Below are 115343 nucleotides of genomic sequence, written 5' to 3' on the forward strand. Positions count from 1 at the left end.
CGCGCAGTGGCAGGCGGCCCTGGACCCCGACGGGGTCCTCCCAACCGAGGACCTGTTCGAGGCAAAGTCCAACATCGGCTTCGGCCAGTTGAAGAACGGCTTGTATCCGGTGAAGGGTGGGGTGACGCCGGAACTGTTCGGGATCATGAACACGATGTTCGACGCCTTCCTGAGCTTCCATGCCCGGCCCGCGTTCCCCACCGCCGAGGAACAGGCCCTGGTGGATTCCGGTCAGATGATCCCCGGCGCCGAGACCGCGGGTACCGACGCCGACACGGGCCCGGATCTGGACGTGATCGAGGCGGAGCTGCGGGAGCGCCGCGCGGATACCCGCACGGGCGGTGAGAAACGCGCGGACATCCTCCGGGCGTTGTTCGAACACGCGGCCCGCGACGAGGACACGCCCAGCATGGGCGGATCCGCCCCGACCGTGATGGTGCACGTGAACGCGGCCGACCTCGCCTCCGGGGTCGGGGTGGGGTGGATCGACGGGGTCGAGGCCCCGGTATCGCTCAAGACAGTGCACCAGCGCATCTGCGACGGCGGCTTCCAAGGGGTCCTCTTCGGGGCGAACAACGAAGTCATCAAACTTGGTCCGGAGCGGCGCTATTTCAACCGGTCGCAGCGCCGGGCGATTACCGCCCGCGACGGCGGCTGCATCATCCCCGGCTGCAAAGCCCCGGCGCACTGGGCCGAAGTACACCACGTGAAGCCCTGGGCGAAAGACGGGCCCACCACCGTCGACAACGGTGTCCTACTGTGCTGGTTCCATCACCACAGCATCGACACCTCCGGGTGGGAGATCCGGATGGTGAAAGGCTCACCACAAGTCCGGGCCCCCGGACTCATCGACCCGCAACGACTCTGGCGGCCACCGAACCGACACCGCGCCCACCAAGTCCTCACCGGACCACCCAACCGCGACTGACCGGCCCGGCTGAATCAGGTGACAGTGATGTCCGGCACCGAAGGGATGTTCCTGACCGCCGTGGATGCGAGGGCCACGATGGCCTCGCCGCGGAGCGTCTGGGACTGTCCCGGCGCGACCAGCATGGCGTCGCGGAGGCCCAGGGCAAGGGAGTCCGTGCCTGGCGCGCCGTCGATCTCGACCTCGCCCTCGAGGACGACGACCAGGACGCTCTCGTCGGGTCCCGGCATCACCGATAACGGGTCGGTGAGACGCTCGACCCGGAGGGAACCCGTCGCGGCGGCGCAGCATCAGGTTCAGGTCGTCGGAGCTCTCCGCCGAACCTGTCGATGAGACGAGGCTCTCCCCGGGAAAAGCGCAGACCTCGTACTGGCTGATGTGTTGCAAGGTGCCGTCGATGGTCAGGTCGAGCCCGGCCGCGGACAGCGGGACGAGGTATCGGTCGATGCCGGCGAACTCGGAGAATGCCGAGTCGCCGGCGATCGTCGCGATGCTGACCCGCCAGTCGAAATCGTCCATTGTCGCCGCAGGGGGCGCTCCGGCCACAGTGCTCGTCCAGCCTCCGCCATTGCGCCAGGCGACCGGCACCCGGGCGCTCGCGCGGGAGACGGCGTCAGAACGCTGCTCGGGCGGCACGGGTCACCACCGTGGGCACGCGCTGTCCGAGCAGCCAGGTGGCGGCGGTCAGCGGTACCCCCGGCCGATAGGCGATGTGCGAGATGGAGGGCGCGTCAAGTACCTGCAGATCGGCGCGACCGCCGACCCGGAGCGAGCCGACGGCATCCGCCCCAGAGTCACGCCCGAGGGCGCGGGCACCGCCTCGAGTGGCCGCGCGCACGGCTTCCTCAACGGTCAGGCGCATCTGCAGCACGGCCGTTGCGATGCAGAACTGCATCGAGGTCGTGTACGAGGTGCCGGGATTGCAGTTGGTCGCGATCGCCACGGTGATGCCCGCGTCGAGGAGCGCGCGGGCCGGCGCGAGTGGTTCCCGGGTGGACAGGTCGCAGGCCGGCAGTACGGTCGCCACCGTGTCCGACGCGGCGAGGGCGTCGAAGTCGGCGGGAGTCAGGTAGTTGCAGTGGTCGACGCTCGCCGCCCCGAGCTCGACGGCCAGGGCGACACCCCCGCCGTGCCCGAGCTGGTTGCCGTGCACACGCAGGCCGAGCCCCGCCGCCCGGCCGGCGAGCAGGACCTCCCGGGACTGTTCGACGTCGAAGGCCCCGCGCTCGCAGAACACGTCCGTGAAACTGACCCACGGCCTGACGGCGGCCAGCATCGGGCCGGTCACGAGGTCGAGGTAGTCCCGGGCGCTGATGCCCTCCGGAACCAGATGCGCGCCCAGGAAGGTCACCACGTCCGCCCCGCGAGAGGCGATCTCCGCGGACCGGCGCTCGGTTTCGACGTCGAGGCCGTAGCCGGTCTTGGTCTCGAGGAAGGTGGTGCCCTGAGCCCGCGCCTCGTCGCGCAAGGCTCGGAGATTGGACTCGAGTTGGGCATCCGTTGCGGCCCTGGTCGCGTTCACAGTGGTGCTGATGCCGCCGGCGGCATATTTCGTCCCGGCCATGCGCGCCTCGAATTCAGCGGAGCGGTCGCCGGCGAAGACGAGGTGGGAATGCGAGTCGACCCACCCCGGCAGCACGGCCCGCCCGCCGACACTCGTGCGCACGTCGGCGACGGGCGGATGCTCGGCGTCGCCGATCCAGGCGATCCTGCCGTTGTCGATGACGAGCGCGGCGTTCGCGCGACGGTCCTCGTGGCCGGCGAACGTGCTCAGCTCGCCGATATCGGTGATCAGTTCGGAGGTCATGCGCGTTCCTTCGGGATCAGGCGGACCGGGTTCATACGGTCGATGGTGTCGTCGAGCCGGTGCAGGGCGGCACCGAGCAGGACTGCGGGGTCGGCAGCGGGCGACACGAGAAGCCCGTCGCTCGCGATGATACGTCCGCCGACGATGACGCGGCGCACATCGCTCGCGGTAGCGACAAGCGGGAGCTGGTCGGGACCCGCGCCGACGGTGCGGACCGAGGCGGTGTCGAGTTCGACGAGGTCCAGCCACGCACCGACCTGCAGCCCGCCGGTTCCGAGCCCGAGCGACGCGTAGCCGCCGCGGGTGAGTGTCTCGGTCAGTTCCGGTGGTGAGAATCGGCCGCGCCGACCGGAGGCGAGACGTTCGCCGGCCTCGAGGCCGCGGGTCTCGAGAAAGGGGTCGACAACCGCGTTCTGGTCGGATCCGAGGGCAAGCCGGGCGCCGGCATCCGCCAGGCGTCGAGCGGGCCCGATCCCGTCGCCCAGGTCGGCCTCTGTGGTCGGGCAGAACACGGCCGTCACGCCGGCGGTGCCGAGGAGTTCGACGTCGTCGTCGGTCAGGTGGGTCGCGTGGACTACGCTCAGCCGGGGAGTCAGAGCGCCGAGTTCGTGCAGCAGGCCCGTCGGGGTGAGGCCGTATTCGGCGAGGCACTCCGCGTTCTCCTGGGGCTGTTCGGAGAGGTGGATGTGCAGTGGAACCGTTGCCGGCAACCCGGCGAGGATCGTCGCCATCGCCGACCGGGGCACAGCCCGCACCGAGTGCACGGCGGCACCGAGCGTGACGGCAGGGCCTGGACCGGCCAGAGTACGAGCGACGGTATCGAGGGTGTCCCGCAGGCTCGACCAGCGTTGCAGCCAGGCCTCCGCCGAGCCGTCGCCGAACCGCCGCTGCAGGTCGGAGAGCGGACGATCCGCGCCCCCGCGCAGGTAGCAGGTGTCGAGCAGGGTCAGGCGGATCCCGGTGTCTCGTGCGGCGGCCGCGACCGCGAGCTCCATGGCGTGGGCATCCGGGTACGGCCGGCCGTCCTGCCGGTGGTGCACATAGTGGAATTCGCCGACGGCCGTCCAGCCGCTGACGAGCATCTCGGCGAACACCGCCGAGGCGAGTTCGTAGTACAGGTCGGGGTCCAGAGCGGATGCCGCGGCGTACATCCTCTCCCGCCAGCGCCAGAAATCGCCGCCGTCGGCCTGCGTGCGTCCGCGCAGGGCACGGTGGAAGGCGTGCGAATGCGCGTCGCCCATCCCGGGGACCACGGTACCGAGGACCGTGTCGCCGGCGCGCGCCGGAACGCCCCGCTCCAGCCGGGCGATCGTCCCGTCCGGGGCCGCGTGCACCCGGACCGCGTCAACGGGCGCGCCGTCGATCAGGGCGCGTGCGCACCAGAACGTCACGGTGATTCCCGGTTTCACAGCAGCTCCCGGAGAACCTGCTCGAGCGCCGCGACGCCGGCGAGGCAGTCGTCGAGCGTGGCGAATTCCTCCGGCGAATGGGAGACTCCGGTCGGGTTTCGCACGAAGATCATCGCCGTGGGCAGGCGACTCGACAGCACTCCGGCATCGTGGCCGGCGCCCGTCGGGAGAGTAGGGACGCCGTGCAGGGAGTGAACGAGCCGGTCGCGCAGCGCCTCATCGAAAGCGACGGCGCCGCTCCAGGATTCCTCGGCAACGACCGCGGTGCATCCCTCTGCTGCGGCGGCCGCCGAGACCCGCGCGGTGATCTCCGTGACGAGGTCCTGTGCTGCGGCATCCTCGGCGGCACGGGCGTCGAGCCAGACAGTGACCTGCGAGGAGATCACGTTGGTGCCACCGGGCACGGCCTCGATCCGGCCGATCGTGGCCCGGGAGCCGGTGCTCGCGACGGCGGCATCCCGAACCGCGAGCATCGAGCGGGCGGCTGCGAGCATCGGGTCCCGACGGTCGGTCATGCGCGTGGCACCGGCGTGGTTGCCCTCTCCGGTGAAGGTGATGCGCCAGCGCCCGTGGGCGAGGATCGAGGAGGCGACCGCGACCGGGCTGCCCAGGTCGATCAACCCGCGGCCCTGCTCCACGTGCAGTTCGAGGAACAAACCGATGCGTGCGAGGGCGGCCCGGTCCTCGCCGAGGCCGGCCGGGTCGATGCCGGCAGCGGATGCCGCTGCTTCGAGCGAGATTCCGTCCGCGTCGACGAGAGCGCGGGCCCGACCTGCATCGAGTGCGCCGGTCATCAGCCTGGAGCCGAGGCAGGCGATACCAAACCGGGAGCCCTCCTCCTCGGCGAAGACCAGCACGGCGCAGGGGCGTGCGGGCCGGAACCCGCTCGCCTGCAGTCGTGCGATCGCGTCGAGGGCGCTGACCACGCCGAGGGGTCCGTCGTAGGCGCCGCCGCCCGGGACGGAATCGAGGTGGCTTCCCACCACGATCGCATCGTCGCCGCGCGGCCCCCACCACGCCCAGGTGTTTCCGTTCCGGTCGATCTCCACGTCGAGCCCGAGCCGGACGGCGCGTCCGGTGAACCAGTCGCGCAGTTCCAGGTCGGCCGGCTGCCACAGGTGCCTGGAGTAACCGCCGCGCCGGGCATCCCTGCCGATGTCCGCGATCTCGTCGAGGCCGGAGAGCAGGCCGTGCGCCGTTGCCGGCGCCGTCATTCGGCCTCCCACATCGGCACACGCAGCCCGCGCTCACGGGCAACGGCGGCCGCCCGCTCGTAACCGGCGTCGACGTGACGCATCACGCCGGTGCCGGGGTCGTTGATCAGTACCCGTTCAATCTTCTGGGCGGCGAGATCCGTTCCGTCAGCGACGGTGACCTGGCCGGCGTGGATCGACCGGCCCATGCCGACACCGCCGCCCTGGTGGATCGACACCCAGGTCGCGCCGGACGCCGTGTTGAGCAGGGCATTGAGCAGCGGCCAGTCGGCGATCGCGTCCGAGCCGTCCTTCATCGCCTCGGTCTCGCGGTACGGAGAAGCGACGGAGCCGGCGTCGAGGTGGTCGCGTCCGATCACGATCGGGGCACTGATCTCGCCGGAGGCGACCATCTCGTTGAACCGCAGCCCGGCGAGGTGCCGTTCCTTGTAGCCGAGCCAGCAGATCCTGGCGGGGAGGCCTTCGAACTGCACCTTCTCCTGGGCGCCGTGGATCCAGCGCGCGAGTTTCGCATCGTTCGGGAACAGTTCGAGGATCGCCCGGTCGGTCGCGGCGATGTCGGCCGGGTCCCCGGAGAGGGCGGCCCAGCGGAACGGTCCCTTGCCCTCGGCGAACAGCGGCCGGATGTAGGCGGGAACAAAACCCGGAATCTCGAATGCGCGCTCGCATCCGCCCAGGACCGCCTCGGCACGGATCGAGTTGCCATAGTCGAACACCTCGGCCCCGGCGTCGCGAAACCCGACCATCGCGGTGACGTGCCTGGCCATCGATGCCCGCGCCCGGATCGTGAAGTCCTCGGGGTCCGCGGCGGCGCGGGTGTGCCAGTCGGCGACGCTGATGCCCTCCGGCAGGTAGCTGAGCGGGTCGTGCGCACTGGTCTGGTCCGTGACGATGTCGATCGCGACGCCGCGTTCGAGCAGTTCGGTAAAGACGGATGCCGCGTTGCCGACGAGCCCGACGGAAAGCGCCCGGCGGTCCGCCTTCGCGGCGAGGACCCGGGCGACGGCGTCGTCGAGGTCGTCCGTCATCTCGTCGAGATAGCCGTGGTCGACCCGGCGCTGCAGACGGGCGGGGTCGACGTCGACGATCAGCACCGCGCCACCGTTCATCGTCACCGCGAGGGGCTGGGCGCCGCCCATGCCGCCGGCGCCGCCGGTGAGGGTGAGGGTTCCGGCGAGCGTGCCATCGAATCGCTTGTCCGCGATCGCGGCAAAGGTCTCGAACGTGCCCTGCAGGATCCCCTGGGTGCCGATGTAGATCCACGAACCGGCGGTCATCTGGCCGTACATGGTCAGCCCGGCCTGCTCGAGCTTGCGGAACTCGGGCCACGTCGCCCAGTCCCCGACGAGGTTGGAATTGGCGATCAGCACCCGAGGCGCCCAGGTGTGGGTGCGGAAGACCCCGACCGGCTTGCCGGACTGCACGAGCAGGGTCTCGTCGTCCTCGAGCTCACGGAGGGTGCGCACGATCGCGTCGAACGCCTCCCAGCTGCGGACGGCCTTCCCGGTGCCGCCGTAGACGACGAGATCGTCGGGACGCTCGGCGACTTCGGGGTCGAGGTTGTTCATCAGCATGCGCAACGGCGCCTCGGTCTGCCAGCTCTTCGCGGTCAGGGTGGTGCCCCTGGCAGCGCGAACCGGACGGGGGAGATGCTTCTGGGCCACGATTTTCTTCCTTCTGGTTGATGCCGGCCGGCGCCGGTTGGTTAGTCGGTTGGTTTTGTCTGATTCTGCGGCAGCGGGTCGGAACCCAGCCGTTCGGAGATCTCGCCGGCGACCCGGATGAGAAGGGCGCCGATGCGATCCAGTCCGGGATCGGTGACGCGGTAGTTCGGGATGACGACCGACACGGTTGCGACGATCTTGCCGACCGAGTGAACGGGCACGGCGATCGCAGTCGAGTCATGGTCTGCTCCGCTTCGGACGACGGTGAAACCCCGGGGACCGACAGCGCCGGCGAATGCCCTTCCGGCAGCCGTCGTCGAGCGGGGAATGACCCGGCCGACCCAGTTGGCGAGCTGGACCGGATGGGTCCCGTGCACGCCGGCCGCGTACAGCATGGTGTCCGAGGTCGACGGCAGGCCGAGGTAGGCGTTCTCGCTCGTGAGCTCGACGATCTCGTGCAGCTTCGGCTCCGCGACGGAGACGATGGTCTCCCGGGAGAGCGCCTGGGCGCCGAGCCGGATGGTGATGCTCCCTGGCCGGTAGTCGCCGCTGTCGTCCCGCGAGACGAACCCCGTGGTTTCAAGGGTCCGCAGGAGTCGGAGGGCGGTCGAGATCGACAGGTCGCTGCCGCGCGCGGCTTCGGTCAGGGACACGGCGCCGTGTTCGCACACGTAGGCGAGGAGGCCGAGTGCGCGTTCAACGGTCCGGGTGCCCGTGGATTCCGGAGCGTCCAGGCTCATGCCGCCGCCTTTCGAGAGAATCCGATCAACTGCGACCGGAGCATTTCCATCTAGTGACAACATGATTTCATTTTTTTACGCTCCGGACAAGGCCCGGCAGTTCCGCACGGGCAACTGTTGCCGTGCTCAGCCGGGCTGGGGTGCCTCGAGGGGGATGGCTTTCGGCTTGCGCAGGGCCCGGGTTGCGGGCAGGACCAGGACCAGGATCACGAGGGGGATCAGGAAGGCGATGCCGAAACCGGTCTGGTCGGCGACCACCCCGACGATGACGGTGCCGAGGATGGCGCCGGCGTAATTGAAGAGGTTCACCCTCGCGATGATCTCGTCGCTGCGGGACGGGAGGACGTCGCCGGCGGCCCCGAAGGACAGCGGGACGAGGGCCCCCGCGATCACGCCGGTGAGGGCGAAGCCGATGATCGCGCCTGCTTCGGTCGGAACCAGGGCGATCACCACGAATCCGATGCCGCCGAAGACGATGGCCGACGTTGCGATCACCGTGCGGGCGGTACGGCGGACGAGGTAGTCCACGCCGAGCCGTGAGATGAGCACGACGATCTGGTATGCGGCGTAACCGAGCGGCGCAGCCCAGGCCGCCGTATGGAGCGTGCCGCTGAGGTAGATGCTGCTCCAGGTGCTCACGGCGGAATCGGCGACGAACGCGGCGAGGATGAGCGCCCCGATCACGAAGACGGGCCAGCGCGGAATGCGGGTGGCGTCGCGGGCGTGCCCGGGCTTGCGGGCCGCATGACCCGTGTCGAGGAGCCGCCAGCCGGCGACGATGACGAGCACGTCGACCACTCCGACGATCGCGAGGACCGCCCCGGCGCCGGCCGGGGTCTCCACGAGCGCGACCATCAGGAATGCCCCCACGATCGCGGCGAGCGTGTAGGCGGCGAAGAACCGCCCCAGGAGGGGGCGGGGCCTGCCCCTCTGCACGAGGACGCCCTGCATCGCGCTCGAAGCATCCACCGCGCCCAGCCCGACGCCGTAGAGCAGTACGGCACCGATGTAGATCGGGGCCGGCTGTGCGGTCGCCATCATGAAGAACCCGACGGCCTGGGCGGCGAGCCCGCTGAGCAGCGCGGCCTTGCTGTTGCGGCGGATGGCGATCGCGTCGGCGAGGACCGATCCGCCCGCCGCGGCGAGCGAGACCCCGAGGAGAAGGAGGGCCACCATGGTCGCGTCGAGGGACTGGCGTGCCTGGATGGTGGGCAGGGAGGTCGCGATCACTGCGTACCCGAGTCCCTGCACGGCATAGGTCGACCCGACCGAGACCAGCTCCGCCCGTGGGACGGGGAGGTGCGGGCTCAGCTCCACAGCGGATGCCGCTTCCGGACGATGGAGAAGGCCTGCCTGGCTATATCGATCGTCATGTCCACGTCCGTTTCGGTGAGGGCGGCGTTGATGAAGTGGTTGTGGTGCGAGGTGATGAATACCCCGCGCTGCACGCATTCGGCGACCCATTCCTGGTGAAGCATGAGTGAGTCGTCGTCGGCGAGACGCAGGTAGAACAGGGCTGGTTCCCCCGAGGATACAAGGGTGAAGTCCTCGCCGTGTGCCGCCGCGACGAGGCCCGTGGTCAACCGGGTGCCGAGCCGGGCGAACTGGGTGGGCGCGTCGATGCGGTGCAGCTTGGTGATCGTGGCGATCGCGGCGGCGAACGGCACGGCGCTCATCCAATAGCTGCCCGTGTATGTGATGCTGCTGACGGCGTCCTTAAGGAAGTCGCGGCCGCAGAGCGCGGACACGTTGTAACCGTTGGCGAGGGCCTTGCAGAAGCAGATCAGGTCGGCACTGAAGCCGTAGTAATGGTCGGAACCGGCCAGGTCGAGCCGGAAGCCGGCCCGGACGTCGTCGACGATGAGGACGACGCCATGCTCGTCGCAGAGCCGGCGAACGGCCTGCCAGTACCCCTCGGCCGGGAGCGCGTTGTCCACGAAGTTCCCGTGCATGTACGGCTGGGCGATCAGCCCGGCGATCTGGCCGGCATGCTGTTCGAGAGTCTGGCGCAAGGCCTCGATGTCGTTGAACGGAATGGTCAGGTTGTTGGCGACATCCTCTTCGAGGACCCCGGGGTAGTCGAGCTTCTGCGACCAGGGTGCCACCCCGTGGTAGTAGCCCTTCACGAAGATGATCTTCTTGCGGCGGGTCGCTGCGCGTGCCGTCATGATCGCGAGGGTCGTTGCGTCGCCGCCGTTCTTGGCGAAGAAAGCCCAGTCTGCGCTCGCGACCGTCTCGACGAGGAGTTCGGCGAGGTCGACCATGATCGTCGACGGGATCGAGACGACGTCCTCGAGTTCGGCCTGCCTGCGGGCGGCCGCGTGGACCTCGGCGTCGCCGTACCCGAGCACGTTGGGGCCGTAGCCGCACATGTAGTCGATGTATTCGTTGCCGTCGACGTCCCAGAACCGGCTTCCCTCCGCGCGGGAGGAGAAGAGCGGGAAGGAGGCCTGTGGGATGTAGCAGCCCTCCGAGGGGCCCTGGTGGCCGTAGATCCCCGACGGGATCACCTTCGTGGCCCGCGCGAAGGCGGCACGGCTGAGCGGGTATTCGAACGGCTTGATGGGATTCATGGGCGTGACGGGGGAGAGGGTGTCGGTCATGGCGGGCTACTTTCCGAGGTAGGAGCTGACGCGGTCGAGGATCCTGCTGGTGTTGTCGACGAGCGGGATCATCCCGCGCATCGCCATCCGACCGTCGCAGATGCAGGCGAGGGCGCTGTATCGCCCGCTGAGCACCCCGCCGGCGACATCGAGGTCCGCGAAGGTGAGCGCCGCACGGGGAGAACCGGTGGGTTCGGCATCGAGGCGGATGCTGCTGCCACGGACTGCCAGCCGGTAGCGGAGTCCCTCCCCGACTTCGATGTCCACGTCACCGTCGGGCATCTGCGCGACGCTGAACTGTCCGCTGCGGTCTTCGTTGCCGATGATCGTGATCGCCGTCGCGGCGACGTGCAGGGTGAGCAGGGCGTTGATCTCGGTGAAGCCCGCGTCGGCGAGGCGGTCGGGGGTCGGCTGCAGGTAGGAGCCGAGGAGGTTGCTGAGCGGCGTGAACACGGTGAGCAGGAAGCGCAGTCCGGCCGGTCCGGCGGCGGGAATCGGGCCGGCCGTTCCGTCGACGACGGCGTTGAGGTGCGCGGCCGAGCGGAAGACCAGCAGGGCGCGGGCGGCGCCCGGTGTGCGTCCCGGCGTGATCCCGTCCTGCGCGAAGCTGAGGTCGAGGCTGAGCCCGGCCGGTCCGCGGAAGCTCACCGCCACCGGGCGTTTCAGCTTGGCGAGGAGCGCCTGGGCATCGGGAGCGAGTTCGGCGAGCCGTGGTAGCGCGCCGAGTACCGCGTGCAGGTTGACCTGGGCGCGCACGTGGGGGTCGGTGTCAGTGAGCACGGGGGTCCTGTTCGGTGTTGTGGCCGGTGTTGTTGCGGGAGTTGTTGTCGTCACAGTCGAGATCGAGATCGAGATCGATGTCGAGGTGGATGCGAATCCGGATGTCGTCGCTCTCGTCATCACTCGGTTCGGTGGCTGCCTTGTCGGGCGCGGATGCGTGTCCCGCGAGCGACGCAGCGGCGAAGCCCGCGAGGGACCTGGCGGCCTCGGTGTCGCGGTCCGCGAGCCAGGTCGACGTCATCCCGTCGACGATCGCGACGAGGTAACGCGCGAGTTGCTCGACAGGTACAGTCCAGGACTGCCCGGTGAGCTCGGTGACGCGGCGCAACGATTCCTTCGCCGACCGGTAGTAGACGTCGTACTGGGTGCGTGCCGCTTCGGCGGTCCCGGTGCGGGAGGCGTACAGGGCAAGTTCCGCGAGGGCGAGTTCACGGTGCGGGTTGGCCACGAGCCAGTCGATGTAGGCGTCGAGGCCGGCCCGGAGCACGGCCTTGACGCTGCGGTCCTGGTCGGTTCCCACGCTCGTGAACACGAGGAACTTCTGTTCCTCTGTGTTGGTGTCGATCACGGCCGTGAGCAGATCGTCACGGGAGTCGAAGATGTAGTGGAAGGCGCCGAGCGGCATGCCAGCTTCGGCGACGATGGCACGGGTCGTTGCGGCCGTCAGCCCATCGCGGGCGATGACGCGCGTGGCCGCCGCGATGAGTTCGTCCCGACGCTGTGCGGGCGGGATGCGCCTCATCCGCGGGCTCCCGACGTGAGGCGTGCTGCGACGGCGAGGGAGATTCGCTGTGGCGCGAGGCTGGCCAGGCTCCCGGTGACCCGATTCCGGAACCCGACCGTGAGCGTCGGGCCGGAGTCAGGCCGGTCGAGGGAAGCGAATGCCGAGCGCACGACGGTGTCGATCGTCGCGACCGAGCCCACGGCGAATGCGTCGGAGCCTGCGGCCTCGAAGAACCCGGTCGCCGTCGGACCGGGGCACAGCGCCAGGACGGTGAGCCCGGTCCCGCGCTGTTCCTGCCACAGCGACTCGGTGAGGGAGGTCAGATACGACTTGGTCGCCGCATAGACGGCGATGCCCGGCAGTGGCTGGTGCGAGGCGGTGCTCGAGACATTGAGGAGGACGCCGCCCGGCGCCGACAGGAGTGCTGGCAGCAGCAACCGGCTCAGTATCGTCGGGGCCAGCGTGTTGACGATGATCTCGTCGGCGATCCGGCGGGAATCTTCGTGCACGAACGGCCCCGCTGTGCCGAAGCCCGCGCAGTTCACCAGAACCCGGATGGGGATTCCCAGAGCCTCGGCGGCCGCGACAATCCGATACGGGGCCTCGGGGTCCGACAGATCGTCTGGCACCACGAAGGCGTGCACGCCGGAGGATTCCTCCAACTCGGCGGCGAGGGCCTCCAGACGGTCCTTTCGCCGCGCGACCAGGGCGACGTCATACCCGCGCTCCGCCCATCGTCGGGCGAATTCGGCACCGAGACCGGAGCTGGCGCCCGTTACAACGGCGAGGTGCCCGAGCTTCTTCGGCGGTGCATCCTTCTGCGGCGACTTCTTCGTCGGCGACTTCTTCGGTAGTGACAGAGGCACGGGTACTCCCGGTTGCAAAGTTGGACGATTGACCAACTAGGCAAGATTTGCACGCTGACCAAGGAGGCGCAATGCCCGGGTAAGACGTTTTACACGCCGGTAACGTGGCGAAACATGCGCGCCACGTGATGCCCCCGGTCGCTTCCGTGCCGTCCTTGATGTCCGGGCCAGGTCGGTACGGTACGCTCGTGCCCCGCAGGAATCCACCCGTCGTTGGACCCGGCATCGGCTCAGTGCTTCCGCATATATTCGGCAGGTAGCGTCACCTCGGGTGCGGTCGGACCATCCAACCGATGCCACAGTCCAACCACGCTCGCGAAGGGAACCGTCGTGTCGCACTCCCGAGCCCGACGATCCACAACCGGGACTCGGACTCGGACTCGGACTCGGACCCGGGGTCGCGGACTCGTCATCGCGGGCGTCGCGGTCGCAGTCTGTGTCGGACTGGGCTTCGCCGGCTGGAACCTCGCCGGGTTCGGTGCGGGCGCCGCGGGGATCACCGTCACGTGTCCGACGGCCGACCCCGTCGACGTCGGCGCGATCACCGTGCCCGCCGGGCCCGTCGCCGGCTATTGCCAGGACCGCCTGGTCAACGCGGCCCACATCATGAATGCGGGGAGGGACCTCGGGATCGGGACGCACACCCAGACCGTCGGCGTGATGACCGCACTGGGCGAGTCGGGCCTGCGGGTCCTCGACTACGGCGACGCGGCAGGCGCCGACAGCCGCGGACTGTTCCAGCAGCGCGACAACGGCGCCTGGGGAACACTGGCCGACCGGATGGATCCCTACGTCTCTGCGCAGAATTTCTTCACCAAGCTGACGAAGGTCGCCGGATGGAAGGAGATGGAGCCGACACTGCTTGCCCACGCGGTCCAGGTCAACGCCGACCCCGAGCACTACGCGGCATACTGGGCGCGGGCGGAGGACATCGTGGCAGCCCTCGCGCTCCCCACGGCCCCGTGACGCACGGGGCCGCGAGGCCTGGGGCCGCACAGCACGGCCTCAGCTGCGGCGAGTGACCAGGTAGTCCAGCGCCGCGGTGTGGAGCTCGGCGTCGAAGCCGCGGGCGACCCCGTCGATCTCGACGATCGGCACGATCTGCCGCACGCTCGAGGCGAGCCAGACCGAGTCTGCGGCCTGCAGCTCGTCGGGAGTGACGGTGCGGTACTCGGTGGTCAGCCCGTTCGCCTCCGCGTACTCGAAGAAGGCGGCCTGTGCCGTGCCGGCGAGGATGCCCTGGTCGGTCGACGGCGTGACGAGGTGCCTGCCGAACTGCAGCACGGCTGTCGATGTCGGCCCTTCCAGGACGAACCCGTCGCTGCTGATGAAGATCACGTCGTCGGCTCCCCGGCGCTCCGCCTCGCGGTAGACCGACTTGTTCACCGCGTAGGAGAGGGTCTTCGCTCCCTGCAGCAACCACGGGGACGTCTGGGCGACATCGTGGCGGTAACCGCGGTCGAGGGTGACCACCTTCAGGCCGTGGGTGCGCGCCTCGGTGAAGTCGGGTTCCGGGTCGACGAAGACCCACCCCGTGCACCGGCCGGCGCCCTCGATGCCGCGGGTGAGCACGAGCTTGACCGACAGGCGCGGGTGGGTCGACGCTGCGATTCCCTGGCGGATGCCCTCGCGGTAGAGGTCGAGGCACGGAGCCGGCAGGTCGAGCAACCTGGCCGAATTGGACAGGCGGGCCAGGTGCGGCTCGAGGGCCTGGCCGAAACCGTCAATGGCGTCGAGCGTTTCGAAGATACCGTCGCCGCGGGTCACCGCGAGGTCGAGCACCGAGATCTGCGGGTCTGCCGGGTCGGCCCGACGGACCGAGGCCGCGAGCGCGGAGGCATCCGTTCCGGTCTGGGTCGGGTCGTCCAGCATGAACAGCACGCGGGGGTCCGCCCCGTCTGTGGGCGAGGCGTCCGCGTTCATCGCAACGGGATTCGTGTCTGCTGTGCTCATCGTTCTACTCCATAGTGCTCGTGGCTGATCGTGTTCTCGGAAATCCAGTCGGGCAGCACCGCGTAGCCGAGACCCGGCCCGGTGGGAACGGTCACCATGCCGTCGAGTGCGGTGACCGGGGGGTCGATGATGTCCTTCGCGTAATACTTCTCCGACGCCGACACATCGGACGGGTAGCTGAAGTTGGGCAGCGATGACAGGGCGACGTTGGCCGCGCGCCCGATGCCGAACTCGTGCATCCCGCCGCACCACACCGGGATGCCCGCATCCCTCGCGAGATCGTGTGCGGCGCGGGCAACGGTGAGACCGCCCATCCGTGACACCTTGATGTTCAGGATCCGGCCGGCGCCGAGGGCGATCATCGTGCCGATGTCGTCGAGGTCCACGACCCCCTCGTCGAGGCAGATCGGGGTCTCCAGGGTGGCCTGGAGCCTGGCATGGGCGACGAAATTGCGGGGTGCGTACGGCTGTTCGATCATGCTGAGGCCGAATTCGTCGAGACCGCGCATCAGGGCCGTGGTTTCGTCGGTATCCGCGTAGATCCCGTTCGCGTCGACATGGACGTCCTGCTTCGGGAAAGCGGCGCGTACAGCACGAACGGGACCGATGTCCCAGCCCGGCTTGATCTTGAGTTTCACCCGGCGGTATCCGGCGTCGACATGGCGGCTGACCTCGGTGAGCAGGGCGTCGATGGAGGATTCGATGCCGAGGGAGACGCCCGCTGCGACCTCGGCGCGGGTGCCGCCCAGTGCCACGGACAGCGGTTCGTCGCGCGCGCCGGAGTACAGGCTCCACGCGGCCATGTCGAAGCCGGCCTTGGCGAACTCGTGGCCGCGGATGCGTGCCCACGTCGTCGCCAGCTCGGCCGGCGTCTCCCACTCGTGCCCGATGATCGCGGGGACGATGTATTTCTTCGCGACGAGGAGCGCCGTGTCCACGGTCTCCGAGGAATAGAAGGGGTCGCTCGCCGAGGCGATCTCGCCCCAGCCGACCGCGCCGGATTCGTCGGTGAGGCGCACCACGATGTGGTCGAGGTGGCTCTTGCGGTGAGAACTCGTCTCGAAACCGTGCACAAGCGGCAACCGGGTGACAAACAGGGAAACGCCCACTACCTTCATCGTGCTCCTTCGATGCTGCGTTGGGTGCTGCGTTCGTCCATGGTTCACTCCACGTAACTGTTCAGGATCTGGTTCAGCTGCTCCCGCTCGGCGAACCTGCGCCGGGCTCCTTTGGCACTGGCAATACTCAAGGTACTCACCAGATGGATGACGGCGGCGACCGCCGTGGGGGAGTCGGCGTACGAGGCGCTGCTGGTCGGCACGGTCACGGTTTCGGTGGCGAAGGCTGCGACCGGAGCATCGGGGGAGTCCGTGACGGCGATCACGGTTCCGCCGGCCGCGGCGAACCGTTCGGCGACGAGCACGCTCTGCCGCTGGTACCGGCGGAACGAGAACACGACGAGCACATCGGTCGGGCGGACGTCGCTGAGGACGTCGATCGAGCGGACGGCGGCTTCGTCGATGAGGAGCACCTGAGAGAGTCCTGCCGAGAGGTCCCAGGCGAACAGGGTCGCGTATGCGAATGACTTGCCCGCGCCGAGCACATACCGCCTGCGGGCGGCCACGATCCGGGCCGGCGCGCGAACGAGGGCATCGTCTTCCCCGAGGTGTGCGAAGGTCTCGGCAAGGTTCTTCTTTTCGCTCTCCACGATGCGCGCGCGCAAGACCGACGACGACGACCGCTTCTGAAGTCGTGCTGCGTACCGGTCCTCCGGACTTGTGAGGGCCTCGTTCGCCTCTGTCGTCAACGGGCTGCCTGGCGGATGCGCGGCGCGGGCTCCTGGGTGCTGGCCGCGACGAAGACGTATGCGGCGCTCGTGCCGTCGACCCGGACGCAGGATTCGGCGACGTAGCCGCGCTCGAACAACTCGGTGAAGGTTTCGGCCACGGCGGCTCTCAATGCCTGGACGATGACGGGGGTGAGCGTCTTCGCGGGACTGTCGGACGGGATCGGCACGTGGATGACGTCGCCGTCGCCCACCGGCCGACCCCAGTGCCGGGGCAGCGTCGTTCCCAGTGCTGTGGGGTCCACGACGGGGAAGCTCGGGGGGATCGACGCCGCGGCGCGGGGCGGCGTGGCCGACTCGGTACCGGTGGCGCCCGAGAGCGCCCAGTCGACGATCAGTCGGTCGGAGAACGGCTCGTCGTAGTAGTTCGCGGCGAAGCGCACTCCGCGGGCGCCGAGCACGTCGAGGTTGAAGTGGGCATTGCGGGCAAGGGTCGGGTCGAACGCCCAGCGCATCGAGGTGAGTCCCTCTGATCTCGCGATGATTGCCTGTCCCTGCTTGAGCAGGCGGCCCACTCCCTTGCCCTGCCAGGCGGGGTCGATGAACGCGGCCTGCGAGTACAGATAGGGCGCCCCGGATTCGAAACCCACGAAGCCGTAGGCGAAACCGACGAGCTCGCCGGCGCCGTCCCGCGCGGCAACGGCCGCACCGCCGTTGCCCACGATTGCCGAGAGCAGCTTCGGGTTCAGGCTGTGATCGGCCGCGGTATAACCGAACACCCGGGTATACAGCTCGCTGGCGTGGCTGAACACGGCGCGTGACCGGGTGGATTCCACCGTGAGTTTCAGGTCACCCATGTTGTGTCGTTTCCCTGTCCTGGTCTTTTCGGAACACGATGTTCCAGAACCAATCTGACAATCATAAACAACTTATGTGTCGTATTCGTTTCGTAACTCTCAAGCAAATTCGCGAACTGGTCGAAGGATAGGTAACATATCTTCTACCTGTTCCGAGCCTGCCACCGCCTGAGGAGATGCCGTCATCACATCCACTGGACCCGTCATACCGGACGCCTCCGCGCGGGCTCGTGCGCTGGCGACCCTCGAGGACTACGTGCTCCGCGAGACGCCGACCGGGGCGGGCACGGCCATCACGGCGCTCGCGGATGCGCTCGCCGGCCGCTATTCCGGACTCGGCGGCACGGTGGTGCTGCACCGGACACCGGAAGGCCCCCACGTCGTCGCTGACTTCCCCGGGCGGGGCAGTGGCGTCGGCGCCGCTCCCGTTCTCCTGATCGGGCACTCCGACACGGTGTGGCCGGTCGGCACCCTTGCCGGCGACGTGCCGTGGACGAGCGATGGAATCCGCATCACCGGCCCAGGGGTCTACGACATGAAATCCGGCCTGGTGGTCATGGAAGAGGCCCTCGAGCTGCTCCGCGCCCTGGGCGATGCCGGCGCCGTGGACCACGTGCCGGTGCGGATCATCGTCACGGCAGACGAGGAAATCGGCTCCCCGACCTCTGGCGCGCTGCTCCTGGCCACGGCCGACGGCTGTTCTGCGGCGATCGGCTTCGAGTCGCCGCACCCCGACGGCGACCTCAAGGTCGGGCGTCTCGGCAGCACCCGCCTCGCTCTCGCCGTCTCCGGTGTTCCCGCCCACGCCGCCCTCGACCCCGAGAAGGGAGTCTCCGCGACGGAGGAGATCATCGACCAGTTGCTGCGGGTGCGCGACATCGCGGCCAGGGCCACGATCCGCGCCGAAGAACGCCCGACTGCCAAGGTGCTCTACAACCTCGGTTCCATCACGGCCCCCGGCCTGGCCAACGTCGTCGCGGACGACGCCGTGGCCGTGCTCGGCTTCCGCTTCTCCGATCCGGACATCGAAGGCGAAGTCCTCGACGAGATCGAGGCGCTGACTCCCGTCCGCCCGCGTGCGCAGGTGGCCGTCACCCGGCTGTCCTACCGCCCGGCCTGGCAGCCACGCGCCGCCGACCAGGCCCTGGCCGCCGTTATCTCGGGCTGCGACGCCGGGTTCGGCGACGGTGGTTCCGACAGGGCTCCGCTCGGCGCTCGTCCAGCGGCCGGCGCCGCGGACACCAACCTGCTCGGTGCATCCGCTCTCGGTATCGTCGACGGTTTCGGACCCCGCGGCGGCGGTGCGCACGCCCGCAGCGAGCACATCATCGTCGAGTCGCTCTGGGAGCGCATCCGCCTCCTCGCCGAGGTCCTCACCGTCATCCACCTGCCGCGCTGAGTAGTCTCGCCCGTCGCGGGTCGACGCGGCGGCCGATCGATCCTCTTTCGCGTGGTTCGGAGCGATGTCATACTCGCCTCGAACGGGGGTGCCGGAAACCGGCCGGATGAGGGGGCCAGCGGCGTTCGCGTCGGATTGCGGGTGACTCGATGAGTAAGTGGACGGCAATCGCGGTCCTCGGCAGTGCGCAGTTCGTCATGGTGCTCGACAGCACCGTCATGAACGTGTCGATCTCGACGGTTGTCACAGACCTGGACACCACGGTCGCAGCGATGCAGAGCGCGATCACGTTCTACACCCTCACGATGGCGGCGGTCATGCTGCTCGGCGCAAAGCTCGGCGACATCTGGGGCCGGCGGCGCGCGTTCGTGATCGGTGCGGTCGTCTACTCGTGCGGTTCCCTGTTGACGGCACTGAGCCCGAATTTCGCGGTGCTCTTCCTCGGCTGGTCGGTCATCGAAGGACTCGGCGCCGTGCTGGTGATCCCGGCCATCGCAGCTCTCGTCGCGGAGAACTACCGGGACAGGGACCGCGTGACCGCGTACGCGATCATCGGTGCCGTGTCCGGGGCCGCGGTCGCGGCCGGCCCCCTGATCGGAGGCTACGTCACGACCTACCTGAACTGGCGCTACGTCTTCGTGTCCGAGGTCGTGATCATGATCGGCGTCGTCCTCACGGCGCGCCTCATCTCCGACAGCAGCAGGCCGAGCAGCACCCGAATCGACGTCCCGAGCGTCCTGCTCTCGGCGGCGGGCCTCGTCCTCGTCGTCTACGGGATGCTGCAGAGCAAGACCTGGGGGTGGATCCTCCCGAAACAGGCTCCCGAGATCAACGGGAGCCCGATCGAGCCCCTGGGCCTGTCCCTCGTGCCCTACCTGATCCTGCTGGGCGTCTTCCTCCTCTGGCTGTTCACCGGTCGCCAACGGCGACTGGCCGAGACGGGCCGCGCCCCGCTCCTCGACGTCGGGATGTTCTCGATCACGCAGCTCCGGTCCGGGCTCTCCGTGCTCGGTGCGCAGTACGCGTTCACGGCCGGGGTGTTCTTCATGATCCCGATCTACCTGCAGATGACCCTGGGGCTCAACGCGCTGGAAACCGGGCTGAAGATCTTCCCGCTGTCGATCGCGCTCATCCTCTTTTCCGTGGTGGGCACCCGGTTGTCGACATTGTGGTCACCGCGCCGGATCGTGCGCGTCGGTCAGGTCGTCCTGGTGGGAAGCGCCGTATGCCTGCTCGGTTCCGTCTCCCTGGACCTGAAGAGCGTCGTGTTCGGCGTCGGGATGTTCACCGCGGGAGCTGCACTCGGGCTTCTCGCCTCGCAACTCGGAAACGTGAACATGTCCAGTGTCGGCGAGGAGAGGACGAGCGAGGTCGGCGGGCTTCAGGGCGTCTTCCAGAACCTCGGCTCGTCGCTCGGTACCGCTTTGATCGGATCGGTGCTGATCGCGTCGCTCTCGTCCTCGTTCCTGAGCTCCGTAGAGAGCAGCAGCCTTCCCGACTCCGTGAAATCCGCGGTCAGCACGCAGACAGAGGCCGGTGTCGCCATCGTTCCCGTCTCGAGTGTGGCCGGCATCGCGACGGACGCGGGACTGTCGAGCTCCGACAGTGCCGAGTTGACCAGGATCTACAGCGAATCACAGGTGTCCTCCCTGCGGGTGTCCTTCTTCGCGCTGGTCCTCTTCGCCCTCGGATCCCTGTTGTTCTCCAGGAACATTCCGAACCAGGCCGTCGAGAGGCGTCAGGGGAAGACCCGGGAGGCGCGGCAATCGCCGTGACCGGGCCCATTCCCGGCGGTGCCATTCCAGGCAGTGCCCATTCCAGAAACGGCCGAACGACAGTATTTTGTCAGCGACGAGGGCATCACACGGGTGTCCCGGTATCCGAGGGAAGACGGCTCATGGATAGTTTCTGGAACTTTGTCGGGTTCTTCTTCTGGTCCTTCGTCTTCCTCGCTTACCTGATGGTGCTCGTGACCGTCATCGGGGACCTGTTCAGCGACCATCAGGTCAGCGGCGGGGTCAAGGCCATCTGGATGGTTTTCCTAGTCTTCCTGCCCTTCCTCACCGCCCTCGTCTACCTGATCGCGCGGGGTTCCGGGATGTCCGAGCGCCAGGAGCAGCGCAGGAACCAGTACCGGGGCCAGACGGATCAGTACATCAAGACCGTTGCGGGTTCGTCGCCGTCCACGGAAATCGCGGACGCGAAGAAGCTGCTCGACTCCGGCGTCATCACCCAGGCCGAATACGAGCGGCTCAAGGCCCGCGCGCTGGGCTAGTCCTGCCCGGGGAGAAAACGACAGAAGAAAACGACAGAGAGGTCGTCAAGCATGGATGTCGTCCACCATGTATGAGGACAGGGCCGCGCTCGACAATGTCGTCGAGCACGCGACCGTGGGGGAGCGCAAGGCCAGGGGCAAGCGGGCCAGGGAGCAGACTCCCCGCGCCAGTCACTCGGGTTGGTCGCCGGCCGCGGACAGACCGGACCCGGTGGCGCTGCTCGAGGAACAGAACCTCACCAGGGAGCAGGACCTCGTGCCGGTCCGGCACGGCCGCATGCTGGTATCGCCGTTCACGTTCTACCGCGGCGCGGCCAGGATCATGGCCGCCGACCTCAAGGACACCCCGAGGTCCGGGCTGATCGTCCAGCTCTGCGGTGACGCCCACCTGTCCAATTTCGGCCTGTTCGCCTCGCCGGAGCGTGCCCTGCTCTTCGACCTGAACGACTTCGACGAAACCCTGCCCGGCCCGTTCGAATACGACGTCCAGCGGATGTGCGCGAGTTTCACGATCGCGGCGCGCAACAACAGGTTCACGAACTCCCAGGTCCACGACGTGACGCTCGCCTCGGTGCGGGCGTATCGCGAGGCGATGGCGGAATTCGCGAAGATGGGCACGATGGACGTCTGGTACGCCCGCATGACCGAGGAGACCGTCATGGCGACCCTCCAGGTGGCCGCGGGCAAAAAGAAAGGAGACCGGACGGAGCGCAAGGCTGCGGTGAACGCCGAGAAGAGGACCAGGGCGCTCGCCGACAAGGCCCGCACCCGTGACAGCCTGCAGGCGCTGTCGAAGCTCGCAGAGTTCGTTGACGGGGACTACCGGATCATCAGCCAGCCGCCGATCGTCATCCCTGTCCGGGAGCTGACGACGACGACGGGACTGTCGCCCGACGAGATCGAGGAATCGGTCCGGACGGCGTTCCGCTCCTACCGCGCCAATCTCCAGGATGACCGCCGCCGGCTGCTCGAACGTTTCGAACTCGTCGACGTTGCCCGTAAAGTCGTGGGCGTCGGGAGCGTCGGCACGCGCGCCTACATAGCGCTGCTCCAGGGGCGTGACCAACAGGATCCACTCTTCCTCCAGGTCAAGGAGGCCAGGGCCTCGGTGCTCGAGGACCACCTCGACAGGAGCCGCTACGAACAACCCGGTGAGCGCGTCGTGCAGGGACAGCGGATGATGCAGGCCGCGAGCGACATCTACCTCGGTTGGACGAAAGGGGTGCAGGAGAACCGGTTCCTCTACTGGCGCCAGCTACGCGACATGAAGGGGTCCGTCGTCGTGGAGAACATGGTGCCGTTCGGCATGACCCTCTATGCCGGGCTCTGCGGCTGGACGCTCGCTCGCGCGCACGCACGCTCGGGTGACCCCGTCGCCATCGCCGCCTACCTCGGGAAGAGAGCTGAATTCGACACGGCGATCACTGATTTCTCGCTGCGCTATGCGGACCAGAACGACCGCGACTATGAGGCCTTCGCCGAGGCCGTCCGTTCCGGACGGCTGCCGTCTATCGCCGGCCTGTAGGAGGTCCTTTCCGAACCAGCCGCGCAGCGCTGCAGCCTAAGATTCAGGAGGGTCATCCTCAGCGGCGTCCCGCTCGCCTGCCGAACTCCGGCAGCTGGCTGACGACTGGCCTCGAAGGACGACCCACCGATGTTGCACAAAACCAGCCTGCTCGCCGGGCTCACCGCCCTGGTCCTGCTTCCGCTCGCCCTCACCGGATGCTCGACGAACGGGAGCACCGCGACCGGATCGGACGCGGCATCCGCCGGGAAGACGACCATCGCGGTGGTCACCCACGGAAACCCGGGCGACGCGTTCTGGGACGTGGTCAAGAGTGGCGCAGAGCAGGCAGGCACCGACCTCGGCGCGACCGTGACATACCAGGGCGACGGTGACCCCGTGCGTCAGAGCCAGCTGATCGATTCGGCCGTCGCGACGCATCCGGACGGACTGATCGTCTCGATGGCGAACCCCGACGGGGTCAAGGCGTCCGTCGAGAAGGCCGTGGCGGCCGGCATCCCGGTGATCACGATCAACTCGGGACTCGAGGAGTCCCTCGCCTTCGGCGCCCAGACCCACGTCGGCCAGAGCGAGTACGCCGCCGGACAGTCCGCGGGGGAGCGCCTCGCCAAGGCGGGAGCCACGAAGGTGATCTGCGTCATCCACGAGGCAGGCAACACGGGCCTCGAGGACCGCTGCCGGGGAGCCGCCGCCGGGCTCGGCAGCCCGGTCACGAACGTACAGGTCGACATCGCCAACCTCGCGGACGCCCAGAACACGATCAAGAGCACGCTCCTGGCCGACCCGACGATCGACGGTGTGCTCAGCCTGAACCCGGGCATCGCCGTCGCCGCGAGCCAGGCCATCACCGACGCGGGCAGCCACGCGCAGCTCGCGACCTTCGACGTGTCCAAAGACGTGACGACGCTCATCGAGGCCGGCTCGATCCTGTTCGCGGTCGACCAGCAGCCTTATTCCCAGGGCTACCTTCCGGTGGTCTTCCTCACCCTGCAGAAGCGCAACGGCGATGTCGTCGGCGGCGGCCAGCCGGTGTTCTCCGGCCCCGGGTTCGTCACGAAGGAGAACGCGGCGCAGGTCGCCACCTACGCGGCACACGGAACCCGATGACCGGGCTGCTCCGCCGCCCCGAGGTCGGGGCCTTCGTCGCCGCGTTCGGGATCTTCCTGTATTTCTCGATCTCGACATCCGCTTTTCTGACCCCGGCCGGCGTCGCAACCTGGCTGTATTCGTCGTCGCTGTTCGGGATCATGGCCGTCGCCGTGGCGCTCCTGATGATCGGCGGAGAGTTCGACCTCTCCGCGGGCGCGATGACGGGAACGACCGGCCTGATCGTCGGTATTGCGACGACGCAGTGGGGCCTGAACGTGTGGCTCGCCCTCGTGCTCGCGCTCGCCGCGGCCCTCCTCGTCGGGGCATTCAACGCGTGGCTCGTCACCTCGACCGGCCTGCCGAGTTTCATCGTGACCCTCGCAACCTTCTTCATCCTGCAGGGCCTGAACCTCGCCGTCACCAAACTGCTCACCGGGACCGTCGCGATCCAGGGCCTCGGGGCCGTCACGGGCTTCGACCAGGCCCGGGTGCTCTTCGGCTCCTCGTTCCCGCTGTTCGGCATGGACGTCAAGATCTCGATCGTCTGGTGGATCCTGCTGACCGCGCTCGCGACCTGGGTGCTGCTGCGCACCCGCTTCGGCAACTGGGTCTTCGCGGTCGGCGGCCAGGCCGCAAGCGCCCGCCAGGTCGGCGTGCCCGTGCGCCGGGTGAAGTTCGGGCTCTTCCTCACGACCGCGGGCGCCGCCTGGCTCGTCGGAATGCTCCAGCTCTTCGACGTGTCGACCGTGCAGGCGACGACGGGCATCGGCCAGGAATTCGTCTACATCATCTGCGCCGTCGTCGGCGGCTGCCTGCTCACCGGCGGGTTCGGCTCCGCGATCGGCGCGTCCCTCGGCGCCCTCATCTACGGCATGGCGCTCCAGGGCATCGTCTTCGCCCAGTGGGACAGCAACTGGCTCAAGGCCTTCCTCGGCGGCATGCTGCTGCTCGCGGTACTCGTCAACCTCTGGGTGCGCCGCCAGGCCGGTGAGCGCTCATGACCGCGGCGGAGCCCCTGGGCGCGGCGGAGCCTCTGGGCGCGGCGGCGGATGCCCGGACGCCTCTTCTCGAGGTCCGCGGTCTCGGCAAGAGCTACGGTTCGGTGCGTGCGCTGAGCGGGGTGACGGCCTCGATCGGAGCCGGCGAGGTGCTCTGCGTGCTCGGCGACAACGGCGCGGGCAAGTCCACACTGATCAAGGTCCTCGCCGGGGCACACGGGCACACCGAAGGCACCCTCCTCGCCCACGGCGTCGAACAACACTTCGGGAGCCCCCGTGACGCGCTCTCCCTCGGCATCGCGACGGTCTACCAGGACCTGGCCCTCGTGCCGCTGCTCCCGGTCTGGCGCAACTTCTTCCTCGGAACGGAGGAGACGGTCGGCCGCGGGCCGTTCCGCCGCCTCGCCGTCGCCAGGATGCGGGCGACCACCCGGGACAGCCTTGCGACCCTGGGCATCACCCTCCGCGACGTCGACCAGCCGATCGGCACCCTCTCCGGCGGGGAACGCCAGGCCGTCGCGATCGCCCGCGCCGTGCACTTCGGCGCGAAACTCGTCATCCTCGACGAACCGACGTCCGCGCTCGGCGTCACCCAGGCCGGCCTCGTGCTGCGGTACATCGCGCGGGCCAGGGACAGCGGCCTCGGCATCGTGTTCATCACGCACAACCCGCACCATGCCTGGGCCGTCGGGGATCGGTTCCTCGTGCTCAACCGCGGCACGAGCCTCGGCGAGTTCGCGCGCGACGGGATCACGGTCGACGAGCTCACGAGGCTGATGGCCGGCGGCGAGGAGCTCGACGCGCTCGGTCCTGTGCTCGGCCGACCGGCATCCGCTGGGGACGCCCGCTGACCGAGGTGCGGGCCGACACCCCGGCGTCACACGCCTGTTCTACACTGGGGAATCGTCGTGCGGTGTGCAGCACCGCGTCCCGATCCGAGGAGCGAGCGTGACCGAGACCCCCGTTCCGCAGGGCGCAACCCAGGCCGCAGCGCAGTCCGCCGCCCAGGCCGTGCTCGAGGCCGGATCGCGCACGGCGGAGGCGCGCACCCTCATCGACATCCTCTTCGCCACCGAAGCCAGGCACCCCAACGCCCTCGCGCTCGAAGACCAGTCCGGCACCGTCAGCTACCGCCAGCTCCGGCACCTCGTCGACGAGCAGGCCCTCGCCCTCAGCCAGGCCGGCGTGCGCCGCGGGGACACCGTCGGCATCCGCATCCCCTCCGGAACCCGCGAACTCTACGTGTCCATTCTCGCGACCCTGCGGGTCGGCGCCGCCTATGTCCCGGTCGACGCCGACGACCCAGAGGAACGCGCTCACCTGGTCTTCAGCGAGGCCCGCGTCGTCGGCGTAATCGGCCGCGGCGGCGTCTTCGAGTTCCGGCCGGCGGTGGACGACGTCATGCTCAGGCAGCGGATGCTGCCGCCCGAGGAAGACCTGACCCTCGCGCACACCCACCGCACCCTGCCCCGCGGCAGCGACGACGCCTGGGTCATCTTCACCTCCGGGTCGACGGGGGTGCCGAAGGGTGTCGCCGTCTCGCACCGCTCGGCGGCGGCGTTCGTCGACGCCGAGGCCGGCCTGTTCCTGCGCAATGACCCGATCGGCCCCGCCGACCGGGTGCTCGCGGGCCTGTCGGTCGCTTTCGACGCCTCCTGCGAGGAGATGTGGCTGGCCTGGCGGAACGGCGCCTGCCTCGTCTCCGCTCCCCGTTCGCTGGTGCGCAGCGGCGTCGACCTCGGCCCGTGGCTGATCGCGCACGGGATCACCATCGTGTCGACGGTGCCGACCCTCGCCGCCCTCTGGCCGGAGGAAGCCCTCGAACGGGTGCGCCTGCTCATCTTCGGCGGCGAAGCCTGCCCGCCCGAACTCGCCGACCGGTTGCAGGCCAGGGGCCGTGAGGTCTGGAACACCTACGGGCCGACCGAGGCGACCGTCGTCGCGTGCGCCGCGCTGCTCGACGGCAGCGCGCCGATCCGGATCGGCCTGCCCCTCGACGGCTGGGACCTCGCCGTCGTCGATTCCGCGGGCGCCCGCGTCGCCGAGGGCGAGACCGGGGAACTCATCATCGGGGGAGTGGGCCTCGCCCGCTACCTCGACCCGGCCAAGGACGCCGAGAAGTACGCCCCGCACGCTGGCCTCGGCTGGCCGCGCGCCTACCGGAGCGGCGACCTCGTGCGCTTCGAGGCGGCCGGCCTCGTCTTCGCCGGCCGCGCCGACGACCAGGTCAAGCTCGGCGGACGTCGCATCGAGCTCGGCGAGATCGAGGCAGCGCTGCGCACCCTGCCGGGCGTCGCCGGTGCCGCCGCTGTCGTGCAGCGCACCCCGGCCGGGAACCAGGTGCTCGTGGGCTACCTCGCACTCGTCGACGCGGCATCCGCCTTCGACCGCGGCCAGGCGACCGTGCGCCTGCGGGAGGAATTACCCGCCGCTCTCGTGCCGTTGCTCGCCGTCGTCGACGAGCTGCCCACGCGGGTCTCCGGCAAGGTCGACAAGGCCGCCCTGCCCTGGCCGCTCCCGGCGACGGGCGACGACACGGATGCCGGCCTGCTGTCTCCGACGGCGGCCTGGCTCGCCGAGAAGTGGGCTGCCATCCTCGGGTCCACCGTCGAGGGTCCGGACGCCGACTTCTTCGCACACGGCGGTGGCTCGCTCACGGCCGCCCAGTTCGTCTCCGCGCTCCGCGAACGCTACCCGGACACCCGGGTCAACGACATCTACGACCACCCCCGCATCGGCGCTCTCGCCGACGAACTCGACTCCCGCACCCCCGCCGTGGTGGCCGCGGCGCGCACCGTGCTTCCGGTCCCGTTCCGCAGCCAGCTCCTGCAGACCCTGCTCGGCATCCCGCTGCACGCGCTCGTCGGCGCCCGCTGGCTCGTCTACCTCGCGGCGGCGAACAACCTGCTCGCCGCGGGCGGCGCCACGTTCGCGCCGACCCTGTCCTGGTGGTGGATCCTCGCCGGATTCCTCGTCTTCGTCACCCCGCCCGGCAAGATGGCGCTCTCCGTTCTCGCGTCCCGGCTCCTCCTCCGCGGGGTGAAGCCGGGCGCCTACCCGCGGGCGGGGTCCGTGCACCTGCGGCTCTGGCTCGCCGAGCAGGTGTCCCTGCTCGTCGACGCCGTGAGCCTCGCCGGAGCGCCCTGGATCAGCTACTACGCCAGGGCCCTCGGCGCCCGCATCGAACCGGGCGTCGACCTGCACGCGCTCCCGCCCGTCACGGGGATGCTGTCCATCGGCGAGCGCGCCGCGATCGAACCAGAGAGCGACCTGTCCGGCTACTGGATCGACGGCGACGTGCTGCGCATCGGACGGGTGAAGATCGGCGCCGGCGCCACGATCGGCGCGCGCAGCACCCTCCTCGGCGGAGCGGTGATCGGCGAGGGCGCCGTGATCGAACCCGGCGCCGCCGTGTCCGGCCACGTGCCGGAGGGCGAACGCTGGGCCGGCTCGCCTGCCACCCGGGTCGGGGCCGCCCGCGGCGCCTGGCCGGCCGAACACCCGCCACGCGGCCGGCGCTGGCTTGCGGCATACGCCCTCGGCGCGCTCGGCATGACCGCGATGCCCGCGGTCGCGGTGATTCTCGCCGCCCTCCTCGTCGGCGCCGCGATTGGCGACGCCGGCACCCTGGGCCTCGCGCTCGGCCGGGCCGCGCTGATGATGCCGCTCGCCGTGGTGGTCGCCGGGCTCGTGTACGCGCTGCTCGTCGTGCTCGCCGTACGGGTGCTCGGCGTCGGGCTCCGCGAGGGCTACTACCCTGTGCGCAGTCGGTTCGGCTGGCAGGTCTGGATGACCGAGCGCATCCTCGACGGCGCGCGCACTCTGCTCTTCCCCGTCTACGCGAGCCTGCTCACCCCGGTGTGGTTGCGCCTGCTCGGCGCGAAGGTCGGCGCGGGCGTCGAGGCGTCGACCGTGCTGCTCATCCCCGCGCTCACCACGATCGCGCCCGCAGCGTTCCTCGCCGACGACACGATGGTCGCCTGTTACGAACTCGGCGGCGGCTGGATGCACATCGGGCCCGCCAAGGTGGGCCGCCGCGCCTTCCTCGGCAACAGCGGCATGGCCGGCGCCGGCCGCACGGTGCCGCGCAACGGACTCGTCGCCGTGCTCTCGTCCACGCCGCGCAAGGCCAAGCGCGGGTCCTCGTGGCTCGGCAACCCGCCAGAGCGGCTGCGGCGGCTCGTGACGGATGTCGACGAGGCGCGCACGTTCCAGCCGTCCGCCCGTCTCCGCACGGCCCGTGCCTTCTGGGAGGTGCTGCGGATCGTGCCGGTTGTCGTGACCGGGCTGATCGCCCTCGGCGTGCTCGCCGCGCTCGACGCCCTCTGGCTCGGCCTCGGTCTCGGCTGGGCGATCCTGCTCGGCGGGATCGTGCTCCTCGCGGCCGGTGCCGTCGCCGCGGTCGTGACGAGCCTCGCCAAGTGGGCGCTCGTCGGGCGGATCTCCGTGAGCGAGCATCCGCTCTGGTCATCGTTCATCTGGCGCAACGAGGTCTCGGACACCTTCGTCGAGATGGTCGCCCGGCCGTGGTTCGCGGCGAAGGCCGCCGGGACCCCCGCCCTGTCGATGTTCCTGCGCACGATCGGGGCCCGGGTGGGCCGCGGCGTCTGGTGCGAGACATACTGGCTGCCGGAAGCGGACCTCGTGGCCCTCGGCGACGGGGTCACCGTGAACCGGGGCTGCGTCGTGCAGACTCACCTGTTCCACGACCGGATCATGCAGCTGGACCGGGTCGCGCTCGCCGAGGGGGCCACCCTCGGACCGCACAGCGTGATCCTGCCCGCCGCATCGGTGGATGCCGGAGCGACGGTCGGCCCCGCGTCCCTCGTGATGCGCGGCGAGCGGGTGCCTGCCGGGTCGGTCTGGTCAGGAAACCCGATCTCGCCGTGGCACAGACTGCCGTGGACACCGTGAGCCCGCAGACCGGCGGGAAGAACGGCGCAGGCAAGGGCTCTGCCGGTTCGTCCGGCAAGGTCGCCCTCAACCTCCCGACGACGATCGGCGCCGGCACGGCCGGCGATCCCTACCTGATCGGCGCGGGCAACGGCGGCTACCGGGCGCTGCACTACGACCTCGACCTGGACTACCGGGTCGCGACCAACCAGTTGCGCGCGACCGCGACGATCACCCTCGTGGCGACGATGCGCCTGGACCGGTTCAGCCTCGACTTCGACGGGCTGAGCGTCGACCGGGTCACGGTCAACGGCGCCCGGCCGCGCAAGTTCGTGCACACCGGACGCAAGCTCGTGGTGACCCTGCTGACGACGATGGAAGCCGGGGAACGGTTCGAGATCGCCGTGCGGTATCGCGGGGCGCCGCATCCGCTGCGGAGTATCTGGGGAGAGGTCGGCTGGGAGGAACTGCTCGACGGAGTCCTCGTCGCGGGCCAGCCGTGCGGGGCCGCTTCGTGGTTCCCCTGCAACGACCACCCGAGCAACAAGGCGACGTACCGGATCGCGGTGAGCTGCGAGGCGCCGTACACCGTGGTCTCGAACGGCACGCTCACCGCGAAGTCGACCCGTTCCGGCCACACCAGGTGGACCTTCGAGGTCGTCGAACCGATGGCGACCTACCTCGCCTCCGTGATGATCGGCCGGTACCGTTCGAGCGTGCTGCCGCCGGTTGCGGCGGGCGGCCCGGCCCCGGTGCCGATCATGCTGCACTTCCCGTCGAACCTCGCGCACAACGTCGGCGTCGACTTCGGCAGGCTCGGCGAGATGGTCTCGGTGTTCAGCACGACCTTCGGCCCCTACCCGTTCCCGGGGTACTCGGTCGTCGTGACGGATGACGTGCTCGAGATCCCGCTCGAGGCGCACGGCCTCGCCGTGTTCGGCCGCAATCACGTCGACGGCAACCATGGCAGCGACCGCCTGATCGCCCACGAGCTCGCGCACCAGTGGTTCGGCAACAGCCTCACCGCCGCCGCGTGGCGCGACATCTGGCTGCAGGAGGGTTTCGCCTGCTACGCGGAATGGATCTGGGGCGAACACGCCGGCGGACGCACCGCGGAGCAGAGCGCGGTGTTCCACCGCGGCAGGCTCGAGGCGCAACCGCAGGACCTCCTCGTCGGCGATCCCGGCCCGCACAACATGTTCGACGACCGGGTCTACAAGCGCGGTGCGCTCGCCCTGCACGCCGTGCGGCGCTCCCTCGGCGACGCGGTGTTCTTCGACACCCTGCGCGCCTGGACCCGCGCGAACCGGCACGGCCTCGTCTCGACGGATGCCTTTGTCGAGTTCGTCTCCATCCACACCGGGAGCGAGGAAATCCGCCGCATCATCGACCGCTGGATCTACCGGACCGCCCTCCCCAAGCTCTGACGTCGGGGGAGGCGAGCAGTCGGAGGGCCGGCTGAGACGCGGGGCCGGTTCCGGGACGGGCGAGCACGGCGACCCGGCCGACGAGCCCGAGGCCCGCGCCGGGGTCGAAGCTCGCGAGGAGGATGTCGGCCAGGGCGACGCCGGCGCCGGGCCAGGAGGCGAGCGCCGGGCCGAACCCGGCCGTTGGGGCGGGGGCGAGGGTGAGGTCGCGCGGATCGACGCGGAGGCCGTCGCCGGTCGACTTCAGGATCGCCTCCTTCGCACACCAGATCCCGGCGAGGTCTGCGGCGTTCGCCGCCCGCTCGCGAGGAGACAGGGCGACGTCGGCGAGGGGGGAGCGGGCGACGGCGTCCACGCTTTCGATGTCGACGCCGACGGGCCCGGCGAAGCTCACCGCGACGGCGACGTGGCCGGACGCCCGGCTGAGGCTGAGGTGAACGGTCGGGTGCGGCGCAGACCCGGATGTCACGGCCGCGAGGGAGGGCACCCCGTGCTCGGCGCTCCCGCAGTGCGGGCAGCGGCGACAGACCCGCACGCTCGCGGGATCGAGGCCGAGCGCCCACGCGGCGGCCGCCGCCAGCAGGGCTCGGTCGGCGGCATCCGTTGGTGAACGCGGCGCGACCATGACGATCACCTCGCCGATGGATTCCATGCACCAAGTGTGGCCGAACCCACGGCCGGTGGCACACTGGTAGCTGCACTCGAGGAGCACGACATGACACTGATTGACAACGCGGTCTACGTGGACGGTCGACGCCTCGCGACGCCCGCCTCCCTCGATGAGACCTATGCGACTCTGACCGAATGCGGCGGCTTCGCCTGGATCGGGATGTACCGGCCAGAAGAGGCTGAGCTGCGCTCCATCGCCGCGGAGTTCAACCTGCACCACCTGTCGGTCGAGGACGCGCTCAAGGGACACCAGCGTTCCAAGCTCGAACGGTTCGACGACATCCTCTTCGTGGTGCTCCGCCCGGCCCGGTACATCGACGCCGAGGAGCGGGTCGAATTCGGCGAACTGCACGTCTTCGTCGGGCCCGATTTCGTCGTGACCATCCGCCACGCCGAATCCCCGGACCTCGCGAAAGTGCGCGCACGGATGGAGTCGACGCCGAGGCTCCTGGCCCTCGGCCCTGAGGCGGTGCTCTACGCGATCTTCGACCAGCTCGTCGACGAATAAGCGCCCGTGATCGCCGGCCTCGAGAACGACATCGACGAGATCGAGGACGAGATCTTCGACGGCGACCCCGAGGTCGCCCGGCGCATCTACGACCTGTCCCGCGAGGTGATCGAGTTCCAGCGGGCGACCCAGCCGCTTATCGGCATGCTCGAGGCCCTCAAGCGCGGCTTCGCGAAGTACAACGTCGAGGTCGAGCTGCACCACCACCTCGACGACGTGCTCGACCACGTGCTGCGGATCAACGAGCGCGGCTCGGCCTTCCGGCAGATCCTCGACAACGCGCTGATCGTGCACTCGACCCTCGTCACCCAGCGCCAGAACGACGAGACCCGGCGCCTCTCGGAGACGGGCCTGGCCCAGAGCGAAGAGGTCAAGAAGATCTCGAGCTGGGCGGCGATCCTGTTCGCTCCGACCCTCGTCGGAACCGTGTACGGGATGAACTTCGAGAACATGCCGGAGCTGCACTGGGAGTACGGCTACCCCTATGCCCTCGGGCTGATGGTCGCGGGCGGCTTCGTGCTCTGGCGCGTCTTCAAGAAGAACAACTGGCTGTAGCCGCTTCGGGCGCCCGCCGCGCAGATCAGAACCGATCGCCTGAGGCCTGAAGCGCAGGGTCAGGCCGGGACGCTCGCCGTCAGCAACCCGCCGAGGAACCGGGCGATCGCCCGGGCAGCCGGCAGCGGGGCGCTGGCCTCGACGGCGGGGTTGTAGTTCGTGTTCGTGTTGACGTCGTAGGTGACCCGGCGGCCGTCGGCGGTCTCGATGAACTCGATGCCGGCGATCTCGATGCCGTGGTCGGCGAGGAAGGCCTCGTACCGGGCGATCAGTGGGTCGCTGTCGAAGCCCTTGCGCAGGGCGAACGGCTCGACCGGTGCCGCGTCGTTTCCCGGGTCGATGACACACGCGTCTGCCGGACACAGTTCGAAACTACCCGCCGAGATGTCGACCCGGACCGCGTAGACGTAACGCCCGCCGACGAACTCGACCCGGGTGATGAAGGGCCGTTCCGCGGGCAGGTATTCCTGGAGCAGGGTGATGCCGTCGGCCGGCTCCTCGAAGAGCGGCGAGGCCAGGTAGGCGTCGAACTCCTCGAACGAGTCGAAGCGCCGCACGCCGAGTCCTTTGCCGCCCTGGTTGTGCTTCGTGATGAACGGCGTCGCGAATTCGCGGGAGCGCTCACGCAGGTCGTCACGACCGAACACGGCAACGGTCTTCGGAACGTCAAAGCCCGCCGCGCGCAGGGCGCGGTGTTGCTGCACCTTGCTCACCTCGAAGTTGATCGTGTCCCCGCCGTTGACGACGCGGCGTCCGGAGTCTTCGAGCCAGCGGAGATAGGCCCGGGTGTAGTCCTTCGAGTGCACGTTTCCGCGGCTGTGCGCCGAGGCGCTCATCCGCGACCAGTACACGCCCGGTGCGGGTTCGGCGTCGAGATCGATGGAGCCGCGGGTCAGCAGGACCTCCTCCGCAGCGACGCCTTCTGCGGCGAAGGCCGCGGTGAACGGCGGCAGCCAGTCGGGGTTCTCGTGGAGGATGTACACGCGCGGCAGCTCAGTCATCACTCCAGCGTACGAACACGGCAGAGGCCGCGCGACCAGGGTCGTCTCCGCGGCAGGTCGTGACGGTGCGTGACGGTGCGTGACGGTGCGTGACCGGCGAGCACCGCGCTCGGGGACCCGGACAACCACCGTGCCGAGCACGAGCCAGCCGACTCGGACATCCAGTTGTTCGTCTCGCTGCTGTCGGGATCGCACGGTCCTGCAGGCGGTGAAAACCGGCACGGAGGCGCTGGGCACGCTCGTTGAGGGATCCGGTGTCGAGCACGACGGCGGAGACGCCCCAGGCGCGGGCCTCGTCGATCGCGGCACGGACGAGGGCCTCACCGGTCCCGGCGCCCTGCACCTCAGGGGCCCTAGCCCTCGTTCGCGGTGCCGGTCACGCCTGGGCAGCGCGCCAGGCGTCGACGTCCGCGCCGAGCGCGGCCTTCTCCGCCGGATCGAGGAACGAAGCTTCGATCCCGTTCCGGGCGAGGAGGGCGAGCCGGTCAGGCCCGAGTCCGAACTCGGCGTCGAGCGCCGCGAGGTTGTCGTCGATGTACCCGCCGAAGTACGCGGGGTCGTCCGAGTTGACCGTCGCGAGCAGGCCGAGGTCGAGCATCCGCACGATGGGGTGGTCGGCGAGCGTGTCGATCGCACGCAGCCGCACGTTCGAGAACGGGCAGACCGTGAGCGGCACCCGATCGCGCACGAGCCGTTCGACGAGCGCGGGATCCTCGAGGCTGCGGATGCCGTGGTCGATCCGCTCCACCCCGAGCCGGTCGAGCGCGCTCCAGACGTACTCGGGCGGGCCCTCCTCGCCGGCGTGCGCGACCCGGCGCAGCCCGTTCGCCGCGGCGAGCGCGAAGACCTCCTCGAACAGTTCCGGAGGGTAGCCGACCTCCGCGGAGTCGAGTCCGACACCGTCGATCGTGTACCCGCTCGCGAGAATCTCGCGGAGGATCTGCAGGGCCTCGTTCGCGGGCCGGTCGCGCAGGAACGTCACGATCAGTTTCGTCGAGATGCCGAAGTCCGGGACCGAGGTGCCGAGGGCATCCGCCACCCCGCCGAGCGCGGTCAGCAACGGGATGCCGCGGCTCGTGTGCGCCTGCGGGTCGAAGAAGATCTCGGCGTGCCGCACCCCCGCGTCAGCGGCCCGGCTGAGGTAGGCCCGGGTCAGGTCCGTGAAGTCGGCGGCTTGGCGCAGGACGTCGAGGTTGTGGTAGTACAGATTGAGGAAGGATTGCAGATCGGTGAACTCGTATTGCGCCCGCAACTCCGCCAGGGTCGCGAAAGGCAGGACGACGGCATTGCGTTCGGCCAGCTCGAAGATGAGCTCCGGTTCGAGAGTGCCCTCGATGTGCAGGTGGAGTTCGACCAGGGGGAGTTTCATTTCCCCATTCTCGCAAGCCCGGTCGGCTCCGAATCACCAGTGGTGTCCTCCTTCAGCGCACCGGCCGCAGCGCCCGCCAGCGCACGGTCCAGCACGACGGTCGGCAAACACGACAAATCCGCGGGTTTTCCCGCGAATCCCCACGAAACCCGGGGAGCCTGCGGCCGAACGGTGTTTTCCGGACTTAGGGTGTCGGTGTGTGGCGCCTCGATAGAAAACAAGATGACGACGACATCCTGTCGACCAACCCGGATGCTCCGTCGGGTGAGCCGCGGAATGCGGTCTCCCCGCAGACCGTGAGCCTCGGGGATCCCTCGGTCGTCGCGGGAAACATCGCCGAGCCGGTCTGGAACCGCTGGCGCACCGAACTCGCCGAGATCGGCGGGCGCTCGCCTCTGTTGCACTTCGCCGACGAGCCGCGCACCCGCATCGAACTGAGCCAGGCCCACCCCGGCGGACTCCCGCAGTTCATCACCGGCAAGTCCACCCTGCTCTCCAACCTCATCCGCGACGAACTCGCGCTGCGCAACGCCCGCCTCGCGGCCGGCGAGATCACCCAGAAGGGCATCGAACTGCGCTCCATGCGCGGCATCGAATCGGTGCACCTGGGCATCGGCCTCGCCGAATGGCGCTTCGGTGACGTCGACTTCCTCGGCCCGGTGCTGCTCCGCCCGCTCGCGATCCGCCGCTACGGCCGCGACTTCGAGCTCAAGCTCAAGGGCCAGCCGTTCCTGAATCCCGAACTCGGCCGCGCGCTGCACGAGCAGTTCCAGATCACCCTCGACGCCGACGCCTTCGTCGCGCTCGCCGTGACCAACGGCGCCTTCAAACCGCAGCCCGTCATCGACCGCCTCCGCGGCCTCACCTCGCACCTGCCCTGGTTCAACGTCACCCCGCGCCTCGTCGCATCCTCCTTCGCCGACGTCGGCCGGGCCATGAAGGCGGATGCCGCGCACCTCGAGCATCCGCTGCTCGACGCGATCGCGGGGAACCCGAGCGCCCGACAGGCCATCGAGGGCGCATACAACCCCGTCGTGCCGATCGGCCAGGACTCCCGGCCGCCCGCGACCGACGTGCTGCTGCTCGACGCAGACCCCGAACAGGAGAACGTCGTCGCGCAGATCGCGGCAGGGAACTCCCTCGTCGTCAAGACCCTGCCCGGCACCGGAGGCACCCAGACGATCGTCAACGCGATCGGCTCCCTGATCTCCCAGCACAAGCGTGTCCTCGTCGTGAGCGCCCGCCGCTCGAGCCTCGACGGCATCAACCAGCGCCTCACCCAGGTCGGCCTCCCCGGCGTCGCCGTCACCCCACGGCTGCTGCGCCGCGACCTGATCGCCTCGATCACCCGCAACGAGAAGGCCGTCCAGCCGATGGTCGGCGACGTCGACGACGCCCTCGTGCGGCTCCGCAAGGTGCTGCTCGACTACCGCGGCGCCCTCACCCGGCGCGACCCTGCCCTCGGCGTCTCCGTACTCGACGCCCTCGGCGAACTCGCAAGGCTCGCCCAGCTGTCCTCCCCGCCGTCGACGACCGCCCGGCTCGAGCGGCACGCGCTCGAGCGCCTCGCCCAGAACCGGGCGACCGCGGCGCAGACGCTGATCAAGGCGGCCGCGCTCGGCCAGTTCCGTTACGGGCCAGGCGACTCGCCCTGGTACGGGGCGTCCTTCGCGGTGCCGGCCGAGGCATCCGCTGCCCACCAGCTCGCCAAGCGGGTCAACCAGGTCGAGCTGCCGCGCCTGCTCGAGCGTGCCGCCGGCCTCGTCGGCCAGACCCGGCTGCGGCCCTTCGAAACCATCGCAGAGCTCGGCGTGTACCTGCGGCTGCTGCTCGACATCCGCGACACCCTCGACAAGTTCCAGCCGGCCGTGTTCGACCGTTCGCTCACCGAGCTCATCTCGGCGACCTCCGCCCGCCGCGACTCTCCGGACATGACCGGCACCAGCCGCCGGCGCCTGCGCCGCCTCGCCGAGGAATACCTGCGGCCGGGCGTGCACGTCACCGACCTGAACGACAGCCTCCGCCGGATCCAGCAGCAGCGCACCCTCTGGCAGCGTTACGTCGTCGCCGGCGTCATGCCGGAGGTGCCCGTCGGGATCTCCGACGTCCACGTCGCCTTCCAGCGCGTCTCCGAGGACCTCGCGGCCCTCGACATTCCACTGCGCAACACCGGCACGAACCGGCAGCTCGCGATGCGCCCGGTCAAGGAACTGATCTACACGATCTCCGGCCTCGCCGCCGAGAGCGAGGTGCTCGCCAACCTGCACGAGCGCACCGCGCTGCTCGCAACGCTGCGCGAACACAACCTCGACCCCCTGATGACCGACCTCGCGAAGCGGCACGTCTCAGAGGAGAACGTCGCCAACGAACTCGAGCTCGCCTGGTGGCAGTCCGTGCTCGAGACCATGCTCGGTGCCGACAAGGCGCTCCTGAACGCGAACACCCAGGTGCTCGACCGGCTCGAGGCCGACTTCCGTCTCGTCGACGAGGCCCACGCGTCGACGACCGGGCAGCGCCTCGGCTGGCTCCTCGCCGAAACCTGGAAGATCGGCATCGTCGACTGGCCCGAGGAGGCCGACCGCCTTCGCCGCCTGCTGCGCGCCGACCGCGCGACCCCGTCCCGCCTGAACAAGGCGGCCCCGCACCTCGGCCGCGTGCTCGCCCCGGTCTGGCTCGCCTCGCCGTACGAGGTCTCCAAGCTCGACGACCAGCACTTCGACGCCGTGCTCCTCGTCGACGCCGGCGCGACGACCCTCGCCGAGAACGTCGGCGCCATCCGTCGCGGCAAGCAGATCGTGGCCTTCGGCGACCCCGTCACCCAGACGCCGTCGCCGTTCGAGACCGGCATCACGGATGCCGGCGGCGGTACGAACGCCAACGCGCGCGTCAGCCGCGTCAGCCTCGCAGACCGCGCAGAGCGCGAAACCAACGTCGACGCCCTGCACGCGGACTCCGCCCTCGCCCGCCTCGGCGAACTGCTGCCCACCCTCACCCTGACCCGCAGTTACCGGGCCGGCGGCGAAGACCTCACCGAACTCGTCAACCACCGCTTCTACGGTGGCCGCATCGACTCCCTCCCGTGGGCAGGCAGCTACCTCGGTCACGGCAGCCTCACCCTGAACTACGTCGCGGGCGGCCATGGCATGCCCGACGCCGACAGCGGAGCCGTCGAGAGCGTCGACGCCGAGGTCACGAAGGTCGTCGACCTCGTGCTCGACCACGCCGTCAAGCGCCCGCGCGAATCGCTCATGGTGATCACCGCGAGCGCACGCCACGCCGTTCGCGTGCACCAGGCGGTGCTTTCCGCCTTCTCCAAGCGCACAGACCTGGCCGACTTCATCCTCAAGGACCGGGCCGAACCGTTCACCGTGCTCACCCTCGAACAGGCCGTCGCGCAGAGCCGCGACCGGGTGATCTTCTCGATCGGCTACGGCCGCACCCCGCACGGACGCCTGCTGACCAACTTCGGCTCGCTCGGCGAACCCGGCGGCGACCGCCTGCTCGCGATCGGCATGACCCGGGCCCGCCGCGCCATGGACATCGTCTCCTGCTTCCGCCCCGCCGACATCGACGAGGACCGCCAGCGCCACGGCATCCTCGCCCTCGCCCAGGTGCTCACCGAGACCGAAGCCAGGCACAACGAGGCGCAGGTTCCCGATGCCACCGAGCCGATGCTCGTCGACCTCGCCCAGCGCCTCGAACGCCTCGGCGTCACCGTGACGCTCGGCCATCGCGGCAAGCTCGCCCTCGCGGGCTCGCACGCCGGTCGAGCCGTCGTCGTCGAAACGGATGCCGTCGTAGACCGGGCGAGCCTGCGCGAGTCGCTGAGGCTCCGTCCAGAGGTGCTGCGGCGACTCGGCTGGCACTACCTGCGGGTGCACTCCTTCGAACTGTTCAGCAACCCGGACGCCGTCGCCACCCGCGTCGCCGGCCTCGTCGGCGTCACACCCCCCACGCCGCCGGCAGCGCAGTACCCGCACGCGTGAGCCGCCGCGCCTTCGAGACGGCTGTGTTCCCGGGGAAAGACGCTTTATGAAAGACACCGACGACTGGGTCGAGACCCCGGAGAGTGCCGCCGACCGGTCGCACGGACTCGACCCGGAGGATCCCGCGTCAGCGCCGCGCCAGTCCGTCGTGAAAGCCCGCGGCGGAGCCCGCCGGGCGCGACTGACGCCGGCGCCGGACACGGATCCGAACCCGCACCCGCCGGTCCTGCGCGAGGAGGGCGGCGTCGCACCGCACGTCGCCGGAACCGAGCCGTCACGGAGCGCGAACGAGGCCCAGTTGCGTCAGGACCGCCCGCCGCACTGGTGACCTGCGCCCGGCATCCGCCGTTGCGTACGCGCTTCCGACGCTACGGCAGGCACGCCGGAGGAGAGCTACCTCGGGGACGGGCCGGTGTCGGGCTTGGCGGCGTCCGCGGCGAGGAGGTCGCGGATCTGGGTGAGCAGGTCGAGCTCGGTCGCGGGGACGGTCGCGTCCTTCGGCGGCAGGCCTGCCGCACGGCGGCGCTCCTGCGCCTCCTTGAGCTTGTTGATCGGCATCACGAACACGAAATACACGACGGCTGCGATGAGCAGGAAGTTGATGATCGCCGCGAGCACGAGCCCGAAGGACAGGCTGCCGCCGCCGGGCAACGGGACATTCATCGATTTGGAGATGTCTTCCGCGTTGAAGATCGCCGCGATCAACGGGTTGAAGATCCCGGTGACGATGGCGGTGACGACGGACGTGAACGCCGCGCCGATGACGACCGCGACCGCGAGGTCGATCACGTTGCCGCGCATGATGAATTCTTTAAAGCCCTGGATCATGGGGCCCTCCTTAGGGTTTTGCGGACGGGGCCGCACTCGAAGTGGGGGTCGAACGTGATGCTGATGATACCGATGACGACGACGGGCCGGCGGATGCCCCGCCCGACTTCTCGGACGACGCGCCCGACTTCTTCCCCGACTTCTCGGCCTTCTTGGGCTTGTCAGAACCCTTGTCGGAGTGCGAACCCTTCTCGCCGTGCGACGCGGTGTCCGCGTGCGACTTGGCGTGCTTCTTCGGGTGCGCCTGCAGGGCCGCCTTCGCGTCCGAGCGGGAGTCATTCTGGTAGAAGCCCGAACCGGTGAAGCTCACGCCGATCGAGGAGAACACCTTGCGCAGCTTGCCGCCGCAGGTCGGGCAGACGGTCAGCGTGTCGTCGGTGAAGGCTTGCTGGATATCGAACGCGGTGTCGCACTCGGTGCAACGGTAGGAATAGGTAGGCACTGAAACTCCGGCTGTAGGAACCCGGCGCGCGCCGGGAACCCTGATTGAAATAGATGAACGTGAGGGTGGATGAGTTAGAAGGTGATGATGCGCGTGGGCGTGACCAGGCCGTCGACGGGCTGGTCGTGCACTTCACGCGGCACGGAGTCGACGTATTCGTTGTCGAAGACGACGGCGTAGACCGGAGGACATTTCTCCATCGACCCGAGGGTCTTGTCGTAGTAGCCGCGGCCCCAGCCCATCCGCAGCCCGGTCGTGTCGACGGCGGCCGCGGGGACGATGATCAGGTCGACGTCGTTGATCGCGATCGGCCCGAGCAGGCTGCCCGCGGGTTCTGGCATCCCGGAGACACCGGGGAATTCGGTCTGGTCCTCTCCGACGGTCCAGTCGAGCAGGCCGTCGTCCCGGGAGACCGGGAAGAGTACCCGGATGCCCTGGGCCTCGGCCCAGTTCACGAACGGCCGGGTATTGGGTTCGTTCCTGGCGGACAGGTAGCAGGAAATGGAGCGAGCGCTGAGGTCGACGACGATGCTCTGCAGGTTCGCGGTGAAGCCCGCCGTCGCGGCTTCCGTCTCGACCGAGGTCATGTTCTGCCGGCGCTCACGCAGTTCGGCGCGGAGCGCCCGCTTTCGGTGAACGGTCTCGGAGTCCATATAAGTCATCCTAGATGCCGATAGCGTAGGGGCCATGGGTACACGCATCACGAAAGCCGTCATTCCCGTTGCTGGTCTGGGAACTCGCTTCCTCCCGGCCACGAAAGCAATGCCGAAGGAGATGCTCCCCGTCGTCGACAAACCGGCGATCCAGTACGTCGTCGAAGAGGCCGTCGCGGCCGGCCTGAACGACGTCCTGATGATCACCGGGCGCAACAAGAACGCCCTGGAGAACCACTTCGACCGGATGACCGAGCTCGAGGACGTCCTGATCCAGAAGGGCGACAAGGACCGCCTCGCCAAGGTTCAGTTCGCGACAGACCTCGCCGACATCCACTACGTTCGCCAGGGCGACCCGCTCGGCCTCGGCCACGCCGTACTCCGCGCGAAGATGCACGTCGGAAACGAGGCCTTCGCCGTGCTCCTCGGCGACGACATCATCGATGCCCGCGACCCACTGCTCGAGAAGATGCTCACCGAGCAGGTCGAACGCAACACGAGCGTCATCGCGCTCATGGAGGTCGAGCCCTCGCAGATCCACCTCTACGGCTGCGCCGCGATCGAGGCCACCGACGACCCCGACGTCGTGCGCATCACCGGCCTCGTCGAGAAGCCCGCTGAAGCGGAAGCCCCGTCGAACCTCGCCATCATCGGCCGGTACGTGCTCCGCCCCTCGGTCTTCGGCGTGCTCGAGCACACCGAGCCGGGCAAGGGCAACGAGATCCAGCTGACCGACGCCCTGCAGGAGATGGCGGTGAACCCCGAGACCACGGGTGGCGTCTACGGCGTCATCTTCCGCGGTCGCCGCTACGACACCGGCGACCGGCTCGACTACATCAAGGCCATCGTGCAGCTCGCCGTCGACCGCGAAGACCTCGGTCCCGACCTGCGCCCATGGCTCAAGGGATTCGCCGCCACCCTCGACTGATCGGGGTGACTCGGGGACTGATCCGGGTGACTACAGTGGGGGAACACCAGTTGAATCCGAGTAGACAGGCAGGTTGTGGCGATCGCAATTCCGACGCTCTTCGACGGTGATGTGACGTTGCGTCCCATCCGGCTGCGCGATGACAAAAACCTCGAACGCTCCCTGATGGAGAACCGAGGCTGGCTGCGCGCCTGGGAGGCGACCAGCCCGTACGCGCCGATGTCCTTCGACACCCGCGCGAGCATTCGCAGCCTGCTCGCGCACTCGCGCACCGGGAACGGCCTGCCGTTCGTGATCGAATTCCAGGGCCGGCTGGCCGGCCAGCTCAACGTCTCCTCGATCAGCTGGGGCTCGCTGTCGAGCGCGACGATCGGATACTGGGTCGCCGAGGAGTTCGCCGGTCGTTCGATCACCCCGATCGCCGTTGCCCTCGCGACCGACTACTGCTTCGGGCAGCTCGGCCTGCACCGGATGGAGATCTGCATCCGGCCGGAGAACGGCCCCTCCCTGCGCGTCGTCGAGAAGCTCGGCTTCCGTTACGAGGGCCTCCGCCGTCGCTACATCCACATCAACGGCGACTGGCGCGATCACTTCTGCTTCGCCCTCGTGGCCGAGGAAGTGCGCCAGGGCGTGCTGCGCCGCTGGCGCGACGGGGCGGCCCCCGCCGATGCTGCGGCGGTGACCCCCGCGGACCGGGCCGCGGCGGCGCATCCGCTCGGTGTGGCCGAGTACTGAGCATCGAACCACAACCCGCGCACAGCAGAGACGCCGCGCAAAAAGACACGCCGCGCAAAAAAGAATCGTCGATTCACCGGCGAGTCGGCGGACACACCCCGTCTAATCAGCGCCGGAACGGCCCCTGACTCATACCGTAGGGAGCATGAGTAGCGAGGTCCTGGGTGGCGGAGTCATGGTGGGGGTCGCCGCCGTGCTCTGGGTGGCCTATTTGATGCCGACCTGGACCCGACGACGCCAATATCTCACGATCGAACGCAATGCGGTTCGGTTGCAGCAGACCATGCGTATCCTCGCGGAGACGTCGGAGATTCCGCAGGAGGTACGACTCGAGGCGAATGCCCGCACCGTCGTGACCCAGCAGAAGCTGCTCGCGCAGGCCGAGGAGGACGCTCGCGTCGAGGCCAAGGCCGTGATGGCCGCCGCGAGTTCCGCCCGCCGCGCGGTCGCCGCCCAGGCCGCAGCAGAACGCGCCGCCGCCGCGCAGGTCGCCGCGGTACAGGCCGCCGCCCAACGCGCCGCCCAGTCCACCGTCATCGGGCACGCAGCGGCCAGGAGCCGGCGCGTGCGCCGCGTGCGTGCCCTCGCGACCCTCGTGCTCCTCGGCGGCCTCCTGGCCGTCACACTCGGCCTCGTCGCCCTGGTCTCCGGCGGCTCGGCCGTCCTCCTCGCCGTCGGCGCCGCCTCCGGCGTCCTCGCATTCGGCACCCTCAACCGCCTCGCCCGCACCAGCGCGCACGCCAGGGCCCGGTCCGTCGCCGCGGGCCCCGCCGTCGCCGAAGCCCGCTCCCGGCCGCTCGTCGGGCAGGACTTCGAACCGGTGCAGTTCGAGGAGACCCCCGTTCCCGTGCAGACCTGGACGCCGCACCCGCTGCCCCGCCCGCTGCACCTCGCCCCCGGCACGGTCGCCCAGGTCGCCATGGCTTCAGCGGATGCCGCCGCGCAGCTCCGCCGGGCAGCCGCGGAGGCCGAGGTGGCCCGCCGAGCCGACCAGCTGCAGGTCGCGGTCACGCCGCTCCGGCACACCGGAACGATCTTCGCCCAGGGCAGCAGCCTGGGCAGCAACGTGGGCACGAACGTGGGCACAAGGCCGGTCACGAAGACAGGGCCGGTCGCCGTCGCGGGCAAGGCAACGGTCGCCGCACCGGTCAGCCGCTTCGCGTCGATGGGCATCGTCGGCGAGACCGAGCCGGGAATGACCGACCTCGACGCCGTTCTGCGCCGCCGCCGCGCCGCCGGGTAGGCACTCGGACGAGCACCCCCGTTCCGCCAGGAGGTCGCCGCGCACGGGGTGTGCTCAGAACGAGGCCCAACGCGTGATATTCTTCATAAGCGGTTGGGGGCTATGGCGCAGTTGGTAGCGCGTCTCGTTCGCAATGAGAAGGTCAGGAGTTCGAATCTCCTTAGCTCCACCGGCAAGACAGAAGGATCGTGGCCCAGCGGCCCCGGTCCTTTTGTCGTTTCCGGGGTGAATTCCAGCCACGACGATACTCGGCGACACGTGAGGGTTGCGCGGATCAGTGCGCGAGCGGGCCGGGCTTCTGCAACTCCTGGGTGATCCGGTTCGCCTCCTCGAGGAGCAGGCGACCGAGGAACTCCTGTCGCTCCGGCCGGAACCGGGGCTCGATCCCGGTCAGGGACAGCGCCCACGCCGGCCGGCCGGACCGATCGAAGATCGCCGCTCCCATGCCCCAGCTGCCCTCCAGGATCAGCCCGGGGTTGACCGCATACCCCGTGGTGCGGGTGAGCTCGAGGTTCGAGCGGATGCCCGCCGCCGTGTGCGCCGGACCCCACGTCGCTGCGAGCTCGCCGCCCAGCAATGCCGTCACCTCGTCCTCCGGCAGGTACGCGAGGATCGCGAGCCCGGCGGAGGCGACGCCGAGCGGGAACCGCACGCCCTCGTGCAGAACGAACGACCGGATCGGGAAGCTGCCCTCTTCCCGCAGCAGGCAGACGGTCTCCGCGCCTCGGCGGATGGAGAGGAAGGCGCTCTCGCCGGTCTCCTCGGCGAGCCGGCGCAGGCTCGGCCGGGCGAGCTCCTCGATCGGGTATCGGTCGGCGGCGACGACCCCCATCACGAAGATCTCGGGCCCGTAGTGCCAGGTGTGCCGCACGGGATCGTGGTCGAGCAGCCCCTCTGCGGCGAGCGAGGTGAGCAGGCGGTGCACGGTCGGCCGGGTCAGGCCGGAGTCCCGCACGATGTCGGAGAGCGCAGCCCCGCCCGGCGCGCGGCCCACGAGCCGGAGAAGCAGGGCGATCCGGGCCGTCACCTGGGCGCCCTGCACGGTGCCGCTCGGTCCCTTTGCGTCAACCGTGGTCATCTCGACTCCTATGTGTCCATAATGTGGATGATGGTGAGCCTAGTGTTCACGGGGTGGATGCGCAATCAAACGCACGGATTTCCGCGATTGACAGGGTCTTCGCCGCCCGGTTAGCATGGCCGTCAGACAGCGTGTCCACAGGGTGGACACAGTGAATGCTCAATGAGGAGACGACCATGTCCACGGTACTGACCAGCGCGGCCGACGCACTCGGTGACGTCCTCCACGACGGGATCGTGCTCGCGGTGGGCGGCTTCGGCCTCTGTGGGATTCCCGCCGACCTGATCGACGCGGTGCGGGCATCCGGTGTTCGTGATCTCACGGTCGTCTCGAACAACATGGGCGTCGACGGGATCGGTCTCGGCCGGCTGCTCGAGACCGGGCAGGTGCGGAAGGTGATCGCGTCGTACGTCGGCGAGAACCGGCTCTTCGCCGAGCAGCTTCTCGCGGGCGAGCTCGAGGTCGAATTCAGCCCCCAGGGCACCCTCGCCGAGCGCCTCAGGGCCGGGGGAGCAGGAATCCCCGCCTTCTACACGAAGACCGGGGTCGGCACCCTCGTGGCAGAGGGCAAGCCCCACGCGGTGTTCGACGGCATCCGCTACGTGCAGGAACGCGGCATCGTCGCCGACGTCGCCCTCGTGCACGCCTGGCGCGCCGACACGGAGGGCAACCTCGTCTACCGGTACACCGCCCGCAACTTCAACCCGCTCGTCGCGACCGCCGGCATCGTCACGATCGCCGAGGCCGAACAGATCGTGCCGCGCGGCACGATCGACCCGCACGACGTCGTGACGCCGGGCGTCTACGTGCAACGCCTCGTGCAGGCGGATGCCCGGGCCAAGCCGATCGAGCAGCGCACCGTGCGCGAGCGCGCGGTCGTGGTGCCGGCCTGAGCCGCCCGCGACCCACCCACCAGAGACCCCCCATCCGATCGACACCCAGGGAGTACCCCATGACGTGGACCAGAGACGAGATGGCCGCGATCGCGGCCGGCGAACTGCACGACGGCGACTACGTCAACCTCGGCATCGGTATCCCGACGCTCGTCGCCAACAACCTGCCTGAGGGGGTCTCGGTCACGCTGCAGAGCGAGAACGGGCTGCTCGGCATGGGGCAATTCCCCTGGACGGGCGAGGAGGACGCCGACCTGATCAACGCGGGCAAGCAGACCGTGACGATCCTGCCGGGCGGATCCGTCTTCGACTCGGCGATCTCGTTCGGCATGATCCGCGGCGGTCACGTCAAGGTCGCGATCCTCGGTGCGATGCAGGTGTCCGGCAGCGGGGACCTCGCCAACTGGACGATCCCCGGCAAGATGATCAAGGGAATGGGCGGCGCTATGGACCTCGTCGCGGGCACCCCGCGGGTGGTCGTGCTGACCGAACACGTGGCACGGGACGGCGCCCCCAAGATCGTGACCGAGTGCAGCCTGCCGCTGACCGGCGTCGGGGTCGTCAACCGGATCATCTCCGACCTCGCTGTCTTCGACGTGACAGAGACCGGGCTCGTGCTGCGTCGCCGCGCCCCCGGGGTCACCCTCGAGGATCTCCGCGCCTGCACGGAACCGGACTTCACGGTCTCGGAGACGGAAACCGACACCGCAACCGACACCGCAACCGACACCGCAACCAACACCGCAACCGACCAGAAAGCTGTGCGACTGTGAGCCTCCAGGAACAATTCGGCACCGACGTCCTCCTCGCCGGCTGGGGGCACAGCCGCTTCGGCAAGCTCAGCGACGACACCCTCGAGACCCTGATCGTGCAGGTCGCCACCGAGGCGATCGCGAACTCCGGCGTCGACGCCGGCGAGATCGACGAGATCTACCTCGGCCAGTTCAACTCCGGGCTCGTTCCGCTCGCCTTCGCGTCCTCGCTCGCGTTGCAGACCGACCCGGCGCTCGCGTACGTTCCGGCCACCCGGGTCGAGAACGCCTGCGCCTCCGGCTCGGCCGCGTTCCAGCAGGGCGTCAAGTCCCTGCTTGCCGGCACCGCCCGCACCGTGCTCGTGATCGGGGCGGAGAAAATGACGGATGCCTCATCCGAGCGGGTGGGATCCGCGCTGCTCGGCGCCGACTACGACCTGGCCGGCCAGCCGTCGACATCCGGTTTCGCCGGCCTCTTCGCCGTCGTCGCCGAGGCATACGCCGACCGCTACGGCGACGTCGGCGACGTGCTCGGCTCCATCGCCGCCAAGAACCACCGCAATGGCGTCGACAACCCCTTCGCCCAGCTGCGCAAGGACCTCGGCGAGGACTTCTGCCGCACCGTCTCCGAGAAGAATCCGATCGTGGCCGGGCCGCTCCGGCGCACCGACTGCTCCCCGGTCTCCGACGGGGCCGCCGCGATCGTACTCACGGCAGGGGCGCCCCGCCGCTCCGGAGCCGCGACCGATCCCGTGCGGCTCACCGGCTTCGGTCAGGCCAACGACTTCCTGCCCGCCGCCCGCCGCGACCCCACCGCCTTCGCGGCGACCCGGATCTCGCTCGAACGCGCCCTGCGGATGGCGGGGGTGGGCCTGGACGAGCTCGACTTCGCCGAGGTGCACGACTGCTTCACGATCGCCGAGCTGATCATGTACGAGGCGATGGGGCTCACCCCGCCCGGCGAGGGCCGCCGGGCCGTCGAGGAGGGCTGGGTGTACCGCGGCGGCAGGCTCCCGGTCAACATCTCCGGCGGACTCAAGGCGAAGGGCCACCCGGTCGGGGCGACCGGAGTGTCGCAGCACGTCGTCTCCGCGATGCAGCTCACCGGCACCGCCGGCGACATGCAGCTCGATGCCCCGCGCCGTGCGCTCGTGCAGAACATGGGTGGAGTCGGCGTCGCGAACTACGTGAGCGTGCTCGAGGCCGTCTGACGCGGCATCCGCAGCACCGGTGTCGGGGGTGCCCGGTAGCCTCGGCCACGAACGAGGGAGCGGGGCATGAGCGGCACGGACATCCCGGCAGGAGGCGGCGGCACAGCGAGCGGCGGCACTGCGGTGCGGTTCCGCTGCGGCCACGGCGCCCCGGCAGCGGATGCGCGCATCACCCTGAACAGGGACTGCCCGCTCTGCGTGCTCCTGCGTGAGACCCGGCGCACCAGGGCCCAGCTGGTCGGCACGGTCGCGGCGGGCGCGCGCGGCGCCCTCGCGCAGGAGACCCGCATCGGCGCCGTCTACGACTGGATCTGCACCCGCGGCCACTCCCGGTACACCGCGACGGTCCGCGAAGCCCTCACCGGCCCCGGGTGCCCCCGGTGCCAGGCCAATGCCGCCGCCCCGGCCGCCCGGTTCGAGGGCGGCGTGCCGTTCATGAAGCCCGGCCTGCGGCTCGGCACCTCCGCGACCGAGCAACGGCTGCGGGTGGCGCTCGGGGAGCGCATCCGCCTGCCGCACCGAGTGAATGCCGTACGCATCAGCCGCACCTTCTACGGCAAGCCCGAGGTCTGGCCGGACATCATCATTCCGGCGCTCCGGATCGCGATCGAATACGACGACCCTGGGCGCGACGGCCTGGCGCATCGCGGCCTCAAGGAGGCCTCAGACCGGGAGAAGGACGCGGCCCTGAACGAGGTCGGCTGGGAGGTGATCCGGGTGCGGGCCGGCGGCCTCACGGAATTGGGCCGCCACAGCATCGTCTGCCGGGCGGTGACGACGGCGGTCGTCGACCGGATCCTGGAGCTCCTCGTCGAGATCCGGGGTTCCGAGGCCGTCTCCGGCATTCGGCGGGACCTGGCCTAACGGAAGAAGGGTGCCGCCCCGCCGAAGCGGGACAGCACCCTGTCTGCAGTGGAACTGCGTGAAACTAATCGGGCGGAGGCTACGCCTTCCGTGCCTTCTCGGCCGTCTCGTTGGACTTGGCGTGCTTGTCGGCACGCTTCTCCTTGAGAGATTTTCCGGCGACCTTCTTGGCCGCGTCCTTCTTGGGTGATTTGTCAGCCATGTGCACTCCTTCGACCCGAGCCCCAGCGGCATCGTCTTCCTCGACCCTACGCGGAATCGCTGGGAACGGCATCCGCTCGGCCCGGCCCTTGTGCCCGGGCGCGCCGGTCGTAGGCTGTGTGCGACCAGCCACCTGAGGGATTGAGGGAATATGAGCGAGAACGACACGTACCGGGCGATCTTCTACGGCGCCAACCCGATCGCCGCGGGAACCGAACGAGTACTGGAATACGTCAACGGCAGATACGCCCAGGAGGTCACCCTCGAAGTCGAGGAGGACGGGCAGATCGTGCGGCGCGTCTTCAAGCTCGGGCACGTCACCGAGGAACCGATCTCGTACCGCTACGTCGAGGACCTCCACGACGAAACCGGAGAGGCCGACGTCCCGAACTGACCCCGGGCTGCCGGACGGACAGGACGTGTTCCGTTCCGGTCGAGAGTGACGCGCGGAACGGGCACTCTCGACCGGAACGGTGCACGTGGCGTGGCTAGATGCGCTTGCCCGGGCTGCGGCTGAGCCGCACCGGAAGCGCCATCAGCGGACCGACGAAGCGGCGCTGCAGCCTGCGTGCCGGGCCCCAGACGAACTGCACGAGGTACTGGGCGAGGATCGCCCCCGCCGCCAGCGCCACGGCGACCGCACCGGCGGTCAGCATGCTGAGCACGCCGTCGATGTTGCCGTCGGAGAGCTGCAGCAGGCCGCTGAACAGGGTCAGCCCGGGCACGAGCGGCACGAGTGCCGTCACGACGATCACGAGCGGCGGCGTGCGCACGACCCGTGACGTGAGCGCGGCGGCGAGCCCCACTCCGACGGCCGCGGCCGCCGACGACCAGACCAGCCCGAAGCCCGCGCTCGTGCCACCCAGGTACAGGATTTCGGCGAGCGCCCCGAGCAGGCACACGACCCAGTACGCGCGCCACGGCACCTGCACCGCGAGCGCGAAGCCCACGACGATGACGACGGATGCCGCGAGGAGCGCGGCCACGTCGGCGAACGTCAACGCGACGTTGCCGTTCACCCGCAGCACCAGGCCGAACCGGGCGAGGAGGAGCGACGCCCCGGCGACGCCGGTCACCAGGCCGCCGGTGATGAGGAGCGCCTCCATCATGCGGGCGGTTCCGGTGAGGTAGAAGCCGGACAGGGTGTCGTGGACCGCGCCGAAGGTCGTGACCCCGGCGAGGAGCATGATGATCGTCGCGATCACGACGAGGGAGGGATTCGCGGACGGGTCGACGAGCGCGACGACAGCTGCCGTCATCGGGCCGATGGCCCCGCCGACGACGTTCTGGTAGAAGACCGGCACCTGTCGCCGGTCGAGCGCCGTCGTGATCAGGTCGATGAAGAAGGTCGCGATGAACGCGGCGACGAGCACGGTGAGCCCGCCACCGATCAGTACGGCGGCGCCGGCGCCGACGAGGCTCCAGCCGAGCCGACGCCAGAGCGCGGTGACCTGGGGGCGGGCGCTCACGATGGTCGCGAGGGCCTTGCGCGCGTCGGCGACATCGATGGGATTCTCGATGAGTTCGGCGATCAGCTCACTCGTGGCGGTGAGCTTCCCGTAGTTGAGCGAGCGGTACTTGACGTTGCGGCTGCGCGTGATCGACTCGTGCGTGCCCGGGTCTTCGTGGGTGAGGGCGATGATCGTGTGCGTCACGTTCGCCTCGGTACCCTTGAGCCCGTACGCGCGGGTGATCGCTTCCATCGCGGCGGTGGCATCCTCGGCGCCGGCACCGGCGGCGAAGATGACCTCGGCGAGGCGCATGGTCAGGTCGAGGACCGCGCGGGTGTAGCCCGCGTTGTCGAAGACCCCGATGCTGACGGTGGCGTCAGACATCCGTTCGACGGACCTTTGTGGGGCCCGGCGGGGAGCGGTGGGGGGTGGAGTGGGTCACCCCCCAAGCCTAAGCAGCCTTTCCCTTGCGCCGGGACATCCGCACGATGAGGATCACGATGAGCGCGGTCGCGCCGAGGAGTGCGATCCACGGCAGCGCGTAGCCGATGCCGACGAGCGCGGCGCCGAGGGCGCCGACCATGGCCGCCCAGCCGGCCCCGATCGCGGTCCAGAAGTCGCCGGGGGCGCCGGGCGCGACGGTGCCCGTTGAGTAGAGGGAGAGGGTGATCGTCGAGAAGTCGACCTGATCGGACAGGAAATTGCGCTGCGACTGCAGGCTTTCGAGGTCCGCCTGCCTCTGGGAGAGCGTGCCCTCGATCGCGATCAGGTCTGTCGTCGTCGTCGCCTGCTGCATCAGTGAGAGCAGCCGGTCGACGGAGGTCTTCAGGGCGGTGATGCGGGCGTCGAGGTCCTGGGTCTGCTGGGTGATGTCCGAGGCGTTGAGCGACACGTAGTTGAGGGTACCGAGCTTCTTCAGGTCGGTCACCGTGCGGTCGAGGGCGGCGGCCGGGATGCGCAGGGTGAGGGTTGCGCTGGCCGGCTGGTTGTCGGTCGCGGGGTTCTCGGTGCGGCTGTCGATGCGGCCGCCGGCCTGCTCGGTGATCGTCACGGCGTCCTGCGTCGCCTTGATCGGGTCTTTTGCCGTGACCGACATCGATCCCGTCATGATCACGTCGCGTTGGCCCGACGCGACTTCGCTCGTGCTGCCGGCGACGGTGCCCGAGGTGGCGCTCCCGGCGGCGTCTCCGGCTTGCGGGGCCCCGAGGATCCCGGAATCCTTGGTCGTTCCGTCGCCCGTTGCGGCGCCGGTTCCGGGGTTCGTCACGGAGGAGCCGGCATCGTTCGACGAGCCGGAGGCGGAGCATCCGGCCAGCAGGAGCACGGCGGCGAGGAGCGCTGCGGCGGCGGGAAAACGTTTCATGGGGCAACTGTATGGCGCGCCCTGAGGCCACTGTCTGGACGCCGTCTGGGAGTCGAATCACAATCCCGTCTCGGTGCGGGCGCAGTTGTTAGGGTCGATTCATCGGCCAGGCAACGCCGGCCGAGTGCCACGGGACACACGTTCCACGAGACGCGCTCTCCCTGACACGCACGCTCCATGAGACACATTCGACACACGACGGAGGAAACATGGGATTCGCAGAGAACGCCAAGGACGCCCTCGACGCGACCGGGCAGAAGATCAGCCGGACGTTCGAGGACACCAAGGACCGGATCGAAGACAAGGTCGACGAGATCAAGGCGGATGCCGAGGTCAAGCGCGCGGAGGCCGGCGTCAAGCACGCCGAGGCCGAGCGCGACGCGACGAAGGCCACCAAGGAGTTCAAGGAAGGCCTGCGCGACGATACTTGAGTCATGGGATGGTGGGCGGCGATGAGGGATCGGTTCCGTCGACGCCGCCCGCCCCTCCTGCACATCGCGACCGATGAAGGCACGGGGCCGGTCGTCATCCTCGTGCACGGCATCGCCAGTTCGTCCGTGACGTTCCGGGAACTGGTGCCGCTGCTCACCCCGCGGCACCGGGTCATCGCGGTCGACATCCTCGGTTTCGGCGAATCGCCGGCTCCTGAGGGCTGCGAGTACCGGCTCGAGGACCACGTCGAGGCGCTCGCAGCCACGATCCGCTCGCTCCGGCTGCGCGAGCCGTTCGTGCTCGTCGGCCATTCCCTCGGCAGCCTCATCGTCGCCCGGCTCGCGGCGTCGCAGCTGACCCGGTTCGATCGCCGCACCCGAATCTCGCGCGTTGTTCTCGTGGGCCCGCCCGTCTATCTCTCGCCGTCCGAGATCGGGGACCGCTGGGTGCGTGCCCGGGTCAATGTGTACCTGCGCGTTTATGCGTTCCTGCGGGAGAACAAGGATCGCACCATCACGAACGCGGCGATCATCTCGCGGATGCTGCCGAAGGGCATCTTCGAGATCACCGAACGCAACTGGACCCCCTTCGTGAAGTCCCTCGAGCACTGCATCGAATCGCAGACGCTCGTGAGCGACATCGCGATCCTGCGCGTGCCCGTCGACGTCGTCTACGGCAGCCTCGACGCGTTCATCCAGTCGGGCAGCCTGACCGTGATCGAGCGGATGCGCCACGTCTCGATGCACCGCGTGGAGGCGAACGACCACCTGATCCGGCCGCGCCTGGCCCGGGAGCTGCTCGCAGTCATCGAGACTGCGACCGGGGTCGACGACCGACCGGTGGACCCGGAGGGGCCGCGCGCACCGGCATCCGCTGTCGCACGCTGACCAGGGCGGCCGGCCGGGTGATTAGGCTGGGGACATGGACACACGCACCCTGGGAAGAACCGACCGAACCGTCTCCGTGATCGGGCTCGGAACCTGGCAACTGGGAGCGGACTGGGGGGACGTCAGCGAGGCCGACGCGACCGCCGTTCTCGCAGCATCCGTCGACGCCGGCGTCACCTTCTTCGATACCGCGGACGTCTACGGCGACGGACGCAGCGAGCAGATCATCGGGCGCTACCTCGCCGGGGACGGCAAGGACGCCGGGATCACGGTCGCGACCAAGATGGGCCGCCGCGTCGACCAGCTCGCCGAGAACTACGTGCTCGCCAACTTCCGGGCCTGGACCGAACGCTCCCGCCGCAACCTCGGTGTCGACACCCTCGACCTCGTGCAGCTGCACTGCCCGCCGAGCGCGGTCGTCGAATCGGGCGAGGTCTACGACGCGCTCGACACCCTCGTCGCCGACGGCACGATCGCCGCGTACGGCTTCAGCGTCGAGACCTGCGACCAGGCCCTCGCGGCGATCTCCCGCCCGGCCACCGCGACGGTGCAAATCATCCTGAATGCGTTCCGGCTCAAGCCGCTCGACACCGTGCTTCCCGCGGCCCGCGCCGCCGGGGTCGGCATCATCGCCCGGGTGCCGCTCGCGAGCGGTCTGCTCACCGGCAAGTACACCCGCGCCACGACCTTCGCCCAGAACGACCACCGCAACTACAACCGCGACGGCAGCCACTTCGACGTCGGCGAGACCTTCTCGGGCGTCGACTACGAGACCGGGCTCACGGCGGCCGCCGAGTTCGCCGCGCTCGTTCCCGCCGGGCTCACGCCCGCACAGGCCGCGCTCGCCTGGGTCGCCCAGCAGGACGGCGTGAGCGCCGTCATCCCCGGCGCGCGCTCGATCGCGCAGGCGCAGGGCAACGCGGCGGCCGGGTCGGTTCCCCCGCTCAGCGCCGAGTTCCTCGCCGGTGTACGCGACATCTACGACCGCCTCCTCCGCGCCCAGATCCACCCGCGCTGGTAGAACTCTCGCGGATACTGGTGCGTGCGGGGGCGATCAGCCGAGGTCGTCGGGGTCCCGGCCGGTGCGCTCGCCGGAGTCGAGGGTCGCGATCGCGGCGAGGTCGGCCGCGTCCAGGCTGAAGTCGAAGACGTCGAGATTTTCGCGGATACGGGACGGTGTCACCGACTTCGGGATCACGATGTTCCCGAGGTCGAGGTGCCAGCGGATCACGACCTGCGCTGCTGACTTGCCGTAGCGGGCGCCGATGGCGTCGAGTGTCGGGTTGCCGATCGCCCTGCCGCGGGCGAGGGGTGACCAGTCTTCGGTGAGGATGCCGTGGGCGGCGTCGTAGGCACGGGCATCCGCTTGCTGCAGCCAGGGGTGCAGCTCGATCTGGTTGACCACGGGAACCACGTCGGTTTCGGCGAGAAGCCGGTCGAGGTGATGCGGGTGGAAGTTGGAGACGCCGATCGAGCGGGCCCGCCCGTCGGCGCGGATCGCCTCGAGGGCCCGCCAGGTGTCGACGTACTTGTCCTGGCGCGGGGCCGGCCAGTGGATCAGGTACAGGTCGACGTAGTCGAGCCCGAGCTTGCCGAGGCTCTCGTCGAAGGCACGCAGGGTGCTGTCATAGCCGTGGTCCGCGTTCCACACCTTGGTCGTCACGAAGACGTCGCCGCGGGGGAGGCCGGCCCGGGCGATGCCCTGGCCGACGCCGGCCTCATTGGCGTAGAGCGCTGCGGTGTCGACGTGCCGGTACCCGGACTCGAGCGCGACCTGCACCGCGTCGGCCGCGTCGGCATCCGGAATCTTGTAGACCCCGAGCCCGAGCTGCGGGATGGAGTGGCCGTTGTGGAACTGCAGAACGGGTGAAGAGGTCATAGCTCCATTAAACCGGCCATGCAGCTTTCCGCGAAAGCGGGTGAATCGTCGGTTAGACACGGCCTGAACGACGATTCACCCGCTTTCGCGGAAGGGGTGGCCCGGCGAGGTGCGCGCTTCTCACGTGGTGAGAGGCGCGCTTTCGAGTCGGCGGCCCAGCACCGAGAGTATGAGGATCTCGTGCCGACCCCTCCGGGGTGCGGCAGGCCGGGCAACGTCGCCCGGCGAGAACCCGGGATGCAGGAGGTCACGGTGAAGGCTGTCCGGATCCATTCCTATGGCGCACAGCCGACCCTCGATGACGTGCCGGAGCCCGAGATCCTCGGCCCGTGGGACGTGCTCGTCGACGTCGGCGCCGCCGGGCTCTGCCGCACCGACCTGCACATCATCGAAGGCCAGTGGGATCCGATCCAGCACCCGCACCTGCCCTATACCCTCGGCCACGAGAACGCCGGCTGGGTACGGGCGTGCGGCTCGGCCGTGCACAACGTCGCGGTCGGGGACACCGTCATCATGCATCCGCTCACCAGCTGCGGGCTCTGCCCCGCCTGCCGGGAGGGCCAGGATTCGCACTGCGAGAACGCCACCTTCCCCGGCATCAATGTCGACGGCGGCATGGCCGAGGTGCTGCGCACGAACGCGCGCGCCGTGGTGAAGCTCGACCCCGCGCTCCAGCCCCGGGACGTGGCCGCTCTGGCGGATGCCGGACTCACCGCGTACCACGCCGTGCGGAAGGCCGCCCCGGTGCTCTTCCCCGGCAGCCACGCCGTCGTGATCGGATCCGGCGGCCTCGGGCACATCGGCGTGCAGAGCCTCGCGGCGATCACGAGCGCGGAAATCACGGTCGTCGACCGCTCCGAAGCGGCGCTCGAGCTCGCCGGGCAGATCGGCGCACACCACACCGTGCTCGCGACGAGCGACGCGGCGGTCGAGAATGCCGTCGCCGAGATCACCGGTGGCGGCGCGCACATCGTCTTCGACTTCGTCGGCGAACGCGGCGCAGAACTGCTCGCCCCGAAGTTGCTCCGGAACCGTGGCTCGCACTACGTGATCGGCTACGGCGGTACGGTCAGCCTGCCGACGATCGAGATCATCTCCCGCGAGATCAATGTGATCGGCAACCTCGTCGGCACATACACCGACCTTGTCGAACTGATGACCCTCACCGCCCAGGGCAAGGTCACCCTGCACACCGCCGTCTACCCGCTCGAGGCCGCCAACGACGCGATCGCCGACCTCGAGAGCGGTCGCCTGGTCGGCCGCGGCATCCTCGTACCCGGTCACGCCGCCTGAGCCAGATCCACCCCGATCCATCCGAAGGAGACCAACAGTGACGTTCCTCGAAACCTCGGAAGCCCCGAGCGGCTTCCTCGACTCCCCGCAGGCGCGGGCCCTGCTCGTGCGCGTCATCCGGGTGGCATTCCCGCACGCGCAACTGCCGGACACCGCATACGAGAAGACCGCAGACGCCCTGATCGCGCTCGCCGAGAAGACGCCACGGCACTTCCTCGCCCTGTCGTCCGGCCTCGCGAGCCTCGACACCCTCCCGGCCGGAGCGTTCCTCGACCTCAATGCGATGGATGCCACGGCCCGCCTCCGCGCGATCGAACAGACCGAATTCTTCGGCTTCGTTCGTGCGAACACCGTGCTGACCCTCTACAACCTCCCGGAGGTCTGGCAAGCGCTCGGCTACGAGGGCGCATCCTTCGACAAGGGCGGCTATCTGCACCGCGGTTTCAACGACCTCGACTGGCTCCCCGAGCCGCGGATCGAGGAATACACCGGCGAATTGCGCTACGTCGAGATCGGCCCGCTCACCCGGCAGGTCGGTGCCGCGACCCCGGCGACCCCGGCTGCGGCATCCGCAGCCCCGGAATCCGCTTCGGGCAGGGACGAGGTGACGAAGTGAGCGCCATCGACCACGACGAGGAGGCCGTCGTCATCATCGGGTCCGGAGCGGGAGGCGGCACCCTCGCCTACGAGCTCACTGCCCGGGGCATCCCGGTCGTCGTGCTCGAGGCAGGGCCCCACATCACCAATGCGGAATACGTCAACGACGAGTGGGCGGCGTTCTCGCAGATGGCCTGGCTCGACCCGCGCACGACGAGTGGCTCCTGGCGCATCGCCCGTGACTTCCCGAACCTGCCGGCGTGGATCGTCAAGGCCGTCGGCGGCAGCACCACGCACTGGTCCGGCGCCACGCCGCGCTTCCTCGCCCACGAATTCCAGGCCCGCAGCACCTACGGCGATATCGACGGCGCGAACCTGCTCGACTGGCCGATCACCCTCGCCGAACTCGCGCCGTACTACGACCGCGCCGAGATCGCGATGGGCTCGACGCACCGGCACGGTCGCGCCGCCCTGCCCGCCAACAACAACTACAAGGTGTTCGCCAACGGTGCCGCCCGGGTCGGCTACAACTTCTACGCGACCGGTCCGTACGCGACGAACGCCGAGCCGTACGACGGGCGCCCGGCATCCGTGCAGGACGGCTTCAACTTCCAGGGCGACAGGTCCGGCGCGAAGTGGAGCACCCTCGTGCGCGAGATTCCCCGTGCGGAGGCGACCGGTCACCTCGACCTGCGGCCGCTCAGCCAGGCCGTGCAGATCACGCACGACCGGACCGGGCGCGCCGATGCCGTGCTGTACCTCGATGCCGCCGGCGGCATGCACCGGCAGCGGGCACGCATCGTCTGTGTCGCCGGGAATTCGATCGAGACGCCTCGACTGCTGCTGCTCAGCGCGAGCTCACTGTTCCCGGACGGACTCGCGAACTCCTCCGGCCAGGTCGGCCGCAACTACATGCGGCACACCACCGGCTCCGTCTACGCCCAGTTCCCCGACCCGGTGCACTCCTACCGCGGCGAGACCATGGCCGGGATCATCGCGGACGAGGCGCGCCACGACGAGCGCCGCGGCTTCGCGGGCGGCTATTACCTCGAGACCCTTTCGCTCGGGCCGGCGTTCCTCGCGGCCTTCGCGGACCCGGGTTCGTGGGGGCGCGACTTCACGTCGATCCTCGACGGCTACGCGCACACCGCGGGGCTCTGGATCGTCGGCGAGGACATGCCTCAGGAGACCAACCGGATCACCCTCAACGGTTCGGTCACGGATGCTGCCGGCCTGCCGGTCGCGAACGTGAACTTCGACGACCACCCGAACGACGTCGCCATGCGCGACCACGGCTACCGCCAGGCCGAACTGCTCTACGACGCGGTCGGGTCGATCTCGGCGCACCGCACCCCGCCGTATCCCTCGACGCACAACCTCGGCACGAGCCGGATGAGCGCACGACCGGAGGACGGCGTGGTGAACAAGTTCGGGCGTGCCCACGATGTGCCGAACCTGTTCGTGAGCGACGGGTCGGTCTTCACGACCGGCGCCGCGGCCAACCCGACGCTCACGATCGTGGCCCTCGCCATCCGGCAGGCCGACCATATCGCCGAACAGCTCGCAAACCGGTCCCTGTGACCGGGCTACCGGCTCCGGGATCCGGGACCCCTCCGGCACCCTGACACCGTCCCGAACCACGCCCGACAAGGAGATGACGCACCCATGACCCACGACCAGATGATGAGAACCCCGTACGACCAGATCGGCGACGTGCCGACCTTCACCCTCGAATCGAACGATGTCGAGAACGGCCGGGAACTCGACCCGCCCCAGCGCAGCGGGATCTTCGGCGCCGGCGGCAGCGACACGTCCCCGGAACTGCACTGGAGCGGTTTCCCGGCGGGAACCCGAAGCTTCGCGGTCACGATGTACGACCCGCTCGCCCCGACGGCGAGCGGATTCTGGCACTGGGCCGTCGCCGACATCCCCGTTTCGACGACGAGCCTGCCGACCGGTGCGGGGGAGGAGGACAGCACCCTGCTCCCGCCCGGCGCCTGGCAGCTGACCAACGACGCGAGCCTCCGCCGCTACCTCGGTGCGGCCCCGCCGGCCGGCCACGGGCGGCACAACTACTACATCGCCGTGCACGCCCTCGACGTCGACACGATCGGGATCCCCGAGACTTCGACGCCCGCGTTCCTCACCTTCAACCTCGGCGCGCACACCCTCGCGCGCGCCGTGATCACGCCCTGGTGGGAGGCCCGCTAACCGTCGCGGAGCGGATGCTCAGCGCCTGACGCTGCCGGAGCGGAAGTACCGCGAGAGTCCGGCAGCGGTCTCGCGCAGCATCCGCTCGTGGTCGCGTTCGCGGATCGCGATGGAGTCCGCGCGGGCCGAGATCGCCACGGAGCCGACGAGCAGGCCTGCGGAGTTGCGCACGCCGACCGCGGCGCACGTCATACCCGGCACGAATTCCTCGTGCTCCCAGGCGACGTGCGACCGGGAGATCGACTCGAGCTGGCGTTCGAGTTCCCCGCGATCCGTGATCGTCGCCGGGGTCAGCTGCGGCAGCCCATGAGCGTCGAGGTACTGGTCGCGCTGTTCGCCGGTCATGCCGCTCAACATGATCTTGCCGAAGGCGGTCGCGTGCGCGGCCTCGTGGAACCCGAAGCTCAACGGGGTGAGGCGCGGGGCTGCCGGGGAATCCACGATGTACGTGACGACGACATCGGCCCCCCGGTAGACGGCGAAGTACGCGGCCGCCTGGGCGTTGCGGTGCAGGCAGGCGATCTCGGTGCGCACCTCGGCGGGCACGCCGATCTGGCGATGCAGCGAGACGCCGAGCTGATGCAGCTTGTAGCCGAGTTCGAACTTGCGCTCCCGGCGGATGTGCACGAGGTAGTCGCTCTGCACGAGCGTCTGCATGAGCCGGTACACGGTCGGCAGCGGATAGCCGAGGCTCGCGGAGACCTCCTTCGCCGTGGCCCCGCCACGTTCGGCGACGATCTCGAGGATCGCGAGCGTCTTCAGGATCGAGGCGACCCCGCTCGGGGCGGGCGGTGCCGGCAGTGCCGTGACGTTGGACGTCAGTGGCGGCTGGGCGAGCGTCCGGGGCGACGGCGGCTGGGACAGGGGAAGAGCATCCGTGGTCTTCATGCGGCCATTGTCGGTCGGGCCCGGCCCGGGCACAATCGTCCGGCTCCTGAGAAGATCCCGGGTTCGGCGCGTGAGGCAGCTTCTCACATGGTGACAGGGCCCCTGACCGGGCCGGCACCGGCGAATTTAGGCTGGCGGCATCCGCATCGCTTGAAGAAGGAGATCGTCATGGCCGCCTCCAGCGCCATTCGCACCATCATCAGCCCCGGCCGCTACGTCCAGGGGAAAGGGGCGCTGTCCCGGCTCGGCGAATTCCTCGCGCCGCTCGGGAAGACCCCGCTCCTCGTCTCCGACGACGTCGTCTGGGGGATCCTCGGGCAGCGCGCCACGGACTCGCTGCGCGCCGCCCAGCTGCCCGTCACCCGGGAACGTTTCGGCGGCATCCCCACGGCCGCGGAGGTCACCCGCCTCGTCGGCGTGATCGACAGGACCGGCGCCGACGTCATCGTCGCCCTCGGCGGCGGCAGCACCATGGACGCCGTGAAGGCGGCCGGGTTCCTCGCCGGGATCCGCTGGGTCACGGTGCCCTCCGTCGCATCAACGGATGCCCCCACATCGGCCCTCTCCGTGATCTACACCGCAGATGGCGCGTTCGAGGAGTACCGCTTCTTCCCGAAGAACCCGGACCTCGTGCTGATGGACACCCAGCTCGTTGCGGATGCCCCTGCCGCGTTCCTGGCGGCGGGCGTCGGTGATGCGCTCGCGACGTGGCTCGAAGCCCGGGCGACGAGGCAGGCGCACGCGAACACGATGGCCGGCGGCCTGCCGACCCTCGCGGGCACCGCGCTCGCCGAACTGTCCTGGGGCGTGATCTGGGACAACGCGCTCCCCGCCCTCGACGCCGTGCGCGACCACCAGGTCACCCCGGCCGTCGAGAAGCTCGTCGAGGCGAACACGCTGCTGTCGGGGCTCGGATTCGAGTCCGGCGGGCTCGCCGCGGCGCACGCGATCCACAACGGCCTGACCGCGGCGCACCAGACCCACGGGCTCGCGCACGGGCAGAAGGTCAACATCGGCTCGGTCACGCAGCTCGTGCTCGAGGGCGCCCCGACCCAGGAGATCCGCGACTTCATCGAGTTCACGACCCGGGTCGGGCTGCCGAACACGCTGACGGAGGTCGGCCTCAGCGTCGACGACGAGGACGACCTGCGCCGCGTCGCCGAGGCGGCGACGGTGCAGGGGGAGACCATCCACAACATGCCGTTCCCGATCACCCCCGACGAGCTGGTCAGCGCGCTTAAGTCGATCGAGCGGTTCTCCCGCACCGTGCGGAGCGAGGCGCACCTGCCCGCTCCCGTGCAGTACGTGGCCCACCAGGTCGACACGCACTAGCCGCAGGTCTCCGGCAGCGGATGCCGCGGCATCCGCTGCCCCGACCCGCGGCTTCGCGACGCCCGCGAGAGTACACTTTTGGCCCCTAAACCACTGGTTTGAGGGCCAAAAGTGTACTCTCGTGGACTGTAAGCGGGCGAGGCGCGGCCGGGGCGGTGGGGTTAGGAGACCTGGATCTGGATGGGGGCGGTGTCGGGGATCGGGCCGGCGTCGCGGCCGCGCAGGTCCGGGTGCCAGCGGCGACCGAGCGCGGGGATCAGGGTCCCGAGCGCGGCGAAACCGGCGGCGACGAGGATCGCGGACCCGGCGCCGTTATGGTCGATCATGAAGCCGGCCGTCGCGGACCCGAGCGCCGCTCCCATCAGCTGGCCGGTGCCGACCCAGCCGTACGCCTCGGCGGTGTCGCTGAACTTGACGCTCGCGGAGACGATCCCGAACAGCACAGCGAAGGCCGGCGCGATGCCGATGCCCGCGAGGAGCAGCGTTGCGGCGAGCCACCAGAAGCTGAGGCCGAGAGTCGCGAGGGAGAGGCCGATCGTGACGATCAGCATCCGCCCGGCGAGGGCCCACGGGCCGATCGGCGCGTGACCGAGCGCGAGGCCACCGACGAGCGAGCCGATCGCGAAGATGCCGAGCACCCAGCCGGAGTCCGAGCTGCCGTGACCGAATGCCGCGACGACGCCGGCCTCGACGGCCGAGCAGGCCGCGACGAGCATGAAGCCGACAACGGTGCTGAGGAGCACGGCAGGGCGCTTGAGCACGGCGCCGAGCTTGCGGCGGCTGCGCGGGATCCGTACCCGGCCGACCTCGGGCAGCACGACGAACCAGATGCCGCCGCCGACCAGGAATGCAGCGGCGAGGAGGATGCCCGCGACCGAGCTGATCTGGATCGCGACGAATGTGGCGATGACCGGTCCGAGCACCCAGATGATCTCCTGGGCGGATGCGTCGAGCGAGAACAGCGGGGTGAGCTGACGGGAGTTGACGATCTTCGGGTAGATCGTGCGCACGGCCGGCTGGATCGGCGGTGTCGTCAGCCCCGCGACGAGGCCGATCACCATCAGGCCCCAGATCGGCAGGATCAACAACGCCATCACGACGATGGCGCTCGCGCAGATCGCGATCGTGGCGATGATGACCCGGCGCATGCCCCAGCGGCCCATCAGGCGGCTCGTGAGCGGGCCGGCGATGGCCTGGCCGATGCTCATCGCACCGAGTACGAGGCCGGCGGACCCGTAGGAGTCGTAGACGTGCTCGATGTGGATCAGGAACGCGAGCGAGAGCATCCCGAACGGAAAGCGGGCGGTCAGCTGCGCGGCGATCAGACGGGCAACCCCGGGCGTCTTCAGTAGGGTCCAGTAGCTGCTCACTCGTTCGAGTCTACGGGCGAGGCCCGGTACGGGTCGAGTCGGGCCCCCGGCACGCAATCCGTCGCCGCCCCGCGCCGAATTGCGTCGCGTGCGCGCCCGTTTTCGCAACGAACGTGTACCGAACGCAATTCCGTGCCGAGGATCGTGTCGACGGCCGTGCCTGGGGCCGTATCAAAGGGGCGGGGCATGGGCGGATGCGGGTCCCCGCGCCGCGCACACCCGGTACCGTGGTTTCGTGAACACTTTGATCTCCGCCGAGGACCTGGCCCGCCTGCTCGAGACGCGTGACGACATCCGTGTGCTCGACGTCCGGTGGGCGCTCCTCGGGCCGAGCGGACGCGACGAATACGCCGCCGGACACCTGCCGGGCGCGGTCTACGTCGACCTCGAGACCGAACTCGCCCGGCCAGGGGCGCCTGAAGACGGGCGGCACCCGCTGCCCGCGATCGACGACCTGCAGGCGGCGGCGCGGCGCTGGGGAATCCACGACGACGACACCGTCGTGGTCTACGACGACCTGAGCCTGATGTCGGCGGCGCGGGCGTGGTGGCTGTTGCGGCACGCCGGTCACCGCAACGTGCTCCTGCTCGACGGTGCGCTCGCCGCCTGGCGCAGGGCGGGATTGCCGCTCGTCACCGGGGAGCAGCCCGACCCGCCGATCGGCACCGCACACCTCAGCTACGGCTCGCTCGCCACGATCGACGCCGACACCGCCGCCGCCATCGCGCACACCGGCATCCTCCTCGACGCGCGTGCCGGCGCCCGGTACCGGGGCGAGACGGAGCCGGTCGACCCCCGCGCCGGCCACATCCCGGGCGCGGTGAGCGCCCCGACGACGGACGCCCTCGCCGACGACGGACGCTTCCTGCCCGCCGACCAGCTGCGTGCGCAGTTCGAGTCCCTCGGCGTGAAACCGATGCGCCCGATCGGGGTCTACTGCGGGTCGGGGGTCACGGCCGCCCACGAGATCGCCGCGCTCACGATCGCCGGGTTCGTCCCCTACCTCTACCCCGGATCCTGGTCGCAGTGGTCCAATCTCCCGGACCGCCCCGTGGAAACCGGGGACGGCGGGCGCGGCGGGTTCGGCGGTTTCACCGGGGCCAGCGTCCGGCTGTAGGTGGCGAGGCCAGCTCGCGGCGGCCCGGTGCGCTCACACCGAATTCACACGGCACGCAGAGCCCGGGGATGCAATACTTAGGTAATGCTTACCTTACCCAGCACCGAGGTGACCGGCGAGGACCTGCTCCCTGATGCACGCCCCGGCTACCGGCCGTACCGGGCGACGGTCGCGGGCATCCGGCGCCTGAGCCCGCATTTTGTGCGGGTGACCTTCACCGGTCCGGAATTCGAGCACTTCGGCACGGCGGGACTCGACCAGCGGATCAAGCTCGTCCTGCCGATCCCCGGCGTCGGCCTCGCCGATTTCGGAGTGGACGAGCAGCACGACCCTGCCTCGACCGGCACCGGCTGGTACGACCGCTGGCGGGCCCTTCCCGAAGCTGAGCGCAACCCGTTCCGCAGTTACACCGTCCGCAGGGTGCGCCCGCACCTCCGCGAACTCGACGTCGACTTCGTCTCCCACGACGCAGCGGATGCCGCCGGTTCCGGCCCCGGCCCCGCATCCCGCTGGCTCGCCGCGGCCCAGGTCGGCGAGCACGTCGTCATCGTCGGGCCGGACTCGCGCAGCCGCGACGCCGGCCTCGGCCTCGACTGGCGCCCCGGCGACGCGACCTACCTGCTCCTCGCGGGCGACGAGACCGCGGTCCCCGCGATCTGCGGCATCCTCGATACCCTGCAGCCCGGGCGCACGGCGCACGCCTTCCTCGAGGTGCCGGATGCCGCGGACCAGCTCGACGTGCGGGTCCCGGACGGTTGCACCGTCACCTGGCTTCCACGCGGAGGCGCCCCGCACGGCGAACGCCTCGACGCCGCCGTGCGCACCTGGGTCGCCGGCCACCAGGGACCCGAGGTCCCGACCGGCGTCGCCGTGAACGCGGCCGAGCTCGAGATCGACATCGACCGCGAAACCCTGTGGGACACCCCGGACACACCGCCGGGCGCAGGCTTCTACGCCTGGCTCGCCGGAGAGGCCGGCGCGATCAAGCGCCTCCGCCGGTTCCTCGTGAGCGAGACCGGTGTCGACCGCCGGCGCGTCTCCTTCATGGGCTACTGGCGCCTCGGCAAGGCCGAGCCCCAGTGAGCCGCCTGGCACACCCGTCCGAGCATCCGGCCGCGAACCTCCCCGCCCAGAACCTCCCCGCCCAGAACCGCCCGGCCCCGAACCGCCCGGCCCCGAACCGTCCGGCCCCGAACGAATCCGACGGATTTTCTGCCCAAGAAACACCCGAGAGTGCCGTTTCGGGCCGAAAAACCGTAAAACTCCGTCGAACCGGTTCGGGTCGACGTCCGGTGGCTGGGCTCCTCGGCGCGGCCGTGCTCCTCGTCCTCGTGATCATCGCCTCCCTCGTCGTCGGCGCGCGGGACGTGCCCTTCGGCACCGTCCTCGACGCCCTGTTCCGGCCCGACCCCGCCGTGACCGACCAGCTGGTCGTGCTCGACCTGCGTATCCCGCGCACGGTCGTCGGCCTGCTCGCGGGCCTCGCCCTCGGCCTCGCCGGTGCGCTCATGCAGGGCGTCACCCGCAACCCCCTCGCCGACCCCGGCCTGCTCGGCGTCAACGCGGGCGCCTCCCTCTTCGTCGTAGCCGGCATCGCCGTCTTCGGAGTCACGAGCGCGCTCGGCTACGTCTGGTTCGCCTTCGTCGGGGCCGCGGTCGCGGCATCCGTCGTGTACGTCATCGGGTCGCTCGGACGCGGGGGAGCGACCCCCGTCAAGCTCACCCTCGCCGGCACGGCGCTCACCGCGGCGCTCACCTCGCTGATCACCATCGTGCTGCTCAGCGACCCGTCGACCTTCGACCGCTACCGGTTCTGGTCTGCGGGCTCCCTCTCCGCCCGCGGCCTCGACACCGCGCTGCAGCTCGCGCCGTTCATCCTCGCCGGCACGATTCTGGCGGCGACGGCCGGGCGGATGCTCAACGCGCTCGCCCTCGGAGACGACCTCGCCCGCGGCCTCGGCCAGAACGTCGTGGCCGCACGGATCGTCTGCTTCGTGGCCGTCGTGCTGCTCTGCGGCTCGGCGACCGCCCTCGCCGGGCCGATCGTCTTCGTCGGCCTCGCGGTTCCGCACCTCGCCCGCTGGTTCGCCGGCCCGGACTACCGCTGGACCCTCGCCCTCTCGGCGCTGCTCGGCCCCGCCCTGCTCCTGCTCGCCGACGTGATCGGGCGCGTGATCGCCCGCCCCGGCGAGATCGAGGCCGGCCTCGTCGTCGCGTTCCTCGGCGCCCCCGTGCTGATTGCTCTCGTGCGAGGCACCAAGGCGGTCGGGCTGTGAGCACAAGCACTCCGGTCCTCGCGCCCGCGGCTGTGCTCGGCGCGGCGCGGGGTGCACGGCGCCGCCGGGAGCGCCGGACAGTGATCGTCCTCTCCGGGGCGGTGCTCGTCGTCGCCGCGCTGAGCCTCTCCGTCGGCTCCTATTCCGTCGCGGTACCCGACCTGCTCCGCACCCTCGCCGGCCAGGGCACCGGGGCCGAGAACTTCATCGTGCTGACCCTGCGCCTGCCCCGGCTCGTGCTCGCGCTCCTGACCGGCGTCGCCTTCGCGCTCTCGGGCGCCTTGTTCCAGACCGTGCTGCGCAATCCGCTCGCGAGCCCCGACATCGTCGGCGTCACCGGCGGGGCGAGCGCCGCAGCGGTCCTCGGGATGCTCGTGCTCGGCTTCGGCAGCCTCGCGACCGCTTTCGCGGCCTTCGGCGGCGCGATCCTCGTCGCGACCGTCATCTACCTGCTGGCCTGGCGCGGTCGCGGCGGAGGCGCCGGAGGCGTCGCCGGCTATCGCTTCGTGCTCATCGGCGTCGGCATCGCGTTCATGGTGCAGGGCCTGCTCGGCTACCTGCTCAGCCGCGCCGAGCTCCGCGACGCCCAGGACGCCCTGACCTGGCTCGTCGGCAGCGTGAGCGGTGCCGCTTGGCCCGAGATCGCGGTCGTCGCTGTCGGGCTCGCGGTGCTCCTGCCGATCGTGTGGATGCTCGCTCCGCGTCTTCGCGCGCTGCAACTGGGCGACGACCTGGCCACGAGCCTCGGGGTCGGTGCCGAGCGCAACCGGCTCGGACTCCTCATCGTCGCCGTCGCCCTCGCCGCGCTCGGGACGGCCATGGTCGGCCCGCTCGCGTTCGTCGCGTTCGTGTCCGCGCCGATCGCCCGCCGCCTCGTCGGCACCGGCGGACTGAGCCTCGTTCCCTCGGCCCTCGTCGGTGCCCTGATCGTCAGCGCCGCCGACTTCGCGTCCCAGCACCTGCTCCCGGGCGGACTCCAGCTGCCCGCCGGGGTCGTCACCGGCGCCATCGGAGCGCCCTACCTGCTCTGGCTGCTCGCGACCGGAGCGGCGGGCGGCAGCGGCGCCGGCAGCACCCGCGGCATCCCGCGCGACAGCACAGAAGGAACCCGATGACCCAACCCGAACCGCACGCTCCCGACCCGCAGACAGCGGTCCCGGCTTTCGCGGGTCCAGCAGCCGCCGAACCGGGCGACCGCACGCACCACGAGCTGCGCACCGTCGCCCTCGGCCTCGGCTACGACGGCGTCCCGATCGTCACAGACCTCGACCTCGAGATCGCCGTCGGCCGGATCACGGTCATCGTCGGCGCGAACGCCTCGGGCAAATCGACCCTCCTCCGCGGACTCGCCCGCCTGCTCACCCCGCAGACCGGCGTGGTCCTCCTCGACGGCACCGACATCGCGACGATTCCGGGCAAGCGGGTCGCGACCGTGCTCGGCCTCCTGCCGCAACAGCCGCTCGCGCCGGAGGGAATCACCGTCGGCGAACTCGTCGGTCGCGGCCGGCATCCGCATCAGGGCTGGTTCCGCGGCACCACGGCCGCCGACGACGCCATCGTCGCCGACGCCCTCGTGCGCACCGGAACCCTCGACCTCGCCGCGCGCCGGCTGGAGGAGCTCTCCGGCGGCCAGCGCCAGCGGGTCTGGATCGCGATGGCCCTCGCCCAGGACACCGACATCCTGCTGCTCGACGAGCCGACGAGTTTCCTCGACGTCGCCCACCAGATCGAGGTCCTCGACCTCCTCCTCGAGCTCAACCGCACCCGGGGGACCACGATCGTGATGGTCCTGCACGACCTCAACCTCGCGGCCCGGTACGCCGACGAAATGCTCGTGATGCGCTCAGGCGGGATCATCGCCGCAGGGCCGCCCGTGGACACCCTGACCGTCGACGTCGTCCGCTCCGCCTTCGGGCTCGACGCCCTCGTCATCCCCGACCCGGTCTGCGGCTCACCGCTCGTCGTGCCGATCGGGAGGTTCCATCCCGCGCCGACCGCGGCATCCGCTATATTAGGTAAGGCTAACCTAATTTAGTCGAACCGTGTCCCTCCCCGAGACAACTGAGAAACCGGAGTTTCCCGTGCACCGTCCCCCCATTCGCGCGCTTGTCGCCGTCGCCGCCCTCGTCGCCCTGACGCTGACCGGCTGTTCCGCGCCGGCGCCCCAGTCAACGGATGCTGCGGCGGGCGACTCCGCAGCCGCGTCGTTCCCCGTCACCATCGAGAACGCCTTCGGGTCGACCGTGATCCCGAAGCAGCCGACCCGGGTCGTGACCTGGGGCTGGGGGAGCGCGGACGACGCGATCGCCCTCGGCGTCATTCCCGTCGCGATGCCGTTCCAGGCATACGCCGGTGACGCCCAGGGCGTGCTGCCGTGGATCTCCGAGGCGCTCGTGACGAGCGGAACGCCGACGCCGACCGTGCTGCCCGACTCCACGGAGCCGCCGTACGAGGACATCGCCAAGGCCGCACCCGACGTCATCCTTGCCGCATACTCGGGCATCACCGCCGAGCAGTACGCGCTGCTCAGCAAGATCGCCCCCGTGGTCGGCTACCCGGACCAGCCCTGGGCGACGAATTGGCGCGACCTCATCACGATCACCGGAACGGCTCTCGGCAAGTCCGCTGAAGCGACCACGCTTCTCGCGGGCATCGACGCGAAGATCGCCGCGGCCGCGGCAGCCCACCCCGAGTTCGCGGGCAAGTCCATCGCCCTCACGAGCGACAGCGGAGGAACGTTCTACGTCTACAAGAAGGAAGACCCCCGCGTCGCATTCACCCTCGACCTCGGCTTCGTGAACGCACCCGCCGTCGATGCCCTCGCGACCGACGAGGCGAGCTTCTATTACACGCTCAGCCACGAACAGCTCGACAAGCTCACGAGTGACGTGCTCGTGAACTTCGGGACGACGCAGGAGGAATCGGATGCGTTCCTCTCCGCCGGGTACGCCCAGGCCATGCCGCAGGTGCAGCGTGGTTCCGTCGCCTCCCCGGTCGGCGCGGCATTCATCTCGTCCGTCTCCCCGCCGACGGGTCTCTCGCTGACCTGGGGCCTCGACGACTACGTGACGATGCTCTCGACCGCGGCCAAGGCCGCCGAATAACGCCCGTCGCCGGGGTTGAATTGCGGTCAAAGCACCTTCGTCGTCGCGACGAGGGTGCTTTGTGCGCAACTGGGCGGGCCGGCGGTTCGGGCGCTGTCGTCGCACCCGGCGAAATCTGCCCGAAACACGCCAACGGCCATACTTGATCGAGACACGTCCCCCTCACGCTCGCTTTAGCTAGTCCAAAACGTGACCTGCGCACAGAATCCGCGTGAGCATCCTGTTATATGCTCACCTCTGTCGCTTACCGTTTACGGACTCAATGACGAACCCCTGACACCGACAAACAAAGAAGGTTCCGCATATGCGCGCTCGATACCTACTCCCCGCCGTCGCCGCCGCGGCCGCACTGATGCTCACCGGCTGCGTCGACAACTCGACGCCCTCGACCGGCTCGACCACCAGCGCCTCGGCCGCAGCGATCACCAAGGACGACGCGGCCGCCGCACTCGTTCCCGCCAAGATCGCGTCCTCCGGCAAGCTCATCGTCGGCAGCGACCCGACCTACGCCCCCAACGAGTTCAAGGACGAAGCAGGCAAGCCCATCGGCTGGGGCATCGAGATCGCGAGCGCGGTCGCGACCAAGCTCGGGCTCACGGCCGAATTCCAGGTCGCCAAGTTCGACAACATCATCCCCTCCGTCGCCGGCGGCAAGGCCGACATGGGCGAGTCCTCGTTCACGGACACCGCCGAGCGCGAGCAGCAGGTCGACTTCGTCAACTACTACACCGCCGGTATCCAGTGGGCATCGGCCAAGGACAAGACCGTCGACCCGGACAACGCCTGCGGCATGAAGGTAGCCGTGCAGGCGACCACCTATGAGGACACCGACGAGGTCCCCGCCAAGAGCGACGCCTGCGTCGCGGCCGGCAAGCCCGCGATCGACAAGCTCAAGTTCGACACCCAGGATGCCGCGACGAACGCGGTCGTACTCGGCCAGGCCGACGCGCTCAGCGCCGACTCTCCCGTCACCCTCTACGCCATCGCCCAGACCAAGGGCAAGCTGCAGCTCGCGGGCAAGACCTTCGACGTCGCACCATACGGCATGGTCGTCGCCAAGGGCTCTGACCTCGGCAAGGCCGTCCAGGCCGCACTGCAGTCCATGGTCGACGACGGCAGCTACAAGGCCATCCTCGACACGTGGGGTGTCGCCGACGGCGGCATCGACAAGATCACGATCAACGCAGCCGCGAACGGCTAACCGGTGAGCACGCCGAATCTGAACGGCCGGGGGGCGGGGCCCGCCTCGTCCCCGGCCGATCCGGCCGCCCCGGCCGCGTCGGTTCCCATCAAAGCCATCCGGCTGCGTCACCCCTGGCGGATGGTCTTCGCGATCATCCTGATCGTGGTGTTCGCCCTGGCCATCGTCGACGCGGCCTTCCGCCCCGCGTACGACTGGCCGACGGTCGCGAAGTACCTGTTCGACCGGCGCATCTCCCAGGCCGCGCTCGTGACCCTCGAACTCACCGTCTACTCGATGGTGATCGCGATCGTCCTCGGCGTGATCCTCGCAGTGATGCGGCTGTCGCCCAACCCGGTCGTGAAGAGCCTCGCGTGGTTCTATCTCTGGGTCTTCCGCGGCACACCGGTCTACGTCCAGCTGACCATCTGGGGCCTGATCTCGCTGATCTATTCGAGCATCGACATCGGCATCCCGTTCATGCACCCGTGGGTGTCGTTCGAGACGAACGCCGCGCTCAGCACGTTCGCCCTCGCGGTGATCGGCCTCTCGCTCAACGAGGCCGCGTATATGGCCGAGATCGTCCGTGCCGGACTCCTCGCCGTCGATCGTGGCCAGGAAGAGGCCGCGACCGCGCTCGGGATGAGCTGGTCGCAGACGATGACCCGGGTCATCCTGCCGCAGTCGATGCGGGTGATCATCCCGCCGACCGGCAACGAGGTCATCTCGATGCTCAAGACGACCTCGCTCGTCACGGCGGTGCCGTTCAGCTTCGACCTGTTCGCCCGCTCCCGTGACATCTCCGCCGAGACGTTCAACCCGATCCCGCTGCTCATCGTCGCGTCGATCTGGTACCTGTTCTTCACCTCGATCCTGATGGTGGGCCAGTACTTCCTCGAGAAGCGTTTCGCGCGCGGCATCGGCGACCGTCAGCCGGACAAGAAGGGCGGCGGCTCCAACCCCGACCCGATCACGGGCGTCACGATCGTGCCCGGCTCCGAGCAGGCGCCGGCGACCCGCACCGGCCGAGAACCCGAAACCGGCCAGGGAGGCCCGTCATGAGCGACCTGACCACGCCGAACGCGGCATCCGCTGCCCGCGGTTACGTGCCGATGGTGCTCGCAGAGCAGGTCTCGAAGAGCTTCGGCTCGCACGAGGTGCTCAAGAGCATCTCCCTCGAGGTCAAACGCGGCGAGGTGATGTGCCTCGTCGGGCCGAGCGGGTCGGGCAAGTCCACGTTCCTGCGCTGCATCAACCACCTCGAGGTGCTCTCCGCCGGGCGGCTGAGCGTCGACGGCGAGCTGATCGGCTACCGCGAGACCAACGGCAAGCTCTACGAGATGGCGCCCAAGGAAGCGGCGAAGCAGCGCAGGGACATCGGCATGGTGTTCCAGCGCTTCAACCTGTTCCCACACATGACCGCACTCCAGAACGTGATGGAGGCGCCGCTGCGGGTCAAGGGGCTGCCCAAGGCGCAGGCCGAGCGCACCGCCCGCGACCTGCTCGCCCGGGTGGGACTCGCCGAACGCGCGGACTACTACCCCGCGCACCTCTCCGGTGGCCAGCAGCAGCGCGTCGCGATCGCCCGCGCGCTCGCGATGGAGCCCAAACTGATGCTCTTCGACGAGCCGACGAGCGCGCTCGACCCTGAACTCGTCGGCGAGGTGCTCGACGTGATGAAGGGCCTCGCCAAGGAGGGCATGACGATGATCGTGGTCACCCACGAGATGGGCTTCGCCCGCGAGGTGGGTGACTCGCTCGTGTTCATGGACGGCGGCGTCGTCGTCGAGTCCGGCGACCCCGAGCTCGTGCTGAGCAACCCGCAACACCGCCGCACGCAGGCGTTCCTCTCGAAGGTGCTCTAGCCACCAGCTGACCCCGGCGGATGTCGGGGTCAGCTGGTCAGGACCTTGTGGATCCGCTGCAGAGACACCGACTCCGCGGCCTTGAGCTCCTGCGCGAACAGGCTGATCCGCAGCTCCTCGATCATCCAGCGTGCGCGCACGAGGTTCGCCGCCATGCCGGGGGCCAGCGGAATCCGGCCGCCGGCAGCTTCGTAGCGGGCCGTGGCCGACTGGCTTTCATTCATCCAGACCCGGTCGCGGCTGGGATTGTCGCCGAGTTTCACGATCCGTGAACTGATGCCGCCGAGGTAGCGCGGCAGGTGGCGCAGCTGGGCGAGGCCCGTCGCGCTCACGAAGCCGGGGTAGATCAGTCCGGCCAGCTGGGCACGGGCATCCGTCAGCGCGGGCAGCAACGCCATGCTCGTCGAGGCCTTGAGCGCCTTGTCGGCGGCCCGGGAGGCGGTGAGGATGCGCGCAACGAGCCCAACGGCCTCGAACATCGAGTCCATCAGCACCCCGGACACGCGGTCCCGGATCGAGTCGAACTCGGCTTTCATGAAGACCTGGCCGCTCGGGTTCACCCGGAACAGCACCTCATCGACGCAGGCCGCGAGGCAGTCGTCGAAGAGGGCCTGCGTGGTGCGGTAAGGGCTCGTGGCGAGGCTGAGCTTCTCCGCCCCGGTCAGGTGCTGCTGCACGTAGGCGACCGGAGACGGCGTCGCGAGCAGCAGCAGCCGGCGCACCCCGCCCGGCAGCGTGCTCGCCTGCTCTGCAGCGGTGCTCATCATCCGGATCGCGACGCTCGTGCCCTCGTCGACGAGGGTCGGGTAGCCGCGAATGGTGTTGTCGCCCTGTTTGGTGTCGATGAACCGGGGGAGTTCCGCGAAATCCCAGGTCGTGAGGCCGCCGCGCTCGATCGCGTTCACGGGCGTGGCAGCGGATGCCGCCGCGACGCTTTCGCGGGCCCGGGAGCCGAGCCTGCGCTGCAGCTCGCCGAGGTCCTTTCCGGAGGCCATCGCCTGTCCGCGGTCGTCGACGACGCGGAACGTCATCCGGAGGTGCGCGGGTACGCGCCCGAGCTCGAAGTCGTTTGCGTTCACCGGGACGTACGTGAGCCGCTGGATCAGGCCCGCGAGGATCTCGGTGAACGGCGCAGCCTCTGGCTCGAAACCCGCCCCCGTGCCCGCGCCGAGCCGGGCGCCGATGCTCGTGCCGCCCATGCTGCTCGTGTCCTTCGCCGTGCGGGCCTCGCCGGGCGCAGGCGGCAGCTCGGTGAGCAGCCGGGCCGCCCAGTCGGCGGCGGGCACGACGTTGCGGCGGATGCTCTTCGGGAGCGACTTGATCAGCGCGGTCACGAGGTCGGCGCGGAGGCCCGGCACCTGCCAGTCGAAGCCGGCGGGGGAGAGCCGGGCCAGGAGGGCGAGCGGGATCAGGGCGGCGACGCCATCGTCATCCGCCCCCGGCTCGAACCGGTAGCTCAGGTGGAAACGCTGGTCGCCCTGGTGCCAGGTCGGCGGGAAGACGGCCTCGTCGATCTCCGGGGTGGCCTCGTCGGGAACGAGCGCCTCCGCGGTCATCGTGAGCAGGTCGGGGGTCTCGGCGCGCGCCTTGCGCCACCACGTCTCAAAGGTGCGCGTCGAGCAGACCTCCGCGGGGATGCGGCGCTGGTAGAACTCAAAGACGGCCTCGTCGTCGAAGAGGATGTCGCGGCGCCGGGTGCGTTCCTCGAGCTCGGCGAGTTCCTTGCGCAGCTTCGTGTTGGCCCGGTCGAACGCGGTGACACGCTGGTCGACGCGGTCGAGGTCCCATTCGCCGTCGACGAGGGCGTGCCGGATGAAGAGCTCGCGGGCGTAGGCCGGGTCGACCCGGGAGAACTGGATGCGGCGGCGCGGCACGATCGGAACCCCGTAGAGGGTGACCCGCTCGTAGGCGACGACGGAGCCCTGCTTCTTCTCCCAGTGCGGTTCGGAGTAACTGCGCTTGCAGAGGTCCCCGGCGAGCGGTTCGGCCCAGGCGGGGTCGACGACGGCGTTCATCCGGGCGAAGAGCCGGCTGGTCTCCACGAGTTCCGCGCTCATCACGGCGTTGGGCTGCTTCTTCGCGAGCGACGAGCCGGGGAAGATCACGAAGCGCTGCTGGCGGGCGCCGATGTAGTCCTTCTTCGCGACATCCTTGAGGCCGATGTGCGAGAGCAGCCCGGCGAGGAGGGAGCGGTGGATGCCGTCGGGGTTGACCGCCGGGTCGCCGATGTGGAGGCCGAGCGGTTTGGCTAGCTGGCGGAGCTGCTTGTAGACGTCCTGCCACTCGCGCACCCGCAGGTAGTTCAGGAACTCGTTCTTGCAGAGCCTGCGGAAGGCGCTCGAGCCGAGTTCCTTCTGCTTGAGCTCGAGGTAATTCCAGAGGTTCAGCAGGCCGAGGAAGTCGCTCGTCGGGTCCGCGAACCGCGCGTGCTGCTGGTCGGCCTGCGCGCGCCGCTCGAGCGGCCGTTCCCGCGGGTCCTGGATGGTGAGGCCGGCGACGATCGCCATCACCTCGCGGCTGGTGCCCTGGGTCTTGGACTCGATGACCATCCGCCCGAAGCGGGGGTCGATCGGCAGCTTCGCGAGCTGCTGCCCGATCCGGGTGAGCTTGGACACCCCGCCGCTCGCGTTGCTCACCCCACTGCCCGGCGCAACGGCGCCAAGCTCGGCGAGCAGGTCGAGGCCGTCCTTGATACCGCGGGAATCCGGCGGGGTGAGGAACGGGAACGCGGCGATGTCGCCGAGGCCGAGCGAGATCATCTGCAGGATCACGGCGGCGAGGTTGGTGCGCAGCACCTCGGGCTCGGTGAACTCCGGGCGGCGACCGAAGTCCTCCTCCGAATACAGCCGGATGGCGATGCCGTCGCTCGTGCGCCCGCTGCGCCCGGAGCGCTGGTTCGCGGAGGCCTGGCTGATCGCCTCGATCGGCAGCCGCTGCACCTTCGAGCGCACGCTGTACCGGCTGATCCTGGCGGTTCCGGCGTCGATGACATAACGGATGCCCGGGACGGTCAGGCTGGTCTCGGCGACGTTCGTCGCGAGCACGATCCGGCGCCGAACCCCGGCGACGGTCGAGGGCTGGAAGACCTTGTGCTGATCGGCGGAGGAGAGCCGGCCGTAGAGCGGCAGCACCTCGGTCGGGCTCGTACGGTCGCCACTGGCGAACTTGCCCTGCAGGGCATCCGCTGCGTCGCGGATCTCGGTCTCTCCGCTCAGGAAGACGAGCACGTCGCCGTTCGACTCGCGCTCGAGTTCGTCGAGCGCCGCGGAGATGCCCTCGATGTAGTCGCGGTCCACCGGCGGCGTCGCCGAGGCCTGGTCCTCGTCGTCATCGTCCGCCATCGCTTCGGCCACGAGCGGGCGGTAGCGGATCTCGACCGGGTAGGTACGGCCGGAGACCTCGATGATCGGCGCAGGGGTGCCGTCGACGGCCGCGAAGTGCTCGGCGAAACTCTGCGGGTCGATCGTCGCCGAGGTGATGATGACCTTGAGGTCGGGGCGCTGCGGCAGCAGCTGGCGCAGGTAGCCGAGCAGGAAGTCGATGTTGAGGCTGCGCTCGTGGGCCTCGTCGATGATGATGGTGTCGTATTTGCGCAGCATCCGGTCGCGGTGCATCTCGTTCAGCAGGATGCCGTCGGTCATGAGCTTGATCTTGGTGTCAGGACCGACCTGGTCGGTGAACCGCACCTGGTAACCGACGACCTGGCCGACCTCCTGGCCGAGTTCCTCGGCGATGCGCTCGGCGATCGTGCGGGCGGCGAGCCGCCGCGGCTGGGTGTGGCCGATGCTCGTGCGCCCGAGTTCGAGGCAGATCTTCGGGATCTGGGTGGTCTTGCCCGAGCCCGTCGCGCCCGCGATGATGACGACCTGGTTGTCGCGGATGGCGCGCGCGATATCCTCGCGGCGTTGGCTGACGGGGAGTTCGGGCGGGAAGGTGATGACAAGGGGAATCATGAGCATTCCATCGTAAGACTTCCGGGTGCCCGGTGCGCGCGGGCGGGTCCTCCCGGCCTGGCGCTTTAACCGGAGACTGTTACGCTCAAACTATGGTAGACGGACAGGGAATCGGCGACCGGCACGCGGCCCTCGCCTCGGATGCGCGCCGCCGGGTGCTCGAGTTGATCGCGGGTGCCCGCGAGCCCGTCGACGCCGTCGCCGTCGCCGCGAGCATCGGCCTGCACGTGACAACCGCGCGCTTCCATCTCGACCAGCTCGAGGGTGCCGGGCTGATCCGCCGTGCCGTCGACCGGACCGGGATCCGCGGGCGTCCGCGCATCCTCTTCACCGTGAATCCCGCGGTGCGCGAAGACGGTGTGCAGCGGCTGCTCAGCCACGCCCTCGTCGGCGCCCTCGCCGAGGACGACGACGGCGGCCGGGCACGGGCGATCCGCGCCGGCGAGCGCTGGTCGTCCGCCTTCGACCTCGAGGCGCGCGAGAGCGAACCGGGCACAGGGGCGGCCGGGGGAGCGAGCGACGTCGGGCCGCTCGTGCACATCCTCGACGGCCTCGGCTTCGACCCGATCGCCCAATCGCTTGAGGCGTCGCCCGGTCAGCCGGCGTCGCCCGGTCAGCCGGCGTCGCCGAGCGAGACGGATGCCCGCGACGGTATGGTCGTCGAGCTCCGGGCCTGTCCCTTCCGCGACGAAGCCAGGCACACGCCCGCGGTGGTGTGCTCGCTGCACCTGGGTCTGATCCGGGGCATCGCCCGTTCCGGCGGGCACGACCCGGACGACGTGGAGCTGCGCCCCTTCGTCCTTCCCGAGTTGTGCGAGGTGCGCCTCCGCGGCGACTGGGTGCCCGTCGACCCGCTCGCTAATTAAAGCGGAATATATTAGGTTTAAATCATGGTTGACATGATCCCCCTCCTTCCCGCATCCGCACCCCGGCCCGCGGCCCACGACGAGCCCGCCGGCCACACCTGCACCTGCGGCGAGGCCGAGGCTGCAGGGTACCCAGAACTGGACGCCCGGCAGCTCCCGCACGCGATCCGGCACGCCGCGATCTTCGGTGCGCTGGACGCTGTCCTCCCCGGCGGCGGCCTGGTCCTCGTCGCTCCCCACGACCCGTTGCCCCTCCTCGCCCAGCTCGAACAGCGACACCCGGGCCGGTTCACGGTGAGCTATCTCTCCCGCGAGCCCGAGGCGTGGAAGCTCCAGCTCACCCGCTGAAGCAACGCAGGTCAGGTTCCGTCCGGTTCCGGCGTTTAGGGTGGGCCCATGACGACTTCTGTGCCCACCCTGACCCTCAACGACGGCCACACCATTCCTCAGCTCGGCTTCGGTGTGTTCAAGGTCGATCCGGACGAAACGACCCGCATCGTCTCCGACGCACTCGAGGTCGGCTACCGCCACCTCGACACGGCCGCGATCTACGGGAACGAAGCCGGAGTCGGGGCCGCGATCGCGGCATCCGCCGTGCCTCGCTCCGAGCTCTTTGTCACGACGAAGCTGTGGAACAGCGAACAGGGCACCCAGAGCGCATTCGACGCTTTCGACCTGAGCCTCGAGAAGCTCGGGCTCGACTACGTCGACCTGTACCTCATCCACTGGCCGACGCCGGCGAAGGACAGCTACATCGAGAGCTGGAAGGCGCTCGAGAAGATCCGCGCCTCCGGACGTGCACGCTCGATCGGTGTCTCGAATTTCCTCGTGCCGCACCTCGAACGCCTTCTCGCCGAGACGGATGTCGTCCCGGCGGTCAACCAGATCGAGCTGCACCCCGCGCACCAGCAGCCTGAAGTCACCGCGTTCGCGCGCGCCCACGGGATTCAGATCGAGGCGTGGGGACCCCTCGGCCAGGGCAAGTACCCACTCCTCGAGGAGCCCGTCGTCGTCGTCGCGGCCGAGGCGCACGGCAAGAGCCCCGCTCAGGTGGTCATCCGCTGGCACCTGCAGACCGGCAACATCCTGTTCCCGAAGTCGAACCGGCGCGCGCGCATGATCGAGAACCTCGACGTCTTCGACTTCGAGCTCAGTCACACCGAACTCGCCACGATTTCCGCGCTCGAGCGCTCGGGCCGCGTGGGCTCCCACCCCAACGATGTGAACTAGGCTCCGCTCAGAACGGGTAGCTGCCCGGCGTGCGGCGCAGGGTGATCCAGCGCGTCTCCGTGAAGGCGTCGATGTTGGCCTCCGCACCGCCCTGCCGCGAACCCGTGCCGGACGAGCCGACGCCGCCGAACGGTGTGTTCGCCTCGTCGTTGACCGTCTGGTCGTTGATGTGCACGATGCCGGACGGGATCCGCTGGGCCAGTTCGAGGCCGCGCATGGCGTCGGCGGTCACGATGCCGAGCGAGAGCCCGTATTCGGTCGCCGAAGCGATGCCCACGGCCTCGTCCTCGGTGCTGAACCGCACCACGGATGCGACAGGGCCGAACACCTCCTCGCAGAAGGCGGGGGCATCCAGCGGCGAGTCCGCGAGCACGGTGGGCCGGTAGAACAGCCCGTCGTAGCTGCCGCCGGCCCTCAGCTTCGCGCCGGAATCGATCGAGCTCGTGACCAGGCGGTGGATGCGGTCGCGCTGGTTCTCGTCGATGATCGGGCCGAGGTGCACGTGCTCGGTGGCGGGGTTGCCAACGGCAAGGGAGTCCGCCTTCGCGGCGAGCTTCTCGACGTACTCGTCGAAGATGCTCTCGTGCACGATGTGCCGCCCGACCGTCATGCAGATCTGGCCCTGGTGCAGGAACGATCCCCAGGCCGCGAGGTTGACGGCCTTGTCGACGTCTGCGTCGGCGAGTACGACGAAGGCGGAATTACCGCCCAGCTCGAGGTGGGCACGCTTGAGATGCTTTCCCGCGAGCTCGCCGACGGCGCGACCGGCCCTGGTCGAGCCGGTGAACGCGATCACCCGCACGTTCGGGTCGGTGACGATGGCCTCGCCGACATCGGCGCCGCCGGTCACCAGCTGCAGGAGCCCGGCGGGCAGGCCGGCCTCCTCGAAGATGCGCACCATCATCACGCCGCCGGTCACAGCGGTGCGCGGGTCCGGCTTGAGCACGACCGCATTGCCCAGCGCGAGCGCCGGCGCCACCGCGCGGATGCCGAGGATGATCGGCACGTTGAACGGCGACACGACTCCGACGACGCCGACGGGCACCCGCTGGGCGATGGAGATCCTCGGCTCCTCGCTCGAGAGTACCTGGCCGAGCGGATGCGACGGCAACGCCGCCGCCTCATAGCATTCCTGAGCGCCGACGTGGAGGGCGAAGCCGGCAAGCCCGGGAACCGCGCCGACTTCCCGCACGTTCCAGTCCATGATCTCGTCGGCGTGTTCCTCCAGGAGCGCGGCGGCCCGGCGCAGCACGGCGGCGCGCACCGGGTGCGCGGTCGCGGCCCAGGCCTTCTGCGCCGCGGCCGCGCCCGCGGCGGCCCTGGCCACGTCGACGGGGGTGGCGATCCCGATCCGGCCGATCTCGTCGCCGGTCGCCGGCTCGATGACCGGGAGATCGCCGCCTGACCCGGCGACCCACTCCCCGTTGATGTAGATCTTCCCCGACCACGCCGCGGGGTCGAGGAACGGGGTGGTCGCGGTCTCGTTCACGGTGAGTGTCATGGGCGGTTCTCCTTCAGGGTGATTGCGGTTGGGTAGGGGTGCGGAGGATCAGGAAATGTCGATTGTCACGACGGCGGTGCCGCCGGGCGGGGCGACGGCTCGGGACACGCAGCAGCACATCGTGCCGCGGGAGTCCTTCTGGCGCTCGCTGTAGAAGACGTCGCGGTGGTCGATGTCTCCGTCGAGGTCGAGCACGCGCACCTCGCAGAGTCCGCACTCACCCTTGCGGCAGTCGAACATCAGGTCGACCTCAGCGGCCTCGAGCGCCTCGAGCATGGTCTCGGTCGCCCGGACGGTGACCTCGGCGCCGATCCGCGGGATGCGCACGACGAAGTCCTCGGGGGCGAACCAGCCGCTGTTGCCGAAGGTCTCGAACCGGAGGTCGGGGTAGGGGAGCTCGCGTTCGATCCAGGCCCGGCGGACGGCGTCCATCAGCCTGATCGGACCGCACAGGTAGAGTTCGGTGCCCGGTTCGACCCCGCCGACGAGCTCGGTGACGTCGAGCGGGTTGCCTTCGTCGGTGATGTGGAGTCTCAGCCGGTCGCCGTGCGCGTTCTGCACGTGTTCGACGTAGGCCAGCGCCGGCCGGCTGCGCCCGGCGTAGACGAGCGTGTAATCGGCGCCGACCGACCGGAGCACCCTCGCCATGCCCATGACCGCAGTGATGCCGATGCCGCCGGCCAGCAGCACGTAGTGCGCGGCTCCGACGCGGAGGGGGAAGTCGACGATCGGCTGGGTGATCTCGACGGTGTCGCCGGGCCGGAGGGCGTGCATCGCCCGCGCGCCGCCGCGGGACCGCGGCGAGTCGAGCACGCTGATCGCCAGGGTCCGGCCGTCGGGGCCGGCGTCGACGACGGAGTACGACCGGCGGTCCAGAACCCCGCCGATCGGCACGCGCACGTCGATGTGCGCGCCGGCGTCGACCTTGGCCGGGTGGTCGGGCGCGAGCACGATCCGGCGGATGTCGTCGGTGAGGGCGGTCGAGTCGACGACCGTGGCGCGCTGCCAGACCGCCGCGTGGGACGTTGCCATCGTCGTCGCCGCCGCTCAGCCGGCAGCGACGGGCGCGGGCAGGCGTCCCTCCGCCGCGAGCTGACGTTCGATCAGCCGCCGCACCCACATCCCGCCCGCGTCGATGTTCAGGCTGTAGAACTCGTAGTCGGGGTTTGCGTCGATCGCGGCCTGCTGGGCGACGAGCATGTCCTCGTCTTCCCTGAAGACGCCGGAGACCCCGTCGCGCAGCTGGGTGGTGATCACCTGGCTTTCGAGCCGGTAATTGCGCATGAACGCCCAGAAGTAGCGGGAGGAACGGTCGGTGACGGGCGAGATCGTGTTCATCACATAGCCGTTGACGCCCTGGCTTCGATCGCCCTGCGGCGCCCCGGTGCCGGCCCGCGCGACACCGACGTCGATGTTGATCGTGGTCGGCGATTCGAAGTGGATGATCTGCCAGCGGTCGACCTTCCCCTCGAAGCCGGGAAACTTGTCGCGCATGTTCTTCAGCCAGAACGGGGGAGCGTCGATGCCGAGCATCCAGCGTTCCACGGTGACGGTCCGTTCGTCATGGTGCACCGTGAACTCGGATTCGCTCAGCGCCTCCTGGCCGATCGAGGAACTGTGCACGAATTCCTCGTGGGTCAGGTCCATCAGGTTGTCGAGCACCAGCTGGTAGTTGCAGTCCACCGAGATCGTCAGGCCGTCTCCTGCCCACTCCGGGTCATCCATCTGGTGCATGTCGGGCACGAGCTCCGGGTCGGCCAGGGCTGCGTCGCCGAGCCACACCCAGACGTAGCGGTACCGTTCCACGACGGGGAAGGACGCGACCGTTGCGCTCGGGTTGATGGTCTCCTGTGCCGGCATCGAGACGCAGCGGCCCGCCGAATTGTAGAGGATGCCGTGGTACGGGCAGCGGATGCCGTCCCGGCCCTCCAGTTTGCCCATCGAGAGCGGCGCCAGCCGGTGCCAGCACGCGTCGGCGAGGGCGACGGCGTCACCGTCCTCGGTGCGGTACAGCGCGAGCGGACGGTTCGCGACGGTTCGCGCGAGCGGCTTGCGATTGACCTCGTGGTCCCAGGCCGCGACGTACCAGGCGTTGAGCGGGTGGCCGAGGATCTTGTCGACGGTCGTTTCCTTCATCGGGACTCCTTCGTCCGGACATCATGCACCTGGCATCACATCGATATGTCAATGGAGGGCAACAATACCTATGTCGATAGTGAAACCACAAGACCCTTTCAGGGACCAGAATCAAACCATGAGCCTGCGCTACGCCCTCCTCGCGCTCCTGACGGCGCAGCCCATGACGGGCTACGACCTCGCCAAGTCCTTCCACAGCTCGGTCGGGCACGTCTGGAGCGCCCCGGACTCGCAGATCTACCCGGAACTGCGCCGGATGGAAACCGGGGGACTGATCGAGGCGACGGCAGTTGCCCGGAGTACCCAGGCGACCCAGGCGACGAAGCGGGTCTACCACATCACCTCGCTAGGTGAGCAGGCGTTCCGTGCGTGGATGGCCGAACCGGTCGAGTACTCGCGGGAGCGAGACCCGGCGCACCTGCGTGCGGCGTACTTCGAGTGGGCCGACCCGGACTCGGTCCGGGAGCAGCTCCGGGCGCACGTGCGGCACTGGGCCGGGTTGCGCGAGCAGTGGCAGGGCCAGTTCGCCGCGATCCGGGACCGTACGCATCCGATCTTCGTCCAGAGACTGTTGATCAGCCCGGAGTCCGAGCGGCCGCGCATCGCGGCGTACAAGCTCTTCGCCTACGAGGGGCTCATCGCCCGGGCCGAGCAGGAAATCGGGTGGGCAGAGCGTGGGCTGCGCCTGGCCGACGAGCTTGAGCCGAAGCCGCCCGAAAGCGTTCGCGGTAAGTTGGGAGAAGGCGGAGGGACCAGCCCCGGCGAGGAAGTTGACCTGTGAATCCGATTGAGTGGCTGTTCGACGCGCAACTTCAGATCGGCACGCAGACCATCCTCTGGCGCGAGGTGATCGGCAACGCGTTCGGGATACTGAGCGCAGTCGGTGGAATGCGCCGCAAGGTCTGGGCGTGGCCGGTCGGCATGGCGGGCAATGCGCTGTTGTTCACGGTGTTCCTCGGCGCCGTCTTCGGTACCCCCAACCCGGTGAACCTGCTCGGCCAGGCCGGCCGACAGGTGATGTTCATCATCGTGTCGATCTACGGGTGGATCCAGTGGTCGCGGAGCCGCCACTCCACCGTTCGCGCCGCGGTCGTGCCGCACTGGGCGGGCAACCGCACCCGCATCCTGCTCGGCCTCGGCATGGTCGCCGGCACCCTCGTGCTCACCCCGATCTTCCGTGCCCTCGGCTCCTTCGAACCGGTCTGGGCTGATGCCTGGATCTTCACGGGCTCCCTGCTCGCGACCTACGGCATGGCCAAGGGCTGGACCGAGTTCTGGCTGATCTGGGTCGCGGTCGACATCGTCGGGGTACCGCTCCTGGTCAGCGCCGGGTACTACGCCTCGGCGATCCTGTACGTGTTCTACGGGGCGTTCACGATCACGGGCTTCTTCATCTGGATGCGGGTGCAACGCCGCCGCAGGGACTTCGTCGAGCACGAGCTCACCGGCACGGTGTGACCCGCCCGCTTGACGAGCCTCGCCGCGGCCGACCACGGTCGAGTGTCGCCGGTTCCGCCCAGACGACCCGGTGTACGGGCGATCCTCGGCGGGTGTGGCGACACTCGGCGCCCGGGCTACCCGTCCGCGCTAGGGTGCGGGCCGCTCGATGAGCTCATTCCGTCTGCGGTCCAATCGACGCTGACGTCGATCAGCTGGTCGTAGGTGTCCGAAACGGTGAGGGGGCCTGCCGTCCCGAGCGAGCCCATGACCGTGGCGTTGAGGTGTAGCCCGCTCCCGGCGAGTTCGTCGAGCGTGGTGCACGCGCTCGTGCCGGTGAGGTCGGCGTTGCGGAGGATCAGGCAGTATTGGTCGTCACGGAGCCGTGCCGCGAAGACACTGTACGGCAGTCCCGTTTCGAGGACCGGTCCGAAAAGGCTGTGCACCGAGGTGTACTCGCCGCCAAGGGCGGGCGTGGTGTCGTCGGGCACGAATTCGGGCTGGTCGAAGACCCCGAGCAGGTTTCCGGCGGATGCGGCGGGCCCGGCCGTCTCGGAGGCTCCGGCCGTCGGGGTAGCGCCGCCAGAGACATCCGTTGCGCTGGCCAGACCGCTCGCCTGCAGAACGAGCAGGGCGAGCACCCCGACCGCGGCACCCGCCAGCACCAGCGCTCCTGCGCGCAGCACGCGCAGGCGTCGCGGCGCCGAGGCTTCCGGCCCCGGGCCCGCTGCGGTTCCCGCCGCTGCATCCGCTCCTCCCTCCGCGAGAGTACGAAAAGTGCCCGTATCGGGGTCCGATAAGGGCACTTTTCGTACTCTCGCGGGAAGGAATGGTCCGGTTTTGGCGAGCGCGCCGGCCTCGAGGGTGGGGTACTGGCCGAGGAGTGCGTCGAGGTCGGCGGTGTCCCGGCCGAGCGCCAGCTGCAGGGCCGCGAGACGCTGCTCGTCCTCGGAAGCCGACTCGGGCGAGCGGGCACGGGAGTACACCGCCGCCTGCAACTCCGGGAGTTCGGCAGCGGGGTCCGGCCGGCCGGCCGGCGTCTCCGTGAGCGGATGCGCCCGCCACCAGAGGGCGTCGAGTACCTCGTGTCGACCCGGGTAGGCGCCCCGCAGAACTTCGTGGAGCGCGGCATCCGCCTGGGCAGCCTCGCGCAGTCGCCCGGCCCGCCGCTGCTGCTCGGACTCTGCGCTGATCTCGAATACCATTCCGGCCCCCCCGACGGTTGTGACACTCACCCTAGCGAGTGGGCCGCCGGGAACAGGTGCTGCCGGTCAGGAAGTGGGGTGCGGGGCGGTCTCGCTCGACACGACGCCGTCGGTACTGATCCTGATCGTGACGTCAGCGAGGGCGCCCGCCGGTTCGAGGGAGTCCTTGCCGAGGGTGAAGGGATTGACCGGCACCGTCGCCGTGAGGGTCAGGCCGCGGCGGGCGATTTCGGCGAGGCCGACGCACGCGCTCGCGCCCTGCTGGCCCTGGGTGCGCAGGATGACGCAGTAGAGGTCGTCGCCCCGCCGCGCGACGTACACGAAGGAGCTGGTCTCGCGCTCGACGAACATCGCGTGGATCGAATCCCGCCGGAACTCGGGACCGAGATCGATCGTGGTCTGGTCGGGGATCGGCGGCTGGTCGAAGAGCGCGAGAAGCCCTGGCGAAGCGGATGCCGCCGGCTCGGTGCCCGGGCCGCTCACCGGGCCGCCGAGGGACAACAGGGCAGAGGTCGTGGCGACGGCGATCCCGCCGAGGAGGAACCCGGCCGCGACGAGGAGCACGTTGCGCCGGCGAGTCGGCCCGCGGAACGCGCGGGCGGGTCGTGCCGTCGCGTCGGCGTCGGATGTGCCCGCAGCATCGAGGGGGCGAGTGCCCCGGGAGTGGACGACGTCGGGGGAGGCCGCGGCGTCGGGGAACAGCACCAGCAGTGCCTCGAGGTCGGTCGCGTCCTGCCGCAGCTGGGCGGTGAGGTCGTGGAGCCGCCGCTCACTCGCCTCGAGGGAGCCGTCCGGGCCCGGGCGCGCGTACACCGCGGCCTGCAACCGGGGCAGTTCTGCGGCGGGATCCGGTCGCCCGCCCGGGGTGCCGGTGAGCGGGTGCGCCCGCCACCAGAGTGCGTCGAGCACGTCGTGCCGGCCCCGGTAGGCGGCGCGGAGGTCGGAGGCGAGGGCGGCATCCGCTGAGGCCGCGGCGTGCAGCCGCAGCGCGACAGACTCCGTTGTCATCCCGCGGCTCCCATCGGTCGAGGTGTGTCCACTTTAACCAGTCGGGCGCGGCGTCACCGGTTCGATTGCCCGTTGCGGGGTCGGGGCACAATGGGACCATGCCGAATCGTCTTGCCGATGCGATCAGCCCGTACCTGCGCTCCCACGCCGACAACCCGGTCGACTGGCACGGCTGGGGCAGCGAGGCCTTCGCCGAGGCCCGGGCGCGCGACCTTCCGCTGCTCGTGTCGATCGGATACTCGACGTGCCACTGGTGCCACGTGATGGCGCGGGAGAGTTTCAGCGATCCCGACCTCGCCGCCTACCTCAACGCGCACTTCGTGAGCATCAAGGTCGACCGGGAGGAGCATCCTGAGGTCGACGCGACCTATCTCGCCGCAGCAAGCGCGTTCGTCGACGGCCTCGGCTGGCCGCTCAACGTCTTCGTGACCCCTGAAGGACGTGCTTTCTACGCGGGAACGTACTTCCCGCCGACCGCCGTTCCCGGCCGACCGGCGTTCCGGCAGGTGCTCGAAGCCGTCACGGACGCCTGGACCGACCGCCGCGCCGAGGTCACCGAGACCGGCGCTCTCGTCGCAGACGCGCTCGCCGCAGCCGCCAGACAGCAGGAGCTCGCCGATGCCGCCGTCGCCGATGCTGCCGTCGCTGCTTTCGATGGTGTCGACGGCAACGATGTCGGGGGAGCCGGCCCGCGGAACCTGCTGCCGCAAGGCAGCGTGCTTGACGGCATCGTCGAGGGCCTCGCCGTGACGGAGGACACCCGGTACGGCGGGTTCGGCGGGGCGCCGAAATTCCCCGTCGCCCCCGTCCTCGCGTTCCTGCTCGACCGCTCATCCGGCCGCAGCCTCGCCCTGCGCACCCTCAAACGGATGGGCGCCTCCCCGCTGCGGGACCCCGTGGAGGGCGGATTCTTCCGCTACGCCGTCAACCGGGACTGGAGCGAGCCCCACTTCGAGCGGATGCTCTACGACAACGCCCAGCTCCTGGACCTCTACACCCAGGCCTGGAAACTGACCGGGGAACAGTGGGCGCGCACGGTCGCCGAGGGCGTCGCCGAGTTCCTCCTCTCCGTGCTGCAGCTGCCCGACGGCGGTTTCGCGAGTGCCCAGGATTCCGAGAGCACCGTCGCCGGACGCCGCGTCGAGGGCGGCTACTACGCCCTCGACATCGACGCCCGGCGAACGCAGCCCAGCCCCGCCCTCGACGAGAAGGTGCTCACCGGCTGGAACGGCCTCGCGATCGGCGCGCTCGCCCGCGCCGGTTTCGCGTTCGGTGATTCCCGCTACACGGATGCCGCGGCCCGCGCCGCCGACTACCTGCTGTCCCGGCATCTCACCGTGGAAGCCGAAGCCGAATCCGCAGCCGAATCCGCAGCCGACTCCGCAGGTGACGGGCCGGTGCTCGTGCGAGCCTCCATCGCCGGCCGGTCCTCGACGGCGCGGGCTACCCTGGAGGACTTCGGGATGTTCGCACGGGGACTCCTCGAACTGGCACTCGTGACGGGTGAGGAACGCTACGCGTCCGCGGCGCGCCTCCTGGTGGACAGCACGCTAACGGCGACGACCGACACTGCCGCGACGACCGACACTGCCGCGACGACCGACACTGCCGCGACCACCGACACGGCCGCCGCACGGTTCCGGGTCCCGGGCGGCTCCGATCCCGTGCTGGTCGGCCAGGGACTCGCCCTCGAGGTCGACCCCTCCGAGGGCGCATACCCGTCCGGACGCTCGGCCGCCGCGGGCGCCGCTCAGCTGCTGTACCTGATGACCGAGTCGGAGAAGTACCGGGATGCAGCGGTCACGGCGGTCGTCCCGTTCCTCGCCCGTGCCGCGGAACGCCCGCTCGCCTTCGGTGCCGTCCTGCAGCTCTGCTCCGCACTGATCGCCCCCGTGGAACAGCTCGTGCTCGTCGCGCCAGACGCCCGGGCCGCTGCGGCGGAACCCAGCGGTGACGCCGACCTCGACGAGCCAGGGGAGCCCGACTTCTCGGCCGCACCCTCCTTCTTCGATGTGCCCGCTGCCGTGAGCGTGACGGCACTCGTCGACAGCGCGAGGCAGCGGGCGACCGGCGTCATCGCATCCGTCACAGCGACCCAGTCCCGCACACTCGCCGCCGCCGGATTCGACCTCTTCGCCGGCCGTGTTCCGCTCCGCGACCGGCCGACGGCGTACCTCTGCCGCGACTTCGTCTGCCGCGTGCCGGTGACCGACCCTGCGGAGCTAACGATCCGGGAGACATCCGGGGAGATCTCTCCCGACGGGCCCGCGTCGCCCTAACATCGAGGCATCCCCTCCGCCACCGGCGGAATCAGCGAGAGGATCCCTCATGGTTCCCGAGATCAACATCTGGGCGGTACTGCTCGCCACCGCGTCGAGCATGGCCGTCGGGTCGGTCTGGTATTCGCGCCGGGTCTTCGGCGGGTACTGGATGCGTACGGTCGGCCATGACGAGGAGAGCATGCGCGGCAACGCGGTCGCTCCCATCGTGATAACCGTCCTCGTGAGCTTCGTCACCGCGTGGGTGCTCGCGGGCGCCATCGCGATCACGCAGAACTTCTACGGCGGCAGCTTCCTCGCCAACGCGCTGCTGACCGCGCTGATCCTCTGGGCAGGCTTCACCGCCGCCCGGATGGTCACCCACGACGTCTTCGACCGGCGCCCCGCCGGGCTCACCGTGCTCAACCTGGCCCACGAGCTCGTGACCCTCGAGGTGATGGCCCTGATCATCGGCCTGATCGGCATCAACTCCCTCTGAACCCGCGCCGGAGGTCCCGGCGCCGTCATCGGGGCGGGTCGCCGGGCAACGTAGACTGGGAGGAACGCTACCGCTTGCTGTCGGCTGCCGGTTCCCGGCTCAGACCGGGTCGCGGCCGCCGGCACGTACCGGACGCACTCTCCCCGGCAACACACGGTTGCCCCGTTGATGAGTGTTCCCATTTCCCGAGGAGGACCATGGTTACCGTCGATCGTTCAGCCGCAGAGCCGTCGGTCGTCCCGGTGAGCCCGGCCGGCACCGCCAGCGCTCCGGGCACCGCCAACTCCGCCAACCCCGGGCTCTCGCTGAGCACGGAACCCGAACTGGTCCTGCTCTCCCCGGACGCCCGCACCCGCCGCTTCGACCGCGACGACGTCGTCGTGCGCAAGGGCGAAATCGCCCTCATCAACGGCCACTTCACCCCGCACGAGTCCATGGTCAGGGACCTTCTCGCGATCGCCCACGCCCTCGACGCCGCCGGCATCGACTTCCTGCTCGTCCGCGGCGACCACGACCGCCCGGTCCTCGCCGTCGATCGCAAGCGCCGCAAGCACATCACCCGCGCGCTCGCCGAGGCGTTCTCCAACGACCCCTTCTACGCCAAGCCCCTCGACGGGCACCTCACCCAGCCCCTCCTGCTCGCCGACGGCGCCCTCACCACCCTGCGCAAGTCATCCGTCTTCCGGGTGTACCGCCCGCGCATCGAACCGATCGGCCGCCTCCGGTACGGCGCCGAGACCGCGTTCCAGTTCGAACTCTGGTTCTTCGGCGAAGACGAGATCGTCGCCCCGGTCGAGAACTCCCTGATGCGCAAGCGGATGCCGCGTGGCGAGGCCCGCGAGACCACCATCACCCTGTATGGGCGCACCTGGCGCACCCTGCAGCACATGTTCGACGATCTCGCGAGCGACGTGAGCTTCGACATCGACATGGTCTTCTCCTGGGTCGACGGCTCCTCGAGCGATTTCCAGCGCGAACGCGCCAAGCGGATGAAGGCATACGTCGTCGGCAGCGGCGACGAGTCCGACGCCCGCTTCCGGCAGATCGACGAGCTCAAGTACGCCCTCCGCAGCGTCTACATGTTCGCGCCCTGGGTGCGCCGCATCTTCATCGCGACGGACTCGCCGGCGCCCGAGTGGCTCGCCGAGCACCCGCGCGTCACGATCATGAACAGCGAGGACTTCTTCCCCGACCCGAGCGTGCTGCCGACCCACAACTCGCACGCCGTGGAGAGCCAGCTGCACCACATCCCCGGGCTCGCCGAACACTTCCTGTATTCCAACGACGACATGTTCTTCGGCCGCCCGGTCGGACCGGAGTTGTTCTTCTCGCCGGGCGGCGTCACGAAGTTCATCGAGGCATCCACCCGGATCGGCCTCGGCGAGAACGACCCGAGCCGCAGCGGGTTCGAGAACGCCGCCCGGGTCAACCGGGCGCTGCTCCGCGAGCGCTTCGGCAAGGTCACGACCCGGCACCTCGAGCACACGGCGGTGCCGATGCGGAAGAGCGTCCTGCTCGAGCTCGAGGCGGAGTTCCCCGAGGACTTCGCCCGCACCGCGGCGAGCCAGTTCCGTTCGGCGACCGACATCTCCGTGACGAACTCGCTCTACCACTACTACGCGCTGACCACCGGGCGCGCGGTCGAGCAGACCCAGGCCAGGTCGCTCTACATCGAGACGACGCTCAAGCTCGCGCTGCGCCAGATGAACAAGCTCCGCAAGCGCCGCGACCAGGACATGTTCTGCCTCAACGACGGCAGCTTCCCCGAGATCTCGGACGAGGTGCGCCGCGCGGCCGTGACCGAGTTCCTCGAACAGTACTTCCCGATCGTCGCGCCGTGGGAGCGCGAGGCGCAGGCCACCGTGAGCGGCACGCCTGCCGCCACGGACAGCGTCTCCCCAGGCGCCGAGTTCGCTCGGTTCGGCCGAGAGGGGCAGTCGCACCGGCGCATCTCGGCGGAATCCGGCGAACTCGCCGGTGCGGCGGTCGCGATCGCGCTCGGCCAGGCGCCGCGGCCCGCTTAGCCCAGAACCGGGATCGGCGTGGTCATCGGCGGCTCACGGAGCGCCGGGAGAGTACCCGCGCCCATGATCGTGATGCCCGACGCGGCGAGGCGGCGGGCGCTCTCCTCCGGGTCGATGTAGTCGAGGGGGGCGTAGCTGCCGAGCGGCACGACCGAGTGCAGCACGGTGTCCGGGTAGACGTGCACGAGGTTGAACGCGCGGGCGCCGTCGCGGCCGCGGGTGCCGCCGACGGGCACGTTGAGGTCCTGCGTGTAGCAGGTGGCCGAGGCCACCGACACCGGGATGCCGGCGAACATCGCGGTCGAGGAGTAGTGCAGGTGTCCGGCGATGATGCTGCGGACATCCGTGCCGCGGAGCACCTTGGCGAGGCGGGCCTGGCCGCGGAGCTCGACGGAGACGGCGAGGTCGAGCACACTCGGAACGGGCGGGTGGTGCATTGCGAGAATGGTGCCGTCGGGAGCGGGAACGCTGAGTTCCTCGGTGAGCCAGGCGAGCTGGGCGTCGGTGACCGTGCCGAAGTGCTGGTGGGGCACCGAGGTGTCGAGCGTGATGATGCGGAGGCCGCCGATGTAGTCGACGCGGTCGATCGGTGCTGTCGACGAGGGCTGGCCGAGGAGTTCCGCGCGGAAGGCCGAGCGGTCGTCGTGGTTGCCCATCACCCAGATCACCCGGGCGCCGAGGCGGGCGGCGGCCGGCTCGACGATGCTGCGGACGAGGGCGTAGGCATCCGGTTCGCCCTTGTCGGCCAGGTCGCCGGTGATGATGATGGCGTCGGGACGGCCAGAGGATGCCTCGACCTCGGCGAAGAGTTCGGCGAGGTGCCGGGCGCTGTCGACCTGGTCGTAGAGCCTGCCGCCATCGGCCAGAACATGGGTATCGCTGAGGTGGAGCAGGAAATAGTCCGGCCTAGGGTATTCGGCCGTTCGCAGGTTCAAATGAACTTTCCATTCGTCGGGACTGTTTGCACTCATCGTTGAGTCGACTGACTCTACTCCGAATATTCGACCAGCCGACCTTGAACGGCCGGTGTATTCCAGACGAACATGCCGACGGGACCGGAGAAGAGCCGGCGGGGCCCGGCCGTTCGCGGGCAGCGGAAGCCCGTCCGCGAGCGCCGCCGCATCCGAGGGGTGCCGGGTCTTGCGCGCCCTGAATAGGCTGGGCGCATGGCTCGTTTCGTGCGTTTCTCCGAATTCGGCGGCCCGGAAGTCCTGCGGGTGATCACCGGCGATCCGCCTGCCCCCGGCCGCGGCCAGGTGCGGGTGCGGGTGCACGCCGCGGGGCTCAATCCCGTGGATTGGAAGATCCTCCGCGGCGGTCCGGCCGCCGGCGCGTACAGTGTCGTCCTGCCGAGCGGCAACGGGAATGATTTCTCCGGCGTCATCGACGGACTCGGTGCCGGCGTGACGAGCTGGGCCGTCGGCGACGCCGTGCTCGGCGGCTCGCGGATGTTCGCCCAGGCCGACTGGCTCGTCGTCGAAGCATCCGCCGTCATCCGTAAACCGGATGCGCTCGGTTTCGTCCCTGCCGGGGCCCTCGATATCGCGGGCCGCACCGCGACGGCGTCGGTGCGCTCGCTGGCGCTGACCCGAGACGACACGGTGCTCGTGAGTGCGGCCGCCGGGGGAGTCGGCGTCCTTGCCGCGCAGCTCGCCGTGCGCACCGGCGCGGCCGTTGTCGGAACCGCGAGCCCGGCGAACCACGATTTCCTCCGCAGTCTCGGCGTCATCCCCGTCGCATACGGCCCCGGTCTCGCCGACCGGGTACGCGCGCTCGTACCCCGGGTGACGGCTGCGCTCGACAACAGCGGTCCCGCCACGATCGACGCCGCCCTCGAACTCGGTGTGCCGGGCGGCCGCATCAATACGATCGCCGCGCGCGGCCACCGGGCCGATGCCGGCATCACCGGCGTCGGTGGGCAGGCGGTCCGCCCTGGCGACCTGGCCGCCCTCGCCAACCGGATCGCGAGCGGGGACGTGGTGCTGCCGGTCGACCGGGTATTTCCGCTCGAGGAGGTCGCGGACGCCTACCGCTACCTGATGGGCGGGCACGTGCGCGGCAAGGTCGTGCTCGCCCTGGTCTGAGCTCGCCCTGGTCTGAGCCCGACCTGGTCTGAGCGGGGCGGATCAGGGGTGGGTCAGGGGTGAGTCAGTCCCTCGGTGGTTCCCGGAAGGGTGGGCCGGGTCACGGTGTCCTGCTCGTAGGGTTCGGAGGGTTCGGCCTGGGCGCTCGCGGCCCGGCGGCGCTCCTCTTCGAAGTCGCCCTCGAGTCCGCTGAAGCCCTCGGCACCGGCCGGGTGGGCGCCCCGCGACGTGGTCCCGCGTGCGGGATGGTCCTTGTCGGCGACGTGCCGACCGTGGTGTGCAGCAAACATGCCCGTCACGATACGCCGCGTCCCCGCCGAGTCAAGGGCTAGCGTGCGGCGGGCACTTGTGCAGCGGTGGTTCGCGGGAGTCCCCGCACGGTGTACCTTCAACATCACAGCAGTTGAATTCTGCTGAGAAGGACCTCGGCGGCGTTCGGCCCCGGGGTCCTTTGCTTTGGCCCGGTGTCGCCCGGTGTCGCCCGGTGCCGTTGACTGCGACGTCCTGTTCGGTGTCCGATCCGGCGTTTCCGCGGCCTCACCCACGGTCTGTCCAGCGAGTCGTGCGAAGCTGGACTGTGCGCTCCCTCTCGACAACAGGATTCCTGCGATATCTCGGCGGCGCGATCGTCGCGTCGGCCGTCTTCGTCGCGCTGTACCTCTTTTTTGTGCGGACCCTGCACGGGCAGACGATGGACCAGCTCGCCTATGACGGCTCGATCTTCGGCCGTCGCAGCGTCACGGTCGTCACCCAGCAGGTGCTCGACCAGGTTCCGACCGTCTCGGTCGTGGCCGGCGCCGTCATCACCGGGATCATCACGGCCGTGCGCCGCGATCTCCGCACGCTCGTCGTCGCGGTCGTCGTCGCCCTGGGGGCCGTCGTCACGACTCAGGTCCTCAAGGACATCCTGCTCACCCGTCCCGATCTCGGGGTCGACGGTTACGCCGGCAACTCGTTCCCGTCCGGGCATACGACGGTCGCCGCGGCATCCGCTCTTGCCGTGTTCCTCGTCTCGAGCCCGCGGACCCGCTGGCTCGCCGCACTGCTCGGCTCGGCGTTCGCGGCCGTCGCGGGCGTCTCCACGCTCGCGAACGGCTGGCACCGCCCGAGCGACGTCATCGCCGGGCTCCTGGTCGTCGCGGTCTGGGGCTGCGCGGGCGGCATCGCGCTCTGGGTATGGGGCGCATCGCCCCGCCGCCTGCGAGCGCGCGGGTCGGCACGCCGGTTCGCGGCGGGGAACGCCGACCCGGACGCGGGGACCGGTCCCCTGGCCCCGACCCGCGGAACGCCCGCGATCGGATACCGCATCCAGCTCTGGTTCGTCGTGCCGTTCTGCCTGGTCGCGGCCGCGGCGTTCCTCGTGACGTTCTTCGGCGCCTCCGGCCCGAACAGCGAGGCCGTCATCGCCTACGTCGGCGGGGTCGCGGCGATCTGCGCCGCCGGATCCCTCGTCGCGTTCGTCGCAACCCACCTCTTCGACCGCCTGCCCTGAGCTGCGGGGCACCCGACCGGTCACGCGGTCCGGCGCGAATCGTCCGGCGCTCAGGCGCCGATCAGGACGAGTACGTGATAGACGACGTAGACCGGCCAGACGATCGCCTGGAGCAGCCCGAGGATCACACCCCAGAACGTTCCGCTCGAGACCGAGACGAAGTAGATCGCCGCTCCGATGTAGGCCAGGAAGAGGACGAAGCCCCACGGTCCGTCCCGCACGATCACCCGTCCACGTCCGTCCATGGCCATCAGCTCCTCCGATTCCGCACGCCCCGGTGACTGTCCTCTGGGCCTCAGGGTAGCCCGAGTGCAGCCAGCGCGACACGGGGCGGCCGCGCCGGTTTCGGCGGGCCGCGCCCGCCGTTTCGGGCGCGGCCTGCCGATGTGGGCGCGACTAGAGCTTGTGGATGTTCGTGCGGGCGAGCTGCACGGCCTCGCCGACGCCGCCGTTCAGCACGACTCGGGAGAGGGCGAGCGCGAAACCGCGCACCTGCGCCCCGGTGATCGTCGGCGGCATGCTCAGGGCGAGCGGGTCGGTGACGAGGTCGACGAGCGCGGGCCCGTTGTGCTCGAAGGCGCGCTCCAGGGCGCCGCGGATGTCGGCGGGATCCTCGACCCGCTGGCCGTAGATGCCGAGGGCGTTGGCGACGGCGGCGTAGTCGACGGCCGGAACGTCGACGCCGAAGTCGGGGTAGCCGTCGACGAGCATCTCGAGCTTGACCATGCCGAGGGTTGAGTTGTTGAACACGACGATCTTCACCGGCAGGTTCTGCGCGGCGACGGTGGCGAGCTCGCCGAGGAGCATCGAGAGGCCGCCGTCTCCGGACAGGGTCACGACCTGGCGCCCCGGGTGGCTCGCCTGGGCGCCGATCGCCTGGGGGAGCGCGTTGGCCATCGATCCGTGCAGGAGCGAGGCGAGCATCCGCCTGCGCCCGTTCGGGTTGATGTACCGGGCCGCCCAGACGTTGCACATGCCGGTGTCTGCGATGAAGACGGCGTCGTCTGCGGCGACCTCGTCGAGGATCGAGGCCGCGTACTCGGGGTGGATCGGCGTGCGCTTCTCGACGTTGCGCGGGTTGCCGTCGACCTTGTGCATGAGCTGTTCGTGGTGCTTGAGGGTCTTCTCGAGGAAGCGCCGGTCGGCGGTGCGGGTGATCAGCGGGGTGACCGCGTTGAGCGTCGCCGCGACGTCCCCGTGCACCGGCACCGTGACGTTCGTGCGCCGGCCGATGTGTTCCGCACGGATGTCCACCTGCGCGATGACGACATCCGTGCCGTCGGGCAGGAATTGCGAATACGGGAAGTCGGTGCCGAGCAGGATGAGCAGGTCGGCGTCGTGCATGCCGTCGTGGGCGGCGCCGTAGCCGATCAAGCCGGTCATACCGACGTCGAAGGGGTTGTCGTACTGGATCCACTCCTTGCCGCGCAGGGAATGCCCCATCGGGGCGGCGAGCAGGTCGGCGAAGGCGACGACCTCGTCGTGGGCTCCGGCGACGCCGATCCCGGCGAAGATGGCGATCTGGCGGGCGTTGTTGATGGCGTCGGCGAGGCGCTGCACGTCGGCCGTCGAGGGCACGAGGGTGCCCGGCTTGGTCAGGGTGATGGTCGGCGCGGTGCCGACGGAGGGCAGCTCGGCGATGTCGCCCGGGAGCGTGACGACGGCGACGCCGCCGAGGCCGATGGCGTGGCGCATGGCCATGCTCACGACGCGCGGGGCCTGGGCGGCGGAGCTGACGAGTTCGCAGTAGTTGGAGCACTCGACGAAGAGGCGGTCGGGGTGGGTCTCCTGGAAGAAGGAGCTGCCGATCTGGGCGCTCGGGATGTGGCTCGCGATCGCGAGCACGGGTGCCCCGGAGCGGTGGGCGTCGTAGAGGCCGTTGATGAGGTGCAGGTTGCCCGGTCCGCAGCTCCCTGCGCAGACCGCGAGCTCACCGGTGAGTTGCGCCTCGGCGCTGGCCGCGAAGGCCGCGGCCTCCTCGTTGCGCACGTGCACCCAGTCGATGCCGCCCTTCGCGGAGCCGCCGCTGCGCCGAACGGCGTCGACGATCGGGTTGAGGCTGTCGCCGACGATGCCGTAAATGCGGCGCACGCCGGAGTCGATGAGCTGGGCGATGATCTGGTCGGCGACGGTCGTGGCCACGGGACTCCCTCGGATAGGCGGGCACCGGCCCGCGGTTGGCGACGCGCGTCCCCGTTGCCCCACGCCACATTCCAGCCTAGGCATCACTCCGCTCCACGGAACCGCGCCCAGCGGATTCACTGCCGGCACCCAGTTTCGGGATCCGGGCATCCGTTGGCCGTTGCCGCCGCGCGCGAAAATGAGGGGTGTGCCTCGCAGGGCCGCGTGTAACACTGGGGCTATGTCCGTCACTCTGAGAGCGTTGCAGACCGTTGTTCCATCCACCGTCCTCATCCAGGAACAGGTGCGCGATGTGTTCGCGGCCCAGCCGGGATTGAGCAGGCTGGGGAAGAGGCTCGTGACGGCATCCTTCAACCTGTCCGGGATCGAACGACGTCACACCGTCATCGAGGAGTTGACCCTCGACTCGGAGAAGCCGGACCCGCAGTTCTTCGACGCGGCGACGCAGACCCTCCTCGTGCCGAGCACCCGGGTGCGCAACGAGCTGTACATCACCGAGGCGACGAAGCTCTTCGTCGAGGCTGGCCGCCGCGCGCTTGCTGCGTGCCCCGGTATCGAGGCCGCCGATGTGACGCACGTGGTGACCGTGTCCTGCACGGGCTTCTACGCGCCCGGCCCCGACTATATGCTCGTGCGGGAATTGGGCCTGAAGCCGACAACGCAGAGGTATCACTTGGGGTTCATGGGTTGCTACGCGTCGATGCCCGCGCTTCGCACCGCGAAGCAGTTCGTCGAAGCCGACCCGAACGCCGTTGTGCTCGTGGTCAGCGCCGAGCTCTGCTCGCTGCATCTCCGCACCTCGGACGACCCCGACACGATCGTTGCCTCCTCCCTGTTCTCGGATGGTGCGGCAGCGGGAATCGTGAGTTCGCGCGCCCCGGCGCCGGGCGAGAACGCCCTCAGCCTGGACCTCTTCGAGACCGTGATCACGCCGGTCGGCGAGGGCGACATGGCCTGGAAGATCGGAGATGAGGGCTTCGAGATGGTGCTCAGCAGCTATGTTCCGCACATCATCGACGAGCACATCGAGGGCGCTCTCGCTCCGCTCTTCGCGAAGGACCCGGGGCTCGCCGCTGCCGTCGCGGCGCTCGGCGAGACCATGCCGATCGAGGAATTTGCGTCTGAGGTTGCTGAGCTGGCCGAGGTCGCCGAGGTCGCCTCAGGCGGGTCTGTCGCCACGCTCACCGCCTCAGCCGTCGTGGTCGCGGCGGCCGAGGCCGCACGGGCGCCACTCAGCACCGCGATCGCGCACTGGGCGATCCACCCGGGCGGGCGCAGCATTCTCGACAAGACCGAGGCCAAGCTCGGGCTGAGCGAGGCGCAGCTCGTGCCGTCGCGGGAGACCCTGCGCTCCTATGGCAACATGAGCAGCGCGACGATCCTCTTCGTGCTGAAGGCGATCCTGGACGCCCCGGACACCGCGGACGGTGAGCGGCTCTGCGCCATGGCGTTCGGACCGGGGCTCACGGTCGAGTCCGGCCTGATGACTGTGGTGCGCGGCTGACGCGGTTGGCGCGATCGCCGTTGGTCCCGATGTTGCCGTTCCTCCGCCTGCGGGCGAGCGACGCGGTCGAGCTCATGGACGATCCGGGCTGCGACCCCGAGGTCCTGAGCCGCACGTACGACTATTTCCAATACGTGAACGCCGCCGTCTCCGGCTGGCGCGGGGTGTACCGGCGCGAGATCCGGCCGCTCCTCTCGACGAGCCGGGAGAGCACGCTGCTCGATATCGGCTCGGGCGGCGGCGACGTCGCCAGGGCGCTCGCCCGCTGGGCGGCCCGGGACGGCCTGCTCCTCACAGTGACCGCGATCGACCCGGATGCCCGCGCCCACCGCTTCGCGACCGCCCGGCCGCCGCTGCCCCGGCTGACCTTCCGGCAGGCGCTCAGCTCCGACCTCGCCGACGAGGGAGCTCGCTTCGATGTCGTGGTGTCCAACCACGTGCTGCATCACCTCACGGGCGCGCAGCTCGGCGGCCTGCTCGCCGACTGTCAACGGCTCGCGGCGCCCGGCGGCCGGGTGCTGCTCGGCGACATCGAACGCAGCACCTTCGCCTACGTCGGCTTCGGCCTCGGCACCTGGCCGCTCTTCCGCGACTCGTACATCCGCGCGGACGGTCTCACGTCCATCCGCCGCAGCTTCACCGCGCCGGAACTGCGCGCGGTCGTGCCGCCGGGCTGGGACGTGGTGCGGGAGCATCCGTCCCGCCTGCTGCTGCGCTGGGACGGCCCGGGCGCGGAACTTCCGCCGTTGCGCGGGTGGTCCGCCACCCGCGCAACGGAGCAACGCCCGCGCCCGGCGAGGTTGGGCGCTGAGGCGAGCGATGGGCAGCGGATGCGGGACGTCATCGTGGTCGGCGGGGGTCCCGTCGGGATCCTGCTCGCGGGGCTCCTCGCGGTGCGCGGCCTCGACGTCGAGGTGCTCGAGCGGCGCGCGGAACCGTCGCGGCGGTCGCGAGCCATCGGCATCCACCCGCCGTCGATGCGCGCCCTCGAGGAGCTCGGCCTCGCCGACGCCGTCGTCGAACGCGCGGTGCGGATCCGTGGCGGCGAGGTGCGCTGCGACGGGCGCGCCCTGGGCCGCTTGACGTTCCGCGAAGCGGCCGGGCAGCATCCGTTCGTCGTCTCGCTGCCGCAGTACGAGACCGAAGCGCTGCTGCGCGCCCGCTTCGACGAGCTCAGCCCCGGCCGGTACCGGTCTGGTGTAACGGTCACAGATGTCCGCGACCGCGGCGACCGCGTCGAGCTCGAGGTCGAGGAGGCCGGAACGGCGACCGTACTCGAGGCCCGCTACGTCGTCGCCGCGGACGGCGCCCGCAGTGTCATCCGCGCACTCGCCGGCATCCGCGGCATCAAGCGCGGCGGTGGAGACACCTATCTCATGAGCGACTACCCCGCCGGAGAGCAGGCCGCCGAGCAGGCGGTGCTGTACTTCGAGCGCGGCGGCGTCGTCGAGTCATTCCCGCTCCCCGGCGGGCGGCGGCGCTGGGTCGCGATGACATCGTCCCTGCAACCGGATGCCTCGAGCCACGACCTCGCCGCGATCGTCGAGTCCCGCACGGGCGTGGTCCTGCCCTCGTCCGGGGCGTCGGTGAGCGCGTTCTCGGTGCAGCAGCGGCTGGCCGAACGTCTCGTCAGCGGACGCATCGTGCTCGTCGGCGACGCGGCGCACCAGATCAGCCCGATCGGCGGCCAGGGCATGAACCTCGGCTGGCTCGACGGACTCCTGCTCGCCCCGGCGCTCGCGCTCGCCATCAGGGAACCGGGCACCGCGGCATCCGTGCTCTCCGACTATGACCGTCGCCGCCGCCGGAGCGCCCGGATGGCTGCCCGGCAGGCCGGCTTCAACATGATGATGGGCCGGCCGGCCACGGGGCTGCGGCTGCGGCTCCGCAACGGACTCGTGCGCACCCTCGCCGTTCCGCCGGCGAGCGCCGTGCTCGCGAGCGCCTTCACGATGCGCTGGCTGTAGCCCGCACCACCCGGCCCGCGCCACCGACCGCGCTCCCGAGTTATGCCCGGGGCTGGCGGGGGAGGATCGTGACCGAGCCCAGGAGGGCCGGGGTGATCGGGGTCGAGGCGACCGTGCCGGCCTCGCGGTCGGGGGCGAGGCCGAGAACGGTCCCGAGCACGGAGATCGCCGCCGCCGCTGACCAGGCCTGCGGGCGGCAGGCCGCGGGGTAGGGAACCGCGACCGGGAATTCTGCCGCGGAGTCCCCGGAGTGGAGCTCCGGCATTCGGTAGCCGAAGGATTCGGCGGCCGCGAGCAACCCGTCGATCAGGATGCCGGCCTCGGCGCCGAACCCGGCGCGGCCCAGCCCGTTGATCGCGATCGCGGTGTCGTGGGTCCAGACCGAGCCGCCGTGGTAGCTCAGCGGCCAGTATCCGGTCGAGTCGGTCGACATCGTCCGCAGCCCGAAACCGGAGTTGAGCTCGGGGGAGACGAGCCGGGCGGCGACGAGCGCCGATTCCTCGGCGTTGAGCAGGCCGGTGCCGAGCAGGTGGCCGATGTTGCTCGTGACCGTGTCGACCGGGCGCTTGTGCGCGTCGAGCGCGACCGCCGGGTAGCGTCCCTCGGGAGAGTCGATCCAGAAGGATGCCCGGAATCGGGCCTGCAGGTTCGCCGCCCAGGTGCGCCACTCGGCCGCGCCGGGGCGACCGAAGGCCTCGAGCAGCTCGGCGCCGCCGATCGCAGCCTGGTAGGCGTATGCCTGCACCTCGCAGAGAGCGATCGGCCCCTCGGCGAGGGAGCCGTCCCGCCACTGGATCGAGTCGCCGGAGTCCTTCCAGCCCTGGTTGGCCAGGCCGTGCCCGGTCTCGTCGACATAGGAGAGGAACCCGTCGTCGTGGCTGTCGCCGGAGTCGCGCATCCAGCCGAGTGCCGCCTCGAGGTGGGGCAGCAGGGCCACGACCTCGGCGTCGGGCAGGCCCCAGTGCCAGGCGTCGTTCAGCAGGCAGATCCACAGCGGCGTGGCGTCGACCGTCCCGTAGTAGAGCGGCGGCAGGTTCAGGCTCTCGCCGGGCATCGAGAACGCGCCCGGCCTCAGCTCGTGCATGATCTTGCCCGGCTGCTCGGCCGTTTCGGGGTCGGAGACGGTGCCCTGCAGGCTTGCGAGCAAGCGGAGTGTCGAGCCGGCGATGTCGGTGCCGAGCGGCAGCAGGAACCGCGCCGCCCACAGCGAGTCGCGCCCGAACAGGGTGAAGAACCACGGCGCTCCTGCGGCGAGGAACGGCTCATCGGGCCGAGCCGTCGTCGCCATCCGCAGCCCGCTGAGGTCATCGAGGGCGCGCTGCACCCAGCGGCCGAGCCGGGCATCGCCGGAATGCACGGTCACGCCATCCCACTCGGGCAGGCCCTCGGCCGCCTGCACCACGGTTGCACGGTGCTCGACGTCGACGGTCCATTCCACGGTCGCGGTGCCGTGCGCGGGCACTTCGACCGCCCAGCTCGCCGCGACGACCGGTGCGGCGGCATCCGTCCCGGCTCGGTGCGCCCCGCCGGCGGCCGACGCGGGTGTCTGGGCGAGTGTCGCGTCGCTGCCGAACCGAAGCACGGCCGTCACGCTCGGCGTCGACAGGCGGATGCCGTCGGCAAGGGTCTCGAGGTCGACGACGGGCGTCTCCGGCAGGTCCTCAGTCGGGAACGCGCGCCGGCTCTCGGGGTCGGCGAGCCCCGCCTTGACGGTCTGCATGTCCGAGAAGTCGGGGTGGACCCGCAGGGCGATCGTGGTCGAGACCGTGTGGCCCAGGCCCGAACGGATCGTGATGCGTTCCCGCATCCGCCCGGCGCTCAGGGTCCGCGTCACCTCGAGCCGCAGCCGCGGGTCGGCGGTGGCGTCGTCGAGGTGCCGAAGCAGCGAGGTGAAGGTCACTTCGCCCGAACCGCGCCCCGCCTGGGCGATCGCCTCGCCGTGTGCCCCGTCGACCGAGACGTCCCAGCCAGAGAGCACGCGGGTGTCCGCGTGGTACAGGCCGTGGATCGGCAGTTCGGTGCGCCCGTCGGGACGTGACCACGCCTGGGTGGGTGCGGCGAGGACGATGGTCGAATCGTGGAGCAGCGGCTGGACCGGGTGGTCGCCGGCGGGCTGAGTGGGCACGGGCGTCGAGATGAGGGACTGGGAAAGCATGAGGAAGGAACGACTCCTGGGTTGAAGCGGATGTCCACAGGGGGACGGGGAAGGTGGGCCGGCCGGCCGGGACTTACTCCTTGACGGCGCCGTCGGTGGTGTTCATGATCCGTTTCTGGAAGATGAAGAACATCACCGCGACCGGGATGGTCATGATCGCCGCGGCGGCGAGTTTGAGCGGATACTGGGTGCCCTGGCTGAGCTCCCCGGAGGCGAGCGAAGCGACGCCCTTGGTGAGCGTGGTCAGTTCAGGGGACTGGGTGGCCACGATGAAGTGCGAGAGCTCGTTCCACGATCCCTGGAAGGACAGGATGATGATCGTGATCAGGGCGGGCCTCGCCATCGGCAGCACGATCGACCAGAACACCCGGAAGGTGCCTGCCCCGTCGATGCGGGCCTGTTCCTCGACGCTCGCGGGGATCGATTCGAAGAAGTTCTTCATGATGAAGACCCCCGCCGCATCGGTCAGGAGCGGCACGATCATGCCGACGTAGGTGTCGTAGATGCCGATCTGGTTGATCACGAGGAACTTCGGGATCAGGAGCACGACGCCGGGCACGCTCATCACGGCGATCAGTCCGGCGAAGATGACCGTCCGGCCGCGGAACTGCAACCGGGCGAGGGCGTAGCCGGCGAGCGAGTTGAAGAACACCCGTCCGAGCGTGACGAAGATCGTGACGATGGCGGAGTTCTTGAACCAGACCGGGAAGTCCGAGTTGAGGAACAGCTTCTGGTACGCGGCGGTCGACCAGGTCTGGGGGAGCAGCGAGATGGGATTGCTCGCCGCCTCGACGTCCGTCTTGAACGAGGTCGCGACCTGTATCAGGAACGGGGCGATGTAGATGATCGCGAGCACGGTGAGGATCGCGTACATCAGCGACCGGCCGGCGACGGCGCGGGTGGGGAGCTTTTCGCGGCTGAGCGCACGGAGTTTGCGGGATGGGCTGACCGTGGGCGCGCTCATCGTGACTCTCCGGACGTCGTCGTCGATGCGGGTGTGGCCGTGGCCGCCAGGGCGACCGCTGAGGCGGGATTCGTGAGGTAGGGCCGCATCCTGCGCTTCGACACCGGCCGTTCCCGCAACACCCAGCGCTGGAAGAGCGTGAAGAACACGATGATCACGAAGAGGATGAACGCGATCGCGGCGCCCTGGCCCCATTCCTGGTTGTTGAACGCCGACTGGTAGGACAGGTAGGCGGGCGTGAGCGTGGTCTTGCCGGGTGCGCCCTTGGTGCCGGTGTAGATCTGGTCGAAGACCTGCCAGCTGCCGATCAGGCCGAGGGTGAGCACGGTGAACAGGGTCGGGCGCAGCTGGGGGAGGGTGACCTTCCAGAACCGCTGCCAGCCGTTGGCGCCGTCCATCATCGCGGCTTCGGTGACCTCGCCGCTGAGGTTCTGCAGTGCCGCGATGAAGAGCAGCATGAACGTGCCGCTCGTGGTGAACACGGCCATCAGGATGAAGGCCGTCATGGCGACCGAGGGGCCGGCGAGCCAGTCCCACCAGGAGACGCCGAGGAAGGATCCGTCCGTGAGCGCGGCGGGGCCCTGGGTCACCCCGAAGAGCTGCAGGAAGTTGTGCAGGATGCCGCTCGGGTCGTTGAACCAGTTCGGCCCGTTGATGCCGATGAACGAGAGCAGCTTGTTGATGGCGCCCGTCGAGCTGAACAGGAACAGCCAGAGCACGGTGATCGCCACCGAGCTCGTCACCGACGGAAAGTAGAACGAGGTGCGGAAGAAGCCTCGGCCGCGGAGGATCTGCCGGTTGACGAGCACGGCGAGCAGGAGGGAGAGGGCGGTCTGGATCGGGACGACGAGCACGACGTACCACGCGTTGTTGCGCAGTGCCGTGCCGAAGTCCTGTTCGGCCAGGCCGCCCCCGTTCAGCAGGGTGGAGTAGTTGTCAAAGCCGACGAACTTCACGTTGCCGCCGAAGGGGCTGCCGCGGCCTCCCCAGTCGGAGAAGCTGACCCAGAGCGCCATGAGCACAGGGACGACGAGGAACATCCCGAGCAGGATGATCATCGGGGCGGTGAAGAGCCACCCCGAGGCGGCCTCGCCGCCCCGGATTCCGGAGCGGCGAGACGTGCGTGCGGGCTTCGACATGTCGAACTACTTCAGCAGCGCTTCGAGGTTCTTCTGGGCGGCGTCGAGGATCTGCTGGGGATCGCCCGTCTTGAGGGACTCGAGCTTGGAGTTCAGCTCGGTCACGACATCCGCTGAGCCCTTCGCGGTGGGCGTGCCGACGGCGTAGTCAGCACCGTTCAGGAACGGGACGAGCACCGGGTTGGCGGCCTTCCAGTCGGACGCGGCGGACTTGATCGACGGCATCGGGCCGAAGGCCGTTGAGAAGGCCAGCTGGGAGTCCTTGCTGGTCAGCTGCTCGACGAGCTTGAGCGCGGCGGCCTGGTTGGGGCTGTCCGTTGCGATGCCCCAGCAGTTGGTGAACTGCATGGTGCCCTTGCCGGCGGGGCCGGCCGGAAGTTCGGCGACCGTGTACTTCACGCTCGGGTAGTCGCTGGACATGGCACCGGTGATCCAGTTGCCCTCGATCGTCATGGCTGCGAGCTGCTTGCCGAAAGCCTCGCCGCCCCAGCCGGCTCCGACGTCCTTCGCGTACTTCATCACGCCGTCGTTCAGGAGCTTCTTGACCTCGGTGAGACCGGCGACGGCCTCTGCGCTGTTCGCGGTGGCCTTGGAGCTGTCCTCGTTCATGAGGTTGCCGCCGGCCTGCGCCATGAAGGCGCCGGCGCGTGCGTATTCGCCGCCGATGGCGAGGCCGACCTGGTCGGGCGTGGTCAGCTTCTTGGCCACGGTTTCGAGCTGGTCCCAGGTCGTGGGGATGTCGGCGTCGGTGAGTCCGGCCTTCGCCCAGGCATCCGTGTTGATCACGAGGCCGAGCGTGGAGAAGTCCTTCGGCGCGCAGTAGAACTGGCCGTCGTAGGTGAAGGACTTGACGAGGCTCGGGTAGAAGTCGTCCTTGTTGGCGAGGCTGTCGCCGTAGGCGAGCAGGGAACCGTTCGACGCGTAGCCGGCGAGGGCATCCGTCGACAGGTAGAACACATCGGCCGGCTTCTTGGCCGCGAAGCCCTGGGCGAGCTGCTGGTTGAGGTCGCTCGCGACGGAGACGGTGGCCTTCGTGCCGCTCGAGGAGGACCAGGATGCGACGGCCGCGTTGACGGCCTTCGTCTCGGCGTCGCCGCTCGAACCGATCAGGACGGTGAGGCTCTTGCTCGCGTCGCTGGTGAGCGCGGCGGCCGAGCCGGTCGAGCCGGACGTGGTGCCGCCGAAGCTTGAGCTGCAGCCCGTGAGGGCGAGCGCTCCGGCCATGGTCAGGCCGGCCCCGATCATCCAGCGGGAGGTGCGTCGTTGCATTTTCTTCTCCTAAAGTCGCGCCGCAGTGCGCGTTTGCTTGTGTGAGAACGACGATAGCCGGTTTTATTTGATCGATCAAACTTTTTCTTTGATCGATCTAATTCTGGGGTCGATCCGACGCGCTAGTCTGGTTTTATCGTTCCAGCCACGGGGCCTCGTGCCCGGGGCGCGAGGAGCACCGGCAGGGAGAGATCATGGGAGAATTCCCCACCGTCACGGACGTGGCGCGCGTAGCCGGGGTGTCCCGCCAGACGGTCTCCAACGTGATGAACACGCCCGGAATCGTGAAGGCCGATACCCGCGCCAGGGTCGAGGCGGCCATCAGTGCGCTCGGCTACCGTCCGCACGCCTCGGCGAGACGGCTGCGCACCCGGCGCAGCTCGACGATCGGCATCCGCCTCGACCCGATGATCGACGGCATCTCCGGCTCGGTACTCGACCGGTTCCTGCATGCCCTGACCGAGCAGGCCGATGCCAGGGGCCTGCGTGTGCTCCTGTTCACCGCCACGAGCCCCGAGGACGAGATCAGTCAGTTCCGGCGCCTGAACGACGGGGCGGATGTCGACGGTTTCGTCCTGACCTCGACGACCGCCGATGACCCGCGCACCGAGTGGCTGCTCGAGCAGGGCATCGCCTTCGTCACCTTCGGCCGGCCCTGGCGGAGCGACGACTTCACCGCGCCGCGCCACCCCTGGGTCGACGTGGATGGTTACTCTGGCCTGCACGCGGCGACCCGCGCGCAGCAGGACGCCGGTGCGACCCGCATCGCCTACATCGGCTGGCCGAGCCCGTCCGGCACAGGCGACGACCGTCGGCGCGGCTGGCACGACGCCATGCTCGAGCGGGGCGACGTCTCCGCGGAGGACCTCGCCCGCCTCGAGGTGGTCACGGCCGACGGAGTCGACCAGGGCGCGGCGGCCATGCAGCAGCTCGCCCGCACGGCCGGCGGCATCGACGCGGTGCTGTGTGCGAGCGACGCGCTCGCCCTCGGGGCGATGATCGCCAACCCGGCCCGGGTGCCGGTCACGGGGTATGACAACACGCCCATTGCGGCGGCGATCGGGCTCTCGAGCGTGGACCAGCCCGTCGACGAAGTCGCCGCCGCGGCCCTCGAGCTCCTCGCCGGCGAGTTCGAGGGGAAGTCCGGCGCGCCATCCGATCCGGCCCCGCCGCCCTTCCGGATGGTCACCCCGCGGCTCATCACCCGGCAGTTCGCGGCCATTCCCCGGGATTCGGTGCCCGTGAACGCCCTCGTCAGCGAGGTCTCGCGCTGAGTTGCGGACAAAGCACCGTCCTGCCTGCCGCGCCGTGCAGTTGAATGGGGGAGTGATCCCTGCACCGAATCCCGCCGCGCTCCCGGCGAAGAGCCTCGTCCTCATCCCGCTCCTGCGAGCAGACCTCGAAACGGCGCACTATTCCGTGGCGACCCTGAGCGGACTCTGGGGCCCCGAAGCGGATGCCGCGCTCCGCCGCAACCAGCGGGTCCCCGCCCTGCGGGCCCTCGCGGCCCTTCGCGCCAGGCTCGGTCGCGAGGAGCCGTCGGCGATCCTCGCGCAGCTCTTCGTGCTCGGACTCCCGGTGACGCGCGGCGCGCTGTCGGCGGCGCTCCCGAGCCTCGGGACGGCAGGTGCCGTCGCGCTCGGGCTCGTCGCCCTCGTCGGTGAGGATGACGAACCCCGCGCAGAACCCGGCGCAGAACCCGGCACAGAACCCGGCGCCGACGAGAACACCCTGCTCCGCCCGCTCGTCGAGCTCCGCCCGTACAGCTTCGTGGACGCCCACGGGGCCGGCAGCTGGTGGATCGCCTCCGACCTCGGCGAGCTCGTACTCGGGCACGCGCTCGGCGAGAGCCATGTGCTCGGCGTCGGCGGGGCATCCCTCACCCTGAGCGGCCTGCTGCTGCCGAACCCGGTCGACACCGCCCTCGACCTCGGTACCGGCTGCGGGATCCAGGCCCTGCACGCCTCCCGCCACGCCAGACGCGTCGTCGCGACCGACATCTCCGAGCGTGCTCTCGAGCTCGCCGCCCTCAACGCCGCACTCAACGGCGTGACCAACATCGAATTCCGGCTCGGCAGCCTGTTCGAGCCGGTCGCGGGCGAGCGCTTCGACCACATCATCTCCAACCCGCCGTTCGTGATCACGCCGCGGGCAGAGGGCGTGCCGAGCTACGAGTACCGCGACGGCGGCCTCGTCGGCGACGCCCTCGTCGAGTCCGTCGTGCGCGGAGCCGCCGAACACCTCACCCCGACCGGCGTCGCCCAGCTCCTCGGCAACTGGGAGTACCGCGCAGGCCAGGACGCCTTCGACCGCCTCGCCGACTGGCTCACCCCAGCCGCTGCCTCCGTCGACGCGAACCAAATCGACGGAGATTTTGCCGAAAAGACACCGGGGAAGCCGTCTTCGGCCCCTGCGGAGGGCGAATCTCCGTCGAATTCGTCAGGGCCCGCGCCGGCGCTCGACGCCTGGATCATCGAGCGCGAGGTGCAGTCGCCCGAGCTCTACGCCGAGACCTGGATCCGCGACGGCGGTACCCGGCCGGGCACGGCCGACTTCGACCGCCTCTACGATGCCTGGCTCGACGACTTCGCGGCGCGCGGCGTGACGCAGGTCGGCTTCGGCTACCTGCTGCTCCGCCGCCCGGACACCGCCCGGCCCGCGGCGGTTCCGCGGTTGCGGCGCCTCGAACGCCTGCACGGCGGCCTCGGTCACAACCCTGACGGCATCGGCAGCCACCTCGCGGCCTGCCTCGCCGCCCACGACTGGCACGCGGCCCTCCCGGATGACGACCTGGTCTACGCGACCTTGACCGTTGCCTCCGACGTCACCGAGGAACGCCACTTCTGGCCCGGCCAGGAGGACCCGACCCTGCTCACCCTGCACCAGGGAAGTGGATTCGGCCGGTCGGTGTCGCTCGACACCGCGCTCGCCGCACTCGTCGGGGCCTGCGACGGCGAACTCGCGGTCGGCGCGATCGCCGGTGCGCTCGCCGAGCTACTCGAGGTCTCCGAACGCGACCTCACCGCCGAGCTCCTCCCGCGCGTGCGCGAACTCCTCGACGACGGCTTCCTCCTCCCGCCAGAACTGCTCGCCTGACCCGGTCCCGACGTACCCGCCGGCGGCAGGCGACCGCCCGAACCGACCCCTGCGGTAGTTTGGAACCAACCGGATTCGTTCGGAGAGGAGGACGTGAGTGACACCCGACGCGCGGAACGCCATGAAACGTCGCACCTTCCTCATCGGAGTCACGGGTCTCTCGACCCTCGTTCTCACCGCGTGCGTGTCCCCGGCCCCGCGGCCGAGCGCATCCGCCACCGCTACGTCGACCCCCGCACCGACGCCCACCGTCTCGCCCGTGCCGAAACCCGCGCAGATGCGCCGCACCTCCTGGTCGGCCGACCCGTTCGCCCGCGGTTCGTACAGTTTCGCCGCCGTCGACTCCACGCCCGAGCAGCGCACCGCGCTCGCCCAACCCGTGCTCGACCGGGTCTTCTTCGCCGGCGAGGCCACCTCGACCGGCGCTCCGGGAACGGTGCAGGGCGGCCGCGACTCCGGTCTTCGCGCGGCCCGCGAGATCATCGCCGCCGCAGCGCCCGGCGAACGCATCGCCGTGATCGGGGCGGGCATCGCCGGGCTCAGCGCCGCGCGCATCCTCAAGGACGCCGGTTTCGACGTCGTCCTCGTTGAGGCTCGCGACCGCATCGGCGGCCGCATCGACACCGTCAGCGACAAGAAGTGGCCCTTCCCTGTCGAGCTCGGCCCGTCCTTCGTGAGCCACAGCGACACAACGTCCCTCGACGAGGAATTCACCCGCCTCGGCATCGCGACCACCCCCTTTCCGAGCGCGAGCGAGACCCGCACCAATGCCGGAATCGTCGTCGCGGTGCCCGACACCGGCGAAAAAGCCGTTGCGACCGCGCTCGCCTGGGCCACGAAACAGGCCAGTGACATGTCCGTGCAGGGCGCGCTCGACGGCTCGGGCGCGAGCACGCTGTCCACAGCGGATGCCGGTGACGGTGTTTCCGCGGCCGACTGGCTCGAATTCCGGGTCGCGACCGTTCTCGATATCGACGCGGGCGCATCCGTCGACCAGCAGTCGGGCTGGTACACGAGCGCGGACGCCGGAGCGAACGAGGACCGGATCGTGCTCGGTGGATATGCCCACCTGCTCACCAAGGCGGCAGAGGGCATCGACCTGCTCGACTCGAGCGTCGTCACCAAACTTGCATACACCGACACCGGCGTGAGCCTGCGTCTGGGCACGGGGGAGTCGCTCTCCGCCGACCGCGTGCTCGTCACCGTTCCGCTCGGGGTGCTGAAGTCCGGGGTGCTCGAATTCGACCCCGCGCTGCCCTTCGCGCACCGCGGCGCGATCGCCGACCTCGGCATGGGCACGCTCGACAAGGTCTGGCTGCAGTTCGACGAGCCGTTCTGGAGCACGACCGCGCCGCTGTGGACCACGGTCGGTGGGGACGAGGACTTCCGGGTCTGGATCAACATGATGCCGCTCACCGGGGAGCCCGTCCTGGTCGGACTCGTCGCCGGGGACACGGCGCTCCGGCTCGCCGGGACCGACGACGCCACGGTGCTTGCCGCCGCGCTGCGCGGGCTGACCCCGTTCTACGTGCCCCCGACGCCGAGCCCCACGCCGACACCCGCGCCCTGACGAACCCCATAAAGTCAATCCCGAGTATTTCTCACCAAACGGTGTAAGCTATGCCCAATGTCTAGTCGCTGAAGATTCCCGGGGCGAGCCGGGACTTCATGCAGGTGCGGTCCGCCGTTGTGCAGCTCCCCAAGGTTTAGTCGTTCCCGGGTTGGTGTTGCCGATGGCTGCCAATTGGGTGGGTTGCGTGCAACGGTCGTAAGACCCAGCAATGTACACATGTCGTGCCGTCGGCCACCCGAGCGCGGTCGCGGCTTCGGTGCCCCGCCACAGTCGCGACTGCAGTTCCCCTGTTTGACCGCGTGATTGATCGTGCCTCATGGAAACCCTGCTGGACCAAGAGCTGGACAGCCTGCTCGACTTCGATTCCGACCTCGCCTGCGAGGGTTCCCACCATGGCCGCGGCCTGAGCGGCCACCATCCGACCGCGCCCGGTGCCTACATGGTCATCTCGCCGTGCTGCGGCCCGAAGGTCGTGCAGTGCTCCCCGCGGGTGATCGCCATGCAGCACTCCGGCGTGCTCTACTGCGGCGCCTGCCGCAGCGAACACCTCACCGTGGAATACACCTTCATCCCGCTGTAGGCCGTTCCGCCCACTCCCTTCCGCTGTAGCATGCGAGGGCGCAGTTCGACCGCGCAACCGGATGCCGAGGGGAACCAGCCATGATCGCACTCACCGGAGCGACGGGGCTCGTCGGCGGCCTCGTTCGCGACCGCCTTGACGCGGCAGGAACGCCCACCAGGCTCATCGTGCGCTCGACCGCGCGGCTCGCGCGGCAGCATCCGGATGTCTGGACCGCCGGCTACGGCGATGCCCAGGCCCTCGCCCCCGCCCTCGCCGGGGTCGACACCCTGTTCATGGTGTCGGCGTCCGAGAGCGCCGAGCGGGTCACGGAGCACTGCACCCTGATCGACAGCGCCGTCGCCGCCGGAGTCGAGCGGATCGTCTATCTCTCGTTCCTCGGCGCCGATCCGCACGCCGAATTCACCCTCGCCCGCGACCACGCCGCAACCGAGACGCACCTGCGGGCGAGCGGCCTCGCATTCACCTTCCTGCGCGACAACTTCTACCACCGGCTGATCGCGCAGATGTGCGGCGCCGACGGCGTCATCCGCGGGCCCGGAGGCGAGGGCCGCATCGGCTCGGTCGCGCACACCGACGTGGCGGATGCCGTCGCGGCCGTCCTCGGCGGCGGCTCTCGTCACGACGGGGAGACCTTCACCCTCACGGGACCGCGCGGCTGGAGCCTGCGCGACGGCGCCGCGGAGCTCGCCCGGGTGACCGGGCGGCCGATCCGCTACGAGCGCGAGACCGAGCCCGAGGCGTGGGCGTCCCGCGCTCACTACGGCGCGCCGGACTGGGAGGTCGCGGGCTGGATCTCAAGCTATCTCGCGATCGCGTCCGGCGTGATGGATGTCGTGACGGACGACGTCGAACGCCTCACCGGGCATCCGCCCCAGGACCTGCCAGAGTACCTGCGCGCCACCCCCGACGCCTGGGCCCACCTCCGCCCCTAACCCCCGGCCATTACCCTTCAGCCCTGGGGCTTGAGGCCCCGCCAGCCGCGGGACGACCAGGTCAGCATGGCCGCGATCCCGGTGAAGAGCGCGACGGCGACCACGCAGTACAGCACCGTCTCGAGCGGGCCGCTGACCTGCTTCGGGTCGAGGAAGAAGTAGGGATACCAGCGCACCAGGGCGCCCCGGATCAGGGTGAACGCGCCCCAGATGCTCGGGACGACCATGACCCAGGCGAGCGTCGTCCATGGCAGCCGGGCCTTGCCGGTGTCGGTGAGCCAGTCGACGAGCGCGATCCCGGGGATCCAGAAGTGCAGCAGCTGCGTCGACCACGGCACCTCCATCGTGTACGCCCGCGACGAGGACTGGATCACGATCGCGAGGAACACGATGCCCGAGACGATCATGTAGGTCGTGACGAGCAGCCGGATCCAGTCGAGCCAGGGCGGGTCGACCTCCCGGCGAAGGGCGACGATCCCCGCGGCGATGAAGACACCGACCGCGGCGATGGCGCTCTGCACGGTGAAATAGCTGAAGTAGTTGTACACAATAAAGCTCTTGAAACCGAGGATGTAGCCGAAGTACCCGAGCAGTGCGAGCACCTCGGCGCCGGCCAGAACGAGCCGGACGATGCCGACGATCCGCCGTCGCGGGGAGTGAAGCGGGGAGCGAAACGGAGAGCGATCCGGGGAGCGCCGGCCCAAGCGCATCAGGGAACGCCTCGCCGAGCCCGGGCGCGCCAAGAGCACCGCGGCGAGCGACCCGGCCGGGTCGTCGGTGCGGGCGGGACGATCTGCACGCGCGCACATGCTTCAACGCTACGCCAGCGGGCAGGTCACTCGATCCGAAAGCCGTCGTCCCCGCGGTCCGGCATGTCCTCGACGTGCACGGTGTCGACCTGGGCAGAGGGCGGCCCGTGCCGCAGCCAGTCGAGCATCCGGTCGACGGATGCTGCCGGCCCCTCCACCTGCACCTCGACCGAGCCATCCCTGTGGTTGCGCACGAATCCCGCGAGCCCGAGTCGCCGGGCCTCTGCCTGCGCGTAGTACCGGAACCCCACGGCCTGGACCATCCCGCGCACCACCGCCTGTTTGCGAACCATCCCCCCAGTGTGCCCCCGATCCGGTTCCCTGTCCCGATCGGGGGGACGCCGGAATACAGCGCTCTTGCTACCGTGGGAGCGCTGAGCCGACCGAGGCCAGGCTGGGGAGTCACGTGAGCTGGACTACCGCACTGATCACGCCCGCATTGCCCGATCACCCGCTCTTCGTGTTCGCGGCCTATTTCGCCGTCGTGCTCCTGAGCGTCGCCCTGCCGTTCGCGGTGTCCCTCGTGCTCTACGAGGTCCTCCAGCTCTGGGCGGTTCGGCGCCGTGAGCGCGCAGAGCCCGACCTGCGGGCGCTCCTACTCACCGTCCTCGTCGCGGTGGCACTCGGCGTCATCGGCGTGCTGCTCCTGAAATTCGGCCTCACCGGCGCCCCGCCCGCGTCCGGCACGGCCGCGAGTCTCGGCGGGCTCGCCGCACGGCTCCTGATCGTGTTCGCGCCCCTGGCCGTTCTCGTCCTGGTGCTCCGCACCCTGATCGCCCTCCGCCGCTGACCGCTGCCGCTGACCGCTGCCGCTGACCGCATCGACTCAGCGGCACGCCCGCGGATGCCGCCGCCCTAGACGACGGGGACCGGTGCGGTTATCGTGCCCAGATCACCCGGCACCCGCCGCGTGAACCTGCCAGAAACCGAAACGGAGCTGAGATGGACGCATTGACCGCACCGGAACGAGCCGAGGTCGAGCGAGCGAACGAGTCGGGCCTGCGTCCGGTCGTGTTCGTTCACGGGCTCTGGCTGCTCTCGAGCAGCTGGGACCGCTGGCGCGGCCGCTTCGAGGCCGCCGGCTACACAAGTATCGCCCCCGGCTGGCCCGACGACCCCGAGAGCATCGAGGAAGCCAAGCGCGACCCCGACGTCTTCGCCCACAAGATGATCGCCCAGGTCACCGACCACTACCTCGACGCCATCAACGACCTCGCGATCAGACCCGCCATCGTCGGGCACTCCTTCGGCGGGCTGATCGCCCAGCGCCTGGCCGGTGAGGGAGTCTCCGCTGCAACGGTCGCGATCGACTCCGCACCGTTCCGTGGCGTGTTGCCGCTGCCGGCATCCGCCCTGAAATCGGCGTCACCGGTGCTGCTCAACCCGGCGAATGCCGGGCGCGCCGTCTCGCTCACCTTCGAGCAGTTCAGCTTCGGCTGGGCCAACGCCCTCGATACCGACGAGGCGCGCGCCCTGTACGACACCTATCACGTGGCCGCATCGGGCGTGCCGCTGTTCCAGGCCGCGACCGCGAACCTGAACCCGTTCACCGAGGCGCGGGTCGACTCGAAGAATCCCGAGCGCGGGCCGCTGCTCATCATCGCGGGGGACAACGACAACACCGTGCCGCTCGCGATCTCGCACGCGATCTACAAGCAGCAGAAGAAGAACCCGGGTCTGACCGAGATCGTCGAGGTGCCGAACCGGGGTCACTCGCTCACGATCGACCACGGCTGGGAGGAGGTCGCCGACCTCGCCATCGACTTCGTCAAGAAGCACGACTAGAGCAGGCGGGCGCGCGAGCGGGGGCAGCGGCTCAACAGGGGCGGCGGCTCAAACGGGGTGGGGCGGCGGATGCCGCGGCTCGCTAGTATCGATCCGGGGGAGCAATCATATGGTCGACAAAAGCACAATCGATCCGGGCAGTATCGACGACGGCCGCGTCGAAAACGAGGGCATGCGCCGCCGGTTCGCCGCGCAGGCCATCATCGACAAATTGCTGCGCCAGCAGGGTGCCCACCCGCGTCGCACCCGTCTCGCCCGCTTCCTCGGTCGTTCCCCGCTCGGCGGCAATGCCCTGGGCTGGTACCGCGGCGCGCAGGGAGAGCTCGCCGTCGGCGCACTGCTCGCCCAGCTGCCTCCGGAGTGGGCGGTCTTCCACGGGCTCCCCGTCGGGGTGAACGGCTGGGACATCGACCACGTCGTCGTCGGCCCCTGCGGCGTCGTCACCATCAACACCAAGCAGCACCGCCGTGCGGGGGTGCGGGTCATCGGCGAGAACGTCATCGTCGGGGACCGGGCGGTGCCCTACCTCGAACACGCGGCCTTCGAGGGCGAACGTATCGACACGCTCCTGCATGCCTACCTCGACTTCACCGTCCCGATCCACCCCGTGCTCGCGTTCGTCGGGCCGAAGGGTGTCGTCCGCATGGGCCCCGAGAACTCGGTCACAGTGCTCGACGCCGCCGACCTCGTGTCGTGGCTGACGGCCCTGCCGCGCGTGCTCACGCCGCTCGAACGGTTCCAGGTGATCGCGCTGCTCGACGATCCCGCGAGCTGGGCCGAAACCGTGCCGGTCGGCACGGGCGACGGCCTGATGGAGCGCTTCACCGTGCTCGACAACCAGATGCGGTCGGCGAGGTTGCAGCGCCTCGTGCTCGCCCCCCTCGAGGTCGTCGTCGGGCTCGGCGTCTCCGCCTACCTGGCCGCGAACCTCGGGATCGTCCTGGTCGGCGCTTTCTCCGGCTCGGGTCGCTGACTCCGCGGCTTCGCACTCACCGGTGATCGGCTGGGCGCCGCCCCAGGACGAGGTGCATCCTGCGTCACACCGCGTGTCCCGGGTGGGCAACCCGCACACAATGCTTCATATACACCCCATAACTTAACGAATGGAGCAATCCGTCTAGGATACTGGCGTAGCCTTGTTCCCACGGCCTATCCACGGGCCCGGGGAGGAGTAAGCCGTGTACACCCGCGTTGAGACCAGCTCCGCGGTGCAGCAGCTTGCGATCGGCCTTCACGACCCCGCCCGTGATCGACCCTGGGTCGTCGTCTCCTCACCGTTCGGAACAGCCATCCCCGAGATCGGCATCGATCAGCTCGCCACCCAGATCGGCGACGTCGCGCGCGTCTTCCTCGTGCAGACCGGAGAACTCACCCGGCAGCTCGGCGACCTGCTCCCCGCCCAATTCCAGGTCTACGGCAGCGCCGGCCGGTCATACCCCACCGGGCCGAACCCCTTCGCCGACCTGGCCAGGTCCCGCCTGCGCTTCACGCATGGCGACCCCCAGCACGCGACCGACCAACTCGTCACGGATGCCCTCGCTCACGCCCACCACGCCGGTCTCTTCGCGCTCGCCCCGGCATCCGTCATCACCGTCACCGGAACCGTCAAGGGCTTCATGCTGCACGGTTCCCGC

The 115343-nt window shown here is 69.6% G+C and carries 104 protein-coding genes, 1 tRNA gene and 2 pseudogenes (1 of these 107 running past the window's edge); 61 read left to right on the forward strand and 46 right to left on the reverse strand.

Annotation, left to right across the window (positions count from 1 at the left end; genetic code table 11):
• Positions 1-928, forward strand: a 928-nt coding sequence (locus tag E3O39_RS08145) for an HNH endonuclease signature motif containing protein (protein WP_134449300.1), incomplete at its 5' end; no start/stop codon positions are given.
• A 14-nt stretch (positions 929-942) separates the two neighbouring features.
• Here the strand turns inward: E3O39_RS08145 and E3O39_RS19465 are convergent.
• The 12 genes and pseudogenes from E3O39_RS19465 to E3O39_RS08200 all read right to left on the reverse strand — a co-directional run bounded on the left by E3O39_RS19465 (position 943) and on the right by E3O39_RS08200 (position 12735).
• Positions 943-1161 carry a hypothetical protein gene (locus E3O39_RS19465; RefSeq protein WP_241985015.1) on the reverse strand — a complete coding sequence of 73 codons (219 nt, stop codon included), beginning with the start codon at positions 1159-1161 and terminating at the stop codon, positions 943-945.
• A 55-nt stretch (positions 1162-1216) separates the two neighbouring features.
• Positions 1217-1564, reverse strand: a pseudogene (locus E3O39_RS19835) (HutD family protein); the annotation flags it as partial.
• A complete protein-coding gene (hutI, locus tag E3O39_RS08155) occupies positions 1542-2735 on the reverse strand; it encodes an imidazolonepropionase (protein WP_134449302.1) in 1194 nt (397 codons plus the stop codon). The pseudogene E3O39_RS19835 and the gene hutI, both read right to left, overlap by 23 nt.
• Entirely contained in the window at positions 2732-4144 is a 1413-nt protein-coding gene (locus E3O39_RS08160; protein WP_241985016.1) for a formimidoylglutamate deiminase, read from the reverse strand. Before E3O39_RS08160 ends, hutI begins: the two co-directional genes overlap by 4 nt.
• Positions 4141-5358, reverse strand: coding sequence for an allantoate amidohydrolase (locus E3O39_RS08165; protein ID WP_134449303.1), 1218 nt, complete (start codon positions 5356-5358; stop codon positions 4141-4143). Before E3O39_RS08165 ends, E3O39_RS08160 begins: the two co-directional genes overlap by 4 nt.
• A complete protein-coding gene (gene hutU / locus E3O39_RS08170; protein ID WP_134449304.1) occupies positions 5355-7022 on the reverse strand; it encodes a urocanate hydratase in 1668 nt (555 codons plus the stop codon). The genes E3O39_RS08165 and hutU overlap by 4 nt, the downstream gene beginning before the upstream one ends.
• 41 nt (positions 7023-7063) lie before the next feature.
• Positions 7064-7762, reverse strand: a complete 699-nt coding sequence (locus E3O39_RS08175) for an IclR family transcriptional regulator (protein ID WP_134449305.1) — start codon at positions 7760-7762, stop codon at positions 7064-7066.
• A 126-nt stretch (positions 7763-7888) separates the two neighbouring features.
• Complete coding sequence (locus E3O39_RS08180) at positions 7889-9079, reverse strand: MFS transporter (RefSeq protein ID WP_166787377.1); 1191 nt, start codon at positions 9077-9079, stop codon at positions 7889-7891.
• Complete coding sequence (locus E3O39_RS08185; protein ID WP_241985017.1) at positions 9070-10365, reverse strand: aminotransferase class III-fold pyridoxal phosphate-dependent enzyme; 1296 nt, start codon at positions 10363-10365, stop codon at positions 9070-9072. Before E3O39_RS08185 ends, E3O39_RS08180 begins: the two co-directional genes overlap by 10 nt.
• Before the next feature lie 6 nt (positions 10366-10371).
• Entirely contained in the window at positions 10372-11145 is a 774-nt protein-coding gene (locus E3O39_RS08190) for a hypothetical protein (RefSeq protein WP_134449307.1), read from the reverse strand.
• Entirely contained in the window at positions 11135-11887 is a 753-nt protein-coding gene (locus E3O39_RS08195) for a TetR/AcrR family transcriptional regulator (protein WP_241985018.1), read from the reverse strand. Before E3O39_RS08195 ends, E3O39_RS08190 begins: the two co-directional genes overlap by 11 nt.
• Positions 11884-12735: an SDR family oxidoreductase gene (locus tag E3O39_RS08200; protein WP_241985019.1), complete on the reverse strand. Its 852-nt coding sequence runs from the start codon at positions 12733-12735 to the stop codon at positions 11884-11886. Before E3O39_RS08200 ends, E3O39_RS08195 begins: the two co-directional genes overlap by 4 nt.
• A gap of 330 nt (positions 12736-13065) precedes the next feature.
• Here E3O39_RS08200 and E3O39_RS08210 point away from each other — a divergent pair, with 330 nt between their 5' ends.
• Complete coding sequence (locus tag E3O39_RS08210; RefSeq protein WP_166787378.1) at positions 13066-13701, forward strand: hypothetical protein; 636 nt, start codon at positions 13066-13068, stop codon at positions 13699-13701.
• Between the two features lie 39 nt (positions 13702-13740).
• On the opposite strand, the gene E3O39_RS08215 is transcribed toward E3O39_RS08210, so the two are convergent.
• Genes E3O39_RS08215 through E3O39_RS08230 form a run of 4 tightly spaced genes read right to left on the reverse strand, consistent with a single transcriptional unit; the run spans position 13741 to position 17331 of the window.
• Positions 13741-14688 carry an aminodeoxychorismate lyase gene (locus E3O39_RS08215; RefSeq protein ID WP_241975355.1) on the reverse strand — a complete coding sequence of 316 codons (948 nt, stop codon included), beginning with the start codon at positions 14686-14688 and terminating at the stop codon, positions 13741-13743.
• Positions 14685-15806 carry an o-succinylbenzoate synthase gene (gene menC / locus E3O39_RS08220; protein ID WP_134449310.1) on the reverse strand — a complete coding sequence of 374 codons (1122 nt, stop codon included), beginning with the start codon at positions 15804-15806 and terminating at the stop codon, positions 14685-14687. Before menC ends, E3O39_RS08215 begins: the two co-directional genes overlap by 4 nt.
• A gap of 44 nt (positions 15807-15850) precedes the next feature.
• Positions 15851-16495, reverse strand: coding sequence for a MurR/RpiR family transcriptional regulator (locus E3O39_RS08225; RefSeq protein WP_134449311.1), 645 nt, complete (start codon positions 16493-16495; stop codon positions 15851-15853).
• Positions 16492-17331, reverse strand: a complete 840-nt coding sequence (locus E3O39_RS08230) for a GNAT family N-acetyltransferase (protein WP_134449312.1) — start codon at positions 17329-17331, stop codon at positions 16492-16494. Before E3O39_RS08230 ends, E3O39_RS08225 begins: the two co-directional genes overlap by 4 nt.
• A 256-nt stretch (positions 17332-17587) precedes the next feature.
• Between E3O39_RS08230 and E3O39_RS08235 the strand changes: the two genes are divergently transcribed.
• The 9 genes from E3O39_RS08235 (at position 17588) to E3O39_RS08275 (ending at position 30937) form a co-directional block, all read left to right on the forward strand.
• On the forward strand, positions 17588-18730 hold the full coding sequence (locus E3O39_RS08235) for a M20/M25/M40 family metallo-hydrolase (protein ID WP_241975354.1): 1143 nt from the start codon (positions 17588-17590) through the stop codon (positions 18728-18730).
• 149 nt (positions 18731-18879) lie between these two features.
• A complete protein-coding gene (locus tag E3O39_RS08240; protein WP_134449314.1) occupies positions 18880-20505 on the forward strand; it encodes an MFS transporter in 1626 nt (541 codons plus the stop codon).
• 122 nt (positions 20506-20627) lie between these two features.
• Positions 20628-21005, forward strand: coding sequence for an SHOCT domain-containing protein (locus E3O39_RS08245; RefSeq protein ID WP_134449315.1), 378 nt, complete (start codon positions 20628-20630; stop codon positions 21003-21005).
• Between the two features lie 55 nt (positions 21006-21060).
• Positions 21061-22530: a DUF2252 domain-containing protein gene (locus E3O39_RS08250; RefSeq protein ID WP_134449316.1), complete on the forward strand. Its 1470-nt coding sequence runs from the start codon at positions 21061-21063 to the stop codon at positions 22528-22530.
• Positions 22531-22659: 129 nt separating this feature from the next.
• Positions 22660-23637 (forward strand): sugar ABC transporter substrate-binding protein, encoded by a 978-nt coding sequence (locus E3O39_RS08255; RefSeq protein WP_134449317.1) that lies wholly within the window; start codon positions 22660-22662, stop codon positions 23635-23637.
• On the forward strand, positions 23634-24620 hold the full coding sequence (locus E3O39_RS08260) for an ABC transporter permease (protein WP_134449318.1): 987 nt from the start codon (positions 23634-23636) through the stop codon (positions 24618-24620). The genes E3O39_RS08255 and E3O39_RS08260 overlap by 4 nt, the downstream gene beginning before the upstream one ends.
• Positions 24617-25468: an ATP-binding cassette domain-containing protein gene (locus E3O39_RS08265; RefSeq protein ID WP_134449319.1), complete on the forward strand. Its 852-nt coding sequence runs from the start codon at positions 24617-24619 to the stop codon at positions 25466-25468. Before E3O39_RS08260 ends, E3O39_RS08265 begins: the two co-directional genes overlap by 4 nt.
• A gap of 97 nt (positions 25469-25565) precedes the next feature.
• A complete protein-coding gene (locus E3O39_RS08270; protein WP_134449320.1) occupies positions 25566-29531 on the forward strand; it encodes a Pls/PosA family non-ribosomal peptide synthetase in 3966 nt (1321 codons plus the stop codon).
• Positions 29504-30937 carry a M1 family metallopeptidase gene (locus tag E3O39_RS08275; protein ID WP_241985020.1) on the forward strand — a complete coding sequence of 478 codons (1434 nt, stop codon included), beginning with the start codon at positions 29504-29506 and terminating at the stop codon, positions 30935-30937. Before E3O39_RS08270 ends, E3O39_RS08275 begins: the two co-directional genes overlap by 28 nt.
• On the opposite strand, the gene E3O39_RS08280 is transcribed toward E3O39_RS08275, so the two are convergent.
• Positions 30894-31589 carry a 4'-phosphopantetheinyl transferase superfamily protein gene (locus E3O39_RS08280; RefSeq protein ID WP_134449321.1) on the reverse strand — a complete coding sequence of 232 codons (696 nt, stop codon included), beginning with the start codon at positions 31587-31589 and terminating at the stop codon, positions 30894-30896. The two genes, E3O39_RS08275 and E3O39_RS08280, sit on opposite strands and share 44 nt — an antisense overlap.
• 63 nt (positions 31590-31652) lie before the next feature.
• Here E3O39_RS08280 and E3O39_RS08285 point away from each other — a divergent pair.
• A pseudogene (locus E3O39_RS08285) lies at positions 31653-32669 on the forward strand (magnesium and cobalt transport protein CorA).
• A 59-nt stretch (positions 32670-32728) separates the two neighbouring features.
• On the opposite strand, the gene E3O39_RS08290 reads toward E3O39_RS08285, so the two are convergent.
• The 3 genes from E3O39_RS08290 to E3O39_RS08300 are packed head-to-tail and all read right to left on the reverse strand — an operon-like array spanning position 32729 to position 35039.
• Positions 32729-33670 (reverse strand): RimK family alpha-L-glutamate ligase, encoded by a 942-nt coding sequence (locus tag E3O39_RS08290; RefSeq protein WP_134449322.1) that lies wholly within the window; start codon positions 33668-33670, stop codon positions 32729-32731.
• Entirely contained in the window at positions 33663-34013 is a 351-nt protein-coding gene (locus E3O39_RS19840; protein WP_134449323.1) for an N-acetyltransferase, read from the reverse strand. Before E3O39_RS19840 ends, E3O39_RS08290 begins: the two co-directional genes overlap by 8 nt.
• A gap of 33 nt (positions 34014-34046) precedes the next feature.
• Positions 34047-35039 carry an adenosine deaminase gene (locus E3O39_RS08300; RefSeq protein ID WP_134449324.1) on the reverse strand — a complete coding sequence of 331 codons (993 nt, stop codon included), beginning with the start codon at positions 35037-35039 and terminating at the stop codon, positions 34047-34049.
• Between the two features lie 197 nt (positions 35040-35236).
• Here E3O39_RS08300 and E3O39_RS08305 point away from each other — a divergent pair, with 197 nt between their 5' ends.
• On the forward strand, positions 35237-39025 hold the full coding sequence (locus E3O39_RS08305; protein WP_134449325.1) for an AAA family ATPase: 3789 nt from the start codon (positions 35237-35239) through the stop codon (positions 39023-39025).
• A gap of 46 nt (positions 39026-39071) precedes the next feature.
• Complete coding sequence (locus E3O39_RS19470; RefSeq protein ID WP_241975231.1) at positions 39072-39353, forward strand: hypothetical protein; 282 nt, start codon at positions 39072-39074, stop codon at positions 39351-39353.
• 65 nt (positions 39354-39418) lie between these two features.
• Here the strand turns inward: E3O39_RS19470 and mscL are convergent, their stop codons facing one another.
• From mscL to E3O39_RS08325, 3 genes are all read right to left on the reverse strand, one after another.
• On the reverse strand, positions 39419-39853 hold the full coding sequence (gene mscL / locus E3O39_RS08315) for a large conductance mechanosensitive channel protein MscL (protein WP_134449326.1): 435 nt from the start codon (positions 39851-39853) through the stop codon (positions 39419-39421).
• A 10-nt stretch (positions 39854-39863) separates the two neighbouring features.
• Entirely contained in the window at positions 39864-40295 is a 432-nt protein-coding gene (locus E3O39_RS08320) for an FmdB family zinc ribbon protein (protein WP_134449327.1), read from the reverse strand.
• 74 nt (positions 40296-40369) lie between these two features.
• Positions 40370-40948 (reverse strand): 5-formyltetrahydrofolate cyclo-ligase, encoded by a 579-nt coding sequence (locus E3O39_RS08325; RefSeq protein ID WP_134449328.1) that lies wholly within the window; start codon positions 40946-40948, stop codon positions 40370-40372.
• Positions 40949-40982: 34 nt separating this feature from the next.
• Here E3O39_RS08325 and galU point away from each other — a divergent pair, with 34 nt between their 5' ends.
• From galU to E3O39_RS08345, 4 genes are all read left to right on the forward strand, one after another.
• Positions 40983-41876: a UTP--glucose-1-phosphate uridylyltransferase GalU gene (galU, locus tag E3O39_RS08330; RefSeq protein ID WP_134449329.1), complete on the forward strand. Its 894-nt coding sequence runs from the start codon at positions 40983-40985 to the stop codon at positions 41874-41876.
• A gap of 75 nt (positions 41877-41951) precedes the next feature.
• Positions 41952-42611 carry a GNAT family N-acetyltransferase gene (locus E3O39_RS08335; protein WP_134449330.1) on the forward strand — a complete coding sequence of 220 codons (660 nt, stop codon included), beginning with the start codon at positions 41952-41954 and terminating at the stop codon, positions 42609-42611.
• Between the two features lie 145 nt (positions 42612-42756).
• Positions 42757-43854: a hypothetical protein gene (locus E3O39_RS08340; RefSeq protein ID WP_134449331.1), complete on the forward strand. Its 1098-nt coding sequence runs from the start codon at positions 42757-42759 to the stop codon at positions 43852-43854.
• Positions 43855-43950: 96 nt separating this feature from the next.
• Positions 43951-44023: transfer RNA gene (locus tag E3O39_RS08345), tRNA-Ala, on the forward strand.
• A gap of 105 nt (positions 44024-44128) precedes the next feature.
• Here the strand turns inward: E3O39_RS08345 and E3O39_RS08350 are convergent.
• Complete coding sequence (locus E3O39_RS08350; RefSeq protein ID WP_134449332.1) at positions 44129-44932, reverse strand: IclR family transcriptional regulator; 804 nt, start codon at positions 44930-44932, stop codon at positions 44129-44131.
• Between the two features lie 176 nt (positions 44933-45108).
• Here E3O39_RS08350 and E3O39_RS08355 point away from each other — a divergent pair, with 176 nt between their 5' ends.
• The 4 genes from E3O39_RS08355 (at position 45109) to E3O39_RS08370 (ending at position 48652) form a co-directional block, all read left to right on the forward strand.
• Positions 45109-45825 carry a CoA transferase subunit A gene (locus E3O39_RS08355; RefSeq protein WP_134449333.1) on the forward strand — a complete coding sequence of 239 codons (717 nt, stop codon included), beginning with the start codon at positions 45109-45111 and terminating at the stop codon, positions 45823-45825.
• A 59-nt stretch (positions 45826-45884) separates the two neighbouring features.
• Positions 45885-46598, forward strand: coding sequence for a CoA transferase subunit B (locus tag E3O39_RS08360; protein WP_134449334.1), 714 nt, complete (start codon positions 45885-45887; stop codon positions 46596-46598).
• Positions 46595-47788 carry an acetyl-CoA acetyltransferase gene (locus tag E3O39_RS08365; protein ID WP_134449335.1) on the forward strand — a complete coding sequence of 398 codons (1194 nt, stop codon included), beginning with the start codon at positions 46595-46597 and terminating at the stop codon, positions 47786-47788. Before E3O39_RS08360 ends, E3O39_RS08365 begins: the two co-directional genes overlap by 4 nt.
• A gap of 66 nt (positions 47789-47854) precedes the next feature.
• Entirely contained in the window at positions 47855-48652 is a 798-nt protein-coding gene (locus tag E3O39_RS08370; RefSeq protein WP_134449336.1) for a hypothetical protein, read from the forward strand.
• Between the two features lie 79 nt (positions 48653-48731).
• Here the strand turns inward: E3O39_RS08370 and E3O39_RS19695 are convergent, their stop codons facing one another.
• A complete protein-coding gene (locus E3O39_RS19695; RefSeq protein WP_255454127.1) occupies positions 48732-48854 on the reverse strand; it encodes a hypothetical protein in 123 nt (40 codons plus the stop codon).
• Between the two features lie 150 nt (positions 48855-49004).
• On the opposite strand from E3O39_RS19695, the gene E3O39_RS08375 reads away from it, so the two are divergent.
• Positions 49005-49247: a hypothetical protein gene (locus E3O39_RS08375; protein ID WP_134449337.1), complete on the forward strand. Its 243-nt coding sequence runs from the start codon at positions 49005-49007 to the stop codon at positions 49245-49247.
• Positions 49248-49341: 94 nt separating this feature from the next.
• On the opposite strand, the gene E3O39_RS08380 is transcribed toward E3O39_RS08375, so the two are convergent.
• Both E3O39_RS08380 and E3O39_RS08385 read right to left on the reverse strand, forming a co-directional pair.
• Positions 49342-50688 (reverse strand): threonine/serine exporter ThrE family protein, encoded by a 1347-nt coding sequence (locus E3O39_RS08380; protein WP_134449338.1) that lies wholly within the window; start codon positions 50686-50688, stop codon positions 49342-49344.
• Positions 50689-50755: 67 nt separating this feature from the next.
• Positions 50756-51667: a DUF4349 domain-containing protein gene (locus E3O39_RS08385; protein ID WP_134449339.1), complete on the reverse strand. Its 912-nt coding sequence runs from the start codon at positions 51665-51667 to the stop codon at positions 50756-50758.
• A gap of 209 nt (positions 51668-51876) precedes the next feature.
• Here E3O39_RS08385 and E3O39_RS08390 point away from each other — a divergent pair, with 209 nt between their 5' ends.
• Genes E3O39_RS08390 through E3O39_RS08400 form a run of 3 tightly spaced genes read left to right on the forward strand, consistent with a single transcriptional unit; the run spans position 51877 to position 54007 of the window.
• Positions 51877-52098, forward strand: a complete 222-nt coding sequence (locus E3O39_RS08390) for a hypothetical protein (protein ID WP_134449340.1) — start codon at positions 51877-51879, stop codon at positions 52096-52098.
• 21 nt (positions 52099-52119) lie between these two features.
• Complete coding sequence (locus E3O39_RS08395) at positions 52120-52986, forward strand: alpha/beta fold hydrolase (RefSeq protein WP_241975490.1); 867 nt, start codon at positions 52120-52122, stop codon at positions 52984-52986.
• Positions 52987-53020: 34 nt separating this feature from the next.
• Entirely contained in the window at positions 53021-54007 is a 987-nt protein-coding gene (locus E3O39_RS08400; RefSeq protein WP_134449342.1) for an aldo/keto reductase, read from the forward strand.
• A gap of 33 nt (positions 54008-54040) precedes the next feature.
• Here E3O39_RS08400 and E3O39_RS08405 read toward each other — a convergent pair whose 3' ends face one another.
• A complete protein-coding gene (locus E3O39_RS08405; RefSeq protein WP_134449343.1) occupies positions 54041-54865 on the reverse strand; it encodes an aldo/keto reductase in 825 nt (274 codons plus the stop codon).
• Between the two features lie 180 nt (positions 54866-55045).
• Between E3O39_RS08405 and E3O39_RS08410 the strand changes: the two genes are divergently transcribed.
• From E3O39_RS08410 to E3O39_RS08425, 4 genes are all read left to right on the forward strand, one after another.
• On the forward strand, positions 55046-56158 hold the full coding sequence (locus tag E3O39_RS08410) for an NAD(P)-dependent alcohol dehydrogenase (RefSeq protein WP_241985021.1): 1113 nt from the start codon (positions 55046-55048) through the stop codon (positions 56156-56158).
• A gap of 37 nt (positions 56159-56195) precedes the next feature.
• Positions 56196-56774, forward strand: coding sequence for a hypothetical protein (locus E3O39_RS08415; protein ID WP_174774654.1), 579 nt, complete (start codon positions 56196-56198; stop codon positions 56772-56774).
• Positions 56771-58336 (forward strand): GMC family oxidoreductase, encoded by a 1566-nt coding sequence (locus tag E3O39_RS08420; protein ID WP_134449344.1) that lies wholly within the window; start codon positions 56771-56773, stop codon positions 58334-58336. Before E3O39_RS08415 ends, E3O39_RS08420 begins: the two co-directional genes overlap by 4 nt.
• An 84-nt stretch (positions 58337-58420) precedes the next feature.
• A complete protein-coding gene (locus tag E3O39_RS08425; protein ID WP_241975489.1) occupies positions 58421-58966 on the forward strand; it encodes a YbhB/YbcL family Raf kinase inhibitor-like protein in 546 nt (181 codons plus the stop codon).
• 18 nt (positions 58967-58984) lie between these two features.
• Here the strand turns inward: E3O39_RS08425 and E3O39_RS08430 are convergent, their stop codons facing one another.
• Entirely contained in the window at positions 58985-59854 is an 870-nt protein-coding gene (locus tag E3O39_RS08430) for an IclR family transcriptional regulator (protein ID WP_134449345.1), read from the reverse strand.
• Between the two features lie 168 nt (positions 59855-60022).
• Here E3O39_RS08430 and E3O39_RS08435 point away from each other — a divergent pair, with 168 nt between their 5' ends.
• Complete coding sequence (locus E3O39_RS08435; protein ID WP_134449346.1) at positions 60023-61186, forward strand: glycerol dehydrogenase; 1164 nt, start codon at positions 60023-60025, stop codon at positions 61184-61186.
• 161 nt (positions 61187-61347) lie between these two features.
• On the opposite strand, the gene E3O39_RS08440 is transcribed toward E3O39_RS08435, so the two are convergent.
• Entirely contained in the window at positions 61348-62556 is a 1209-nt protein-coding gene (locus tag E3O39_RS08440) for an MFS transporter (RefSeq protein WP_134449347.1), read from the reverse strand.
• A 235-nt stretch (positions 62557-62791) separates the two neighbouring features.
• On the opposite strand from E3O39_RS08440, the gene E3O39_RS08445 reads away from it, so the two are divergent.
• From E3O39_RS08445 to E3O39_RS08485, 9 genes are all read left to right on the forward strand, one after another.
• Entirely contained in the window at positions 62792-63673 is an 882-nt protein-coding gene (locus E3O39_RS08445) for a sulfurtransferase (protein ID WP_134449348.1), read from the forward strand.
• An 84-nt stretch (positions 63674-63757) separates the two neighbouring features.
• A complete protein-coding gene (locus E3O39_RS08450; RefSeq protein WP_134449349.1) occupies positions 63758-64756 on the forward strand; it encodes a siderophore-interacting protein in 999 nt (332 codons plus the stop codon).
• A 209-nt stretch (positions 64757-64965) separates the two neighbouring features.
• Positions 64966-65949 (forward strand): iron ABC transporter permease, encoded by a 984-nt coding sequence (locus tag E3O39_RS08455; RefSeq protein ID WP_134449350.1) that lies wholly within the window; start codon positions 64966-64968, stop codon positions 65947-65949.
• Positions 65946-67064, forward strand: coding sequence for an iron chelate uptake ABC transporter family permease subunit (locus tag E3O39_RS08460; protein WP_134449351.1), 1119 nt, complete (start codon positions 65946-65948; stop codon positions 67062-67064). The genes E3O39_RS08455 and E3O39_RS08460 overlap by 4 nt, the downstream gene beginning before the upstream one ends.
• Positions 67061-67984 (forward strand): ABC transporter ATP-binding protein, encoded by a 924-nt coding sequence (locus tag E3O39_RS08465; protein WP_134449352.1) that lies wholly within the window; start codon positions 67061-67063, stop codon positions 67982-67984. Before E3O39_RS08460 ends, E3O39_RS08465 begins: the two co-directional genes overlap by 4 nt.
• 46 nt (positions 67985-68030) lie before the next feature.
• Complete coding sequence (locus E3O39_RS08470; RefSeq protein ID WP_134449353.1) at positions 68031-69053, forward strand: ABC transporter substrate-binding protein; 1023 nt, start codon at positions 68031-68033, stop codon at positions 69051-69053.
• 304 nt (positions 69054-69357) lie between these two features.
• Positions 69358-70254, forward strand: coding sequence for an ABC transporter substrate-binding protein (locus E3O39_RS08475; protein WP_134449354.1), 897 nt, complete (start codon positions 69358-69360; stop codon positions 70252-70254).
• A gap of 3 nt (positions 70255-70257) precedes the next feature.
• Positions 70258-71295, forward strand: coding sequence for an amino acid ABC transporter permease (locus tag E3O39_RS08480; RefSeq protein ID WP_370294755.1), 1038 nt, complete (start codon positions 70258-70260; stop codon positions 71293-71295).
• A gap of 50 nt (positions 71296-71345) precedes the next feature.
• Positions 71346-72098, forward strand: coding sequence for an amino acid ABC transporter ATP-binding protein (locus E3O39_RS08485; protein ID WP_134449397.1), 753 nt, complete (start codon positions 71346-71348; stop codon positions 72096-72098).
• 29 nt (positions 72099-72127) lie between these two features.
• Here the strand turns inward: E3O39_RS08485 and hrpA are convergent, their stop codons facing one another.
• Complete coding sequence (hrpA, locus tag E3O39_RS08490) at positions 72128-76057, reverse strand: ATP-dependent RNA helicase HrpA (protein WP_174774841.1); 3930 nt, start codon at positions 76055-76057, stop codon at positions 72128-72130.
• An 86-nt stretch (positions 76058-76143) separates the two neighbouring features.
• Here hrpA and E3O39_RS08495 point away from each other — a divergent pair, with 86 nt between their 5' ends.
• Genes E3O39_RS08495 through E3O39_RS08505 form a run of 3 tightly spaced genes read left to right on the forward strand, consistent with a single transcriptional unit; the run spans position 76144 to position 78147 of the window.
• The gene (locus E3O39_RS08495; RefSeq protein WP_134449356.1) at positions 76144-76917 is read left to right on the forward strand and encodes a metalloregulator ArsR/SmtB family transcription factor; all 774 of its coding nucleotides are present in this window, start codon (positions 76144-76146) and stop codon (positions 76915-76917) included.
• Between the two features lie 24 nt (positions 76918-76941).
• A complete protein-coding gene (locus E3O39_RS08500) occupies positions 76942-77265 on the forward strand; it encodes a DUF2249 domain-containing protein (protein ID WP_134449357.1) in 324 nt (107 codons plus the stop codon).
• A 48-nt stretch (positions 77266-77313) separates the two neighbouring features.
• Complete coding sequence (locus tag E3O39_RS08505; RefSeq protein WP_134449358.1) at positions 77314-78147, forward strand: aldo/keto reductase; 834 nt, start codon at positions 77314-77316, stop codon at positions 78145-78147.
• Between the two features lie 7 nt (positions 78148-78154).
• Here the strand turns inward: E3O39_RS08505 and E3O39_RS08510 are convergent, their stop codons facing one another.
• Genes E3O39_RS08510 through E3O39_RS08520 form a run of 3 tightly spaced genes read right to left on the reverse strand, consistent with a single transcriptional unit; the run spans position 78155 to position 81784 of the window.
• Positions 78155-79648, reverse strand: coding sequence for an aldehyde dehydrogenase family protein (locus tag E3O39_RS08510; protein ID WP_134449359.1), 1494 nt, complete (start codon positions 79646-79648; stop codon positions 78155-78157).
• Positions 79649-79696: 48 nt separating this feature from the next.
• Positions 79697-80680 carry a PDR/VanB family oxidoreductase gene (locus E3O39_RS08515; protein WP_134449360.1) on the reverse strand — a complete coding sequence of 328 codons (984 nt, stop codon included), beginning with the start codon at positions 80678-80680 and terminating at the stop codon, positions 79697-79699.
• Positions 80681-80695: 15 nt separating this feature from the next.
• Positions 80696-81784, reverse strand: coding sequence for an aromatic ring-hydroxylating dioxygenase subunit alpha (locus E3O39_RS08520; RefSeq protein ID WP_134449361.1), 1089 nt, complete (start codon positions 81782-81784; stop codon positions 80696-80698).
• Between the two features lie 118 nt (positions 81785-81902).
• Between E3O39_RS08520 and E3O39_RS08525 the strand changes: the two genes are divergently transcribed.
• Both E3O39_RS08525 and pnuC read left to right on the forward strand, forming a co-directional pair.
• Positions 81903-82565, forward strand: coding sequence for a PadR family transcriptional regulator (locus E3O39_RS08525; RefSeq protein ID WP_134449362.1), 663 nt, complete (start codon positions 81903-81905; stop codon positions 82563-82565).
• On the forward strand, positions 82562-83242 hold the full coding sequence (pnuC, locus tag E3O39_RS08530) for a nicotinamide riboside transporter PnuC (protein WP_134449363.1): 681 nt from the start codon (positions 82562-82564) through the stop codon (positions 83240-83242). The genes E3O39_RS08525 and pnuC overlap by 4 nt, the downstream gene beginning before the upstream one ends.
• Positions 83243-83358: 116 nt before the next feature.
• Here pnuC and E3O39_RS08535 read toward each other — a convergent pair whose 3' ends face one another.
• Positions 83359-84426, reverse strand: a complete 1068-nt coding sequence (locus E3O39_RS08535; protein ID WP_134449364.1) for a hypothetical protein — start codon at positions 84424-84426, stop codon at positions 83359-83361.
• Between the two features lie 66 nt (positions 84427-84492).
• Positions 84493-85434, reverse strand: coding sequence for a hypothetical protein (locus E3O39_RS08540; RefSeq protein WP_134449365.1), 942 nt, complete (start codon positions 85432-85434; stop codon positions 84493-84495).
• A 98-nt stretch (positions 85435-85532) separates the two neighbouring features.
• Between E3O39_RS08540 and E3O39_RS08545 the strand changes: the two genes are divergently transcribed.
• From E3O39_RS08545 to E3O39_RS08555, 3 genes are all read left to right on the forward strand, one after another.
• Complete coding sequence (locus E3O39_RS08545; RefSeq protein ID WP_134449366.1) at positions 85533-87713, forward strand: thioredoxin domain-containing protein; 2181 nt, start codon at positions 85533-85535, stop codon at positions 87711-87713.
• 49 nt (positions 87714-87762) lie between these two features.
• A complete protein-coding gene (locus E3O39_RS08550) occupies positions 87763-88191 on the forward strand; it encodes a DUF1761 domain-containing protein (protein ID WP_134449367.1) in 429 nt (142 codons plus the stop codon).
• 197 nt (positions 88192-88388) lie between these two features.
• Complete coding sequence (locus E3O39_RS08555) at positions 88389-90215, forward strand: stealth family protein (RefSeq protein WP_134449368.1); 1827 nt, start codon at positions 88389-88391, stop codon at positions 90213-90215.
• Here E3O39_RS08555 and E3O39_RS08560 read toward each other — a convergent pair.
• The gene (locus E3O39_RS08560; protein WP_134449369.1) at positions 90212-91186 is read right to left on the reverse strand and encodes a phosphodiesterase; all 975 of its coding nucleotides are present in this window, start codon (positions 91184-91186) and stop codon (positions 90212-90214) included. The genes E3O39_RS08555 and E3O39_RS08560 overlap by 4 nt on opposite strands.
• A 195-nt stretch (positions 91187-91381) precedes the next feature.
• Here E3O39_RS08560 and E3O39_RS08565 point away from each other — a divergent pair, with 195 nt between their 5' ends.
• Positions 91382-92299, forward strand: coding sequence for an NADP-dependent oxidoreductase (locus E3O39_RS08565; protein ID WP_134449370.1), 918 nt, complete (start codon positions 91382-91384; stop codon positions 92297-92299).
• A gap of 53 nt (positions 92300-92352) precedes the next feature.
• On the opposite strand, the gene E3O39_RS08570 is transcribed toward E3O39_RS08565, so the two are convergent.
• Positions 92353-92589, reverse strand: a complete 237-nt coding sequence (locus tag E3O39_RS08570) for a hypothetical protein (RefSeq protein WP_134449371.1) — start codon at positions 92587-92589, stop codon at positions 92353-92355.
• 272 nt (positions 92590-92861) lie between these two features.
• On the opposite strand from E3O39_RS08570, the gene E3O39_RS08575 reads away from it, so the two are divergent.
• Complete coding sequence (locus tag E3O39_RS08575; RefSeq protein WP_134449372.1) at positions 92862-93791, forward strand: phosphatase PAP2 family protein; 930 nt, start codon at positions 92862-92864, stop codon at positions 93789-93791.
• Positions 93792-93841: 50 nt separating this feature from the next.
• Here E3O39_RS08575 and E3O39_RS08580 read toward each other — a convergent pair whose 3' ends face one another.
• Positions 93842-94036 carry a hypothetical protein gene (locus tag E3O39_RS08580; RefSeq protein ID WP_241975437.1) on the reverse strand — a complete coding sequence of 65 codons (195 nt, stop codon included), beginning with the start codon at positions 94034-94036 and terminating at the stop codon, positions 93842-93844.
• Between the two features lie 151 nt (positions 94037-94187).
• Positions 94188-95933 (reverse strand): pyruvate dehydrogenase, encoded by a 1746-nt coding sequence (locus E3O39_RS08585; protein ID WP_134449374.1) that lies wholly within the window; start codon positions 95931-95933, stop codon positions 94188-94190.
• 178 nt (positions 95934-96111) lie between these two features.
• On the opposite strand from E3O39_RS08585, the gene E3O39_RS08590 reads away from it, so the two are divergent.
• Positions 96112-97437, forward strand: a complete 1326-nt coding sequence (locus E3O39_RS08590) for a type III polyketide synthase (RefSeq protein ID WP_255454129.1) — start codon at positions 96112-96114, stop codon at positions 97435-97437.
• 29 nt (positions 97438-97466) lie between these two features.
• Positions 97467-99404: an FAD-dependent monooxygenase gene (locus E3O39_RS19845; RefSeq protein ID WP_198413413.1), complete on the forward strand. Its 1938-nt coding sequence runs from the start codon at positions 97467-97469 to the stop codon at positions 99402-99404.
• Positions 99405-99444: 40 nt separating this feature from the next.
• On the opposite strand, the gene E3O39_RS08605 is transcribed toward E3O39_RS19845, so the two are convergent.
• The 4 genes from E3O39_RS08605 to E3O39_RS08620 all read right to left on the reverse strand — a co-directional run bounded on the left by E3O39_RS08605 (position 99445) and on the right by E3O39_RS08620 (position 104931).
• On the reverse strand, positions 99445-101559 hold the full coding sequence (locus E3O39_RS08605; protein ID WP_134449375.1) for a glycogen debranching N-terminal domain-containing protein: 2115 nt from the start codon (positions 101557-101559) through the stop codon (positions 99445-99447).
• A 73-nt stretch (positions 101560-101632) separates the two neighbouring features.
• Positions 101633-102433, reverse strand: a complete 801-nt coding sequence (locus E3O39_RS08610; RefSeq protein ID WP_241975438.1) for a carbohydrate ABC transporter permease — start codon at positions 102431-102433, stop codon at positions 101633-101635.
• 86 nt (positions 102434-102519) lie between these two features.
• Positions 102520-103662, reverse strand: coding sequence for a carbohydrate ABC transporter permease (locus tag E3O39_RS08615; RefSeq protein WP_134449377.1), 1143 nt, complete (start codon positions 103660-103662; stop codon positions 102520-102522).
• A 6-nt stretch (positions 103663-103668) separates the two neighbouring features.
• On the reverse strand, positions 103669-104931 hold the full coding sequence (locus tag E3O39_RS08620) for an extracellular solute-binding protein (protein ID WP_134449378.1): 1263 nt from the start codon (positions 104929-104931) through the stop codon (positions 103669-103671).
• Positions 104932-105125: 194 nt separating this feature from the next.
• Between E3O39_RS08620 and E3O39_RS08625 the strand changes: the two genes are divergently transcribed.
• The 5 genes from E3O39_RS08625 (at position 105126) to E3O39_RS08645 (ending at position 111115) form a co-directional block, all read left to right on the forward strand.
• Positions 105126-106205, forward strand: coding sequence for a LacI family DNA-binding transcriptional regulator (locus E3O39_RS08625; protein ID WP_134449379.1), 1080 nt, complete (start codon positions 105126-105128; stop codon positions 106203-106205).
• 52 nt (positions 106206-106257) lie between these two features.
• Positions 106258-108027: a methyltransferase gene (locus E3O39_RS08630; protein ID WP_241985023.1), complete on the forward strand. Its 1770-nt coding sequence runs from the start codon at positions 106258-106260 to the stop codon at positions 108025-108027.
• Positions 108028-108148: 121 nt separating this feature from the next.
• Positions 108149-109597 (forward strand): flavin monoamine oxidase family protein, encoded by a 1449-nt coding sequence (locus E3O39_RS18955; protein WP_134564453.1) that lies wholly within the window; start codon positions 108149-108151, stop codon positions 109595-109597.
• Between the two features lie 319 nt (positions 109598-109916).
• Complete coding sequence (locus E3O39_RS08640; RefSeq protein ID WP_134449380.1) at positions 109917-110180, forward strand: hypothetical protein; 264 nt, start codon at positions 109917-109919, stop codon at positions 110178-110180.
• Between the two features lie 80 nt (positions 110181-110260).
• Complete coding sequence (locus tag E3O39_RS08645) at positions 110261-111115, forward strand: SDR family oxidoreductase (protein ID WP_134449381.1); 855 nt, start codon at positions 110261-110263, stop codon at positions 111113-111115.
• 17 nt (positions 111116-111132) lie between these two features.
• On the opposite strand, the gene E3O39_RS08650 is transcribed toward E3O39_RS08645, so the two are convergent.
• Complete coding sequence (locus E3O39_RS08650; protein WP_134449382.1) at positions 111133-111924, reverse strand: Pr6Pr family membrane protein; 792 nt, start codon at positions 111922-111924, stop codon at positions 111133-111135.
• Between the two features lie 26 nt (positions 111925-111950).
• Positions 111951-112217: an acylphosphatase gene (locus E3O39_RS08655; RefSeq protein WP_134449383.1), complete on the reverse strand. Its 267-nt coding sequence runs from the start codon at positions 112215-112217 to the stop codon at positions 111951-111953.
• A gap of 113 nt (positions 112218-112330) precedes the next feature.
• On the opposite strand from E3O39_RS08655, the gene E3O39_RS08660 reads away from it, so the two are divergent.
• The 4 genes from E3O39_RS08660 to E3O39_RS08675 all read left to right on the forward strand — a co-directional run.
• A complete protein-coding gene (locus E3O39_RS08660) occupies positions 112331-112714 on the forward strand; it encodes a hypothetical protein (RefSeq protein ID WP_134449384.1) in 384 nt (127 codons plus the stop codon).
• 152 nt (positions 112715-112866) lie between these two features.
• Positions 112867-113709: a carboxylesterase gene (locus E3O39_RS08665; protein WP_134449385.1), complete on the forward strand. Its 843-nt coding sequence runs from the start codon at positions 112867-112869 to the stop codon at positions 113707-113709.
• A gap of 109 nt (positions 113710-113818) precedes the next feature.
• Positions 113819-114682 (forward strand): nuclease-related domain-containing protein, encoded by an 864-nt coding sequence (locus E3O39_RS08670; RefSeq protein ID WP_134449386.1) that lies wholly within the window; start codon positions 113819-113821, stop codon positions 114680-114682.
• 205 nt (positions 114683-114887) lie between these two features.
• Positions 114888-115343, forward strand: part of the annotated coding region (locus E3O39_RS08675) for a hypothetical protein (protein WP_198413414.1) (this coding region is incomplete at its 3' end). The annotated region continues 772 nt past the right edge of the window; 456 of its 1228 annotated nt are in view.

It is taken from the genome of Cryobacterium sp. MDB2-A-1 (assembly GCF_004402675.1).
Taxonomy (GTDB): Bacteria; Actinomycetota; Actinomycetes; order Actinomycetales; family Microbacteriaceae; genus Cryobacterium; species Cryobacterium glucosi.

Coding starts and splice junctions, on each gene's coding strand:
- E3O39_RS18955 (WP_134564453.1), top strand. CDS start 108,149: ATGAAACGTCGCACCTTCCTCATCGGAGTCACGGGTCTCTCGACCCTC.
- E3O39_RS08495 (WP_134449356.1), top strand. CDS start 76,144: ATGGTAGACGGACAGGGAATCGGCGACCGGCACGCGGCCCTCGCCTCG.
- E3O39_RS08640 (WP_134449380.1), top strand. CDS start 109,917: ATGGAAACCCTGCTGGACCAAGAGCTGGACAGCCTGCTCGACTTCGAT.
- E3O39_RS08430 (WP_134449345.1), bottom strand. CDS start 59,854: ATGAAGACCACGGATGCTCTTCCCCTGTCCCAGCCGCCGTCGCCCCGG.
- E3O39_RS08250 (WP_134449316.1), top strand. CDS start 21,061: ATGTCGTCCACCATGTATGAGGACAGGGCCGCGCTCGACAATGTCGTC.
- E3O39_RS08650 (WP_134449382.1), bottom strand. CDS start 111,924: ATGTGCGCGCGTGCAGATCGTCCCGCCCGCACCGACGACCCGGCCGGG.
- hutI (WP_134449302.1), bottom strand. CDS start 2,735: ATGACCTCCGAACTGATCACCGATATCGGCGAGCTGAGCACGTTCGCC.
- E3O39_RS08505 (WP_134449358.1), top strand. CDS start 77,314: ATGACGACTTCTGTGCCCACCCTGACCCTCAACGACGGCCACACCATT.
- E3O39_RS08300 (WP_134449324.1), bottom strand. CDS start 35,039: ATGAAACTCCCCCTGGTCGAACTCCACCTGCACATCGAGGGCACTCTC.
- E3O39_RS08570 (WP_134449371.1), bottom strand. CDS start 92,589: ATGTTTGCTGCACACCACGGTCGGCACGTCGCCGACAAGGACCATCCC.
- mscL (WP_134449326.1), bottom strand. CDS start 39,853: ATGATCCAGGGCTTTAAAGAATTCATCATGCGCGGCAACGTGATCGAC.
- E3O39_RS19470 (WP_241975231.1), top strand. CDS start 39,072: ATGAAAGACACCGACGACTGGGTCGAGACCCCGGAGAGTGCCGCCGAC.
- E3O39_RS19695 (WP_255454127.1), bottom strand. CDS start 48,854: ATGGCTGACAAATCACCCAAGAAGGACGCGGCCAAGAAGGTCGCCGGA.
- E3O39_RS08350 (WP_134449332.1), bottom strand. CDS start 44,932: ATGACCACGGTTGACGCAAAGGGACCGAGCGGCACCGTGCAGGGCGCC.
- E3O39_RS08265 (WP_134449319.1), top strand. CDS start 24,617: ATGACCGCGGCGGAGCCCCTGGGCGCGGCGGAGCCTCTGGGCGCGGCG.
- E3O39_RS08230 (WP_134449312.1), bottom strand. CDS start 17,331: ATGGGTGACCTGAAACTCACGGTGGAATCCACCCGGTCACGCGCCGTG.
- E3O39_RS08620 (WP_134449378.1), bottom strand. CDS start 104,931: ATGCAACGACGCACCTCCCGCTGGATGATCGGGGCCGGCCTGACCATG.
- E3O39_RS08370 (WP_134449336.1), top strand. CDS start 47,855: ATGAGCGGCACGGACATCCCGGCAGGAGGCGGCGGCACAGCGAGCGGC.
- E3O39_RS08245 (WP_134449315.1), top strand. CDS start 20,628: ATGGATAGTTTCTGGAACTTTGTCGGGTTCTTCTTCTGGTCCTTCGTC.
- E3O39_RS08590 (WP_255454129.1), top strand. CDS start 96,112: ATGAGGGGTGTGCCTCGCAGGGCCGCGTGTAACACTGGGGCTATGTCC.
- E3O39_RS08500 (WP_134449357.1), top strand. CDS start 76,942: ATGGTTGACATGATCCCCCTCCTTCCCGCATCCGCACCCCGGCCCGCG.
- galU (WP_134449329.1), top strand. CDS start 40,983: ATGGGTACACGCATCACGAAAGCCGTCATTCCCGTTGCTGGTCTGGGA.
- E3O39_RS08550 (WP_134449367.1), top strand. CDS start 87,763: ATGGTTCCCGAGATCAACATCTGGGCGGTACTGCTCGCCACCGCGTCG.
- E3O39_RS08435 (WP_134449346.1), top strand. CDS start 60,023: ATGGCCGCCTCCAGCGCCATTCGCACCATCATCAGCCCCGGCCGCTAC.
- E3O39_RS19845 (WP_198413413.1), top strand. CDS start 97,467: ATGTTGCCGTTCCTCCGCCTGCGGGCGAGCGACGCGGTCGAGCTCATG.
- E3O39_RS08665 (WP_134449385.1), top strand. CDS start 112,867: ATGGACGCATTGACCGCACCGGAACGAGCCGAGGTCGAGCGAGCGAAC.
- E3O39_RS08645 (WP_134449381.1), top strand. CDS start 110,261: ATGATCGCACTCACCGGAGCGACGGGGCTCGTCGGCGGCCTCGTTCGC.
- E3O39_RS08670 (WP_134449386.1), top strand. CDS start 113,819: ATGGTCGACAAAAGCACAATCGATCCGGGCAGTATCGACGACGGCCGC.
- E3O39_RS08515 (WP_134449360.1), bottom strand. CDS start 80,680: ATGGCAACGTCCCACGCGGCGGTCTGGCAGCGCGCCACGGTCGTCGAC.
- E3O39_RS08560 (WP_134449369.1), bottom strand. CDS start 91,186: ATGAGTGCAAACAGTCCCGACGAATGGAAAGTTCATTTGAACCTGCGA.
- E3O39_RS08385 (WP_134449339.1), bottom strand. CDS start 51,667: ATGAAACGTTTTCCCGCCGCCGCAGCGCTCCTCGCCGCCGTGCTCCTG.
- E3O39_RS08425 (WP_241975489.1), top strand. CDS start 58,421: ATGACCCACGACCAGATGATGAGAACCCCGTACGACCAGATCGGCGAC.
- E3O39_RS08280 (WP_134449321.1), bottom strand. CDS start 31,589: ATGGAATCCATCGGCGAGGTGATCGTCATGGTCGCGCCGCGTTCACCA.
- E3O39_RS08450 (WP_134449349.1), top strand. CDS start 63,758: ATGCTTACCTTACCCAGCACCGAGGTGACCGGCGAGGACCTGCTCCCT.
- E3O39_RS08395 (WP_241975490.1), top strand. CDS start 52,120: ATGAGGGATCGGTTCCGTCGACGCCGCCCGCCCCTCCTGCACATCGCG.
- E3O39_RS08340 (WP_134449331.1), top strand. CDS start 42,757: ATGAGTAGCGAGGTCCTGGGTGGCGGAGTCATGGTGGGGGTCGCCGCC.
- E3O39_RS08260 (WP_134449318.1), top strand. CDS start 23,634: ATGACCGGGCTGCTCCGCCGCCCCGAGGTCGGGGCCTTCGTCGCCGCG.
- E3O39_RS08405 (WP_134449343.1), bottom strand. CDS start 54,865: ATGACCTCTTCACCCGTTCTGCAGTTCCACAACGGCCACTCCATCCCG.
- E3O39_RS08400 (WP_134449342.1), top strand. CDS start 53,021: ATGGACACACGCACCCTGGGAAGAACCGACCGAACCGTCTCCGTGATC.
- E3O39_RS08290 (WP_134449322.1), bottom strand. CDS start 33,670: ATGACTGAGCTGCCGCGCGTGTACATCCTCCACGAGAACCCCGACTGG.
- E3O39_RS08535 (WP_134449364.1), bottom strand. CDS start 84,426: ATGGTATTCGAGATCAGCGCAGAGTCCGAGCAGCAGCGGCGGGCCGGG.
- E3O39_RS08215 (WP_241975355.1), bottom strand. CDS start 14,688: ATGAGCACAGCAGACACGAATCCCGTTGCGATGAACGCGGACGCCTCG.
- E3O39_RS08475 (WP_134449354.1), top strand. CDS start 69,358: ATGCGCGCTCGATACCTACTCCCCGCCGTCGCCGCCGCGGCCGCACTG.
- E3O39_RS08540 (WP_134449365.1), bottom strand. CDS start 85,434: ATGACAACGGAGTCTGTCGCGCTGCGGCTGCACGCCGCGGCCTCAGCG.
- E3O39_RS08380 (WP_134449338.1), bottom strand. CDS start 50,688: ATGTCTGACGCCACCGTCAGCATCGGGGTCTTCGACAACGCGGGCTAC.
- E3O39_RS08610 (WP_241975438.1), bottom strand. CDS start 102,433: ATGTACGCGATCCTCACCGTGCTCGCGATCATCTACATCGCCCCGTTC.
- E3O39_RS08605 (WP_134449375.1), bottom strand. CDS start 101,559: ATGCTTTCCCAGTCCCTCATCTCGACGCCCGTGCCCACTCAGCCCGCC.
- E3O39_RS08325 (WP_134449328.1), bottom strand. CDS start 40,948: ATGGACTCCGAGACCGTTCACCGAAAGCGGGCGCTCCGCGCCGAACTG.
- E3O39_RS08390 (WP_134449340.1), top strand. CDS start 51,877: ATGGGATTCGCAGAGAACGCCAAGGACGCCCTCGACGCGACCGGGCAG.
- E3O39_RS08625 (WP_134449379.1), top strand. CDS start 105,126: ATGGGAGAATTCCCCACCGTCACGGACGTGGCGCGCGTAGCCGGGGTG.
- E3O39_RS08485 (WP_134449397.1), top strand. CDS start 71,346: ATGGTGCTCGCAGAGCAGGTCTCGAAGAGCTTCGGCTCGCACGAGGTG.
- E3O39_RS08355 (WP_134449333.1), top strand. CDS start 45,109: ATGTCCACGGTACTGACCAGCGCGGCCGACGCACTCGGTGACGTCCTC.
- E3O39_RS08360 (WP_134449334.1), top strand. CDS start 45,885: ATGACGTGGACCAGAGACGAGATGGCCGCGATCGCGGCCGGCGAACTG.
- hrpA (WP_174774841.1), bottom strand. CDS start 76,057: ATGCTCATGATTCCCCTTGTCATCACCTTCCCGCCCGAACTCCCCGTC.
- E3O39_RS08185 (WP_241985017.1), bottom strand. CDS start 10,365: ATGACCGACACCCTCTCCCCCGTCACGCCCATGAATCCCATCAAGCCG.
- E3O39_RS08510 (WP_134449359.1), bottom strand. CDS start 79,648: ATGACACTCACCGTGAACGAGACCGCGACCACCCCGTTCCTCGACCCC.
- E3O39_RS08175 (WP_134449305.1), bottom strand. CDS start 7,762: ATGAGCCTGGACGCTCCGGAATCCACGGGCACCCGGACCGTTGAACGC.
- E3O39_RS08555 (WP_134449368.1), top strand. CDS start 88,389: ATGGTTACCGTCGATCGTTCAGCCGCAGAGCCGTCGGTCGTCCCGGTG.
- E3O39_RS08240 (WP_134449314.1), top strand. CDS start 18,880: ATGAGTAAGTGGACGGCAATCGCGGTCCTCGGCAGTGCGCAGTTCGTC.
- E3O39_RS08165 (WP_134449303.1), bottom strand. CDS start 5,358: ATGACGGCGCCGGCAACGGCGCACGGCCTGCTCTCCGGCCTCGACGAG.
- E3O39_RS08520 (WP_134449361.1), bottom strand. CDS start 81,784: ATGAAGGAAACGACCGTCGACAAGATCCTCGGCCACCCGCTCAACGCC.
- E3O39_RS08580 (WP_241975437.1), bottom strand. CDS start 94,036: ATGGACGGACGTGGACGGGTGATCGTGCGGGACGGACCGTGGGGCTTC.
- E3O39_RS08465 (WP_134449352.1), top strand. CDS start 67,061: ATGACCCAACCCGAACCGCACGCTCCCGACCCGCAGACAGCGGTCCCG.
- E3O39_RS08655 (WP_134449383.1), bottom strand. CDS start 112,217: ATGGTTCGCAAACAGGCGGTGGTGCGCGGGATGGTCCAGGCCGTGGGG.
- E3O39_RS08545 (WP_134449366.1), top strand. CDS start 85,533: ATGCCGAATCGTCTTGCCGATGCGATCAGCCCGTACCTGCGCTCCCAC.
- E3O39_RS08525 (WP_134449362.1), top strand. CDS start 81,903: ATGAGCCTGCGCTACGCCCTCCTCGCGCTCCTGACGGCGCAGCCCATG.
- E3O39_RS08615 (WP_134449377.1), bottom strand. CDS start 103,662: ATGTCGAAGCCCGCACGCACGTCTCGCCGCTCCGGAATCCGGGGCGGC.
- E3O39_RS08255 (WP_134449317.1), top strand. CDS start 22,660: ATGTTGCACAAAACCAGCCTGCTCGCCGGGCTCACCGCCCTGGTCCTG.
- E3O39_RS08375 (WP_134449337.1), top strand. CDS start 49,005: ATGAGCGAGAACGACACGTACCGGGCGATCTTCTACGGCGCCAACCCG.
- menC (WP_134449310.1), bottom strand. CDS start 15,806: ATGAAGGTAGTGGGCGTTTCCCTGTTTGTCACCCGGTTGCCGCTTGTG.
- E3O39_RS08195 (WP_241985018.1), bottom strand. CDS start 11,887: ATGAGGCGCATCCCGCCCGCACAGCGTCGGGACGAACTCATCGCGGCG.
- E3O39_RS08565 (WP_134449370.1), top strand. CDS start 91,382: ATGGCTCGTTTCGTGCGTTTCTCCGAATTCGGCGGCCCGGAAGTCCTG.